Raw genomic sequence first — 115,343 nt, 5'->3', positions numbered from 1 at the left:
TAATTTTAAACTTTTCGCCAACTCAAACGTCTTAATATATACAGGGGGAGGACAATGTCAAAAGAAATATTATTTGAGAAAATGAATAATGAGTTGAATATAGTCTACCGATATTTATTGAGTAAAGGAGTTCCGCACACTGATGCCGAAGATGCAGTTCAAGAAGCAGCATACAGATACCTCCGATACGTCGACTCTATTAAATCACCTAATGTTCGAAACTGGCTAATTCGTGTTTCAATTAATTATTACTATGATCAGTGTCGAAAGAATAAAAAGTACATATTTAACTTTGATGAAAAGATTAACGAAGAAGAAAGCTCGGATCTACCAGAGATGATTCTCTTAGCAAAAGAACGGATAGATGAATTCAACAAATTACTACTCAGATTGAAGCCTTTGTATGCTGAACTCTTGCTGTTAAAATATCAGTCTAATTTATCCTATGCTGAAATCTCCAAGGTACTAGGCATGAGCAATAGTACAATTAAGAATAATTTATTTCGAGCAAGAAAAAAATTTATGAAATTATATGAGGAGGCATATTATGAAAAAGGGAAATAATTTATCAGGAGAGAATGAAAAGAAGGATTTTGTGAGCAGTGCTAGATTTCAAAAGACTGTTAAAAAAACTAAATTAAAACAAATTTCACTTTATATTCTTATTTCTTTTCTAACGGTTTCTGTGTTTTTCATTATCATACAGTTCGGCAGCCATACTCTTATTAATAAAAAGCTAGAACAAGATATTGCAAGAATAGCTGAGCAAGTCCATGGTACTCCGGTTAAAGGAGCTGGAATTGTAGATTTTGATACAAGTATTTCCTATGGATTACTAAGTGCGGAAGGAAAGATAACGTATTATAAAAAATTAGGAGATAGAATGATTCCGTGGGAAAGTATAACTAAGGTGTACCCTGCTATTGGTAAAGTAAAAAAAACAAATACCGAAAAAGTTGAAGTCTTTTCTACTAGTAATAATAAAAGAACTGTTAGATTTAATCACTTAAATAACGAAAGAATGATTGACTTCTATTACCCTCATATCGGGTACAATAGTTTACCCCAAGAATTAGAAATTGCAGCAGGTTTAGATAAAAATACGTTAATAGAGGTTGCACTGTCGTTTGAAAGAGCAATGACAGTAGAAGAAGTAGGAAAGGCGATAGGAGCTAGGAATGTTGAATGGTTATGGCTAGATAAATCCAATGCCAAAGCCTTCACCGAATTACAATTTAATGAAACAGACTTTTTCCATGTATTACATGGGGAAGGGGCTTATGGCTTTTCCGTTTCTGAAGATTATCCGTATTGGAACCAGGAGTTTTTTGAGAACAAGTCTACTGAGACTGAATATCCTATAAGTGGGGCAATAATAAGCGGGACACCAAGTGAATTGGAGAGATTCCTAGAAATAGATATAATAAGAACTTCTGTAATTGGTGTAACAATAGACAAATATTAAAGTATTGGTTAAAAAATAAGTAATCTATGGTGTAGCGTCAGGAAAATGCAAATTTACAAAGTTAATGTATTTTTCTGATACTATCCCTTTATAGAAAAGTTCATGACGATATATTGGAACAAGATTTACCTAACAGTGAGAACGTATATGGTAAAGAAGAGCTCACGATTCAAATCTGATTGGAAACTTAAATAAGTACCCCTCGATAAACAAGGGGTACAGGTGAGTATTGCAGTTTAAGCCACGTGCCGATTTTGTGCCGACTAAAATTGAAAAACTATAAAAAGCTTTGAAAAGACTAAACGTTAAAACACTGATTCTATCGGCTTTAGACCATTATAAAAGATGTTTTGAAAACACAAATTAATCAAGTATGAGATGGAAGGTTCAATTGGATAAACTATTTAAACCCTTGTCACAATAGTGTTTGTGGCAAGGGTTTTTTCTTTGAAAAAGCGTTTGTGCCGTATTTGTGCCATTTCGTAGTCAAATCAATCATATTTAAACAAATTTTTGGTATTAATTTTGATGGTTTACGTAATCTGAAAAATGTTCAAAGCATTGGCTCTGCTGATCTCTTTCGGAACCTTAATTGTAGTTATACTGTCTGTCACAACAAGAAAAGTACATAGCAAGCATTTGGGTCGGTTACTTTTAACTCAGAAAGTGTGAGCTGCCCCCTTGAAATGCTTTTACACATTAGACCGTTCCATGTACCTGCATGGCCGGTCTTTTATTATATTATGACTTTCTATCCTTCATTTTCTCTGCAGAATAAACATGTGCAAGTTTAGATAAAAACAATATAACCAATGTACGTAGATTTATAGTTCTAATCGCATTCTCCTCTTTTACGAATCTGATTATCCTTCACATAGTTAGTTTTACTTTTTGAACCTAGGCTCCCACTAGTCGCAAAAAAATTATCCATTTTATCTTACTTAAAATTGTAGTTTTCACTTACATCTTAGATTGCCACATTTTAACTATCTATAAATGGCGTTATTTTCATCAAATTTTCACATTGTCTATGTATTGTATTGTTTGCAGGGTAATGGAACGGAGGAAAAAATGCGAAATGGCGACAGTAGATAAAATAATGTCAATTGGTATTATTGTTATAAGTATAGCCGCAGGACTTATTTTCTTTTATCTAGTGAGTGACTTGTCAAGAAAAAAAAGGAAATTACTCATTGAAGAAATGGTTGCACAACTTATTAATTTCATTATCTTTATTTGGCTTGGAAAAATCATATTGAATGTTTTCATATTCATAAAAGATCCATTAGCAATATTAGCTTACCCAAGTGATTCAGATGCTTTTTCCATAGCTTTATTGTTTAGTGCTATTGTACTTATTTATAAGTCGAAACGAAAGGAAATAGATGTTTTTCTGCTTATAGAATCTTTTTTATCAGTCTTTTTAGTTGCGTCATTTTTGTATGAGTTTATTCAACTTGTTTGGAATAACAATACATATTCACTCGGAAACTTAGGTCTATTTACTGTCCTCCTTGTATTATACCTACTTATTCGTGACCGTGTACCTGTCAGTAAAGTAATAATCGTGATGTTAATCGGATTCTCAGCAGGCATTTTATTATTGTCCTATATTCAGCCATTTGCTACAGTATTCGGTTATATCATGGCACCATGGTTTGTGAGTTTGTTTTTCATCATAAGTTTATCAACAATCATATATCAACAAAGAAAGAAGGATTGTAATGGGTGGAATTGAAGCAGATACAATGTTAATTGTAGGGATGTTTTTAGCGGTTGGTGCAGGGGCGTTATCTTTCTTGTCACCCTGTGTTCTGCCAATTTTTCCAGCGTATATGTCATATATTACTGGAATTAGTGTGAAGGAATTACAAGGGACTAAGAATACTCAAATTCGTCGTCAATTATTAAGCCATTCCTTATTTTTTTTACTTGCGGTTTCGCTGGTCTTTATCAGCCTGGGTGCCAGCGCATCGTTTTTGGGACAATGGGCTCAAGATTTACTGCTTGGTGATTCCTGGTTATTTATTCAACGAATCGCAGGGATTTTCATCATTATTATGGGGCTATTTGTTGCAGGCTGGATTAGCATTCCAACATTAATGAAAGAAAAACGTTTTCGTTATTCCAAAAAGCCAGCGGGCTATTTGGGAACATTCTTTATTGGCCTTGGATTCGCTGCGGGGTGGACCCCGTGTATAGGCCCAATTTTTGGATCTATATTACTTCTGGCTGCAAGTAACCCTGGCCAAGGTGTATTTTATACAGTTATGTATGTTATCGGATTTTCCTTGCCGTTTTTTATTTTGACTTTTTATCTTGGATCGACGAAATGGATTGTTAGGCATAGCCAGATAATTATGAAGATGGGCGCAGTTATTATGATTATCATGGGATTGGTTTTATTTTTCGGATTAATGCCGCGTATTACAGCATTTCTGCTTGAATTAGTACAAGATACATGGTTAGCAAAATTAGGTTAATTTGGGGGTGGTAATCAATGAAAAAGACAATTCTCATCGTGATTGTAGTCGGAATGTTTGGGTGGACTGTATATGATTTTACAAGTTCAACTAGTGAAACCGCCATTGAAGAAGAGCAGGGGGGAATGATTACTTCTCCACCACAAAGTGATGATGAAGATGAAGTCACAGAGTCTGAAGAGATTGGACTTGCATTAGGGCAGATAGCTCCTGATTTTGAATTGGAGACATTGAAGAGAGAAACCGTACGTTTATCTGATTTTAGAGGGACACGAGTTATAATCAACTTTTGGGCTACCTGGTGTCCACTATAAAGGGCGGAAATCCCCGACTTGCAAAAACTTTATGATAATAAAGATGTGGAGATTTTAGCAATCAATTTGACAGAATCAGAGGAAAGCAAAGAAAAAGTTGCCCAATTTGTAGAAGACTTTGAAATGACTTTTCCCGTGTTAATGGACACAAACTCTGAACTCGCTACTACCTATCAGGTTGGGGCATATCCGACCTCCTATATGGTTGATTCAAATGGTCATATTCAATTCTCTGCAATGGGTGCAATGAATTATGATCTTATGGTTCAACAACTGGAAATGATTGAATAGCTGTTAAATTTTAACCACTATTTAAATAGTTCATTTTAGTATTTCTATCAGGAAATAGGATTTATAAATGTGGGAATGGCAATAATTATGCTAAAGCAAATTTTTAGATAGGAAAGGAACTGAATAAGGGTGAAGCGCTTATTATTAATGATGTTTGTTTTTATGCTTTTTCTAGCTGCGTGCGGGGAAGAGATTGAAACAAATATGTCAAGAGATGTGCAGGATTTTGAGTTTACTACGCAGGATAATGAATCACTGGCACTTAAAGATTTAGAAAGGAAATGGTGGGTAGCAGATTTTATTTTTACAAATTGTACGACTGTCTGCCTGCCGATGACAACCAATATGTCAAAGCTTCAGGATAAAATCAACCAAGAAAATCTAGATGTTCAGCTTGTTTCATTTAGCGTGGATCCTGAATACGATACACCTAAAGTGTTGCAGGAGTATGCAGAGAGTTATCAGGCCGACCTAAGCAACTGGTCATTTTTAACAGGTTATGAGTTTCTAACAATCAAGGAGTTATCGATAAAATCATTCCAGTCTGCTCTGGAAAAGCCGCCAGAAGGATCTAATCAGGTAATGCATGGTACGAGCTTCTTTTTAGTGAATCCGGAGGGGGAAGTAATTAAACGATATTCTGGTACAGATCCAAAGGAATTAGATGTAATTATTGATGACTTGAAGGCGGTATCTTGAGTAATAGCACCAATGGTTGGCATTATCTAATTTAAAATGGCAGGTGATATATTAATGAAAAAAGCGATAATTATTGTTGTTTTAATTGGGATGGTTGGATGGGCAGTGTATGATCTGACTTTTCAAGCAAATGATTCGGAAGCTCCGGATAATGAGGTGTCTGAGCAAGAAGAATCTAGATTTGTCAGTAATCAGGGGATAGAGACAGCAGTTAATGAAAAAAGCGAAACTGCAACGGAAGCCACTGTTGGGTTAAACGTAGGAGATATGGCTCCAGACTTCCAACTTCAGACATTAGCAGGTGAAACCGTTAAATTATCAGACTATTTGGGTCAACGTGTCATTGCTAATTTTTGGGCTACCTGGTGTCCGCCGTGCCGTGCCGAAATGCCAGACATGGAGAAGTTCCATCAAGCTAAAGATGTTGTTATCCTGGCTGTCAATTTAACGGAAACGGAGCCAAATGCACAACAGGTACAAAATTTTGTGAACGAATTTAACTTAACGTTTCCTATATTATTAGATGAGGAAATTGAAGTAGCTACTAATTATGGTATACGCCCAATCCCAACTTCCTTTATGATTGACTCAAATGGAATCATTCAATATAAGGCTTTTGGCGCAATAAATTATGAATTAATGGTGCAGGAGTTCGAAAAGATGAAATAGCCTCTGTATTTACATACAATAAGAAAAGAGGTGACCCAAGATGAAGCAAACCGTATTAGTTGTAGAAGATGATAACATGATCCGTAACCTTATAACGATTTATTTGGAAAAAGCCGGATATGATGTAGTCCAGGCTGCTGACGGGATGGCGGCAAAGGAAGCTTTTTTAAAATACCACCCATGTTTAATTATTCTCGATTTAATGCTCCCAAAATTAAGTGGAGAGGAATATTGTAAGTGGGTCCGTGAACAGGAACAGGGCGAGATATCCATTATTATGCTTTCTGCCAAAGCTCGTATAGAAGAAAAAATAAACGGATTGAAAATCGGTGCAGATGATTATTTGACGAAACCGTTTGATCCGAATGAACTTATCGCTCACGTAGAGGCTGTATTACGACGAACAGGGCAATTCTGTCAAAAGGTTGTCTTTGACGGATTATGTATTAAACCGAGAAAAGGGGAGGTTCTACTATATGACAAACAACTGAATTTGACCAAACATGAATTCAACCTGCTTTATCATCTCATGAAAAGTCCTAACATAGTTTTTTCAAGAGAGCACTTAATTGATCAACTGTATCCTTATGCTGACAGAACGGTTCTGGATCGTACAATCGATGCCCATATAAAAAAACTTAGAGAAAAAATTGAAGAAAGTCCTGCATCACCAAAAAGAATTCGTACTGTTCGGGGAATGGGGTATAAATTTGTTAATGAATAAACATGGAAAGTCATTGTTACCAAAACGATTTCTATGGCGTTTAACATTTCTTAATATATTTGTTGTTGCCTCTTTTATCGTAATAAGCAGCTTGGCAATTTATCATACAGCTTGTTATTTAGTTGACGGAATGGGGACAATGAATAATCAAAAACAAGAACAGTTTAATTCAACACTTTTTCTTTATTTATTGATATTCAGTGTTTCTGCAATAGTAATAGGTAGTCTGATTCACTTTTATTTAACAAGAAAAATGATCCGCCCAATAAGACGATTGATAGATTCTACCAAAACGATGAAGAAGGGGCAATATCCCAGTCCGATTGAAGTGAAAACCGAGGACGAGGTAGGGCAGCTGATTGCTAATTTTAATGAACTGGTACAGCAACTGAAAAATAATCATCAAAACAGAAATAAGCTTGTATCCAATTTATCACATGAATTTCGAACCCCCTTATCAAATTTAAATGGTTACCTAAATGCATTGACCAATGAAGTTATTGAAGGTGATCCTAAACTTTATCAATCGCTTCACGAGGAAACGGAAAGAATTATCAACATGGTTGAACAGCTTGAACAATTGAAAGAATGGGATTATGTATCAAAACAAAATTTTTATGAAAAAGAACTGGTAGATATGCAGGTGTTAGTAGAGCAAGCAGTAGAGATGTTTCGTTGGTCATTAAAGAAAGCAGGTATTTCTGTCAACGTTCAAATAGAATCTGGAAAAGTAAATGTTTACAATGGAGGTGTTTCTCAAGTTGTTACGAATTTGCTTGATAATGCCATTCGTTACTATCATGGGTCAGGACCGATCATGTTAAAAGGAGAAAATCTTAAGTCGGAATATAGGTTTACTGTCACCGGTCCAGGTCAAGCAATTCCAATAGCTGAACAAGAGAAAATCTTTGAGCGCTTTTATCGTGTTGACCCCTCTAGAAACCGAGAAACAGGCGGCTCAGGACTTGGACTTGCCATTTCAAAAGAACTGATCGAACATCATAATGGAAGAATTGGATTTAGTTCAGAAGGTGATAACCACATATTCTGGTTTACATTACCGCTTTCTAAATAAAATCATGCTGTCAAGTAGATCTGGACAGCATGATGAAATATACTTTTTTTCCTTTAATCATTTATTACTTGAAACATTTTTTCGGGATTAAACCCAGAAATCCATTTACCGTTTATATTGGTTTGTGGAACAGATAATTTTTTTGTTTTCCCAATTAGTTTAAGCATTGCAATGGGATTCATATCCACATTCACTTCTTTATAGGGTACTTCAAAGGAATCTAGAAAAGTTTTCACCATTCCACATACTGGGCATAAAGCTGATGTATATATTGTTGCGGATTTATTCATTGATACTACCCCTTTTTCAATAATTTCATTCTAATACCAGGCACTCATACCGCCTTTTACATTATTAATCTTTTCAAAACCTTGCTTTTTCAATAGTTTTGCGGCTTTTGCACTTCTCATACCACTTTGACAAATGACAACAACCTCTTTATTTTTATCAAGTTTATCAATCTTCTTGGCCAATTCAAATAATGGGATATTTTTAAATTGTGGAGTATGATTTGTCTTATATTCGCCCGGTGTACGAACATCGATAAATTGAACTTTTTTATCCGAGAATTTATTTTTAGCTTCTTGAACGGTTATATTTGTAACACCTTTTGTTGGCATGAAACGACTTATTACGAATGCTGCAATTAATATAATAAAGATCCATTGTATATTATCCATTTTATCATTCCTTTTTATAAATTCTATATACCAGCATGGGTATGACTTCAGTTGCGAGAAAGGATTTAGGAATCTCATTAGAAACGTCCCTTGAGCCCTTTCCCATAATAACCGTCATTATTTAAAATTATAATCTGTTACAATTTTATCTCTTTCGGTAACCAAATCATTAAAGTATTCATACAGATTTATACCTAAATAGGAGCCAGAAATGTTGTATACATTGTCATATCCTAAGTTATTTAAAGCCATAACCATATTATAGCTTCGTTGACCTGAACGGCAGTGAATATATACAGGCTCACTTTTAGGGATTTCATTTAATCTATCCCTGAATTCACTCAATGGGATGTTTACTGCATATTTTAAGTGACCAGCCTCATATTCTTCATTTTCCCGGGCATCAATGATGAAGGCATTTTTTTCTACTAATTCACGAACCTCGGAAACTTTCACTTCTTTATATCGGCCTTCCAATTGATTTGAAGCTACTAATGCTGCATGATTAACAACATCTTTTGCTGTTCCTAACATGGGAGAATAAGTTAATTCAAGGTCTTTTAAGTCTTCCAATGTTCCATTCATCGTAATTATAGTCGCAATGACATCAATCCGCTTATCTACATTACCTTTTCCAATTGCTTGTGCACCTAAAATTCTGCCGGTTGGATACTCATATACTAATTTAAAATGCATCGGATTACTATTTGGCATTAATCCTACTTTATCTCCAGGCATGACATAAATGGAATCTTGTGGAATACCAGCTTGTTCTGCTGTTCTCGCATTTAAACCAGTTGAAGCTGCATTCAAATCAAAAAGATGGATGGATGATGAACCGATAACACCCTGGTTTCTATTTGGAATTCCATACATATGGTCCGCAGCGGCTCTGGCTTGCTTCTGAGCTGGTCCTGCAAGTACTAATCTTGTGGGTTTGTGCAATAATCGATGATACACTTCAATTGCATCCCCAACAGCATAAATATTTTTATCGTTTGTTAAATAGTTATGATCAACTTTAATTGCGCCAGTATTACCAATTTCAAGACCGGATTCTTCAGCTAAAAAGGTTTCAGGCCTCACACCAATAGCTAAAACCACTGTCTCCGCCTTGATCTTTCTGCCAGAATTTGTTTCCACATAGCCATCATCAATTTTTGCTAACCCATCATCTAAAATAAGATCGACACCTTGATCAACCATTTCTTTATGAAGGATTTGGGCCATATCGTAATCAAAAGGTGCCATGACTTGGTTAGCAAATTCTACTAAAGATACATTATATCCCGCTAGTCTAAGGTTCTCAGCAACCTCAACGCCGATAAAACCTCCACCAATTACCGCAATATCTTTAACGCCAGTTTGATTTACAAAGAGATTCATATTCTCGATATCAACCACATTACGAACTGTAAACACATTGGAATTATTGGTACCTTCCAGGTTCGGGCGGATAGGTGTAGCCCCAGGTGAAAGAACTAATTTATCATAATGTTCCTCGTAAGTTCGATCTGCAATCAAATCTTTGACAGTGATTGTTTGCTTGTCCCGGTTAATTTTTACTACCTCTTGATTTACTCTTGCCTCAATATTGTATCGGCTTTTAAAAATATCTGGATCCATTAATACTAGTTTCTGACTATCTTCCACAATTCCACTTAGATGATAGGGTAAGGAACAGTTTGAAAAAGATACATGTGGCCCTTTTTCAAACATGATAATTTCTGCATTTTCATCTAATCTTCTAACTCTGGCAGCAACAGACGCACCACCAGCAACCCCACCAATAATTAATACTCTCTTTCCCATAAATGACACTCCTTTTCCTATTTAATTACACCATGCCAACTAGATAATTGATCATTTATTATTAAAATTTACCCCATAGGGTATATAATCATTTAAAAAAATAAAACGTATCGTAATTCGTTTACAAATACCACAATATACCCCCTTGGGTAGGCTGTCAATAGTTTTGCAATAAGAAATGTCACATACTTTACCAGCAAGTTCTACAAGTTCTCCCCTTCCATGCTTACCTTTTGTTTTTGTTAATTTTATACCTTCAAAGACGGTATCTTCTTGTAAAATATCTTTTGGAAGACTTAAACAAGCATGCAAATTATAAATTGTCGATTGTAATTAAGTAGAATACATCAATAAAAATGGAGGATTTCAAATAAATACACTAATATTGTAGAGGCAGGTTCAGTCGCCAATATTGACAATATACCTGTAAGGGTATAATATAGGATTATCTGTGATATTATGAATAGCAAGGAAAGGAGAATTCCTATGGAATACAATGATCAAATTAAAAATAGAGTAAAACGGATGGAAGGGCAGCTTCGAGGGGTTTTAAAAATGATGGAAGAAAACAAAGATTGTAAAGATGTTATAACGCAGTTGTCAGCTATTCGTTCAGCAGTTGACCGAACAACAGGTGTGATTGTAAGTTCAAACTTAGTTGAGTGTGTATTAGAAGCTGAAAAAGATGGAGAAAGCACAGATGAGTTGATTAAAGAAGCTGTCAACCTGCTTGTGAAAAGCAGATAAAAAAGGTTGACACTCTTTTTTTATCCTGATAGCATACCCATAGGGGTAGAGGTAAATAATGAATGGAGGAATAAAAATGAAGTCAAATAAACTACTGGATGCAAAAGGACTAACATGTCCAATGCCGGTCGTCAAAACAAAAAAGGCAATGAACGAGCTTGAAACAGGTCAGGTACTGGAAATACATGCAACAGATAAAGGAGCTAAAAGTGACCTTACAGCATGGGCAAGATCAGGAGGGCACAAGCTTTTGGAACACGAGGCAGATAACGATGTATTAAAGTTTTGGATAAAAAAAGGCTGATATTGTAAATTAATTATTTGATAGGTTTAAGATATGGGGGATATTTATGACAGAAATAACTGCAAAAGAAGTGGAGTCTTTAGTAAATAAAGGAAAGGCGTTAAATATCATCGATGTGCGTGAAGTCGATGAAGTAGCTGATGGGAAAATTCCGGGAGCTGTTAACATTCCATTAGGACACGTTGAGTCTCGCATAGATGAATTAGATAAATCAGAGAAATATATCATGGTTTGCCGTTCTGGTGGAAGGAGTGGCCGTGCTGCAGAATTTCTTGATAACCAAGGATATAACGTAATTAATATGCAAGGTGGAATGCTTTCCTGGAAAGGTGAAGTATGCTAATTTTTAGTCATTTTAATACCTGTAGAGGTATTAAGTAGAAATTTTACTTTTAATAATAAGGAGAGATTTGAAAATGAATTCAGTAACAGTTTATACAACAACTCAATGCCCGTATTGTGTCATGTTAAAAAACTTTTTATCAGAACAGAATATATCATTTAAGGAAGTCAATGTTGAAACAAAACCTGAAATTATGCAAAGGCTTGTGAATACAACGGGACAATTGGGAGTACCTCAGACTGAGGTTAATGGTCAATGGATTGTAGGCTATGATCGAGATAATATCATGAAGGCATTAAAAAATTAGGAGGAAGAATTAATGAATAAAAAAGTAGCAATTATCGCAAGCAATGGTGGATTATTTGATGCATACAAAGTGTTTAATATCGCAACTGCAGCCGCTGCAACATATCAAGAAGTAGCTATTTTCTTTACATTTGAAGGATTAAACTTAATTCATAAAGAGGCGTATCAGCAACTTCCAATGCCGGAAGGAAAAGAACATTTCGCAGAAGGATTTGCGAAATCCAATGTTCCTGCCATCCCGGAAATGGTTGCAATGGCAAAGGAAATGGGAGTTACATTTATTGGCTGTCAAATGACAATGGATGTGATGGTATTAGAGAAAGAATCTTTTATAGATGGCGTAGAAGTAGGTGGAGCTGTAACATTTTTAGAGTTTGCTAAGGACGCAGATGTAACATTGACATTTTAATTTTTTTTACAAAAAATATACCATAGGGGGTAGGAGTATGACTGTGAATACAATGACTGCAAAAGAGTTAACGGAAAAGATATTTAACAAAGAAGAGCTATTTATTTTAGATGTTCGTAATGCAAGTGATTTCGCAGATTGGAAAATTGAAGGCGAAAACTTTGATTATCTAAATGTTCCATACTTTGATTTGCTGGATGGTGTGGAAGGGATTTTGGATAAAATTCCTTCTGATAAAGATGTACTCATTGTTTGTGCAAAAGGGCGTTCATCTATTATGGTTGCAGAGATGCTTTCAGAGGCTGGACTTTCTGTTTCTTCCCTGGAAGGTGGAATGAACGCTTGGAGTGAACATTTAGAACCTGTTAAAGTTGGGGATCTAAAAGATGGTGGAGAAATTTATCAGTTTGTACGAATTGGTAAGGGGTGCTTGTCTTATGTGGTTGTTTCAAATGGTGAGGCTGCCGTTATTGATGCATCAAGAATGATTAACATCTATCTTGAATTTGCAAATCGAATTGGAGCAAAAATCACCCATGTATTTGATACACATCTGCATGCAGATCATATTTCTGGTGGAAGAAAACTCGCTGAGAAAACGAATGCAAGCTACTGGCTCCCACCGAAAGATGCCGCAGAAGTAACGTTTGATTACCAAGCCTTAGAAGATGAAAGTGAAATGGCAATTGGTAATACTTCTATAAATATGCATGCATTATATTCTCCTGGTCACACTATTGGATCAACATCATTTGTTGTGGACGAAAAGTTCTTACTAACAGGCGATATCTTATTTATTGATTCAATTGGAAGACCGGACTTAGCTGGGTTAGCAGAAGATTGGGTTGGAGATTTAAGAGAAAGTCTATATACGAGATACAAAGAATTATCTGGGGAACTAATCGTTTTACCAGGACACTTTACGATTATCGATGAATTAAATGCAGATGGTAGTGTATCAAAAAAATTAAGTACGCTTTTTGAAACAAATCATGGGCTAAATATTGAAGATGAAAATGCATTTAGAAAACTGGTGACTGACAACTTACCGCCACAACCAAATGCATATCAAGAAATTCGGGAAATAAATATGGGAAAAATTGACCCTGATACAGAGAAACAGCGTGAAATGGAAATTGGACCAAATCGTTGCGCGGTTCGGTAAAGCAATCAGATGATAATGAAACCTTTTACAAGTATTTCAGGTAATCAACGAGGGAGCCAAAGCAGGTTCCCTTTTTGGGGAGGAGCAAAATGGATATAGGTTTTATTATAACCATCTTCTTAATAGGATTGATAGGCTCATTCTTATCGGGAATGTTAGGAATAGGCGGAGCCATTATTAATTTTCCGATGCTGCTTTATATCCCTGCAGTACTTGGTATTGCCCAATTTACAGCCTATGAAGTGTCAGGAATAACTGCAATTCAAGTATTCTTTGCGACGATTGGCGGTGTTCTTGCATATCGTAAAGGTGGATTTTTAAATAAAAAATTAATTGCTTATATGGGTATCAGTATTTTGATAGGTAGTTTTATTGGGGGATTTGGCTCTACACAAATGCCTGAAAGTGGAATCAATGTCGTTTATGGAATTTTAGCATTCCTTGCAGTCATCATGATGTTTATACCAAAGAAAGGACTTGATGACATACCCTCCCAGCAAATAGAGTTTAACAAATCACTTGCCGCATTACTTGCATTAATAGTTGGGATAGGCGCAGGTATTGTTGGTGCAGGAGGCGCATTTTTGCTAGTACCAATCATGCTAACTGTTTTAAAAATACCTACAAGAGTGACGATAGCTTCTTCCTTAGCAATAACACTTATTTCATCAATAGGCGCCATAGCCGGGAAATTGTCAACTGGACAAGTGCAATTAATACCTTCAGTGATCATGGTGGTTGCTAGTTTAATTGCAGCACCACTGGGGGTCACGGTAGGGAAAAAATTAAATACAAAAGTGTTACGGGTGATGTTAGCCATACTAATATTTGCAACAGCAGTGAAGATTTGGATAGATGTATTAGTTACTACTAATTAATAAACAGGTGTTCATGTTAGAGGAGGATTTTCAAAAAATGGGGCAGGAATATAGGTAAGATTAGTAATTTTTTATTACCTATTTCTGTAAGAATTTTTACCCCGTGATAATATTGATTTAATGAGATTACCACGGCAATAAGAAGAGGATGATTAAGATGAACAAATGGAATACACGCTTTCAAACAGAAAATTATGTTTACGGGAAGGAACCGAATGCTTTTTTGGAGGAATTTCATAAGAAGATGAACATTTCTGGTGATGCTTTGGCGATAGCTGAAGGAGAAGGGCGTAATGCGGTTTACCTAGCTGAGCAGGGGATGAAAGTTACGACATGGGATTTTGCGGAATCAGGGCTCGTAAAAACTAATAAGCTCGCAAAAGAACGTGGTGTAGACGTCTCCACTGAACTCGTAGATTTAAACGAAGCTAACTGGAGTAAAGATAAATGGGATGAAATTGTATGTGTCTTCGGTCATTTCCCGTCAGAACTTAGGCAGAAAACACTTGAAGGTGTAAAAGATGCTGTAAAGCCTGGTGGTTATTTTCTAACTGAGGTGTATTCACCTTACCAGATTCCTTATAAAAGTGGTGGACCACAGAATCTGGATTTCTTATACAAACCGGAAGAATTTTTGAAAACCTTTGCTGATTGGCGTATTGTTCACTTCTTTATGGGGGAAGTTGCTCGTCATGAAGGAGAGCTCCATACTGGACTGGCGCATGTGATCCAATTTGTTGGTCAAAAACCTAAAAAAGAAACAGAATAAGTAAAATTCTGAAAAACCATGTTATTAAGACATGGTTTTTTTATTTTTTCGATAAGCGGTCTTCGATTTTTTCTCGCTTCATTAATAAAATAGTAGGCATTGACATACCGTATGGGGGTGTAAGTAAAAGTTAGAGAAATAAGATCCAGCAATCATTTTGGAGTCTATGACGACCTTATCGTAGAAGATAAAAAACTTTTTACCTTGACAATACCTTACAGGGGTATGGTAAAGTGAAGATGAGTTAAAAAATAAGTAATGTTTACTTACTAAAGGAGGTAAATTTGAGAAATGGCTAAATATCATCTGGAAATATACACTAGACCTACTTGTTCAGATTGCCAAGACTTGAAACAATTCTTGAAAGATCATCAGATTCCGCACAAGCAATATGATTTAGCAAAACAACCATTAAAAGAAAAGGATCTTATAAAAATAACAGGAAATAGAATCGTGCCTGGACTCGTGTTTTCGCATTCATCTCTTTTGGGTTTGGTGAAAAAATCAAAAAGCATGATAGGGTTCGAGAGAAATAAAGATGAAATCAAGAAGCTGTTAAATGTAGGATAGGTCACTCTATAAGGCCTGATATTTTGATAAATTTTTTTAAATTAATTAATACCGCTCAGGGGTATGGTAAATGTAATTAGAGGGGGAAATAAATATGGAGACTGGTGCTAAAAAAGTCAAAATCGCGGTAAATGGAGGAATAGCATTTGGTGCAAAACTAAACGCTAAACAACTGATGACACTTTCAAAGTATATGAATGAAGATGAGGAGTTGGAATTAACAACCTTTCAGCAACTATATATAGAAATTCCGGAGAATAGAAAAGAAGAAATCATTGCTGAATTTGAAAGTGTTGGGTTGGCATGTTATCCAGTAGGAAACTTCGTAAAAAGTTTGAGAACCTGCAATTTTTGCAAAGGAGAAGAACGAGAAGGGATGCCGGTAGCAAAAGAATTAAACCGGCGTATTGCAGGAAAACCGGTACCCTTTACCTTAAAGGTTGCTTATACAGGTTGCATTATTGGCTGCGGTGAACCAATGTTAAGTGACATCGGAGTGATGAAATATAAAGATCACTATAATTTATATGTTGGTGGGAAAGCAAAAGGAAAAGACGCCGAGGTTGGTTTCTTGCTGAAAGAAAACTTAAAACCAGAAGAATTGTACAATACCGTAGATCAGATCATTACTATTTATTCACAAGAGGGTAAAAAACGGGAGACATTCTATAAGTTTTGGAAGAGAGTAGGTAAAGAGCAATTGATTAGTTAATAAAGAGAAACTTATTCATTGACATCTATACCGTATGGGGGTATAGTATAAGTATAACAGAAAAGGAAGTGATTCATTTGGATAAATTCTTACATGATCACCCGAGTAAACCAAGAACACAAGATGAAAAGGAAAAAGTAATTAACCGTTTAAAACGAATAGAAGGTCAAGTTCGTGGAATACAGAAAATGGTGGAAGAAGATCGATATTGTGTAGATATTTTAGTACAAATTAGCGCAATTCAATCTGCATTAAAAAATACAGGTTTCTCTATCACTGAACGACATATAAACCATTGTGTCAGTGATGCGATTAAACAAGGTGAAGGTGAAGAAACGATTGAGGAATTAATGAGTGTATTAAAACAGTTTTCTAAATAAGGGGGGATCTGTTGTGAGCGAAACAAATCATGCAACACTAGGTATAACAGGAATGACCTGTGCTGCTTGTTCTACTCGTGTTGAAAAAGTATTAAATAAAATGGATGGTGTCGAAGCCCAAGTTAATTTAACAACGGAAAAGGCAACCGTAGACTTTGATTCAGGAAAAACTTCCATTGAAGATATTACGAAAAAAATCGAAAATGTCGGCTACGGCGTTTTAATGGAAAAAACGGAATTAGATGTATTTGGAATGACCTGTGCTGCCTGTTCAACCCGGATTGAAAAGGTATTGAATAAGCAAGAAGGGGTTAAATTTGCAGCTGTAAACTTAACAACAGAAACTGCATCCCTGGAATATAATCCAGGACTCACAGATACGAAATCAATCATTGATAAAATCAAAAATTTGGGTTATGACGCGAAACCTAAAGCTGAAGCAGCGGAAAAGCAAACACATAAAGAAAAAGCAATTAAAAATATGAAGACAAAATTAATTATTTCGGCCGTGTTAGCTGCACCGCTATTAGTAACCATGCTGGTACATTTATTTAATATGACGATACCGGATATATTCATGAATCCATGGTTCCAATTTGCTTTAGCAACACCCGTTCAATTTATCATCGGATGGCAATTTTATGTTGGTGCATATAAGAACCTGAAGAGCGGTGGAGCGAACATGGATGTGCTTGTTGCATTAGGTACAAGTGCTGCTTATTTCTATAGTTTATATGAAGCAATTAAGACGATTGGCAATCAAGCGTACGAACCGCATTTGTATTTTGAAACAAGTGCTGTATTAATCACGTTGATTTTATTTGGTAAGTATTTGGAAGCTAGAGCAAAAAGCCAGACAACGAATGCACTATCCTCTTTGCTTAATTTACAGGCAAAAGAAGCTCGCATTATAAGAAATGGCGTAGAAACTATGATTCCAGTAGAAGAAGTTGTCGTTGGTGATAAGTTAGTTGTAAAACCAGGGGAGAAAATACCAGTAGATGGTATGATAGTAAAGGGAAGAACATCTGTAGATGAATCGATGATTACAGGGGAATCCATTCCAATTGAAAAGGAAGTAGACTCTGGGTTAATCGGCTCAACGATCAATAAAAATGGCTCGATTGAAATGGAAGCAACAAAAGTAGGTAAAGATACAGCCCTTGCATCGATTGTGAAAGTAGTTGAGGATGCACAAGGATCGAAAGCACCAATCCAACGATTAGCCGATGTTATTTCCGGCTATTTTGTACCGATCGTTGTAGTGATTGCAATTCTTACATTCACCGTTTGGGTCATGTTTGTCCAGCCTGGTCAATTTGAACCTGCTTTAGTTGCAGCAATAGCTGTTCTTGTTATTGCATGTCCATGTGCTTTAGGACTTGCAACACCAACTTCAATTATGGTTGGTACAGGAAAGGCTGCAGAGAATGGAATTCTTTTTAAAGGTGGAGAACATCTCGAGCGTACACATGCATTAAATGCAATCGTGTTAGATAAAACGGGAACAATCACAAAAGGAAAACCTGAAGTTACAAGCTTTACAGGTGATGAGGAAACATTACAGTTACTAGCAAGTGCTGAAAAAGGCTCAGAGCATCCACTTGCAGAAGCAATCGTTGCCTATGCAACAGAAAAAGATATTGATTTAGTTGAAGTAGATGATTTCAATGCGATACCTGGCCACGGTATCGAAGTTAAGATTTCGGGCAATAACATTCTCGTTGGAAATCGAAAATTAATGCAAGATCACCAAATCGATGTTGGTGGCGCGGAACAAGAAATGATCGATTACGAAGTGGAAGGCAAAACAGCAATGTTAATTGCTGTTGATGGAAAGTATCGCGGAATTATTGCCGTTGCAGATACGATTAAAGAAACAGCACCACAAGCAATTAAAGAGTTACAAGAACAAGGCTTAGAAGTGATCATGTTAACAGGGGATAATGAAAGAACAGCTCAAGCTATTGCGAAACAAGTTGGCATTGACCAAGTAATAGCCCAAGTTTTACCTGAAGAAAAAGCTGATAAAGTAAAAGAGATTCAGTTACAAGGTAAAAAGGTTGCAATGGTTGGGGATGGGGTAAATGATGCCCCGGCATTAGCAATTGCCGATATTGGAATTGCAATTGGTACAGGAACAGAAGTGGCAATTGAAGCGGCCGATGTAACGATTCTTGGTGGGGAACTATTGCTCATTCCGAAAGCCATTAAAATCAGTCATGCAACAATTAAAAATATCCGCCAAAACCTATTCTGGGCATTCGGCTACAATACAGCAGGAATCCCGGTTGCAGCAATCGGATTACTGGCACCATGGGTTGCTGGTGCAGCAATGGCATTGAGTTCGGTAAGTGTTGTTTCTAACTCACTTCGTTTAAAGCGAGTTAAGATATAATTTTTTCTGCAACTTTAAAGGAGGTGACAAAAATGCAAACTAAAACTTTAGATGTTAAAGGAATGACATGCGGCCACTGCAAAATGTCAGTAGAGGGCGCACTTAATGGGTTAGAAGGAGTATCTGCTGTAGAAGTTGATTTGAACTCTGGTAAAGTAGAAGTTACTTATGATGAAACAAAAGCTTCATTGGAAAATATGAAAGAAGCTGTTGAAGATCAAGGTTATGATGTTGTAGCCTAAATATAAAAGGAAGCTGGTTTCCTGTACATTTCCTGTACAGGGAATCAGCTTTTTACTTCTTTTAAGAATTGATTCTCCATATTCTCAAAACCTTCTAGCACTTAAAATTATTCTACATAACACTTCTGTGACAACTCACTTTAAAATCTCTTTTATAAAATGTATTAGTTTGACAAAGGTATGACTGATGCTAGTATAGTTTCATAGAAACAACCTAGTTAAGTTTTTCAGGAAATTAACTATATGTAGCCTTAGTGTTATATTTCATTTATTTTTTATTAATCAATAAAACATTATCATAAGCAAAGAGGTGAATCATGACTAAAACAAAATTATTCTTTGGCAGATTCTACTATGGATGGTTCATTGTCATTATAGCCGGATTAGGGGTATTTTTCTCTGGACCCGGCCAGACTTATTCGAATTCAGCCTTCATCGATGCGTACATATTAGAGTTTGGCTGGTCACGATCACAGGTGTCTGGTATTTATTCTGCTGCTACATTGGCTGCAGGACTTATAATGATATTTGTTGGCAGGTTTATAGATCGATTCGGTCAACGAATTATGATGGTTACAATTGGAACCTTATTTGCCATCGCTTGTTTTTGGAATAGTACTGTCTCCAGTATTTGGATGCTTGCTCTTGGATTTTTTCTTATTCGCTTGCTTGGACAGGGGAGTATGACCCTTATACCCAATACGTTGGTAGCGCAATGGTTTATTAAAAAAAGAGGGTTGGCATTCAGTATTATGACATTGGGTAGTTTCATCAGTGCAATGGTGTTCCCGATTATTAATACTTGGATGATCAACACATGGGATTGGCGGTTTGCTTGGCAGTTTTGGGGAGTAATATTACTGCTTGTATTTGTACCAATTGCTCTATTTGGGGTGCGTAATAAACCAGAGGATATGGGACTTGAACCTGATGGACTAGGAACACAAAATACAGAGAAATTTAAACCTCTGATTGGCACCTCTGTGGTGAAAGAAGCCGCGGAGGATTGGACTTTAGGTGAAGCTAAAAAAACAAAAGCTTTTTGGGCAATTCTCGTTTGTGTTGGTATTCCAGCACACCTGGTGACTCCGCTAATAACAAACGCCTAGCTTCTTGCAATCTCATAAATAAAAAATTTTAGTTAATCTCCTCATTTTTTCCATATCCTGTAAATTGACAGTTACCTTCGAAACAAGTTCTCATACTTCTGCTACCTTAAAATAACATAATTATCCCAAATCTATCCATTTAACTCACCCGTGATATCAAAAATAGATTAATTAAATCCAAACTATATATTGATTAGATTGATTAAGGGATTTATAATTTATAATACAAAATAAATACAGAATTATCTAAATATCGGGAGGGGAAATGATGCATTATAACCAGATACCAAAAGCTCAAGGTCTATACCATCCTGAATTGGAACATGATGCATGCGGAATTGGTTTATACGCACATATTCATGGCGTGCCGAATCATGACATTGTTAAAAAAGGGCTTCATATGCTGTGTCAGCTTGACCATCGTGGTGGAAGCAGTGATGCAACCATGGGAGACGGTGCCGGATTGATGGTAGAAATTCCGGATTCTTTTTTCAGAAATGTTTGTCCCGGTATGAATCTGCCGGAAAAAGGACGCTTTGGAGTTGGTATGGTTTTTTTCTCAAATGACACGGATGATCTGCCAGGATTAGAGAATCAAATCAATGCAATTATCAGGCAGGAAGGGCAGATAGTTCTTGGATGGAGAACGGTACCTGTACATGTCGAAAATATTGGAATAAAGGCACAAGAAAGCTGTCCTTTTATCCGCCAGGTATTCATTGGTGCAGATACTTCTGTTAAAGCAGATATCGACTTTGAGAGGAAATTGTATGTCATTAGAAGACAGACGGAAAAATTAGCTATCGAACAAGATGAGCAACTTTATTTTTCCAGTCTGTCAAGTCAGACAATTGTATATAAAGGGTTATTACGTCCTGAACAGCTAAATAGATTTTATGAAGATTTACAGAATGAGCAATTTGAATCTGCTTTTGCTTTAGTGCATTCCCGCTTTAGTACAAACACATTTCCAAGCTGGGAACGAGCGCATCCGAACCGTTATCTGATGCATAACGGAGAGATCAATACACTGCGAGGGAATATGAATTGGATGCAGGCGAGGGAGAAACAATTTGTATCCAATGTTTTTGGTAATGATTTGGAAAAAGTACTCCCGATTTTGAATACGGATGGCAGTGATTCGGCTATGTTGGATAATGCTCTTGAATTCTTAATTCTTGCGGGAAGAAAACCGGCACATGCCGCCATGATGCTTATCCCTGAACCATGGGATAAAAATCCATATTTGTCCAAAGAAAGAAAGGCATTCTATGAATTTCACAGCTCGTTAATGGAGCCTTGGGACGGTCCAACATCCATTTCATTTTGTAACGGGAAGCAAATCGGAGCGATACTGGACAGAAATGGGCTGCGGCCAGCACGATATTACGTTACAAAGGATGACTATCTGATCTATTCCTCGGAAGTGGGCGTTGTTGATGTTGATGAAGGTCAGATATTGTACAAAGATCGACTCAGTCCGGGGAAAATGCTGTTACTTGATATGGATGAAGGACGAATCATCTCTGATGAGGAGATTAAAACGGAAATTACAGAAGAGAAGCCGTACCAAAAATGGCTGGATGAACAACAGATTAACTTAAAAAATAATGTGGAACTTTTTGAAGAGGAGCTTTTAACTGATCTGGTGAAAAGACAGAAAGCATTTGGTTATACGTATGAAGATGTCCATAAATATTTAATTCCACTGGTAACGCAAGAAAAAGATCCGGTCGGTGCGATGGGAAATGATGTTCCATTAGCGGTATTATCCAATTATCCTCAATCATTATTCTCTTATTTTAAGCAGCTATTTGCACAAGTCACCAACCCTCCTATTGACGCTTACCGCGAGCAGCTTGTTATTTCGACGACGACCATGCTTGGTCCAGTTGGGAACATTCTACATGCCGATGAAAAAAGTTGCCGCAGACTTCTGATTGATACACCAGTACTTTCCAACATGCAGCTTCACTTATTAAAAACTAACAGCTATGAAGGGTTCGCTTCTGAGACGATTGACACATTATTTGATGGAGATCTGGAACATGCCTTGGAGCAAATTTTCCAGAAAGCAGAAAAGCTGATTGCTGAGGGGGTTTGTATCCTTGTTTTATCAGATCGAAACATGGATGAAAATACACCTGCAATCCCGTCACTCTTTGCAGTAAGTGCGCTCCATCAGCATCTTGTTCGTCAGGGAAACCGAACAAAGGTGAGTATCATTGCGGAAACAGGGGAGGCAAGAGAGGTTCATCATTTTGCTGCTTTGATCGGTTATGGAGCGGATGCAATCAACCCGTACCTAGCTTATGCAACATTGAGCAAGGCGATTAACGAGAACCATCTGTCACCAAGTTATAAAAATGTAATAAGTTCTTATATTAGAGGAATTACAGAAGGTATCGTTAAAGTAATGTCCAAAATGGGAATTTCAACCATTCAAAGTTATCGTGGTGCCCAGATATTTGAAGCGATTGGTATCAGTAAAATGGTCATTGACCGCTACTTTACAGGAACTGTCTCTCAACTTGATGGGATTGGTATCGATACGATTTCCGAAGAAGCACTTAAGCGGCATAAAACAGCTTATGAAAAGCCTGTCGACGATGCGCTGGATTCCGGCAGTGATTTTCAATGGAGAAAGGCGGGTGAACATCATGCGTTTAACCCGAAAACGATTCACACACTGCAATGGGCATGCCGAAGAGGCGATTACAACTTGTTTAAGCTATATTCCAAAGCAGCGAATGAAGAACGGCTTAACTTTTTGCGAAACTTGTTTGAATTTAAGAAGACGAACGCTATTTCAATTGATGAAGTGGAACCTGTTGAATCGATTGTTAAACGGTTTAAAACAGGGGCGATGTCGTTTGGTTCGTTAAGTCAGGAGGCGCATGAATCATTGGCCATTGCCATGAATCGTATAGGTGGAAAAAGTAACAGTGGGGAAGGAGGAGAAGACCCAAGAAGGTTTGCCACAGATGAAAATGGGGATTTACGAAGGAGTGCCATTAAGCAAATTGCATCGGGCCGTTTCGGTGTAAAAAGTCATTACCTTATTAATGCGGATGAACTTCAGATTAAGATGGCGCAAGGGGCAAAGCCAGGTGAAGGTGGTCAGCTGCCTGGAAGTAAGGTGTATCCTTGGGTAGCTGATGTCCGTGGCTCAACTACAGGTGTCGATCTTATTTCGCCGCCGCCTCATCATGATATTTATTCGATTGAGGATCTGGCGCAATTAATTTATGATTTAAAAAATGCTAACCGTCATGCCCGAATCAGTGTAAAGCTTGTTGCTAAAGCAGGCATTGGTACGATCGCGGCAGGCGTTGCGAAAGGTAAAGCAGATGTCATTACAGTCAGTGGTTATGATGGCGGGACTGGTGCTTCACCAAAAACAAGTATAAAGCATACAGGACTGCCATGGGAGTTAGGTCTTGCTGAAACACACCAGACGCTCATGTTAAACGGACTTAGAGAACGGGTTGTCTTGGAAACAGACGGCAAATTAATGACAGGAAAAGATGTGGTAATGGCTGCATTGCTTGGCGCAGAAGAATTTGGTTTTGCGACCGCACCTCTTGTTGTTCTTGGCTGTGTCATGATGCGGGTATGCCATATGGATACTTGCCCTGTCGGTGTTGCTACCCAAAATCCTGAGCTCAGGAAGAAGTTCATGGGCGATCCAGATCATGTTGTCAATTTCATGTTTTATATTGCACAGGAAGTAAGGGAAATCATGGCTGACCTCGGATTCAGGACTGTTGAAGAAATGATTGGCCGGACTGAAATGCTGACAGTAAGTGACAGGGCTAAATTACACTGGAAGGCAAAGCAGCTGGATTTATCAACATTGCTTTATCAGGTAGAGGGCTTGTCAACATATCAAATGAAACAGGATCATCAGCTTGATTTATCAATTGACCTAAGGGAAATTTTACCAGCTGTAAAACAGGCTATAGAACACAATGAAAAAGTAGATTTGTCTTATCCTATTAAAAATATCCACCGTGCCGTGGGGACGATAACTGGAAGTGAGGTTTCAAAGCGCTATGGTGAGGAAGGGATGGCTGAGGACGCTATCACATTGCGATTTACCGGGTCAGCGGGTCAGAGCTTTGGTGCCTATATTCCAAAAGGATTGTCATTACACTTAACGGGTGATGCCAACGACTATGTAGGAAAGGGTTTGTCAGGCGGGAAAGTGTCTGTTTCATCCTACCTGGAAGCTAAAAACGCTGAATCTCATAACGTTATTATCGGCAATGTCGCTTTTTATGGCGCTACAAGTGGTGAGGGGTATATTAATGGCTATGCAGGTGAGCGGTTTGCGGTTCGTAACAGCGGTGCAAATCTTGTCGTTGAAGGGATAGGTGATCATGGCTGCGAGTATATGACCGGCGGACGTGTTGTTGTATTGGGTGAAGTTGGTAAAAACTTCGCTGCTGGTATGTCAGGTGGTATCGCTTATGTGCAAGTTGATGACCATGAGTTATTTAAACATTTATGTAATCAAGACATGACAGCATTTGAAACACTTTTAGATCAAGATGAGCTGGGAAAAGTAAAGCGAATGATTCAAAATCATTATCATTATACAGTGAGCAAGAAAGCTCGATTTGTACTGTCGAATTGGAATAAATGTGCCGGGGATTTTGTGAAAATTATTCCAAAGGATTACAGAAGCATGCAGGAAAAAATTCAGGTTCATAAAGATGCTGGTCTAACCGATACAGAAGCTGCGATGCGTGCTTTTCAATCAAAGAAGCAACATGGAACGGTTGTCCGGAACATGAAAAAACCGCAACAAATACCATTGTAGAATGTCTGCTTTCCGAATTATACGTGACATACCGTCCGTGGTGTTTCATTTGAGATTATCCCAATGTTCCGATCGGTAAAGAACAAAAGAAAGGGGCAACGAACATGAGAAAAGCTACAGGTTTTATGGAATATCAGCGTGAGGAGACCATGGAACGGGATCCACTTAACCGGTTAAATGACTGGAACGAATATAAAGCTCCCTTCTCTGATGAAACCTTGAAAAGACAGGGTGCGCGATGTATGGATTGTGGAACTCCCTTTTGTCAGATGGGTGATGTGATCAATGGAGCAACAACAGGTTGCCCAATTTACAACTTAATTCCAGAGTGGAATGATCTGGTGTTTCAGGGAAGGTGGAAGGAAGCGCTGGAAAGACTGTTAAAAACGAACAATTTCCCTGAATTCACCGGCAGGGTCTGTCCTGCACCGTGTGAAGGATCTTGTACACTTGCAATTTCAGATCCCGCAGTGACCATTAAAAGTATCGAACGCACAATTATTGATAAAGGGTTTGAAAATGGCTGGATAACACCAAGAATACCTCGAAACAGAACCGGTAAAACAATTGCCATCGTTGGTTCCGGTCCTGCCGGTTTGGCCAGTGCCGATCAATTGAATCAGGCCGGCCATCATGTGACCATTTATGAAAGGCAGGATCGTGCGGGCGGCCTGTTGATGTACGGCATTCCAAATATGAAACTGGAAAAAGATGTGGTGGAGCGAAGAATCGAACTTTTAGAGCAAGAAGGAATTGATTTTATACTGAATACGGAAGTAGGAAAAGATATTTCCAACGAGCAATTACAAACTAACTTTAATGCAGTAATCCTATGTATTGGAGCTCAAAGGCAGCGTAATTTACATTTGGATGGAAGGGAAGCGAATGGTGTGCATTTTGCGATGGATTACCTGACAGCTTCCACGAAAAATCTATTGTATGGTGATGTTGGTGGAGTAGATTCTATCAATGCGGAAGGAAAAGATGTCATCGTAATCGGTGGCGGGGACACAGGAGCAGATTGCATTGCAACTGCATTGCGTCAAGACTGCAATAGTGTGGTGCAATTTGGAAAGCATCCAAAATTGCCATCAGCCAGAACTGACAGCAACATGTGGCCAGAATATCCTAATATATTTACAGTGGACTATGCACATAAAGAAGCGACTGAAAGATTCGGCGAGGATCCACGCCAGTTCTGTATTCAGACAAAACGATTTGTTGCAGATCAATACGGGAATTTAAAAGAAGTGCATACCGTGGGAATGGAAAATACAAAAGATGAAAACAGTATGTTTGTCTTCCGTGAGATACCTGGTACAGAGAAGGTTTGGCCTGCCCAACTGGTTTTTATTGCAATAGGGTTTGAAGGACCTGATAAACGACTGCCACTACAGCTTGGTCTGGATACTGTAAACGGAAATGTGAAGGCGAAGTATGGTGATTTTAAAACAAATATAGAGAATTTATTTACTGCAGGAGATGCTAGACGTGGACAAAGTTTAATTGTTTGGGCGATTAATGAAGGAAGGGAAGCAGCTCGCAAAGTCGATGAATTTTTAATGGGGAGTTCCGTGCTGCCGTCCTATTTGTAAAGATTCTATTGAAGTGTTTACCAGTGGTGACGGTTATCCTTATTTTTGCATATAATAGCCACGAAATTAGTATGCCGTGGAGAGGATGAAGTGTTTTGTGTGGAATCACTGGTATTATTAATTGGAAAAATAATGTTAGAGCGGAGAAAACAACAGTAAGAAAAATGGCAGAAACACTGAGTTCAAGAGGTCCAGATGATTCGCAAGTTTGGGTAAGCAGTCACGCTGCCTTTGGTCACAAAAGATTAGCCGTTGTCGATCCTGCAGGTGGAAAACAGCCAATGAACAAAAAACATAATAGCATAACTTATACACTTGTATACAATGGCGAATTATATAATACAAATGAGTTAAGGAAGGAATTAAAGGAAAGGGGATATCGATTTACGACATCGTCAGATACTGAAGTTTTACTTACAGCCTACATCGAATGGAAAGAAGAATGTGTCCGATATTTAAATGGAATATTCGCCTTTGGTGTTTGGGATCCGGCTAAACAGCAGTTATTTATGGCAAGGGATCGTCTTGGTGTGAAACCATTATTTTTTCTGGAATCTCATGGACGTTTCCTTTTTGGATCAGAGTTAAAAGCAATTTTAGCACATGATGATGTAAAAGCAGAAGTAGATTATTCGGGTTTATCAGAAATATTTGGCTTAGGTCCATCTAGAACACCGGGTCATGGAATATTTAAAGGTTTTAAGGAACTCAGGCCAGGCCATGCATTAGCCTTTTCAAAAAATGGATTAAAAGTTTGGCGTTATTGGAATGTAGAAAGTCATGAACACACGGACTCTATAGATGAAACAGCCAAAAAAGTAAGAGATTTATTTGTTGATGCTGTCAAGCGTCAATTAGTAGCGGATGTTCCAGTCTCTACATTCTTGTCAGGTGGCTTGGATTCAAGTGCGATCACCGCAATTGCATCAAACCATTTTAAAGCGAGTGAAAAGGGAACATTATCAACTTTTTCGGTTGATTATCAAGGGAATGATCAATATTTTAAAGTAAGTAAATTTCAGCCTTCAAACGATCAGCCTTGGATTGAAAAAGTAGCTGATCATTTCTCAACTGATCAACATAATGAAGTGATAACAGGATTTGAACTAGCGGATTTATTAAAAGAATCGGTAGAGCTACGTGATCAACCTGGGATGGCAGACATCGATTCTTCTTTATTATGGTTTTGTCGCAGGATCAAGAAACATACAACAGTTAGTTTGTCAGGAGAATGTGCTGATGAAATTTTTGGGGGATATCCTTGGTTTCATGAGATTTCCAGTAAATACGAAGAGACTTTCCCTTGGATGAAATCATTAGATTCCCGAATTGATTTATTATTGCCTGAATGGCAAAATAAACTAAATCTAAAAACCTATGTGAATGATCGATACGAAGAAACCATTAGTGAGACACCTCGTTTGGCCGGAGAAAGTGAAGAGGATTCGCGACGAAGAGAACTGTTTTACTTAAATATGCATTGGTTTATGGCACAATTATTAGATCGTAAGGATCGTATGAGTATGGGAGCTAGTCTTGAGGTTAGAGTTCCTTTTGCAGACCACAAACTAGTCGAATACGTATGGAATATTCCGTGGGATATGAAAAATTTAGATGGCAGAGAGAAAGGTATTTTACGCAAAGCATTGGAAGGTCTATTGCCTGAAGAAGTTTTATATCGTAAGAAAAGCCCTTATCCTAAAACCTTCCAGCCTGAATATACGCGTCAGGTAGTGAATTGGATGAATGAAATACTAGCGGACGCTGAATCACCACTATTTCATTTTATGAAGCGCGATCGAATTGAAGCTATTGTGAAAAGTGAAGGAAAAGAATTCACCGATCCATGGTATGGACAGTTGATGACGGGTCCACAGTTAATTGCTCATTTATGTCAAATTGATTACTGGCTAAGAACTTATGATGTTAAGGTTTGTGAATAAAGAAATTAAAACCCATCTCTGTTAATAGAATGGGTTTTAATTTTAAAAATGTTTACACTGATGTAAAATATTTAAGAGGCAAAATGGACAAGTATTAGAAGTGAAAAAGGTCAAAAGGGGGACTTGGATGCTTCATTTAAACCCGAAGGATTTTATTTTAAAGCCATCATTTGCTACGATTCATTGTGAACCTAATTGGAAATGGAGAAAAAGGGATAAACCAATGCCAAACTTTGACTTATTTTATGTTTGGGATGGAGAAGGTGAATTAGTATTAAATGGGAAAAAGTATCAAATAGAAAAAGGTCACTGTTTTTTATTTAAACCAGGTGACGAGACAACAGCAATACATAATCCTCAAAACCCTCTCCTATTATCTTATATTCATTTTGATGTTACCCAAACACTTCGTTTGATCCCATCCTCGCACAGGGTCATCGAAAACACGATTAGTTTTGAAACATTAATAGCCCAATATATTCGTTTGTTTTTAGTAAAAGCTTACGGTGCAGAAATCGAAGCAAAGTTAATTTTGAAACAGCTATTGATTCGTCTTCTAAGAGAGGAATTGGAAAAAAAGGAACAATTAGAAGGTGCAAGTAATAACCTGTACGAGACAATTAGTGAAGTTGCCAACTATATTCAGCAACACCCCGGGAAGCCACATTCAATTAAGAGTTTAGCTGCACGCGCAGGTCTATCAGAACGATATTTTTCCCAAAAGTTCAAACAAATTATTGGCCAAACGGTTAAGACCTATATTGTTAATTCTCGGATTAAACGGGCAGAACATTTACTATATTTTACTGGAATGACAGTGACGGAAACTGCATCTGCACTTGGTTATAGTGATTTGCATTTTTTCAGTAGGCAATTTAAAAAATACACAGGAAAAAACCCTTCTGAAATACGTTAGAGGTTACCAAGTCAAGTTCTTGGTAACCTTTTTAATTATAATAACAAGTTATAAAAATGAATTTATGCAAAAAGTACAAAGATTTCGTCAATTAATCTAAATCCATATTTTGTTGTTCGTGATAGCATGGAAATACAAGAAGTTAAGAGTGAAATACCATGATTACATCATTTGAGAGAAATCTCTTAACGGTTGGAGGAATCAAAAATTATGTCAGATTATATTCAACAGCTTTTTGCTGAACGTATAGGTGGGGCTAGATTTGGATTACATGAGGAAATTTATAAGTTTGAAAAAATTAAACGAGCAAAAAAAGAAGCAACACAAACAAAGCCAGGAATGGAATTAATCGATCTTGGGGTCGGTGAACCAGATGCAATGGCTGATCATACAGTCGTTAGAAAATTAGCTGAAGAAACATGTAAACCGGAAAATCGCTTTTACGCTGACAATGGAATCGAAGAATTTAAGCAAGCGGCAGCGACTTATATGAAAAATGTTTTTCGTGTAAATAATCTTCAGCCAGAGACAGAAATAAACCATTCTATAGGTTTAAAATCAGCCTTATCCATGATTCCGACCGCATTTATTAATCCTGGTGACATTACAATTATGCCGACACCAAACTATCCAATTATAGGTACTCATACAGAATATCTGGGTGGAGAGGTAGTTTATCTATCACTATTGGAGGAAAACTCTTTTCTTCCAAAGCTAGATTCATTACCAGCCGATATTTTGAAAAAGGTAAAATTACTCTACTTGAATTATCCAAATAATCCAACCGGGGCAGTGGCAACAAAATCTTTTTTTGAAGAGGTTGTCCAATTTGCCAAAAAGCATGAACTGATTGTTATTCATGATGCTGCATATGCTGCACTTGTTTTTGAAGAAAAACCGCTTAGTTTCTTATCCATACCGGGAGCAAAAGAGGTCGGGATAGAGATGCATTCCTTATCTAAGTCCTTCAATATGACTGGATGGAGAATAGGTTTTGTCGCAGGAAACGCTAGGCTTATTTCCGCATTTAGAACTGTAAAAGATAATTATGATTCAGGTCAATTTATTCCAATCCAGAAAGCTGCCTCCCATGCATTATCACATCCGGAAATTACAGAACAAATGGCATCGAAATATTCACGTCGTCACGCTTCTTTAGTAAATGTATTGCGTGACTGTGGGTTTTATGTTGAGAAGCCAAAAGGTTCATTTTTCTTATATACAAGGATTCCAAAAGCAGTCGCAGACGGACCTGAGTTTCAGTCAGCAGAAGAGTTTAGCCAATATTTAATAAAAGAATTTTTAATATCCACTGTCCCATGGGATGATGCAGGATCTTATGTTCGTTTTTCGGTGACATTTCCAGCAGATGGAATGAAGGAAGAACAACACATCTTGGATGAAATCAAATCAAGGTTAAGTACGGTTCATTTCATCTTTTAAAGAGGGATCAAAAATGAAGTTTACTAAAATGCATGGCTTAGGAAATAACTATATCCTATTTAATCAATTGGACAGTCCAGTAAATGTATTGCGCGAAAAGGACTATCCAGAACTTTCCAGGATACTTTCCGATGTTAATTTTGGAATTGGCTCTGATGGAATTATTCTTGTTTCCTCATCCGAAAAGGCTGATTTTAAAATGAGGATTTTTAATGAAGATGGTTCGGAAGCGAAAAATTGCGGAAATGGCTTACGCTGTGTGGCAAAGTTTCTTTATGACAATTTGTATACGAAAATACCCAACTTTACGATTGAAACATTAAGTGGAGTCGTATGGGTTGAGGTGGAAGTTGATAAAAATACAACGGTAGAGTATGTAACCGTAGATATGGGAAAACCAAAACTATTAAAAGGCATGATCCCAATGGTAGGTGACCCGTTTGTTTCGGCCATTAATGAACCTTATACCTTTGGTGAAACTGAGTATAAATTAACTTGTTTATCCATGGGAAACCCCCATGCAATCCTGTTTAGTGATAATGTCCATGAAGTACCACTTGAAGAAATTGGACCTATTATTGAACATTCTAGGTTTTTTCCTGACCGTGTGAATGTAGGTATCGTTCATGTAAAAAACCGTGCAGAAATTGATTACCGGGTATGGGAAAGAGGTTCAGGAATTACGATGGCCTGCGGAACAGGTGCTTGTGCTTCTGTAGTAGCAGCTGCATTAAATAATCTTCTTGATATAAATCAAGCCATACTTGTTCATCTTCCTGGAGGTGATTTAACCATAAGATGGGATGAACGCGGGTCTGTATGTATGCGGGGAAAAGCTTCTTATATATGCCATGGGGAATTAGATAAACATTTTAGACTTAAAGAATACTAAATTTTAGTTAGGGGGAAGGATGAAATGAATAGAGAAGAAATTTTTAAAAAAGTTGAGGAACATAATGTCCACTATATTCGTCTGCAATTTACCGATTTATTCGGAACAGTAAAAAATATGGAAATCCCTGTTAATCAATTACCAAAAGCCCTTGATAATAAAATGATGTTTGATGGATCTTCTATTGAAGGGTTTGTTCGAATAGAAGAATCAGATATGTATTTATATCCTGATTTAGATACATTTGCTATCTTTCCATGGACATCGGAAAAAGGAAAAATCGCTCGATTTATTTGTGATATTTATCATCCAGATGGAAAGCCATTTGAAGGGGATCCTCGTAATAATTTAAAGCGAGTCCTACGAGAAATGGAAGAACAGGGGTTTACAAACTTCAATGTTGGTTCAGAACCTGAGTTTTTCTTATTCAAACTGGACGAAAAGGGAGAGCCGACACTCGATTTGAATGATCATGGCGGCTATTTTGATCTGGCCCCAACGGATTTAGGAGAAAACTGCAGACGTGATATTGTACTGGAACTGCAAGAATTGGGATTTGATATTGAAGCTTCTCACCATGAAGTTGCGCCCGGTCAACACGAAATAGACTTTAAATATCAAGATGCATTAAGAGCCTGTGATGACATCCAAACCTTTAAACTCATTGTAAAGACGATTGCCCGCAAACATGGACTGCATGCTACCTTTATGCCAAAACCATTGTTTGGTGTAAATGGATCCGGTATGCACTGTAACCTAAGTTTATTTCGAGGTAGTAAAAATGCTTTTTATGATTCAAATGGGCAGCTGGAAATCAGTAACACAGCCCGTAACTTTTTAGCGGGTATATTAAAACATGCACAAGGTTTTACAGCCATTACAAATCCGACGGTTAATTCTTATAAACGATTAGTCCCCGGATATGAGGCCCCATGCTATGTGGCATGGTCAGCAAAAAACCGCAGTCCACTCATTCGAATTCCAGCTTCCCGAAAATTGAGTACTCGTGTAGAAGTTCGTAGTGTTGACCCATCAGCAAACCCATATTTAGCAATGGCTGTTTTATTAGCTGCAGGATTAGATGGTATTACAAACAATGAAAAGGCACCAGAACCTATTAACCATAATATTTATGCAATGTCACCAACACAACGCAAAGAATTGGGTATTAATGATTTACCTGCTAATTTAGCCCAAGCGCTTGTTTATTTAAAAGAGGATGAAGTAATGAAGAATGCTTTAGGCAGTCATTTATTCGACCATTTTATTGAAGCAAAAGAAATTGAATGGGATTTATTCCGTATACAAGTGCACCCCTGGGAACGCGAACAGTACTTGCAGCAATATTAAAACATATTACGCTGATACTTTACTCATGTGCTGATAAAACGACCAAATCCGTTGATACAATATGTAATTCCACTGTTAAAAGTTTAACCAAATCAACCTGAACCTGTTTTTTGACTGAAAAGGGTTGCTGTCCAGGTAATTACAGGACATCAACCCAAATTTATTATATTAGCTTTTTAAACGATTCTGCTGCAACCGGCCCCATCCCACGTGGAATTTCCATCATCTCGCTGATTTTTGAATCTAAAGATTTGGCAATATATTCTACAGCAACAGTTGGATCTACCTTATCACCACATGTATATACATCAATACTTGCATAGCCATGTTCAGGGAAACTATGAATTGTTAAATGAGATTCAGAAATAATCACAACCCCGCTCACACCCTGTGGTGCAAATTGATGAAAAGCAACCTCTCGAATTTCTGCACCTGCCTCTAATGCTGCATCTATAAAAATACGTTCTATTAATTCTATATTATTTAATATATCAATATTGCAATCCCAAAGCTCAGCTATTATTTGTCTCCCCATTATTTCCATTTTTGAAATATCTCCTTAGGTCTAAAAATCCATATATCGAAAAGTATAAACCGTTTGACTCATCTTTGCAATTTGTGTAAACATATAATATATCGGGATTTTAAAGTGCAGCCTTGGCACTGATATATTTAATTGCCAATATTATTTTTAAAAATATAAACTTTAGTCCAATAAAATAATATTTTTTTGAAACATTTATTAAAGAAAAACGTAATACTTATAGAACATATAATTTTGACTTATGAGGTGAAGCTGTGGGTCTGTTTTCGAAAATTTTCTCAGGAAAAAAAGATAAGCCTGTCCCAAAGGAAAGAACCGTTTTATCGATAGAGATTGGAGACATTTTAACCTATGATCTCAGAGACTACGAAGTGGTAGGAAAGATCACCTATCGAGACGGAAGTTATGAGTGGTATGGGTATCAGTTATTGGAAGGGCATGATACAATTTGGTTATCGGCTGAGATGGATGATGAACTGGAGCTGGGGATTTATCAGAAGGTTCAGTTAGCCGTGTCAAAACCATATCCTAAAGAAGTGACCTATGAAAACAAAACCTATTATTTGCAAGAATCAGGTACAGCTAGAGTAATTGGAGAGGGAAGAAGCTCAAATTTACAGGGAACAGAAACAAATTACGCTGATTATGCTGATGCTGATGCAGCAAATTATATTAGTTTGGAATCATGGGGAAGCGAGATTGAAGTGAGTCATGGTTATCCAATTGAAGAATATGAAATTAAAATTATGGCTGGATCAATTTAAGTAATTTTTCAACTAAATTTACTGGGAGGAATATACATGTTTAAATTTTTTAAGCGAGTGTCAACCGTTGTAAGTTCGGAGTTAAATTCAATGCTCGATAAAGCAGAAGATCCGGTGAAAATGCTGGACCAATTTATGCGCGATATGTCTGGGGATATTCGTGAGGTGGAAGCAGCTGTTGCAAAGCAAATTGCTAATGAGAAAATGCTTAAACGAAAAGCAAATGATGCAAATGCAATGGTGGAAAAAAGACAGAAGCAGGCTGAACAAGCACTTGAAGCTGGTAATGAGGATTTAGCGCGTCGTGCACTGCAGGATAAAAAGGATCATGAAGCAACTGCAGCAACCTTAAACGAGTCTTGGGAAAGGGCTAAAAATGATGCAGATGTACTAAGAAGCAAATTGGATGAGATGAAAAAAGAATATCAGCAAATGGAACTTAAAAAGGATTCATTGAAAGCACGTGCCGAATCTGCAAAAACACGTACAAAAATGAATCGTACCATGTCTTCGATAGGCAATGATGATTCAAAACATGGATTTGAACGTATGGAAGAAAAAGTCATGCGTTTTGAAGCAGAAGCGGAAACAAGTGAAGATATGTCTCGTAATAGCCGTACATTGGATGATGAGTTTAAAGAATTGAACAAGAACGATGTTGACGATGAATTAGCTGCATTAAAAGAGAAAATGAACCAAAAATAAGGGCAGGCGGTAAAGGGAGCAGTATGTTTATTATAAAAGCTGCTCCTTGTTTTTGATAAGAGGGGGATTGATTTGTTTAAAAAAAAGAGTTTACTTATTGGGCTATTATTTCTTATCATACTATTAACTGCATGTTCCCGGCAAGATGGTTCCATAAGAGCAGAAGATATTCCGGATGAGCCTTCAAAGGATGAAATCGCTGCTGCAATCGATCATGCTTCCAACTATGAAATTGATGATATTATCGAGGCTAATTTTCCACTGATGGATACAGTTACTGGGGATTCGGAAGCTGCTGAAATCTATGCTACAAAGGAGTTCAAGCTAACGGAACTTTCTTCAGTACTTTTTGCAGCTGTTAAACCAGAAGAAATCAGTGAAGTAAAGGATAACCAGCAAATTTTAATTTATCCGGATGACTTTGTCACATTGCGTGAAAGCGAAGAGGATCAGAATGTACTCCTGATTGAGGTCGCAAGTGATGGGTTTGTGAGGCGGAACTATTCTTCTAGTTTTTTAAGTACATATTTTACAATCAGACTCCTGGAAAATATGCTGGGAGCAGATAATTGGGGGAGTCGATCCCGGGGTGAATACAGAGGGATGAAGGATATCCCTAATCGTGGAAACACGACATTCAGAGGGGGCGGCCCTGGTGCAGGTAAATAAAAGAGGGAGGGTGATAAAATGGGTCCATTTTTAGCAACATTTGTTTATTTCGCAATATCTGTAGTAATCGTTTTAATTGGTTTGTTGATATTTGAGAATATGACACGTAAATACAAGGATATGGAAGAAGTAAAAAAAGGGAATTATTCAGTTGCATTATCCATTGCCGGGAAAATAATCGGGATTTGTATTATATTAGCTTTTGCAGTTTATAATAGTGATGTCATTTATGAAACGTTGATTTGGGGCGCATATGGCGTGGTTCTGCAAATGATCGCATACTGGCTGTTTGATTTGTTTACCAGAAATTTTTCAGTGGAAGAGCAGCTGTTAAAAAATAATGTGGCAGTCGGAATCATATCGATGAGTGTATCGATTGGATTGGCATTTGTTATTGGTGCGTCTATTACGTAACATTATATTCGCGGTCAGGCTTTTGCTTGGCCGCGAATATATTTTCAGGCTAGGTTGAAATGATGGAGTGAATGTATTTTGAATGAAGCAGCAGTAAGAAAAAGCAAAATTATTTATTGGTCATCAGGAATCGTATCTATTTGCGGGATTATATTTGAAGTATTATTTGGTGCGTTAGGCTCTTACATATTAGGTGATGGTGTAAAACAATATACGCTGACGATATCTTTGTTTTTAACCGGTATGGGAATTGGTGCCAGTTTAAGTGAAAGAGTGATGAAGCATCTAATCATCACGTTTGTGTGGATTGAGTTTGGTGTTGCAGTCATTGGAGGCTTTTCCAGCTTTACCATGTTTGGGATAACAGCCTTTTCACCAGCTGGGACAGAGGCATTTTATTTATATTTTATAACGTTATTAGTTGGTGGATTAACAGGGGTCGAACTCCCAATTCTGATTCGAAAAGCGAATGAAATTGGCGTCACATTAAATAAAAGCACGGCACGGGTTCTATTTTCAGATTATGCAGGGGGCTTAATTGGCGGATTATTATTCGTCTTTTTATTACGCCCCCAGTTCGGTATGGTTAAAACAGCATTTTTAGTCGGATGTATCAATCTAACGGTAGCATTAATTGTTCTGTGGCTATTCCGCAGGGAAATTCGTCACTTTGGGCTGCATGCTGCTATCGGACTAATTATCGGAGTCTCATTATTAATTGGACTATTCTTTGGGGAAGCGATGGCATTTAGTTTTGAACAAAAGCTTTACAAGGATCCAATTATCCATATGGAAGAGACAAGTTATCAAAAAATTACATTAACACAAGATGAGGAAGATGTGAGGCTCTTTTTGAACGGATCTCTGCAATTTAGTTCGACAGATGAATATCGTTACCATGAAGTACTGGTACATCCAACGATGGCTTTTGCAGAGAATCACGAAAATATATTAATTTTGGGTGGCGGTGATGGAATTGCAGCGAAGGAAATCCTTAAGTATGAAGACGTAAAAAATATTACTCTAGTTGATTTAGATCCAGCAGTTGTGGAGTTGGCAAATACCAATAAGCATTTACTGGAATTAAATGAAGATTCACTAAAAAATGATAAAGTGCATGTAGAAAATGGCGATGCTTTTCAGTTTTTGGAAAATACAAATGAATGGTTTGATGTAATTATTGTCGATTTGCCTGATCCAAATAATGAAGGCTTGAACAAGCTGTATACGAAGGAGTTTTATTCACTGCTTAGAAACCATTTAGTGCCAGGTGGAGCAGCAATGATTCAAGCGACTAGCCCGGTCTTTGCTACTGAAGTTTATTGGACCATATCTGAAACAATTGCATCAACGGGATTGTTTACTGAAAATTTACATGTTGATGTTCCAAGTTTTGGTGATTGGGGATTTGTCATGGCAAGCCGCGATGCTCTAGATCTCAGTAAAATTGATATAACTGTCCCAACGGAATTTTTAACGGAAGACATAATTTCTGGTCTAACAACTTTCGGTAAAGATGCAGATAAGCAAATTACAGATAAAAATGGTAACGCTGTGGAGTTGAAGCCGAATACACTAATCGATCCACATTTAATTCAAATTTATGAAAAAGCATGGAAAAATTATTAAGATGTGATAAAAATGGGAGGTGCGCTGATAAAACAGCTTAGCTCCAATAAGCAGCGGCCGAAACCAGGGTCCGCCGATAAACCCGGGTGTTGCGCCGATACCCGGTTCCTCCCCGCTGATAAAATGGTCAAATCAGCCGATATAATATGTAAAACCGCCGATAAAACAGCTCAGCCCCACAAAAAAAACAGCTGCTCAAACAAAATTACAAGTTTCTATCTATCATTAATCGCTCGCTGCAAATAGATCATTTCGTTGGCAAGCTTTTGAATTCTACCGGCAACATCCTGATCGATAATTTCATCACTTTCTTCATTAAAAGAATCATTATGGATAAAAACATTCCCCGTTGGAACTAATCCTTTAAAAAAAGAAAGGACTGGCTTTAATTGATATTCTGTTACCAGGAAATGTTTATTGGACCACCCTGTTGCCACAATCCCAGTTACTTTATGTTTAAAGGCATTTTCAGGAAATAGATCTAACAGATTCTTTAATGCCCCTGAAATAGATGCTTGATAAATTGGTGTGCCAAATATCAGAAAATCGGCAGACAAAATTTTATTTACAACATCCCATGTATCATCGTTATAATCTGATAATGGGGCGCCAACGGCAAATTCAATTTCATACTCCCTCAAGTCAATTAACTCTGTCTTTAGGCTTGGATCAAGAAGGCCTGCTGCTACTAAAACATCATTTACAGCCAGAGATGTCTTTTCACCAGCCAGTGCTCCGGATATCCCGACAAGTTTCATTATTACTACCTCGCATTTATATGTATTTATGTTGAATATGATTTTACTGAAGCTTATCTCACACAGCTTTCCTATGCAACAAATCTGCTTGTATTCTAAATCCATATTAATAAATAGGAATCATTCTAAATCAGTGCTAGTATAAAGGTATAGTTAATGAAAGATTGAGGGATAGCTTGTGGTTTTTATTATTTGTGTACTTATTGGAGTAATTACTGCATTTATTGGCGGCTTAATGGGGCTTGGAGGGGGCATTATTCTGATCCCCAGTTTGCTGTTTTTAAGTCAGATTTCAGAAATGTTCTCATGGGCTACACCACAAACGATTGTAGGAATTTCCTTAGTCACCATGGTTTTTACAGCACTATCTTCTACCATGGCTTATTATAAAACTGGCCGTGTTGATTATAAAACAGGTTTATTATTTTTATCGGGCAGCATCCCCGGAAGTGTATTGGGATCCTGGCTGAATAAATATATCCAAGCAGATGATTTTTTATTGTACTTCGGTTTTGTGATGATCATTATTTCCATGCTATTTTTTATTAAGCGAAAAGAACCTGCTAAGGCGATGCAGAGTAAAAATAAGTCAATGCGAACCTTTTATGTTGACGGTAAAACGTATCATTATACTGTTTCGATCTGGCTGGCATTTTTTTTATCTCTATTTGTCGGAATGCTGTCAGGTTTATTTGGAATTGGCGGCGGGTCCATAATGGTTCCAGCAATGATACTGCTATTTGGATTTCCAGCCCATATTGCCACAGCAACCTCCATGTTTATGATATTTTTTGTAAGTATAATCGGAGCGGGAACTCATATAGCATTAGGTCACATAGCATGGGAGTATGTTTTCTTTTTTATTCCAGGTGCCTGGATTGGCGGGAAGCTTGGAGCAATGGTAAATCAGCGGGTAACGGGCAAGACATTGGAATGGTTACTCAGGACTATTATCATTATTATTGGGATACGAATGATTTTTCAAGGTCTGGCATAAGGAGTTTACAAATAAATGCAGGAAAAAATCTATTTCTATTATACAAATGATTTACATAGTAATTTTGAGCAATGGCCAAGGGTTACTGGGTTTCTGAAAGATGCAAAAGCTAGTAGAGCAGCGTTAGGCGAGTCTTGCTGGATTGTGGATATCGGTGATCATGTGGACCGTGTACATCCGATAGCTGAAGCATTTATGGGAAAAGCAAATGTACAATTAATGAATGATGCAGGTTATGATCTGGCAACGATAGGAAATAATGAAGGGATTACATTGGCATATGATGATCTGTTTCATTTATATGATGATGCCGATTTTCGAGTGGTATGTGCCAATTTGCATAGTTTAAATAATGAGACTCCCGATTGGCTGAAGCCTGCTGTGAAAATTGAATCGGTGAATGGAGTTAATATAGGTGTTATTGGACTGACTGCACCATTCAATGCCTTTTATGAATTACTTGATTGGCATATATCCCCTCAATTTGAGGCGCTGGAAAAGTATATCGCACAATTGAAGCAATCCACTGATATCATTATTTTACTGTCACATCTCGGTTTAAATGAAGATCAGGAGATAGCACGTCGATTTAAAGATATTGATGTGATTATTGGTGGTCATACACATCATTTATTGCGTACAGGTGAGCATGTCAATAATACAATAATAACGGCTGCTGGAAAACATTGTGCATTTATTGGTGAAGTTATATTAACATGGGATCATAAGAAGAAAGAATTAGTGAAAAAAGAAGCATATGCAACCGATATTACTCATTTAGCAAAAGATTTGCAAACAGAGCAAACATTACAGGAAATGCAGGAACAAGCGGAAAAACAATTAAGTAAAACTGTTGTTCAACTAGATGAAACGATCGAAGTGAAATGGTTTAAACATACTGAAATTATGCAGCAGCTGACGAATACCGTTAAAAATTGGACAAAGGCAGATTGTGGCATGTTAAATTCAGGACTTTTATTGGATCAGCTGCAAGCAGGTAATATAACGTATCAGGATATCCATCGTATTTGTCCACATCCAATAAATCCAGTGGTTGTGGAGCTTAATGGTGATGAGCTGATAGAAGTGATCCGTGCATCGCTTACGAAGGATTTTATGGAGTTGAAGTTAAAAGGTTTTGGATTTCGCGGCGAAGTTCTTGGAAGAATGGTGTTCTCCGGATTAGATGTGGAAACAGCCTTTCATAAAAATGGCGAAGAATATGTTAAAAATGTTCGCTTTACGGATGGAACTCTCCTAGACCCTGATTATAAATATTCTGTAGCAACTGCAGATACATTTACATTTGGCCGGCTTTTGCCAGAGGTGGCAAAATCAGAAGTGAAGCATTATTTTTTACCTGAGTTTTTGCGAGATTTACTGGCAGACACTTTGCGTCGGGAATATGCGGATAAGTAGTATAAAACAGCAATATAGGGAAAGTGACACTGCACCCCCTTCGTGCATACAAATATAATGTACATCACGAAGGAGGCATTTAAAAATATGATTACGGTTAATCCATTAGAGGTAGAAGGAATGTTTTTTACCGCAATCCGTGTAGAGCTGCCGAAAACTAATTTACTAATGATTTCAAATGAAGTTGGTTATATTATGTGCGGTGCATTGGATGTTGATGTTTTTAATGAAAATCAGAAATTAAGAGATCGCGAAGTTATCGCAGCCCGTGCTATCGGAGTCCGGACAATTGATGATCTCCTGAATGCACCCCTGCAAAAAGTTACAGATGCTTCCAAAGAAGCTTACGGCTGGGAAGAGGGAATGATCGGCAGGGATGCATTGATTAAAATAGCTTAAAGACAAAAGCGTAAGCGCCCGTTTAGCAACGTACAAACTGGAGCACTTTGGGACTGCACTCCGTTCGCCCCACCAAAAAGACTCGCAATGAGATAAAGGAAACACGGTGAGCTGGGGCCTACAGGATGTAGGTCAGTTCGGTGTTGCGACAGGACGTCGCGGTTTTAACCGAACTTCCCCTCTCCGATGTTGACTTATCGTAGTGGAGAAGTGTGAAGTTTGCTAGTTGCTGGGCGCTGGAGCTGGACGTGGCTGTTTATGTATATAAATTAGTTACTGACAAAATCTTTACTTTTATTACTAATGAAAATGTCTTCCTGAATAGGAAGGCATTTTTTAATAGCACTATTCCTCGGCAATCTAAAAATATCTTCTAACCAATAGCAATTTTTCATATTATTTGGTACTATTTTAATGGGACTATGGTCGAATAAAGTCGTTTTTTGAGAGTAGGGGAATTAATGAGACTTGCCTGTACAAAATACGTTATTTCCGGAGCAATACTTGCACAGTCTATCTATAATGAGAATGGTATTGTACTGATACAAAAAGGAATGCGTTTGACGGATAAGATGCTCAAAAGGCTGCTGAGTAATGGCATTACATACATATACATAGAAGATGAGTCAACAAATGATATACTGATTGAATCCGTATTTTCTGATAAACTGCGTTCTGAAGCCACGGCAGCCATTAAAGATACATTTACAGAGCTTAGGAATAGTGGATTGATGGAAAGATCATATATTCTTGAGAAAAAAAGAAATAAACTTGCGGTTATTATACAGCAGATTATAGAAGAAATTCAGGTGAATGAAAAATCTCTGTCTTTGCTTACAGATATTTTTATATCAGATGATTATATTTTTCAGCACTCTTTAAATGTTACGATATACTCTCTCGCGATCGGTGTGGAAATGAAGTATTCGGACAGACAATTGACTGAGCTCGGAATTGGTGCAATCCTTCATGATATCGGGAAAATTTTTATTGATCCGGAAGTTTTGAATAAGCCAGATAGATTATCAGAAGAAGAATATGAAATCGTAAAAAAACATACAACGAAGGGTTTTGATTTTTTGCGTGAACAAATGAATATGTCTGAGGTGATCTGCAACTGCGCTTACCAGCATCATGAAAGACTGGATGGTTCCGGGTACCCTCAAGGGCTAAAAAGTGACGAAATTCATCCTTATGCGAAATTAATAGGCATAGCCGATGTCTTCGATGCAGTAACAAGCAATCGTGTTTACAGGGATGCCATGCTTCCACATGAGGGGCTGGAAATTCTTTATGGGGGAGCTATTAACTTATTTGATAAATATATGATTGAAGCCTTTAAAAAGAGTATAGTTGTTTATCCGAATGGACTTACCATTGACTTAAGTGATGGAAAACAAGGTGTGGTTGTCAGGCAGAATAATTATATTTGTGACAGGCCGGTGATACGAATTATCAAAGAAAACGGACAAAAGCTGAATATGCCTTATGAGCTGGATTTAGCGAATGTATTGAATCTAACTGTAACGGCTGTAAAAACGGCATAGTATTTTCGATTCTATCCCCTTTAAAACAAGCATAAATTGTTTTAGGGGGTTTTTTTATGCTGAGACAGCGAAGATTCGGTAAAAACAGATCATCTCCTCCGGGGAAGAACGCGCTGATTATAACAATGGTTCTTTTTTCTGTTTTTGTTGCAGGAAGTATCTGGATCATTGATGAGGGTATTAAACCAACTTTAATGGAAATAGCAACAATAAAAACAGATGAATTTGCAACACGGGCAATTAATTCAGCGGTACGTTTTGCTGAAAATTATGACTTTGAAGAAATGGCTGATATTACGTATAAGGAGGATGGGAGTCCGGCAGTGTATAACTGGAATCAAGCTATGATCAATGAAATAAACCGTGTGGCAACAGACAGGGTGGAGGAGTTTTTTCTGAAAATGAATCGTGGAGAGCCACTCGAATTTGATAACCCACTGCAGGAACCTATAGAAAATAGTGGTGGTGCAGAAGATCTGCCCAAAGTGGATCCTACCGTTGTAGAGATTCCGCTTGGACAGGTAACAGGTAATTCTGTACTTGCCAACCTGGGACCTAAAATACCGGTGAATCTTGAATTTGTTGGAAATGTAAGAACAAATATTTATCAGGAAGAGAGGGAGTGGGGAATTAATTCCTCTTGGGTATCTCTTTATCTTTATGTTGAAGTGGATGTACAGGTAGTCATTCCATTTACGACAGAAATAACAACCGTACATACTGAAATTTACATGGATGGCGGTGCAATTATGGGGGAAGTGCCAGAGTTCTATGGCGGGAATAATCCGAATATAGCAGTGCCGAGGGAGGACATTCAAAAGGACTTGCAGGATGAGTAAAAGTCTAGTATAGTGAGACTGTACTTAATTAAATATAAAACCTTATCAGATCGGTGAGGTAGAGGCGCAAATAATAAAAGTAACCAGCAGGAGAATGACAACGGTGATTGCTGGGGAAAGGATTGTTTGCCGAAGCATAATAAGGGTCAGACTTATTATAGCTGGTATAGCTCCTGAAAAAGAGGTATACTGTCATGCTTAAAGAATAGAGCATGGAGAACTACTGATCGAAATGGAGGATAACGTATATTGCGGGGACAATGATGGTTATTTTCTATCGTTGTCTTTTTGTGTTTTCAAGACAAAATAATTGCGTATCCCATACACTGCATTTCATCAAAAATTATCTTCATGTTCTTTCTTACAATCACATAACGGGGGTAAACGTCGATGGAAGGCACAATTTATTCAATCATCCCAGCACTGCTTATGCTGGCTCTTGTATTACTTACAAGAAAAGTTTTATTATCACTTGGAGCAGGTATTATCGTTGGTGCTTTAATGATCCACGATTTTAACATACTTGAGACTGTTAAAGAAATATGGACTATTTTTTATGAAATTTTTGTTTCCGAAGGTGCACTGAATACAGGAAATCTGCTTTTACTTAGCTTTCTGTTATTATTAGGCGTCATGACAGCATTTCTGCAGGCATCTGGTGGAAGCCGGGCTTTTGGCGAATGGATGATGAAGCGCGTAAAAACAAGAACAGGCGCGCAAATCATGACAGCAGTTTTAGGATTAATTATTTTTATTGATGATTATTTCAACAGTCTGGCGGTCGGGCAAATTGCAAGACCCTTAACTGATAGACATAAAATTTCCCGGGCGAAGCTTGCCTATTTTATTGATTCTACATCAGCACCGGTTACTGTTATATCACCGATATCAAGCTGGGGTGCTTATATTATTGGGATTTTAGGCGGTTTATTTGCTGTTAATGGTATAACAGATATTCAGCCACTGGAGGCATTTATTAAGATGATTCCATTGAACTTATATGCACTATCTGCAGTTTTGCTCGTTTTTCTTGTTGCTTATTTTAAGCTGGATATTGGCGCAATGCGAACACATGAAAAACGTGCGGTTGAAACAGGAGAATTGCTGAATCCTGAACAGGATTATGTTCCCGGTGATCTTGGTGATACATTTGAACCGCATAAAAGTGGCAGGGTCTTCCATTTGTTAGTGCCAATCGGGGTTCTAATTGTTGCAACGGTTGTTTCGATGATTATTACTGGAATGAACGCAAGTGAAGAAGATGCTACATTATTATCCACATTTGCCAATACAAATGTAAATCTGTCTTTATTCACCGGTGGAGTGATTGCGGTACTGACGTCACTTGTATTTCATTTTCAACAGAACGAACCGAGAGCAAATACACCGAAGTTGTTTGCAGAAGGAATTAAAACAATGCTTCCTGCAATTTATATCCTATTGCTGGCATGGATGATTGGTTCAGTAATCGGTACATTAGAAACAGGTGAATATTTGGCACAGATTGTAAGTGGAGCTTCCATTAGTTCCTCGATGCTGCCATTTCTATTTTTCCTGATAGCCGGAATAATGGCCTTAGCAACAGGTACATCCTGGGGGACATTCGGTATCATGCTGCCAATTGCAGCAGAAGTAACTGTAATTACAGATATCGATATGCTTCTTCCGTCACTGGCAGCAGTTTTGGCAGGTTCCGTATTTGGTGATCATTGTACACCTATTTCAGATACAACGATTCTATCATCAACAGGTGCAGGATCAAATCATATTGACCATGTGTTGACACAGCTCCCTTATGCATTTTTAGCTGCTGGTGCAGCATGTGTGGGCTATCTGATCATTGGTTTCACAGATCAGGTACTATTACCGCTGGTTATAACACTTGCGATTGTTACTGCAGTTGGGTTGGTAATTAATGCTTTTTCAAAAAACAAAATAAAGCAGGCATAACCATGAAAATACTTTTCCGTCTTCAGGATGGAAAAGTATTTTTTGGATTGTTAAATACTGAAAGCGCCAACAATATAGAATAGTGAAAATCTTTGACATAGTTAGAAAGTACCGTTATAATACAAGCATAAATATCAGAAAAAATTAAACATTATAAACATTCCCTAATGCAATCTGTCATATACTGATATTTAAAAGGGGATAAGAAAAGGGGAGGTCTTTATATGGAAACACGTTCTCAGTGGGGAACAAGGGCAGGTTTTATTTTAGCGGCAGTTGGTTCAGCAGTTGGACTTGGTAATATCTGGCGCTTTCCGGCTGTAGCGTATGAAAATGGCGGGGGAGCATTCTTTATTCCATATTTATTCGCATTGCTGACAGCAGGTATTCCCATATTAATTATGGAGTTTTCAATGGGACATAAATTTCGTGGTTCAGCCCCATTGACGTTCAGACGATTGAATAAAAAAACAGAATGGGTTGGCTGGTGGGGCGTTCTTGTCGCATTTGTAATTTCTACCTATTATTCTGTTATTATTGCTTGGGCGATATCCTATTCTATCTTTTCATTTAATCTGGGTTGGGGCTCAGACACAGAAGGATTTTTGTTCAGTGATTATTTGAATCTGTCCGTTGATCCTGGACAGACAGGCAGTTTTGTACCGGGTGTACTAATTCCTTTAATCATTGTTTGGATCGTAGTATTGGGTATTTTATTCAGAGGTGTTAAAAAAGGTATTGAAATTGCCAATAGAATTTTTATACCGGCATTAGTAATTATTTTTCTTATTATTGTAATTCGGGCAGTAACTTTACCTGGTGCGATGGAAGGCCTTGATGCATTTTTTGCACCAGACTTCTCGAGAATTGCAGATCCTGATGTATGGATTGCTGCATATGGACAAATATTCTTTAGCTTATCCATTGCATTCGCAATCATGATTACCTATTCCAGCTATTTGCCGAAAAAATCGGATATTACAAATAACGCATTTATTGTAGGATTTGGTAACTCGTCATTTGAGTTACTGGCAGGTATTGGAGTATTTGCCGTTCTTGGATTTATGGCTGTAGGTCAGGGAGTAAGTGTTGATGAGGTTGTTGCAGGCGGAGTAGGATTGGCATTTGTTGTTTTCCCTGCAATCATAAACGAGTTCCCGGCATTAAATGAATTGTTTGGATTCCTGTTCTTTGCATCATTGGTTCTTGCTGGTTTAACATCCTTGATGTCCATTACCGAAACCTATGTTGCGGGATTAGTAGATAAATTTAAAATTTCCAGAGCAAAGGCAGTACTGTTTGGTGGCGGATTAGCTGCTGTCATTTCACTGCTGTTCGCAACACAAGGTGGTTTATACTTCCTGGATGCGGCAGACTATTTCATTAACCAGTTTGGTGTAGCTATGTTAGGGTTGGTTGAAGTCGTATTAATTGCCTGGGTTCTGAGAAGGGTTAAAAATATCCAGGAACACGCTAATGAAATTTCAGATATTCGCCTTGGTTCATGGTGGACAATAAGCTTAAGTATTATTACTCCAATCGTAATGGGATATATGATGTTCGGATTATTTAAACAGAATTTGTTAAAGGAATTTACCGGAGAAGGAAATACAACTGGTAACTATGAAGGTTACCCAGATGCATTTATCATGTTTGGCGGCTGGTCAGTTGCAGCAGCGGCATTACTAATTGGAATACTAATGTCAATAACTAAGTGGAAATCTTCTACTGGAGTGGAAGAAGAAACGAATAAAACTGGGGAGGCAAAATAAATGAGTGGTGGAGCAATCTTTGTTATGATCCTTGGTATGGTAATTATATGGGGCGGTTTGGCAGCAAGTATTTCTCATGCTGTGAAAAAAGCTAAATAATATATGTAATAAGAGCCTTTACCCTTTTTTGGCAGAGGCTCTTATTTTAATCTTTGGCCATTCTTTCCCATTTTTTTAAATATGGATAGGGATCAAAAGACCACTCACTATAGCCGTTGTCTTTATACATTCCATAATGCAGATGTGGCGGGAATTTACCTGAGGTGCCAGGCGGGCCATAGCCCGTGGAGCCTACACTGCCAAGAACATCACCTGGTTTTACCACCTGTCCAAGCTTAATATCATCATCATAGCCGCTCATATGTGCATAATAATGGTAAATATTAAAAATATCTCTTATTCCAATCCGCCATCCGCCATACAAATTCCATCCCATCATTTCAATAACACCATAGGTAGTGGATTTTATTGGTGTCCCATATCCTGCAAAGATATCTGTACCTTCATGTATCCTTAACCCTCCAAATCCTCTTCTGTCTCCCCATGTATTGTTATAGCTGTAGTTATAATTTACGGAAACTGGAAAGTCCCGATCTGTTAAATTAATCTCCTGGAACTTTTTAAAAACCTTTGACGTATTGATGATGGTTTGAACAGTAAGATCTCTTTTGTAATAATTCCAAAGAGCAATTTTAATATCATCCTTTGTCTGGCCATATTCTAAGATGATATTTCCCATCGTATATAGAATGTCTTCAGGATTTTCAGGATCTGCTTTGCTGTCGCCATTTCCATCCTTGCCTTTGCCACTAAAAAATTCAATGATTTTTTCATCTTTGATCATGGAACTGTTCCCAAGTCCAAACCAGAGTTCAGGTGGCACAGCAATTGATATTAATTCACCATCATCTTCTTTTTTCATATTACGTTCATAATTTTCGATAGCCGCAAAATAATACCATGGAATTTGAGTAAGTGCCTCCGTTTTCTTAAAAAGAGCCATCCGTTCTTTATGAATATCTTCTTCGGCTTCTTCTGCATGAGAAATCCCCATACCGATGAAATTAACAAGCAATAGCAGAAATGAAGCATAAATCAGTTTGGAAAAAATGAGTTTCACCTCCTGATATATAATCTTTTATAACAAAATTTTATCCTTACAGTTGACGAAAATTGCGAAGAAAAATCAGCGACGATAATTCTATCGGCCGCTCAGGACATATAACCACACTTCTATCGTCTTATCAGCCATCCACCGAAATATCCTTTATGTGACCGTTGGCTACTTGTTTTTGGTTGTTTGGGCATAGAGAGGCGCTCTATGTGACCGGTGGCTACTTATTTCTGGCTATTTGGGCTCAGAGAAGTACCCCAAATCCCGATAATCCGTTCAACCAGCGAAACATCCGTCCGAAGTTGAAATCAACAGAGCAGTTATGTCGCGGTCTATAGAAAGCCTGTTTTAACCCTCTTCAGAATCCTTGCCTTGAGAGGAATTCTTCATTTCATCAATAATACTGTCAATCGTATTGTCATAATTTTTATTGGTTGTTGTGGAATTATGCAGGCTATGGATATCCCTGATCAATGTATCATTGTCAGAGACATACACATCAAAAAACTCTGGCATTACCGATACAGCGGTTTTCTTTGCAATGTCTGCAGCTATATCTTCATCTATATCTTCGTTTTTATCATAAGCAATTAAAACCTCTTCATCTGTAACAAGTGTTGCAACCTCATTGAACCCATCATTACGCAATATAATTCTTGTTATCATATTAGCCATCTGTGTGCGATCCATTGTCACCGCATGGTTTCTTTCTGCATCATTATTAAGCTGATCCTTTGTATATCGTACATAGCCCAGTCTATTGTTCAATTCGTCATCTGCAGGAGCCTGCAGTTCTCGGGCAGGGTCAAGTTCGCTGATGTTCTCATTTCGCTCATCCATTGCATTGTCATTTGCCGCACAGCCGGAAATAACAGTGACTGCCAGGACAATTCCTGGAATAAAAAGCTTAGGTTTCATGATTTCCCTCCTTCTTAGAGCTTCTCTTTTATAGTTTGCTTTATACAGTGGATATCATACACAGATTATTGTGGTTTTGATATGGAGGAATATGATAAACTATAGTCAGTTCAAGTAGGGGGAATAGCTTTGATTGAATTACAGGGTAAGCAATATGAACTGATTGAAAATTATAGAGACGGATTTGATGATGAAGCACTTAAGGAGCGTTTTTCGGAAATCCTGTCAAAATATGATTATATAGTAGGTGACTGGGGCTATGAACAGCTTCGGTTAAAGGGATTTTATCATGACAGGCATTCAAAGGCAGCGATTGATACAAAAGTCAGTGCAGTAGATGATTATCTGTATGAATATTGTAATTTTGGCTGTGCTTATTTTGTATTGAAAAAGCTTCCAAAATAAAGTGAGCAGCAGTTCATCAATGAACTACTGCTCCTCAAGCGGATGGACATCTCCCTCTTCGTCGTGCAGTGGATGAGCTCCTGGTGTTTGCCGTGGCAAGTCTTCATGCAATTCCTTATAAGGGTAGACAAAAGCACTTTGCCGTCTCTGTCCTTTTTCCCACGGTGTTGACTTTCCGTAAACCGGCTCCTCTTTATTAATGGAAGAGCCAAATGCTCCTTCCGGAAATTCCTCAGGTATTAATTCATTCTTCTGATTTCGGACATTTGAAAAATCACCATAAGTCTTTTTATTATTTTTAGCCATAATTGGTTCATCCTTTCTTATCTGTAGCATTTGTTTAAATGAAAGGAACTATGATGCCAATTGCTGGATTTAACATTATATTGCTGCACGTATATATCCTCTGAATTTCTTTTCTACTAATTTCCCCAGTTGGAATATGGCGTTTTCGTTTCCATTGCAGCTGATCAGCTGAATACCTATCGGCAAACCTTTTTCATCTGCTCCGACTGGGATTGTTAATGAAGGAAGCCCCCAGACATTTGCATAGGCAACATATGGCATATAATCCAAAAATGTCTTGCGGACTGAAAACAGCTCCTTGAATACCTTTCCATGATGGAGAGCGGTAGAATGATAAACCGGAAAAATCAATATGCGATTTGTTAAATATTCCTCTACTTTTTTGTCTCCTTCTTCAATAAGTGCTTCAATCTCCCGGATTCTTCCTTTTGATGGTTTAAATAGTTTTGAACCAATAATAGCCCAGGATAAATATGGATGAACCTTCGTCCTTTGTGTCAGTTTTTCTTTGAAAAAGGCTGAAAATACATTGGATCGATCATTGTTAAATGCTTCTTCCTCAATTAATTTGCTGCCATACATAGACATGATCTCCTGCCAGAGCAGTGCACTTTCCTCAAAAAAAGGTGGCACAGAACGTTTCGTGTAATAGGACTGTGAAATAAATTTTTCAATATTGGTCAGGATTACTTTTGTATCATCTTCTAACGGATAATTATTATTTCCGGGTAAAATTTCAATTTTAAAATCTTGTAAAGAGCGCCAGGATGGACGATTGTTTGCAATAATATCATATATAAGGCTCATATCGCGGACTGATTTTCCCATCGGACCCATCGTGAGCATTCTTTCCTGCAGTGGAATCATAATTGGGGGGAAATGACCTTCAGCAGATACCTGATGCATACCTGGCTTAAACCCAACTACCCCATTAAAATGGGAGGGTATACGAATTGAACCCCCAATATCAGATCCGATGCCAACTGCTGCTCCTCCTGAAGCAAGTAATGCTCCTTCGCCACCGCTTGAACCTCCGGCAGTTCTTGTTATATCCCAGGGATTATTTGTCCGTCCATATAATTTATTGTCTGTTTCCTGACAAAAGCATAATGCAGGTGTGTTGGTTTTTCCTAAAATTACAGCCCCTGCCTTTTTTAGCTTTGCTATTACTTCTGCATCTGTTCTAGCTATTAAATCCTGCCGATGCTCCAGCCCGCCGGTAGTTTTCATGTTTTCTACATGAAATGATTCTTTTACACTTATTGGTACACCGTGCAATGGGCCAACTTTATCCGATTGTTTAAAAAAAGCATCTCTTTCCTCAGCTTCAGTAATTGCTTCATTAAAGCGGTCTTCCACAAGTGCGTTTATTGATGGATTGACTTTATTAATTTGTTCAATATATATCTTAGTTGCTTCAACGCTTGTTATACTCCCACTTTTTATAATAGAAGCAATGGATGTTGCGTCCAATGATACTATATCTGTTTTTGCAGCAGAAACCTCTGTATTCATTTAACAGCCCCCGATTATATTATTTCTCTAAAGAAACGGCGTATTTCACCTGCTTCTATTTCGGAAACATGGAGATTGTGTTCGATATTGCCTGGCTCGTTTAAGCTATGCTTTCCAATAACAGCAAGCCGATTTTTCTGTAAAAACAATACAATTATTTTCGCAGGATCCTCTTCATGCTCCATAAAAGCAAAATCATAACGATGATATTCCCCCATAAAGCTAATATACCGTACTTTTGTTGTTTTGGTTTCATCTTTTAAAAACTCGTACTTTTTACTCAAGGTTATCCTCCTTTGCAAATTTTCAACATTTTCATTAACTATACCATGTTTGTTGCAGTTATTCATGAAAATTATGGTATGATAGTAGTGTTACAAGGCTAACTGGAGGTATTTGATATGTATTTTATAGACCGCAGCAAAATTGAACAAATTCTTATATATATGGAAGAAATAATAAAGGAATTGGAAAAGAACAGCTATGAGTCCATTATGGAAAAGCTGGCACTGGAAAGAATGTCACAAGTATTCATCGAATCTGTACTGGATGTCGGAAATATGATGATTGATGGTTTTATTATGCGCGATCCTGGCAGTTATGATGACATTATCGATATATTAATTGATGAGAAAGTTTTACCTGCAGAGGAAGAAAGCAGCTATAAAGAAATCATCAAACTCAGGAAAGTAATTGTAAATGATTATACCTCAATTAATCATGATGAACTGCATAAAACGATAATGGCTGAGAAAAATGTCATGGAAAAATTCAGTTCACATATCCGTAACTATTTGAATAATGAATTAGGAGTTGCAAATGCATTTTCAAATGAATGAATGATAAAGGTGATAGTTATGAACAAACGGACCCCAACAAAACAAAAGCTGTTAAATATATTAAAAAAAGATCATGAAATGATGATTACCGAAATTATGGAGTATTTTACTATCTCGGAAATAGCTGTCAGGAAACATATCCATGAACTAGTGCAGCAGGGATTTGTAAAAAGGAAAACAATTAAGCAAAGCATGGGCAGGCCTTATTATGTATATGAACTGACAAAGAAAGGGCATGACACCTTTCCAAATCAGTATGAAAAACTGCCACTTGAGCTTTTGCAGGATTTAGAGGCTCTTCAAGGAAAACAGGCTGTGAATGATGTATTGGCAAGGCGCATGGAGAGAGAAAGAGACTTTTTTGAGAAAGAGATAGCTTCGGATGAATTTGATGAAAAAATAGCTGAGGTTGCTAGGATTCAGGATGAAAAAGGCTATATGGTTGAGGTAGAGAAAACGGAAGAGGGACATTATGAAATGAAGCATTTTAATTGTCCTATTTCTAATATTGCAACAGAGTATAGACAGGTTTGCCGAAACGAAAAAATTGTTTTTGATGATGTTTTTCCAACAAGTGAAGTTATTTCACATTCTTGTATAACAAGTGGCGATAATTTTTGCAAGTGGACGATCAAAGCACCCAAAAAAGCATGAGGTGCTGTCCTTCTTTATTTAGTTTATTAATGAAATTTAGTTAGCAATTGATAGAAATTGCTAAGTAAAATCAGCGATGAATCCCATCGACCGCTCAGTAAATATAACCACACTTCCATCATCATATCAGCCATCCCCCGCCTCTATGTGCCCGGTGGCTACTTGTATCTGGTTGTTTGGGCATAGAGAGGCGCTCTATGTGCCCGGTGGCTACTTGTATCTGGTTGTTTGGGCATAGAGAGGCGCTCTATGTGCCCGGTGGCTACTTGTATCTGGTTGTTTGGGCATAGAGAGGCGCTCTATGTGATCAGTGGCTAATGTTTTCTAGCTGTTGAGCTCAGAAAAGTACCCCAAATCCTGATAATCCGTTCAACCCGCGAAACATCCGTCCGAGGTTGAAATCAAGAGAGCGGTTACGTTGCAGTTTATAAAAACTGCGTAGTTAAAAGTACATCAAAGTATGCGTAAACGTCCAATTTGAAAGAGCTGGAAAGAGAGGTTTAATCTTGAAACAATATAAAGGATATTTAATTGATCTGGATGGAACGATGTATCTTGGTAAAGAGCCTATCGAGGCTGCAGCCGATTTTATAGATGCATTGAGTGCGAAAAACATTCCGTATTTATTCGTTACTAATAACTCATCCAAAACACAAAAAGCTGTATCAGACAAACTAAATGCAATGGGAATAAAGTCAACTCCAGATAAGGTTGTGACAACAAGTCTGGCCACAGCGAAATACATAAAACAGCAAAAAGCTGATGCCAGATGCTACGTTATTGGTGAAGAGGGAATATATCATGCTTTGGAAAAAGAAGGGTTAATAATTGCGGAGGAAAATTGTGATTTCGTAGTAGCCGGGATTGACCGTGCAATTAATTATGAAAAATTGGCTCAAGCCTGTATTGAAGTTCGTAACGGTGCGACATTTATTTCTACAAACAGTGATATCGCGATACCGACGGAAAGAGGACTTTTGCCTGGCAATGGTGCGTTAACTTCAGTTATTACGGTAAGTACAGGAAAGAAACCTATTTTTATCGGAAAGCCGGAACGAATAATAATGGATGAAGCTGTTGAAATGCTTGGCTTGCCTAAAGCGGACACATTAATGGTTGGCGATAATTATAATACAGATATTCGTGCAGGCATCAATGCTGGGATTGATACATTGATGGTTTTTACAGGTGTAACACCATTCGGCGAACTGGAATCTCTGGAAAAACGGCCAGACTATTATGTTCAAAGCTTAAGGGAATGGACGGATAAAATTTAGGAAGAGCGTAGCAGCTCTTCCTTTTTAATCATCCAATTCTTTATCATCAGCAGTACCGTGAGCTAGTCTGCTTGAGGCTGCAGCGGCAATTGCGCCAACGATATCATCAAGAAATGTATGCACTTTTCCTGTGGATTTATCGTTCAATTTCTTTAAAATGCCAGGTTTTTGTTTATCAATGTAACCATAGTTTGTAAAGCCAATGGAACCATAAACATTTACAATGGATAGTGCAATAATTTCATCAACCCCATAAAGACTTTCATCCGTATCTATTGTTTTTTGCAATGGCTGCTCGAGCAGCTTTTTCTCAGCAAGCACATCTAATTGAATACCGGTTAATACTGCATTCTGCACCTCTCTTTTTGTTAAAACACGGTCCACATTATGCCGGCAATCCTCCATGCTTAAGTTCTCATGATATTTTGACTGCAAGTAATAAACAAGCTCTGCAATATCATCTAATGTAACACCACGTTCTGTGAGCCATTGTCTTGCTTTTACTTCCAATTCGCTTTGTTTTGTATTTTTATCCAAATCAATCACCTTTTTTCTTGAGAATTTTAGTTAAGAAATGTATTTTCACCTCATACACTATGGTAAAAGCTTATGGGGGAGATCATGTTGCCATTTACAGATATGATTCGTACTTATTATGCAATCCAGACGGAAGAGAAAGTGATGCTGGATGGTAGGGATGGGTACAAACAAGATGAATATGTTTATTTTACCATTTCTGCAGACAACAAGGAAATTATACATATGGAACAGGCAGCACTGGCTTATTATTTGATGGAAAACAGGTATAGTCAACTGGCTGTGCCAATACCGAATATACATGGAGATTGGATTACCAAAAATCAGGGTTCTGATTATATGGTGTTTCAGTTACGGCATAATCATTCCGAAAATCCTTATTCATCAGGGGCATCACTGGGAAATTTTCACCAGGTTGGCTCCGCATACAGCTATGAGCCAAAATCAATTTCCAGCTATGGTCAGTGGAAGCAGTTATGGATAAACAAGCTTTCCTTTTTTGAAAATCATATAGAAGAAGATAGTCGAAAGAATCCTTCGAGCTATTATCGACTGCTAATGGATGTATTACCATACATTATCGGGATTAGTGAAAATGGAATACAGTACCTTCAGGAAAGTAATTATGATCACCGTTTCCACGAGGCTGATCAGGGGACCATTGCATTTAGACGTTATTCAGATCAGCTGAGTAGGCCTGTTATATGGGCAGAGGATTTATTCTATGACCATCCTGTGAGGGATATAGCAGAAGTTATACGATTCATGATGCTTAATAATAAGGAGACCCAAGAAATCGGCTTATTTATTAACGAATATCAATCAGTCAGACCATTATCTGTATTCAGCTGGCGGCTGCTTTATGCCAGATTAATTTTTCCCATTCATTTTTTTGATTTGATGGAGCGTGGAATTAAACGAGAAGATCCAGAGCAATCCTATATCGAATTACAATCCATGCTGGAAAAACAGAACATTTATGAGAAAAAGCTTAAGCGTTTTTTTGAAACAGTAAACATGGATCATGAGGCATTGCAAATTCCTGTGTTACACTGGTTATAATCATGATACAGGAGTGAGGCAGGATATGTCGAAACCAAAAGTTTATATTACCAGAAAAATACCTGATAAGTTACTGCACCCATATATGAATGATATTGATTTTCGAATGTGGGAGAAAGAAGGGGAGCCTGTACCCAGGGATGTGCTGCTGGAGGAAGTAAAAGATGCGGATGGTTTAATAAGCATGCTGAGTGATGCAATTGATCAAGAGCTCTTGAATCATGCAACACGACTCAAAATATCTGCTAATCTGGCAGTCGGATTTGATAATATTGATATAGAGGCTGCGAAGGAAAAAGAAGTAATTATCACAAACACACCTGATGTCCTAACGGAAACAACTGCAGATTTAGGATTTGCATTGCTAATGGCTACTGCAAGAAGGATTGTTGAAGCAAATAAATATATTAAGAACGACCAGTGGAAAAACTGGGCACCGTATTTACTTGCAGGCTCTGATATTCACCATAAAACTATAGGAATTGTCGGGATGGGAAGAATTGGAGAAGCAATTGCCAGACGTGCCAGAGGTTTTGGAATGTCAGTGCTGTATCATAATCGCTCACGGAAACATAAAGCTGAAGAGGAATTGCAGGCAGTCTATACTGATTTTGACAATCTGTTAAGTGAAGCAGATTTTGTTGTTTCCGTTGTGCCATTGAGCAGCGAAACACATAAAATGTTCGATGCATCTGCATTTAAAAAAATGAAAGCTACCGGTATTTTTATAAATATATCACGCGGTGCAACAGTAGATGAGGAAGCACTTTTTGAAGCGTTGAAGACAAAGCAGATTACAGCAGCCGGACTGGATGTATTTGTCGAAGAACCAATTCGAAAAGATCATCCATTAATGACTCTGGATAACGCAGTTTGTCTGCCGCATATTGGATCGGCAAGTGAGGAAACACGGACGGCAATGCTTGAACTGTGCCTGGAAAATATTGTGTCTGTTCTGAATGGTGGAAAACCGAAAACTCCGGTGGAATAAAAAATACATTAAAAAAGGCAGACAATAAGATGTCTGCCTTCCATATGATCTATCGTATAATTAAAATACCTGTTCGATTTCTCTAACGCCAGGAACTTCAGCCATCAATGCACGTTCAATACCTGCTTTTAATGTGATTGTAGAACTTGGGCAGTTCCCGCAAGCTCCCATGAGACGAAGAAGCACAATGCCTTCATCATCCACATCAATTAATTCCACATCTCCACCATCACGCAGTAAAAATGGACGTAATTTGTTCAATACTTCTTGTACTTGTTCTTGCATTATCCATCTTCTCCTTTCCATATTACTATTATAAAACGGATTTGCTGAAAAATCTATCTCAAAAATTAATCCCGTGTATCTTTAGTCTCTTTTAGTTTATCTTTTCATGAACATTTTGTAAAATAAAAGTAACTATGCAGCGGAGATTTTTCTGGTGAGCAATAAAAATGTACTGATTATGATAAATAGGTAGAGCGTATTTTTGAAGAGGATTTATTTTATCCGATTGTTTTTGTAAATGAAGAAATAGAAGAAGAAGGAATCCCACAATTGAAAACTATTTATCAGGATTTGGATAAAAATGGGGTAGAGCTGCAGGCTCAGGAAGATAAATTTGCGAATTAAAACGAATTGTTTGAGAAGTAGTGTTAATATTTGTATACTAGTAGATAACCTAACATGAAAAAGGAGGCCGTGTAGTGGTTATTACGATTACAGATAATGCAAGTAATCAGATTCAGGAAATGATGAAAGAAGAAACAGCAGGGGCACGCTTGCGCTTTGGTATCAAAGGTGGCGGATGCAGCGGATTATCCTATTCATTAGGCTTTGAATATGATGTTAATGAAGAACTTGATGTGAAGGAAGATATTAATGGGATCCCTGTTGTGTTTTTCAACCAGGACATTCCTATCATAGAAGGAACAACAATAGATTTTAAGCAAAACATGATGGGCGGCGGGTTCAGTATCGATAATCCGAATGCCATTGTTTCATGTGGATGTGGATCCTCATTTCGGGCAAAGAATAGAGAAGGTTCACCGGAAAATTGCTAAATTGGTTCAGTCAGGATGCTTGAAGCGCCCTGGCTTTTCTTTTGTCCGAGCAGCTAAAGCCTCTGTTTTTATATTGTGAGATATAATAGTTCTAGAGAGAATGGAGGTTATCCAATGAGCGAATCATGTAACCATAATAAAGAATTAGACAGTAAACATTTATGTGTTTCAAAGGTACCTTTTTTTAATCATCTTGATCACGATGAAATGGTAAAAATAGCAAGTATGAGCAGTCACAGAAATTTTAAAAAAGGTGAAATTATTTATCATGAAGGAGACCCTCTCGAATACTTATATATTGTACATCAGGGACGGGTTAAAAGCTATCAGCTGTTCGAATCTGGTAAAGAACAGCTTCTGCGAATACTGGACCCGGGTGAGTTTATGGGGGAACTGGCATTATTTACTGAAAAGGTATTGGATAGTTATGCGGAAGCAATGGCAAAAACGAATATTTGCATGATTCATAGAAGTGACATGCAGAAACTGATGCAAAAGCATCCAACCATCGCAGTGAAAATCTTGGAGCAGTTCAGTAACCGGCTGGAACAAACGGAAAAATTAGTTGGTCAGTTAAGTTCCAAGGATGTGGAAACGCGGACTGCAAGCTATTTAATCGAATTAGCAGATGAGACGAACACAAATGAAATTGTACTGCCTATGAGTAAAAAAGATCTGGCCTCATATTTGGGAACAACTCAGGAAACAATCAGCAGGAGATTATCGGGTTTTCAAACAAATGGCTGGATCGAACAAACAGGACATCGGAATATCAAATTAATCGATAAGCAGGCACTTGTAGATATAGCCTCAGAATAAAAATAAAGCTGGAGCCACGGATTAGTCCGTTGTTCCAGCTTTATTTTTTGCTTATGCGTCCGCTTCTAAGCAGTCGCCTCTGCTTTTCGCTGTCTAGTGCCGCGTGGGCTAGCGACGGAGGGCAAGCCCGCTGTACTTTTCCTAGTGTCCAGCTCCGGCTCCTAGAAGCTGCCGTCATAAGCAATAGGCACTTCAAGAGAGAAAGACCACTCTCTTTTCGGCCTCTTGCTTATGAGTCCGCTTCTGAACAGTCGCCTTCGCTTTTCGTTCTAAAACATGCTTGTCGAGTGTTTTGGTTGGATTCTTGCTTTTGGATCGATGTATTGTTTGGCGTTGTTGATGGCAGTTGGGCCTTCGCCAAAGCCGGTGGCTATAAGTTTTACCTTGCCTTCATAGGTGCTGATATCACCTGCTGCATAAATGCCGGGAATATTTGTCTCCATTTTTGTATTTACAACAATACTGTTTTTTTCAATTTCCAGTCCCCAGTCCTTTATCGGGCCAAGTGTGGAGACGAATCCATAATTACATAATACTGCATCAACATCGACTTCCATTACTCTGTCGCCTTTTACTTCTTCCAGAATTACCTTATCTATTTGATCTGTTGCGACTATTTCTGTTGGAACAAAGGGTGTAACAATGTCCACATTTGAATTCATTAATTTTTCAACACTGTGTTCATGTGCCCGGAACTTGTCACGGCGATGGACAAGTGTTACTTTTTTTGCGATTGGCTCCAGCATTAGAGCCCAGTCTACTGCAGAGTCTCCGCCACCTAAAAGTATGACATTCTGATCTTTAAATCTATTCATATCTTTCACATGATAATGGAGGTTTACTCCTTCAAACTGATCGCAGCCGCCAACAGTTAAACGTCTTGGCTGGAAGGCACCGTTCCCTGCGGTGATAATGATTGTTTTTGTATAGTGAACTTCTTTATTTGTTGTTAGTTTAAGGGTATTATCTTCTAATCTTTCTACTTTCTCCACCGATTGTTCAAGTACGATCGTCGGATCAAATAAATTTGCCTGTTCTTCCAGATTTTCTACTAATTCCTGTGCACGAATTTTTGGAAAACCTGCTACATCATATATATATTTCTCTGGATACAGGGCTGTTAATTGCCCTCCAGTATGTGGTAAACTCTCAATTATTTTAACGCTCGCTTGACGCATACCCCCATAAAAAGCAGTGAATAAACCAGTAGGACCTGCGCCGATTATGGTAACGTCATATACTTTTTCTGTCATGGTTGTCCCTCCAATACACTATATTAAATTGTACGCCATTCCAATAGTATCATAAACAAATAAGCATTGTGTATTAATGCACATCATAATTTTAGTGAGGTGTGGCAGAATAAATAATTTATTGACTTTTTACAGAATTAGGGTTGAAAAAAACGCTTGAAAAGGCTAATATATTGTTTGGTGTTATATTACGAAATGATGACAAAGATATTAATTTTACTTTAATTTCCGAATAGATCTATGTGGCATTATGCATGCGTTTCTATTGTTATATAAGTGAAAAATGTCACATACGTATTAAAAAGGAAATATATAAATGGAAGTGATCAAAAAATGAAGAAACCGAATATAGTAATACTTGGTGCGGGATATGGGGGGATGATGACGACTGTGAAACTACAGAAGTCATTAGGCGCAAATGAAGCAAATATTACCCTTGTCAATCTGAATGACTATCATTACCAGTCTACCTGGCTGCATGAGAATGCTGCAGGAACACTGCATCATGAACGTACCCGTATTTCAATAAAAGAAGTTATTAAAATGAGCAGGGTTAATTTTGTTCAGGATAAAGTTGTTTCCATCAAGCAGGAAGAAAAGAAGGTAAAGCTGGAAAACGGAGAAATTGAATACGACATTCTTGTTATTGGATTAGGATTTGAATCGGCAACATTTGGCATACCTGGCCTGGATGAACATGCTTTTACAATTGGAAACATAAATAATGCACGGCTGATTAAGGAACACATCGAATATAATTTTGCTCTTTATCACACAGAAAATGTTAAAAAACAGTCACGTTTAAACATAGTTGTTGGCGGCGGTGGATTTACAGGGATTGAATTCCTTGGAGAGCTTGCTAATCGTATACCGGAACTTTGCGAGGAATATGATATCGAGAAAAATCTTGTCCGGATTATAAATGTGGAAGGTTCACCAACAGTTTTGCCGGGATTTGATCCTGACCTGGTTGAATATGCCATGAATTCACTGGAATCACGAGGAGTGGAATTTGTGACAGGTGCCATGCTCAAAGAATGTAAGCCAGATGGAATTGTGTATGAAAAGGATGAAAAATTAGTTGAAATTCCAGCAATGACAACAGTCTGGGCTGCAGGAGTTAAAGCAAATGGTATTGTAGAAAAATCTGGACTAAAAACAAATCGCGGAAAAGTTGAAGTGAGAACCGATATGCGTACACCAGAATATGATGATATTTTTGTCGTTGGGGACTGTGCATTAATCACGAATCCGGAAAATGGCAGACCTTACCCTCCAACTGCGCAAATTGCCATTCAGCAGGCAGATGTGGTTGCTCACAATATAAAATCCCTTGTAAGCGGTGGAGAGATGGAAGGATTTAAACCGAATATCCTCGGTACGGTAGCTTCCTTGGGCCATAACGATGCCATAGGTGTTGTGTTAAATGGGCAAAAGCTATTTGGCTGGAAGGCAACAATAATGAAAAAAATAATTGATAACCGGTATCTTCTGAAATTAGGCGGAATAGGTCTGTTAATGAAGAAAGGAAAATTTAATATCTTTTATTAATGCAAAACAAGAAAAGGAAGGACAGTGACATGTGTCTTTGCTTTTCTTTCGTTTTATTATAAAATGAAGACTGTGTAAAATGAAAGAGAAAGTGAAGGGAGATACATCATTGATTCAATTAGTTGTATCAATACTATTATATTTCGTCATATTTTTTGGAATTGCTTTTATCCTGAATATGCTATTAAGACGCACCTGGTTAATGTCTTTTATCTATCCAATTATTGTAATTATGATTATAGATGATCTTTCTACATTAGAATATTTCAAAAACCCGGGAGACTCCTTTTCCATAGCATTCACGAAATTAACGGAAATTACTCCGGTAGATATTACCATTTTATTATCAGGATTAGCTGGTACAATTGTTTCAGGAATTGTAATTAAAATATTGCGTAAAAGTGGATATCAGATGTTTTAATATTGCTTTTTTTGTTTGGATTACTGAAGTTAAGTACGTGATTGATCATCCACCGAAATATCCTCTATGTGACCGGTGGCAACTTGTTCTGGTTGTTTGGGCTCAGAGAGGCACTCTATGTGACCGGTGGCTATTTGATTCTTGTTGTTTGGGCTCAGAGAGGCACTCTATGTGACCGGTGGCAACTTGTTTCTGGTTGTATGGGCTTAGAGAGGCACTCTATGTGACCGGCAGCAACTTGTTTCTGGCTATTTGGGCTTAGAGAGGCACTCTATGTGACCGGTAGCTATTTGTTTCTGGTTGTATGGGCTTAGAGAGGTGCTCTATGTGACCGGTAGCTATTGTTTTCTAGCTATTTGGGCTCAGAGAAGTACCCCAAATCCTGATAATCCGTTCAACCCGTGAAACATCCGTCCGAAGTTGAAATCAACAGGGCAGTTATGTCGCAGTCTATAGAAACTGCCCACAGCATCTTTGGTTTATTCATTTAATTGCAAGAAAGATCTTTTATTAAATAGCCTTTATTCTAAATAAAAATCAGCAAACACACGTAGTTTCTCAAATGAGAATAAGCGTGTGTTTTTATTTTTACAAAAAAAGTCGTATATTATTCTGCAAATTGGTAAAGCTGAACTGGTAGAATAGTAAACTTTAGAATGCTTGAGCTAGCTGATGCATTCAAATATGTTTTTACTGAATGTGACATATATAGCCTTTGCATTAGTTATGAAATCTTAAAGTTTACTGCCAGAGAGGTGGAATCATGAATATAAAGAATACTTTTCGTCGTGCGGGAATGACACTGTTATTTTTAGGAGCCGTATTGGTAACTATAACATCCATTTCCAATGTATCGTTAGCAGACATTTATAAATGGGAAAAAAATTCAAATGTTACCAGCAGTTTTGAGCAAAAACAAACTGAGATAGCAATGAAGTCACTAAACATTGTGAAAGCAAAGAAAAGATATATTTCCAGTAATGAGGTTGAGGCTCCTCAAACTTTGGAGGAGTGGGGCAACTTTGAACAATATCCCAGCTCCGTTGTTGTAGCTACCGGCTATACTGCAGGGGTGGAATCAACCGGGAAAACACCCGATCATCCAGAATACGGTATCACATTTTCTGGAGTAAAAGTGACACGAGACTTGTACTCTACTATTGCGGCAGATTTGAATGTTTATCCTTTAGGGACAATTATATATATTCCAAATTACGGTTTCGGTGTTGTAGCTGATAAAGGCAGTGCCATAAACGGGAATCAACTAGATCTTTTTTATAATACGGTTTCCGATGTTTATGACCAGTGGGGCAAAAGGGAAGTGGAAGTCTATATAGTTGAAATGGGAAATGGTGAATTAACAGAGGAAGACCTCACAAAATTAAATGAGAATGAGGCACTTCAGGTGTTTAGACAGCAAATAAACGAAAGCTGATTATAAAAACAAGACCTCCAAGATTGTTCGGAGGTCTTGTTTTTATCTTAATAAAATGGATAAAGCAAAAAGGCAATTCCGATCCCGGTTACTCCGCCAAAGAATACTTCGATTGGCTGGTGTCCCAAAAGTTCCTTTAACTCCTGTCTTTTTTCATATTCCTCTTTTTTATTCCAATCTTTTGCACCGTCTACGAAATATTGAAAGTCTTTGATTAACTGATTTAAAACGACTGCATGTTCACCTGCATGCCTGCGTACACCAGTTGCATCAAACATTGTAATGATACTGAAAACGAAGGCTACGGCAAACACGGGTGAGGTTACACCCTCCATAATCCCAATTCCTGTTGTTAATGCTGTCACTGCCGCAGAATGACTGCTCGGCATGCCACCAGTGCTAAATGCCAGGCTTGGTTTAAATTCCTTTGTAACAATTAATTTTATGGGAATTTTAATAACCTGGGCAAAAACAATTGCCACTAAAGCAGCTGTTAATGGGAAGTTTAAAAATAGTTCCATAAATGTGTTTACATCCTTCCTGAGGTGAACGTTCAATATGTCTGCTTTGTTTTAATTAGTTTAACATAATGTCTAAATAAACGCATGTATTATAAAGGGGATGAAAAAGGCCTTTCATGATTATATGAAAGGCGCCTTATCCATCATTCATTTATTTTATTGCTGCTTCCAGTGCAATTTCCATCATTTCATTAAAGGTAGTTTGACGTTCATCAGCACTTGTTTCCTCACCGGTTAAAATATGATCGGAAACAGTCAAAACAGATAATGCCTGACGGTCAAATTTAGCTGCCAATGTGTAAAGTGCGGTTGTTTCCATTTCAATAGCAAGAACTTTATACGCTGCCAGTAATTCATTAAACTCTTTCGCATTATCACGATAGAAGGTATCACTTGTAAATACGTTTCCGACTCGCAAGTTCATTCCCTTTTCAATACCGACATCATATGCGTTTTTCAGCAATTCAAAGTCAGCTAACGGAGCATAATCAATTCCTTTGAATACCAGCTGATTAACGCTAGAGTCCGTAGTAGCCCCCTGAGCAAGAATGACATCACGTACCTTTACATCTTTTTGAATGGCACCACATGTACCAACACGGATTAATTTCTTCACATTATAACTCTGAATTAATTCATTTACATAAATAGAGATGGAAGGAACTCCCATACCGGTTCCTTGAACAGATATCCGTTCCCCGTTATAGGTTCCAGTAAATCCATACATTCCACGTACCTGATTGTATTGTGTTACATCATTAAGAAATGTTTCTGCAATATATTTTGCACGCAAAGGATCGCCAGGCAGTAATATTTTGTCTGCAATTTCACCTTGCTGTGCACCAATATGTACACTCATTTTTTTTCCTCCCATATAAAAAGGTCATATTTCTAAGTCAAAGTTATCATAACGTTTGTCTAAAAACAAATATCTTCAGGTTATTGAAAATAACTTTGGATATTAGTTTCAAAATACCAAAGAATTGTATATAATATAGTTAGTGCAATTTTTCACTAAGAATGCATTAAATGTACACAAAAAGGGTACATATGAAAATAATAGTTATGAAAGGAAGATTATAATGAAAGAACAAACATTTACAATTACTGCAGATACAGGAGTTCATGCGCGTCCAGCGACATTGCTTGTTAATAAAGCCGGGCAATATGAATCCGATGTTGAGGTTTCCTACAACGGAAAATCAGTAAATCTTAAATCCATTATGGGAGTTATGTCACTGGGTATTCCTAAAGGTGCTGAAATCAGTGTTACTGCAACCGGCGGTGATGAAGAGGATGCAATTAACGGGGTTAGCGAAGTAATTAAAGAACATTTGGGAGAATAAAAAGAAAAGCTAGAGGGCCTGTTCTCTAGCTTTTTTATTTTTTATCTATAATAGCTTTTTTCTGCATATATTTTTTCAAGCCCGTCTAATTTGAGTAAAGCCTGTTTATTGTAAGCTGTGTCTTCGGATTGAAGTTTATCTTTATACTTATTTACAGCAAGCTCAAGAGATTCTTTATATGCCGGGATTTCATCCGAAAATGGATGAACTGCAGGTTTTTTTACATTCATTTTCTCATGATGTGCGAGTGCTTTGCGTTCATGAAAGAAAACTCCTTCCACTTCACCTGGATTATGAAGGTCGCCCTGCATTGGATGCTTATGAACGGCAAGTACCTCGATAAGATAACGGTCACTGCGATCTTCTTTTACCTCACCTATGTATGTTCCTGAATTGTAATGCGCTCGAACAATTTCTCCAATATTGACTTCTGCCATTTAATCAGCCTCCTCCTATTCATTGTGCCAAATTTGTAACAAATTCGCGAATATTTACTATTGGTTATTTAGAAACATGAAAATGTTTGTTATACTGTATAGCAGAAAAGGAAGTGAGTACTAATGACATTACTAATGCCATTTCTTTATTTTCCTGAAGATAAATCAGAATATATACCTTCGTTTATAGTGTTGGGTATCTTTATGATATTGGCAGTTTTTGCAACGATATGGTTTTTCAAAAAATCCAAAAAAGATGAACGTGAATTCAATAATAAATATAATATAAAAGAAACAGACAGTACTTCAGGACAAAATAAATAACTGTATCCAAAGATCTCTTTCATTGTTGAAGGAGATTTTTTACGTTTATCCTTTTCGTTCTTGTAAATACTAACAGGTAAAGTAACGAAAAGGAGAAAACGGTATGCGTCTATTTTTTTTAATAATTATCCTCTTCCTTGCCGGCTGTCAGAGTAATGCGGAGACAAATCGGAATGTGGACATATATAATTCAGATGGTGATATGATTGGGACCGCGGGATTTTCTGAACAGCCGGACGGGGTACAAATAAAATTAAAACTGGAAGGTCTGGCACCTGGCTTTCATGGAATTCATATTCATGAATATCCAAAATGTGAGGGTCCGGATTTTACCACCGCGGGAAATCATTTTAATCCTGAAGGAAAAGAACATGGATTAATGCATCCAAAAGGTCCGCATCTTGGTGATTTACCTAATATTGAAGCAGATGGCGGAGGTCTGGCAGAGGCTGAATTAATGCTTGCAGGGGCAACAATGCTTGAAGGGAAAAATTCATTGTTTCAGGGCGAGGGTACTTCAATAGTTATCGACGAATCCCAGGATGATGGTATAAGCCAGCCTAGTGGGAATTCCGGTGTCCGAATTGCCTGTGGAGAGATTAAAACAGATCCTGATGCAGAATCAACTGAATCCCCAACAGACCCGACCCAGTTTAATGAGAAACAGGAAGAGTAATTAACATGTTGTCTGAAGAATAAAAAATGCCATGCAGTTTCTTGTGCATGGCATTTTTCAATGTAGCTGATTATCTATTATTTACTGCAGTAATAATACGATTGACTCCTTCTTCCAATGTGACTCGTGGACAGGCAATGTTCATTCGCATGAAAGTGCCACCTTCGTCTCCGTAGTCAACTCCAGTATTAAGGCCAACTCGTGCTTCTTCTATCATAAACTTTTTCAATTCCTTATGATTCATTTCAAGTGCACTGCAATCAATCCAAAGCAGGTATGTGCCTTCAGATTGAACCACTTTAAGCTCTTTGGCATGTTCTTCAAACATTTTTGTTACATACTGTTGATGGCTCTGAAGTACTTGAAGCAATTCATCAAGCCATGGTGCTCCATAAGTATAGGCAGCCTCCAAAGCAGTATTCCCCATTGTATTAAGCATGTTGTGGAAGCCCTGCTTATTAAATTCAGCATCCAGTTTACTGCGTAATTCCTCATTTGAAGTAATTACATAGGAAGCATCCAGTCCGGCCAGGTTAAACGTTTTGGATGGAGCCATGCAGGTAATTGTTTTCTCAGCTATTTCATCAGAAAGTGATGCAAATGGGGTATGGTCATTTCCCGGTAGCACAAGGTCAGAATGAATTTCATCTGCAAAAATAAATACATCATACTTTAAACAAAGACGAGCCATTTCCAATAATTCGTCTTTCTTCCAGACCCGGCCAACTGGATTGTGTGGGGAGCATAAGATAAATGCTTTCACACCTTGTTTCAATTTTTCCTCAAAGTCTGCAAAATCAATGGTATAATAATTATCCTTTAATGCAAGCGGATTTTTAACAACTTCTCTGTCATGCTCTTTAATAACATTGTAGAATGGTGTATAAACAGGTGTTTGAATTAATATTTTATCATTCGGTTCGGTAAAGGCCTGGACAGCCATATGTAAGCTTGTTACAACCCCTGAACTGAAAGAAAGCCAATCTGGTTTTATATCCCAATTATGTCTTTTGCCAACCCAATTTACGATGGATCCTTTAACATCCTCATCAATAACAGTGTAACCATAGATCCCATGCTGAGCCCGCTTGATGAGTGCCTCATTTACGGCATCAGGTGCTTTGAAATCCATATCAGCTACCCACATTGGCAGCACGTCACTGGACTGAAAGACAGGCTCCAGCAAATCCCATTTAACAGATCGTGTATTTTTTCTGTCATGCAATGTTTCGAATGTACTCATCTATATGCCTCCTGACGATTTATTATTGCTATTATAACATTAATAATATTAATCATCAGCGGCGAAACAAATGCAAAAAAAAAGCAAAGCGCTAATCGCTTTGCTTTACAGGGGGAATACGAGAAAGTCTTACAGTTATAATTATACCCCGTACTAAAAAATATAAACACATTTTATAGAAAATATTTTATGAAAATGAAACTTTAGCTGCAGTAAGCTTCGTTCTATAGATGAAGGGTGCATTGCAGAAGGGGAGTCACATATGGAAGAGGCTGAAATTATTGAACTGGCAAAATCAAAAGATGAAAAAGCATTTGAAGAATTAGTAAACCGCTACAAGCGTACAATTGAAAAATTTGCCTTTCAATTTGGAATTGCCGAGGAAACAATTCCAGATATCGTTCAGGAAACGTTTATTAAAATTTACCGTAAACTTCATCAGTACCACACGGGGAAATTTTCCACATGGATTTATCAAATCACCTTGAATGTGACTAGGGATTTTTACCGAAAGAGAAAAAGAGAATTCAGCCTGTTGGATAAGGCGAGAAAAACACAGATGCTGGAACAGGCAAGCAGCTATTATTTTGAAAAGGAAGAGCACTTATTTTTACATGAATGCATACAGCAAATGGAAGTGAAATATAAAGTCCCGCTGATACTCTATTATTTTCATGATAAAACATATGAAGAAATTGCTGGGATATTAAAAATTAAATTACCTTCTGTAAAGACAAGAATTCATCGTGGGAAAAACAAGTTAAAACAGCTTTATGAAAAAGCTGAAGGAAGGGAGGTTTATATGAATGGATGATAAAAAAATAGATGATCTGCTGAATGAAATGAAGGATGATTACGAGAAACTCCCTGAATTCACAGATAATAGAAGTATCATGAATCAACAATTAAAAAAGAAAAAGACGTCATGGCCGAAAGTGATACCAGTTTTTGCAATTGTTATGGGATTTTTATTATTTATGCTGATATCCCTTCCATACGTAAATGACTTTGATCAGGCGGAGAATGATACCAATTATGTGGAAATGTATTATTTAAAAGCAAAGAAGCAATTTCAAGAGACTCTCGGGATTGATAGTGTCGATTCATTTCAATTGAATGAACAGGCGGAAATAATTCTTGAGCAGTATGGTTCGACGACGGATCCTGAGGAAATTGACCAGGCAAAAGCGGAGATTGATAAAATATTTACAGCTCCAAGCCAAATTATGAATCAGATTAATGGAGATAGTCAGCCTGTAAGCGAAGAAGAGCTGGATCGGCTGATATTAAATATGAATAAACTGGTATTCAGTTTGGAGGAGTATTTCAGGGATTTACTGGTGGATCATAAAATGACTATAGATAAGCAGAAGATGATACTCAAAGCGCAGAGACAACCAGAAAATTATACTGGCTCCAGTGAAATACGTGATTTTCTCATCACGCTTAAGGAACAAGGTTTTTTGGTAGCGGACAGAGGGATGAGAAATTCGTTGAGTGTACAGGTAAATTTAGAATGGCTGGAGAACGGCATTAAAAATTGGGAGGGGTATGAAGGATACAGGGAATACCTGAAGCTGCTTGGAACCCGTGTAGATGCTTATACACCAGGTGTTGACAATAGGCATGATATTCCATGGACTGATTTTGATGAAATCCTGCTGGAGCTTGAAAAATTACTGGAAACTTATCCAGAAGAACGTGAATTTTTAAGGAAATACTCAAGTATCTATTATACAATGACAAAATATCTCAATGACTATCTTGCCGGGGGGATTGATACATTGACAGACCCTGCTGGTGGAAATCATCTGGATGAAGCAGCCCAGAAGGAATTGAAGGATTTTGTCAAGAACCATAAACAATCAAAGTTTAATCCAATTGTTAAAGATGCTGTAAACAAATATGAAAATCATATGGACTGGGTTAGAGCAAGAGATATATTTAACCTGGATTTCAGTGAACTATCCATTTTATTCGATGAACGGTTTAAAGGGATTTCCTATGATGAAATCCAGCTGCTGAGACGCTGGCCGATAAGTCATGCAACATTTGAGCAGTATCAGGATTTCCATACAGAAAAGGATCCGGTTTTTCTGGAAAAGCTAGCTGCTTTCGAATTTCTTTCATTGTATATGTATGTACATGACAATCTATCACTCTATGAGGGAGTTCAAGATATAGAAAAATTCAGCTCTCTGTATTCCAAAGAAAGCAAATGGATGGAAGAAGATACGCAAAAGCTGATAGAGGCTTCTGATAAAGAAAAACTTGACTTCTACTGGTATGAAACTCTCAATGAATCAACACACCTGCTTAAAGAGGGGACGGAGGATAAAAACAACGTGAATTATATTTTTATAAACAATCTGGAAAAACCCGCCAGGATTATCAGCACTATTCAATTGGTGAAAGAAGAGGGCAGCTGGAAAGTTCTGGACAGGAAAGTTGAATAACAGAAAAGAAGGATGTTCCTGAATATGCGGAACATCCTTCTTTTCTTCATTATAATCTTTTCTCAAGCTCTTCTTTCTCTTGTTCAAATCCAGGTTTGCCAAGCAATGCAAACATATTCACTTTATATGCTTCAACACCAGGCTGGTCAAATGGGTTTACTCCAAGCAGGTAGCCGCTGATTGCGCACGCCTTTTCGAAAAAGTAAACCAGATATCCGAATGTATAAGCATCAAGTTCCGGGACTTCAACGATCAGATTAGGCACCTGGCCATCTGTATGTGCCAGAAGTGTTCCCTGGAATGCCTTGTCATTAATCTCATGAATTGTTTTTCCTGCGATATAATTGAGTCCATCTGAATTTACTTCATCCGCTTCTAAAGTCATTTCTTTTTTTGCTTTATTCACATGCAATACTGTTTCGAAAAGATCTCTGCGTCCATCCTGAACATATTGTCCAAGGGAATGCAGGTCTGTAGAAAAGTTAGCTGACGAAGGGTAGATTCCTTTTTGGTCTTTACCTTCACTCTCACCAAATAGTTGTTTCCACCATTCTGCAAAATATTGAAGACTTGGCTCATAGTTAATGAGCATTTCAATGGTTTTGCCTTTGTTGTACAGGATATTCCGTACAGCAGCATATTGATAAGCAGGGTTGTTCTCGATTTTTGGATCCGCCAGATCTGTCATTGCAGCCCGAGCCCCTTGCATCATTTCGTCAATTGAAATACCGCTGACTGCAATTGGCAATAATCCGACAGCAGTTAATACAGAATAACGGCCGCCAACATCATCAGGAATGACAAATGTTTCGAAGCCTGCCTGATCTGCACTTGTTTTTAATGCACCTTTTTCCTTATCTGTTGTTGCGTAGATTCTTTTCTTCGCTTCTTCTGTCCCATATTTTTCTTCCAGATACTTTTTGAAAATGCGGAAGGCGATAGCTGGTTCAGTGGTTGTCCCACTCTTTGAAATAATATTGACCGATACATCTTTATCTTTGAGTACATCAAATAATTCACTCATATAGGTGGAACTCATGTGATGTCCGACAAAAATGACCTGTGGTGCATTTCGTTCTTCCTTGGAAAGAAGGTTTTGAAATGAATGGTTCAACATTTCAAGTGCAGCCCGTGCACCTAGATAGGATCCGCCGATACCGATAACTAGTAATACATCTGAATCCTGTCTGATCTTTTCAGCGCTTGCTTTTATCCGGGAAAATTCCTCTTTGTCATAATTCTCAGGAAGGTCAATCCATCCCAGGAAATCACTTCCTGCCCCTGTCTTATTGTGTAAGGCAGTATGTGCTGTTTGAACATAGTCATCCAGGTTATCCAATTCGCTCTGATTGAAAAATGAAAGTGCTTTGTCATAGTTAAACGAAACATGCGTCATATGTATCCTCCTTTAGAAGCTTCCGATTTATATATTCACTTTACCCAAGTGAAGTTGATAAATCAAGAAAGAGGTAACCTAAATTGATTGACTTCAGCCAATGCAATTTAGGTTACCTCTTTCTTTTTTTAAAAATTACTTCTTAAATTCCTCAGATTGCTGAATCCATTCTTCCAGCTTGTCTTTCAGTGTATTGAAACCAGCTGTGTCATTGTCCTCTTGTTTAGTATTTTGAGGCTTCCTCGCTTTTGCCTGTTTTTTTGGTGCTTCTTCTGTCGCACGAATTGATAGGGATACTTTATTATTCGCTTCATCTACGTTAAGAACCTTAACTTTCACTTCGTCTCCAACTGCTAAATGCTCGTTAATATCTTTTACATAACCATGTGTAACCTCAGAGATGTGAACCAATCCCTGCACCTCTTCATCTAAAGCTACAAATGCACCATATGGTTGTATTCCTGTTACTTTACCCTCTAAAATTTGACCATTTTCAAATTTGTTTGTCATGCTGAACAACTCCTATATATATTCGATTCTTTTTACACAATAAATTATTTTAACACAGATCGTCCTAACTCGCAAAAATAAATAGAAAAATAGACTTGGATTTTCTTGAAAAACAGTTACCATGGTGCAATTGCAATAAGGATATCGCCTTTTTCCAAAATAAAGTCTGGTGCAGGATTGATCTTCCACTTTTCCTGTCTTATGATTCCTAAAAGCAGCTGGTTTTTCTTTAGGTAATAGGCAGAAGCCTGCAGAAATGTCTGGTTTTCCAGCTCTTCAGTGATTTCTGTATGATAGAATTGCTGGCTTCTCAGCAACTGCAGGACATCCTCAAACGGTTTTGCCGTTTTTACTCGTGACAGTTCATGATAAAGCAGTGCACTCATGAAGTCATTTGATTTAATAATTGTATTTGCACCGGCGCGCAAGGCATTTTCTATTTGCAGTCTCGATAAAATTTCGGCAATAATTGGAATGTCCTTGTTATTGCCTCTAATTGCTACGGTTGACAGAATTGTTTCATTGTCAGCCCGCCGTTCTTTTTTGGAAATATCCGCAGTAATAACGACTCGATCAGCTTTATCAATGTTAGCCTGTTTCAATGTTTGATCTTCCGTTGGATCACCGTGGATAAAATGGACAGGATAATGCTGGAAGGCAAGATGATCTAACGTTTTATCAATAAGAATAATTTGAACATGCGGATCATTATCAACAGTTATATCGATCAATTGCCTGGTTCGTTCATTCCATCCAATAAATATAACGTGACCGCTGCCTCTAAAAGCCACTTTTCCACTTGCCAGATTATGCTCATGTTTAAAAGTAGCCGATGCAAAAGCGGTAATATAATATGCAATCAATCCGCCGCCCGAGAGGATTAGAAAAATTGTAATTACTCTGCCCTGTGTAGTCAGTGGCACATAATCACCATAGCCAACAGTAGCACCAGTGACGAACGCCCACCAGATGCCATCAAATATAGAAGGGAATTGCTGTGGCTCGATAAAATGGATAATGATTCCAAAAGTAGACATCAATATAAAAATAGTTAACAGCAGTCTGATTATTATTGGAATTTGTAAATAGAAATGTTTAATTAATTTCATGCTCATATGCTTCACCTTTTTTATCTGGATGCAATCTGTGGGCACGTCCAGATACTTGCCCAGAGTTGAGAGACACCTGCTCGAACTTGAGAGACAATGTTATAAAATTGAGATATAAAGCTGGAAAACTGATTTATGTCTCAACTTTAATTTAGTTTCTCTCAACTAAATACATTTATCTCTCAAGTTCAAGGGAGTTTCTCTCAACATTGCAAGTCAATAGCCCCACGTATGATTGCTATCTACATAGTATTGGCAAAGCAATTACCTGATTATACAAAAAATGACTGATACCTATTTGTACCAGTCATTCAAAATTTACTATGCATGCTGCAATGTCTGTTTTAAGCTTTTATATATTTCATCCCAGAAATCGGTGTTTTCGCGAAAAGATTTATTCATAAACATGATCATCTCACTGAATTTTTCCTTATAATCCGCTGCTTCTTTATCCGGCAGGGCATTACTTGCCTCGTCAACAAACTGTTGAACTTTTTGCGCGCGTGGTCCCCACTTGGCAACCTCGTTTCCGGATTCGTCGATAAAAATAAAAATAGGAATGGAGCGTGATTTTCCATTTGTTAAATATTGGTCCATTAATTCCAGGTTCTGATCACGAAGCAATACCCGGACTTCTATATCCGATGCTTCGGATAGACGAAGAAGAATAGGCATATTTACCATTGCATCGCCGCACCAGTCCTCAGTCAGGACAATAGCCCGGAGGTTCTTATTTTTAAGCTCTTGATGAAAAGCTTCATCTTCCGGCAGTGGAAAATTATCATAAACATGCAGCAGTCCTTCTTTGTTTTTTTCCATTGATTCAATGTATGTATCCACCTGCATTCCTTTTTCAAACCATTGATTCAGTGTCATTACCAATCACTCCTCGTTTATTCGTTTCTTAAATAGTACTTAATTACACCTGCTTCGTAAACAAATGTGCTCTAGGGAATAATTTTTGCTATGATTGTACTAGTATATTCTACGAGGAGGAAAAGATTTTGGAAAAAGCGAATCAGGAATTTTTACTGGAATTATTACATACACCGTCGCCATCAAGCAATGAAATGGAGATTCAAAAAAAATGGATAAATTATGTAAAGGATTTTGCTGATGAGATCAGGACCGATAATGCAGGAAATGCAATCGGAATCCTGAATCCGGATGCTCCTTTTAAAATTTTGCTTGCAGGGCATTGTGATGAAATTGCACTTGTACTTAACCGGATTGATGACAATGGCTTTTTACATTTTGATAAAATGGGTGGTATTAATCCAAAAGCAGCTGTGGGCATGAAAGTTACTGTGCTAGGCTATAATGGAAGAACCACAGGAGTTATTGGGGTAAATGCACAGCATCATGGCGGTTTGAAAAATGATTTCGGCCTTGATGATTTATTCATTGACTGTGGGTATAAGACAAAGGAAGAAGCAGAAGAAGAGGTGCAAATTGGCGATTTAGCGGTTTACAAAACAGAGCCGGAAATATTGAAAAATCGTTATGTTTCAGGCAGAGGGCTAGATAATCGGACAGGCTCCTTTATTGTTGCAGAAGTATTAAAGAGACTTTCAGAAAAAGGCTGCTCTGTAGGGGTATATGCGGCAAGCACGGTAAATGAAGAGACAAACATGGGTGGTGCATATTTTGCTGCTGCAGGAATCGAACCAACGATGGCAATAGCCTGTGATGTCACGTTTGCGACAGATTATCCTGGTGTAAATAAAAATAAGCATGGGGATGTTCGTCTGGAAAACGGACCAGTTCTTGCTAAAGGTGCACCAATCAACATTAAAATAAATAAACTTCTTGAAAAAACAGCGAAGAAATTAAATATGAATGTACAATATGAATTAACTCCGAGAATGACAGGAACAGATGCGGATAAAATGCGTCTAACAGGCAGGGGAGTCCCCGTTTCCCTCGTATCTTTACCATTAAGGTATATGCATTCACCTGTCGAAACGGCAAGTTTAAAAGATATTGATGAAGAGATCGAATTACTTGTTACCATGATTGCTGAAATGAATGGAAATGAAAGTTTAAATCCATTGGACGATTAAGTGAATAGGCATTAAATTATGAGCCGGTGATCAAATGATTGCCGGTTTTTTTTTGTGAAAACTTACTTTACAAAAAAATGACAATATTTCACGTAATAGTTCAAAAGGAAGCGGAATATAACAATAAACACGAATATATCTCTATTTTTTGTAATTAAAGGGGGTGAGAAAGTCCTTTGTTTTCATCTTATTCGAAAATATATTTTAATCTATGATAAAAACCTGGGACTATCCATTCATTTTTTAATCTAAAGGCGTTAAAAGGAAATTAATGGATTTACAGGTATTCCTTTTGATTTCTTGTTATACCAGGGATTTCAGTCAGTTTTTAATCAAAAAAATAAACTAAATCGGGTACATAGACTATGAAGTAGAAAAGGAAAAAACAATACTAATCTATCAATTTTGAATATTCAGATTTAATTCGACGTCATTCGACACAATCTCTAATGGTATTCTATTATACTCGCAATAACAACTAGATTCTTTACATACACCTGAGAGCCGAACCTGTTCAAATAAAAATGAAGGGAGGACTGAGGTTTTTTGTCAGTTAAGGAAGTATAGCTGCTTTCTTACTGCATAAGTGCATAAGGAACACTTCGAAGCATTGGCATCGCAGACGGAAAGTACTTTTCGTTGAACTAAGGCATCCAGCTAAAAGCTTGGCGAATGCCAAGTCTTCTAATCTTTCTGTGAAGGAGGACTGGGGAGCGGTTCAAATCGCTTTGTTTTAAAATCGAGGGGAGGAAATAATTTTGAGGAAAAGGAAAAGGCGTCAGGTTAAAGCAATGAGTATTGCAGCAACATTTCTAATGACTTTTTCTTTAATTGCACCAGGGGTCAGCAATGCGGAGTCATCCAATAAGCTCCATGAGTCATTGAATGATTCCAATAAGGTGACAGAAGCAAAAGTCAGTGATCGCTTGATCAAAGAATTCAAGGATGACGAGCAAGTAACTTTCCTTGTTAAATTCAATGAAAAGGCTGACACAAAGAAAATAGCTGAAGAATCGAAAGCTACTTCTTCCAAAGCAAATCTATCAGCACAAAAGACAGAGCTAATCCAGCGCTCTGCAGTTGTGTCAGAGTTAAAATCAACTTCCTTGACATCTCAGGCCAATGTTAAGCAATTTCTAGAGAAAGAGCTTGAAAATGGTAATGTTAAAGATTTTAACTCTTATTTTATTGTAAATGGAATGGCAGTTACTGCTACGAAAGAAGTTGCGGAAAAGATTGCAACATTTCAAGAGGTAGAAAAGATTCTGCCTAACGAAACGCGTGAGTTGTTTACTACTGTTACAGAGAATGCAAAAGCTCCTGCTTCGGAAATTGCCAACGTTGAATGGAATGTAGAAAGAGTTGGTGCTCCGGGAGTATGGGATATGGGAATTGATGGTTCTGGAACAGTTGTAGCGAGCATCGATACAGGTGTTCAGTGGGATCATCCAGCTTTAAAGGAAAAATACCGTGGTTATGACGCTTCAACTGATGAAGTGACTCATGATTATAACTGGTTTGATGCAACAGCTGGACAAGATACACCGTATGATGATCAGGGTCACGGCACGCACGTAACCGGAACAATGGTAGGAAGTGAGCCAGATGGATCGAACCAGGTTGGGGTAGCTCCTGGTGCAAAGTGGATTGCGGTTAAAGCATTCACGGCAGCTGGAGGAACTGATGTTGATCTATTGGAAGCAGCCGAGTGGATAATGGCTCCGACAGATGCAGACGGAAACGCCCGTGTTGATTTGGCACCAGATGTTGTCAACAATTCATGGGGCGGTGGACCTGGTCTTGATGAGTGGTACCGCGAAGTTGTGCAGAACTGGAGAGCTGCTGACATTTTCCCTGAATTCTCAGCAGGTAACACCACATTATTCAATCCAGGCGGACCAGGATCCATTGCAACGCCAGCGAACTATCCAGAATCATTTGCAACTGGGGCAACAGATGCAAGTGATGCTTTGGCAAGTTTTTCCTTACAAGGACCTTCTCCTTATGAAGGTGATATCAAACCGGATATTTCTGCTCCGGGTGTAAATATTCGTTCATCTGTTCCTGGCGGTGCTTATGAAGGTGGATGGAACGGAACATCCATGGCGGGACCTGCTGTCTCAGCAGTTGCAGCGCTTTTAATTCAGGCAGACAGCAGTTTGACAATTGACCAATTGGAGGAACTAATTACCGAAACAGCAGTTCCTTTAACAGATGGAGAATTTCCTGATTCTCCTAATATGGGATATGGTTATGGGTTAGTTAATGCATATGATGCAGTTTCAGCTGTTATGACTGGCCTTGGAACAATTGAAGGACAGGTTACAAAAGAGGGAGAGGATACAGAAGCTCCTACTTTTGAACACGTTGCTTCTGCAGAGACATATGAAGGAATGGATCTTGATCTTACCCTTCAGGTTTCTGATAATATCAGTGTTGCTTCTGTAGAGGTAGTCTATAATGACGGACAAACTGTAGAAGCAGATCGTATTTCCGGTGATTATAAATCAGGTGAGTATGCTGTAACAATCCCTGGTGAAGAAATCAGCGGAGATTCATTCAACTATCATTTTGTTATCAATGATTTTGGAGACAATGAAGTTACAAGTGACGAATATTCTGTTGCAGTTTTATCAGGAATTTCAGTAGGGTATTCAGAGGACTTTGAAGCAACTCCAAATGGCTGGACTGTTTTTGGTGAAAATAACAGCTGGGCACATGGAGTACCGGTAGCTGGTCCAGAAGGTGCAGCTTCTGGAGAGAATGTTTATGCAACAAATCTTGAGGGCGACTATGACAGTAACTCAAATACTACACTTATGATGCCGCCAATCGATTTGCCGGAGGGAGAATCATATCTGCAATTCAATCAATGGCATAATCTGGAGAAATATGATTCAGGCCGTGCTTATGATTTTGGACATGTATTCATCTCAACAGATCAGGAAGAATGGACACAGCTATTGACTGTGGAAGGATTGACTGATGATTGGGAAAGTGCAGAAGTTGACCTTTCTGAGTATAGCGGGCAACGCGTATACATTGGATTCAATCTGACAACTGATGGAAGCGTAACTCGTGACGGATGGTATATTGATGATGTAGCACTTACAGACACTTCAGACAGTGCCAGCGCATCATTAGGGGTAATGCCAGGAAAAGGCAATGGTAAAGCACTAGGCTTAAATAAAGATAATAAAAATGCAAAATCTTACAATATGGGCTTAGGGGTTATCAAGGCAAATGATAAGGCAGAAATGAAACCTAAAGTGGACCCTGCTAAAATTAAGCCTGCACTTCCAAAAACGGAAAAAGCTCCAATTGAGGATGAAGCTATCACACCAGCCCTGCTTCCATTAGGTGCACAGGTAAGTGTGCTGGAAAGCGGACGCTCAGTGAACACTGATCCGGAAAATGGAAGCTATACTTTACTTCATGCTGCAGGTGACTTTACAGTTGTAGCAGAAGCATATGGATTCCATCCAGAAGAACAGTCTGTGACGGTTGAAGCAGATGAAACAACGGAAGCTGATTTCACATTGGAAGAAATGGATCAATATGAAATTAGCGGAACAATAACAGATGAAGCAACTGGGGAACCGGTTGAAGGTGCAACTATTCTATTGGTAGAAGATGCAAATATTGCACCAGTTGAATCAGGTGCTGATGGCAGCTATTCACTGACTGCTTATGAAGGTACGTATACACTAAAAGTACTTGCAAGAGGCTACCACGGAACAGAGGTGGAAGTTGAACTGGATGGTGAGGATGCCAATGCAGATATTTCACTTGAGCCATTCTACACTGTTCCAGGCGGAGAAATCGGATATGATGATGGAACCGCAGAGAATGCACGTGCATTCTATGATGCAGGAAATGGCTGGGCAGTAAAAATGTCACTTCCGGAGGGTGAAGAATCAGGTATTGTAACAGATGGTGTCTTCCAATTCCATGGTACAGACTGGCCAGTTCCAGGAGGCACTGAGTTTGCTGTAGAAGTTTGGGATGCAAACGGTCCTGATGGTACACCAGGTGAAAGAATAGCTGGACCTGTGGATGCAGAAGCAACAAGAAGTTTGGATGAATGGACAGTTGTTGACCTGAGAGAACACGCTATTCAAGTTGAAGGCGATTTCTACATGGTATATATCCAAACTGGCGCGAATCCAAATGTACCTGGATTAGCAACAGATGAAAATAGCCCAAATGCTGAACGCAGCTATCAATATGTTGCAGGTGCCTGGTCACAATCACCTGCTGCTGAAGGAAACTATATGATTCGTGCACGCGTCAGCTATGAGGTGGAAGAGCCTGTTATTACGTCACCGTCAGAAGACTTAATAACAAACAGTCCTGAACTTACTGTCGAAGGTACAGCTTCACCTACAACTACTGTTCAATTGTTGAACAATGGGGAGGAAGTTGGAACTGCAGAAATTGGCGATGATGGTCAATTCGCAATCCCTGCAGAACTTTCAGAAGGTGATAACGTACTGACTGCAGTATCGTTGCTTAATGGTACACCAACTGGTGAATCCGAAGCTGTTACAGTCACTTTGGATACAGAAGCACCAGAGTTGACAATTGATAATCCAACAGATGGCGATGAATCAAATCGCGAAACAGTAACAGTTGAAGGTACAGTTTCTGATGCAAACCTTGACTATGTTGAGGTTAATGGTCAAGAAGCGGCAGTTACGGATGGAAGCTATTCCAAACGTATCCTGCTTGATGAAGGAGAAAATACAATTGAAGTAGAGGCTGCTGATTTGGCTGGAAATACAACAGCAGAATCTGTAACAATTGATGTTGACTTCACTGCACCGGAAATTGAAAACTTAACACCAACTGAAGATGTATATATCGAAGCTGGTGAAAGTGTGAAAATCGAATTTGACAGTGAGCCAGGTTTAAGATCTACATTCTTTATCCACATGCCACTGACAAATGCGAGCAATAGTGTTGCCAATGCTACAGAATTGCCGATGATGGAAATGTCAGACGGTCATTATGTAGGATATTGGACAGCAACTAGCAATGCCTATGCAGAAGGTGGAGTTATTGAAGTTAAAGTAGTTGACGACTACGGTAACGAAACCCGCGAGCAGGCAGAAGGTAAATTGTTTATTAATGTAGAAGAGTGATCTTGGAATAAGGTCATTGAGTAAAGGTGCGGAGGCGAAATGCCTCTGCGCCTTTTAATGTTTTTAAGTTGATTAAGTTAGACTAGAGATGGCTGCGGACAGTTTCCCGATACCAGATTTTGCTGCTGAAGCAGGTGAATGTCTGCTATATACAACTTCAGTGCCAAATCTAAAAATAAAAGGCCACATTATTTCCACAGGAAAAATAGCAGTAACATAATCCACATTAAATTTCCATAGTATGTGAGCAAACCCCTTTTCAAATGTTACATATCTATGTATAATAAGAATCAATAAAAGAATAATCGATTCCATCTTCGGGGCAGGGTGAAATTCCCGACCGACGGTAAGGAGCATATTTTGTTCTAAGTCCGTGACCCACATTGCTTCTCGCATGTGGCTGATCTGGTGAAAATCCGGAACCGACAGTTACAGTCTGGATGGGAGAAGATGTCGAGCCAATTTCAGGTGCATATTTATGTGCCTAAGTTTCCAATGAAATTATACCCTAAGGCCCCATTAGGCTTTAGGGTTTTTTATGTTTTTTTATGGAAAATGGCCAATCCTTCATCACGAGATTGGAATCGATTAAAGATGAAGGAGGAAAATATGATGCAAAATACAAAAAGGCAATCATCAAATTTATTGAAGCTTATTATTCTAGCATTGCTAGGAACCATTTCACTTGTATTATTTTTCTTGAATTTTCCATTACCGCTGCTGCCAAGCTATTTAAAGATTGATTTTAGTGATGTGCCTGCATTAATGGCTGGTTTAATTTTTTCGCCGATAGCTGGTGTTATCGTAGTTGCAGTGAAGAATATATTATACCTGGCTGTTTCTGGAGCAGGTGATCCGATCGGGGTTGCAGCAAATTTCATTGCAGGTGTTATGTTTGTAGTACCTGTTTCCGTTCTATACCATAAATTTAAAGGTGTAAAAAGTATTGTCTCAGGACTAGTCGCTGGTACAGTTATTATGGCACTTGGAATGAGTGTGCTGAACTATCTCTTCATTTTGCCGGCATATGGCTGGTTCATGGGCTGGGAAATGACCGAACAATTTAAATGGTTTTCTGTATACGCAGGGGTATTGCCATTCAATATAATAAAAGGAATTGTTGTTGGGTTATTGTTTGTTCCATTATTTGTAAAAATGCGCACATGGATAGAACAGCAGCAAAGAAAAGTAGCATAGAAATTGTTTGGGGAAGCTAATCTCAATTAAGTTGGGGTTAGCTTTTTTTAGTGGAATTATATATTGTGTTGGATTATTGCACGCTTATCGGGAATATTGCGCGTTTATCGGGAATATTGCACGTTTATCGGGAATATTGCACGTTTATCGGGAATATTGCACGTTTATCGGGAATATTGCACGTTTATCGGGAATGTTGCGCGTTTATCGGGAATATTGCACGTTTATCGGGAATGTTGTGCGTTCATCGAGATTATTGCACGCTCATCGGAGATATTGCGCGTTTATCAAATTATCACGCCATCAACTTACCTTTACAGGAACAAAAAATTCGCCCTAAGTATAGGGCGAAACTTAATCTATTCTTCTTCAACCAGATTTCTAGCTGTTGGCTGTGCTTCCAGTCGCTCGACAGGGATTGGTTTTCCAGATTTTTCGCTTAAGCCATAGGTGCCATGTTCAATCTTTTCGAGAGCATTCTCTATTTCTTGCATCCGATCTTTTCGGACGAGTTTCAGTCCTGCATCTCTTTCCTGTTCAAACTGTTCTGTCCCCATGTCGGCAGGGTGGTTATCATAGTCTGCTAATTCCTGGATGGCATCATTTGGACTGTCGGTTTGATTATTTTTCATTAATTTTTCTGTCTCTTGTTTCATTTCGAGTAATTGGTTCTTTAGTGATTCTAATTTTCCCTCTGTTAACTGGTCATGTGCTGTCATTTTAATCACCATTCCTCTGATTATTTTTTGGGCACTATTCCAATCGTGCATCTTGAAATGCAAATAAGATTATCCTGTTCATCCACAATTTTAATTTCCCAGACCATTGTCGTTCTGCCAATATGAAGTGGAACTGCTTTTGCGGTAACCACACCGTCCCGTTTGCTTTTTATATGATTTGCATTTATTTCTATGCCGAAAACATTCATCTTTTCATTATCAACATGGGCAAATGCTCCAACGCTTGCAGCTGTTTCTGCAAGTGCAACATTTGCACCGCCGTGCAAGTATCCTGCAGGCTGGTGTGTACGTCCGTCTACAGGCATTGTTAATTCTACCCGATTTTTATCAAGTGAAATTACTTCGATTCCAAGTGCTTCCATTAATGTGTTTTCAAGCTTCATTCGACCTCATCCTCACCTAATTAGAAAAACGTACTGAATAGTAATGATATACCAAGAAGCAGACCGTAAATAGTATTATTTTTCCCTGTAGCAGCCATTGCCGGCATCATTTCAATCGGAAGCGTTCTTCCTTTGAATTTTTTAATTACTTCTATACTTTTCAAGATACCGAAAAAGGTGATAAGGGACCAGATTGGAAGTATATCTGAAATGATAAACAATGCTGTAAGTACAAATGCAGCAGTAAACAATGATGCTAGAAATAGGACTGCATTTTTTCTGCCAATTAGTATCGCAATTGTTTTTCGTCCATTTTCTTTGTCCCCATCCAAATCCCGAATATTATTGGAAAGCATAATTGTTCCAATGAATATAGCTATTGGAATAGATACCCAGATAACTTCTGATGTAAGTGTGCCTGTCTGAATAAAATAACTTATCCCGATGATAACTGTACCCATAAAAAAACCCGAAAACAATTCACCAAATGGAGTATAGGCAATTGGAAAAGGGCCTCCTGTATACAAGTAGCCGAAAAGCATGCAGATTAAACCAATTACAGCAATCCACCAGCTGGATGCAATGCATATATATACTCCTAGTAAAATAGCAATTCCAAAAAAAGCAAAAGCGAGATACAACACCGTTTTTGGCTTAATTCCATCGCGTACAATCGTGCCGCCAATTCCAACAGAATGCTCTGTATCCAGACCACGTGCAAAATCGTAATATTCATTAAACATATTTGTTGCAGATTGAATAAGAATGGATGCGATCAGCATTGCCAAAAATAAGAGGATATGCATCGAACCATCCGTAAATGCAAGCATTGTGCCTACAAAGACAGGTATAAATGATGCCGTGAGTGTATGTGGACGCAATAGACGCCACCAGATTTGAAAACCTTCCTTTTCATTTAAAGCTTTCTTTATGTTTATATTATTTGTCGATTCCATGCAAGACTTCCTCCTGAAATGTATCAATATCATATTAATTTTAGGCAAATTGTCATAAGGTGTCAATCAACGGATTAGCTTTCTCTTGAGAATAAATGTAAAAGAGCATAAAATAGATATGGATAATTGTCCATCGTGTGTTAACGGAGGTATTTACAGATGATTGAAATAAAGGAAGATCAACTAGAGCATATATTGGATCGGGCGATTCAGAGCATCTCATCCGATGATGTTCTTCAGCTTGTCAGTATAACCAAAAGTATAAATAAAACTGATCCACTCACTTTTTTTGATGGGGTAAAGACATTAAAAAAGGACCGGATATTTTGGACAAGCACGACAGATGAATTCTGTCTTGCTGGTGTAGGAAGTGCATATGAAATCAGTGCAGATGAAGCACGATTTGAAATAACGGAAGATAGATGGAATTCCTTGCTTGATGAAGCAATTATTTACAATCCATATCAAGTGCCGGGGACAGGTGTTGTTGCACTTGGAGGAATGGCTTTTGATCCAAAAAAGAAACAGACGGCTTTATGGAAAAAATTTAAACCAAGTCAATTTACTATTCCAGAGTATATGCTCACAAAAAATGAAAACAGTTATTATTTTACAGTAAATATAGTTGTAAAGAAAGATGATCACCCTGTGCAGCTGGCTAAGGGAATCATGGAGGCTGAGGCAGTAATTTTCAGCAATCAGACTTCAGCTTCAGGAAATGCAGCGATTAGTAAGAAGAAAGAAATAAAACCTGAACAGTGGAAAGAAACGGTTCGTCAGGCTACAGAGGAGATTCGTGAAAAACAGACGGAAAAGATTGTCCTGGCAAGGGAAATGCGTCTGAAATTTAACAAGCATGCAGAAATTGGCCAGATTATAAAAAACTTAATGGATACACAGTCAAATAGTTATGTTTTTGCTTTTGAAAAAGGTGAAGACTGTTTTGTAGGTGCGACTCCTGAGCGACTTGTAAAACTTGAGAATGAACACCTATTGTCTACATGTCTGGCAGGCACCGCCCCAAGAGGTGCAACACCTGCAGAAGATAAGAAGATTAGCAATGATCTTCTCCATGATGATAAAAATCGTCAGGAGCATGATTTTGTGGTTGAAATGATAAAGCAATCCATTAAAAAATATTGTACTGACATTAACATACCGGAAGAGCCTGTGATTTATCCATTAAAAAATTTGCAGCATCTGTACACTCCCGTGACTGCAATATTGAAAAACAGCTATAGCATTTTCGATATTATTAAACAGCTGCATCCAACTCCTGCACTGGGTGGTACCCCTAAAAAGGAGGCCATGGAATTTATCCGTGAGCATGAATTACTGGACCGGGGGTGGTATGGTGCCCCGGTTGGCTGGCTGGACAGTAATAAAAACGGAGAATTTGCCGTGGCAATCCGCTCCGGTTTAATACAGGGAAATGAAGCCTCTTTATTTGCCGGGTGTGGTGTTGTTAAAAATTCCAATCCGGAGGCTGAATATGAAGAAACGAATATTAAGTTTCTGCCGATGCTGTCTGTTTTAGGGGGTCAAGCATGAATCATACGGAAACATTAACTCGTTATACAGCTAATTTTGTCGATGAGCTCAGCATAAATGGCCTGACCGATGTAGTGATATCACCCGGGTCAAGGTCTACACCACTAGCTCTCACATTCTCTGAACATAAGCAAATTAAGGAGTGGATCATCATTGATGAAAGATCTGCTGCTTTTTTTGCATTAGGGATGGCTAAACAGACAAAGAGGCCTGTTGCCCTGGTTTGTACTTCGGGGACTGCTGCTGCAAATTACTTTCCGGCAATTGTTGAAGCGCATTACAGCAGGGTACCATTAATTGTGCTTACAGCTGATCGTCCGCATGAATTGCGTGATGTTGGTGCACCACAGGCAATTGAGCAGTTAAAACTATACGGCGATTATGTGAAATGGTTTCAGGAAATGGCGGTTCCTGAAGCGACTCCAGCAATGCTCCGGTTTGTGCGAAGTAAAGCAGCACGTTCGGTGTATATGGCTCAGGAAGGGAACGCAGGACCAGTGCATCTGAATTTTCCGTTCCGTGAACCACTTAATCCTGATTTTTCATTGGAAAATATCTGGGGCGTCGAATATGAACAGTCCTATATGCCAGCCCTAGATGGAAAGAAAAGACTTGAACAGAATCAATTAGAACAGCTGATTGAAAAGTTAAAGGAAAAGCAAAATGGAATAATCGTTTGCGGGCCGCAGACGGATGAAATCTTTGCTAAAGCAGTAACGAATTTAGCTGCGCAGTGGGAGCTGCCGGTTTTAGCAGATCCATTGTCACAGGTTCGTTCCGGACAGCATCATAAGGATAATGTCATTGAAACCTATGATGCTATCCTAAGAAATGAGGAGATCCGGGAAAAACTGAAGCCTGATTTTATTATTCGATTTGGTGCCATGCCTGTCTCTAAGCCTTATCTTTTTTATGTTAAAGAACATATTCAGGCAATGCAGCTTGTTGTCGAAAGTCATACTGGATACCGGGAACCTGCAGGGAATGCAACAGAGTTTATTTTTGCAGATCCGGTATTGCTTTGTGAGGATCTAATTCAAACAGAAACTGCATTGAATTTTGATACAGGCTGGCTGGATGAATGGAAGCGAATGAATCTTATTGCCAAAAAGCATCTGCTGAATGGAACAGAAGAGAAAATAACTGAAGGTGAAGCCGTCCGAGGATTAATGGAGGTTATTCCGGATTCTTCAAGCCTGTATACAGGGAACAGTATGGCAGTAAGAGATGTAGACACTTTTTTCATGACGACACCTAAGAATATTTCTGTACTCGCAAATCGCGGGGCGAATGGAATTGACGGTATGGTTTCAAGTGGAATGGGTGCAGCTGCATCTGGTGACCCTGTAACATTGCTGTTGGGTGATTTGTCTTTTTTCCATGATATGAATGGATTGCTGGCGGCAAAGCATTATAACCTAAATATAACGATTCTTATCGTCAATAATAATGGTGGTGGGATTTTCTCTTTTCTGCCGCAAGCAAATGATCAAAAACATTTTGAAGCACTATTTGGCACACCAGCTGACGTGGATTTCAAACATGGTATAATGATGTATGGTGGGGAATATTCTCTTGTTTCAACAGAAGAGGAATTGAAGGAAGCACTTTTTACAAGTTATCAGAACAAGGGGCTATCTGTTGTAGAAGTGAAAACAGACAGAGTGACCAATGCACAGTGGCACAGGCATAAATGGAAACAAATAGAAACAGAAATTCTGGGGGATGGGAATTGATACGGGATGTATTATACTGTAAATGGAGCACGATATTGGTATGAAATACATGGGAAAGGCTATCCGCTAATAATGCTGCATGGTTTTACTGGTTCAAGTGCTACATGGTCCAATTTTATAAAAAACTGGCAGGAAGGACTGCAAATTATAACAGTAGATTTGCCTGGACATGGAAAAACCAGGACTCGCTATCCTAAGACGATGGAAGAATGTTGTGAGGATTTAAAGGACTTATTTGATTATCTGGGGCTTGATGAGTTTCACTTGCTTGGTTATTCCATGGGTGGAAGAACAGCGTTATCTTTTGCCATGATATATCCGAAAATGATATCATCACTAATATTGGAGAGTGCATCGCCAGGTCTTGCAACGGAGGAAGAACGTAAAAAGCGGACTCTGAAAGATGAAGCGCTTGCCAAAAAGTTAGAAGAAGAAGGTATCGAGGCGTTTGTTGACTTCTGGGAAAATATACCACTTTTTCAATCTCAGAAAAACCTGCCGAAAGAAGTTCAGCAGGAGATTAGGCATGAACGTCTATCACAAAAGGTACGCGGTCTTGCCCAGTCATTGCGCTATATGGGAACAGGCAGCCAGCCATCCTGGTGGGATAGGTTGGATCAATTTGAAAAACCCATATTATTATTCGCTGGGGAATACGATGATAAGTTTATTTCTATAAACAAATTGATAGAAGGACACCTGCAAGGTGATTTGCAAGATGGCGGATTAATCGTTTGTGAAAATTCAGGACATGCAATTCATGTGGAACAGCCTGAATTTTTTGGTAGAATGGTACAGACGTGTGTTTTTGGAGCTGAACTTTATAAACGAATAAGAAAAGAGGAGGAATAGGATGACAGTACAATGGGAGCAAGTAAGAGATTACAAGGAAATTATTTATGAAAAGTATAATGGTATAGCTAAGGTGACGATGAATCGTCCGGAAAAGCACAATGCGTTTACACCATTGACAGTAAACGAAATGATTGATGCGTTTGCCGATGCCCGTGACGACTCATCCATCGGTGTTATCATTTTAGCAGGTGCTGGAGATAAAGCATTTTGTTCTGGAGGAGATCAGTCCGTGCGCGGCCATGGTGGATATGTAGGGGATGACCAGGTGCCACGCCTGAATGTGCTTGACCTGCAGCGTTTAATGCGCACCATTCCAAAGCCTGTAATTGCGATGGTATCAGGCTATGCAATCGGTGGAGGACATGTACTTCATGTTGTCAGTGACTTAACGATTGCAGCAGATAATGCAGTATTTGGACAAACTGGACCGAAAGTTGGAAGCTTTGATGCTGGCTATGGAGCGGGTTACTTAGCACGTATGGTTGGTCATAAACGTGCACGTGAAATCTGGTACCTGTGCCGTCAATACAGTGCAGAAGAAGCATATGAAATGGGCATGGTTAATACAGTCGTACCACTGGAGAAACTGGAAGAAGAAACACTCCAGTGGTGTGAAGAAATTCTTGAAAAATCACCTACTGCACTAAGGTTCCTGAAAGCATCCTTTAATGCGGATACAGATGGACTTGCAGGGCTTCAGCAAATGGGTGGAGATGCTACACTTCTTTACTACACAACAGATGAAGCAAAAGAAGGAAGAGATGCATTTAAAGAAAAAAGAAAGCCTGACTTTAAAAAATTCCCGCGTTTTCCGTGATTGGAAGATAGTTTTTATAGAGAACCTTTGCTTTTGCGGCAAAGGTTTTTCTTTACATAGAAAATAAGTCCGCAATAAAATTTTGGAGTGATGAAACATGCAGGAAACAATCCCGCATTGGCTGAGCAAACAGGCAGATTTGGCACCTGATAAGACAGCAATTGAAATAGAAGATGGGTATTGTTTAACGTTTAAAGAATTGGAATATAAAAGTAAAGGCTTTGCCAGGAAATTGGCGCGTCTCAAGATTACAAAAGGAACACATGTGGGAATTTTATCAACGAACGAAATTCCGATGATAATCGCCATTCATGCATTGAGCTATTTAGGAGCGGTAGGTGTTTTATTAAATACTCGGTTAACCCCAGAGGAGATTAACTTTCAGCTGAAAGATGCGGAAGTTTCGATTGTTCTAACAGCAGATCATTTAAAGGAAAACTCAAAAGGAATCAAAGCTGAGACAATTCATTCCTTTTCAGAGATTGATGAACTGGAAGAAAAAGAAGTAAGACTTTGTACAGAGCTCAATCTGGCTGAAACTTTTACGATAATTTACACTTCAGGCACTACCAGCTTTCCAAAAGGGGTTATCCATACATATGGGAATCACTGGTGGAGTGCAGTTGGATCAGCATTGAATTTGGGAATCCATTCTGACGATAAGTGGCTTATGCCATTGCCGCTGTTTCATGTCAGCGGCTTATCGACATTGATAAAAAGTGTTATGTATGGAATGCCGATATATTTACTAGAGAAATTCAATGAGCGGACTGTCCATCATGCAATCATGAATAAAGGAATCACTATAGTTTCTGTTGTTACAGTAATGGTACAGCGGCTTATGAGCTTTCTGGGTGACAAGAAATATCCTGAAAGCCTGCGCTGCCTGCTGCTGGGTGGGGGGCCTGCCCCGAAACCATTACTTGAAAAAGCTGCAGAAAGAAATATTCCAGTTTTTCAATCGTATGGCATGACGGAAACAGCCTCACAGATCGTAACACTTTCTCCGGACAATGCCTTGAAAAAAATTGGATCAGCAGGGAAGGCATTATTTCCAGCCCAGGTGAAAATTATGGAGCCAGGTGAGGACTCTATTGGTGAAATCCATGTAAAGGGGCCAATGGTTACTGCAGGCTATTTTAAAAATGAGGAAGCGAATCAGCAGGCATTTAATTCGGGATGGCTTGCCACGGGAGATTTAGGTTACTTGGATGAAGCTGGGTTTTTGTATGTTTCTGATCGCAGAAAGGATCTGATTATCTCCGGTGGTGAAAATATTTATCCATCTGAGATAGAAAGTGTTTTATCTGGTATGGAGCAAATTAAGGAAGCTGGAGTAACTAGTAAAGCGGATGAAACGTGGGGGCAGGTACCTGTTGCATTTATTGTGAAGAACAGTGAAGTAACGGAAGATGAAATATGGACATTTGCCAGGAAGCGTTTAGCCAAATATAAACTGCCTAAAGAAATACATTTTATTGACCACCTGCCGAGGAATGCTTCGAATAAACTAATCAGAAGCAGGCTGAAATTGTAATCAGGATCGTTGGGATTCTCCCAAACCAAAAAAGGTTTAGAAACATTCCTTTAAAGGTATAAGCAAATATACCAATGGGAAGGGAGAAAATGTCTATGAACTCGATTTTAGACCAGTATTTCACATCCAGCTTCATGCAGGGAGTACAGAATTTTGTTATTGCTATCATTGTTCTCTTAGTTGGATGGCTGATTGCAAAAGCGATAGGCAATGCAGTAGAAAAAGCACTAGGAAAAACAAATTTAGATGAAAAACTATTTAACAAGTTTCGCACCAGTGATAAACCAATCAACTCGAATAAGATAATCGGTAAAGTGGTTTATTACATACTTCTGTTAGTGGTATTTATACTATTCTTTAATGTATTGAACCTGAATATGATTGCAAATCCGCTCTCAGAATTAGTCTCAACTTTCTTTGGCTTTATCCCAGCTGTTCTGAAAGCAGCATTAATTCTTGTACTTGCCTGGGTTATTGCTTCTATTGTGCAATGGCTTGTTGTGGAAGGAACAAAAAAGATTAACTTGCAGCATCTTTTCTTTAAGATGAAGCTCGCAAAATCAGAAGACGAAATTAACGGTTATCTGCAGACGATAGGAAAAGTAGCATTTTACTTAATTTTGCTGCTGTTTATTCCAGGTGTGCTTGATGCACTTAGCATCTCAGGTGTTGCACAGCCATTCAGCGGATTATTGGCAACCATCTTGGCCTTTATTCCTAAATTGCTTGCAGCAGCTATTATTTTCGCAGTTGGCTGGTTTGTTGCCAAAATAGTCAAAAATATTGTAGTTAACCTCCTGCAGGCTGTCGGATCTGAAAAATTAGTCGAACGTCTGAAAATGAAAAAGGTATTTGAAGGAACAAGTCTAGCTGCATTTGCAGGAAATCTGTTATTTATCATCATTATGATTCCAATAACAATCGCAGCTCTGGAAAAATTGGAGCTGACTGGAATAACGGAACCGGCTATTGGCATGCTTAACACTATCATGAATATGATTCCAAATATTTTAATTGCCATTGGATTAGTTCTGATTGGTGTCTGGTTAGGTAAATTTATCGGTGAATCTGTTCATAATTATCTGGAGAAATTAGGCTTTGACCGTTTAACAAGCAATTTGAAACTTGGTAATAAAGATGCAGCACAAAGTAAAGTGACGCCATCAGCTTTAGTTGGCTATATTGTACAGATACTGATTATCTTCTTCTTAACTGTACAAGCATTGTATCTTATCCAGCTTGACTTTCTTGTTGAAATCGCCTCTGCAATAACTGCATATTTGCCGCAAGTATTGGCTGCAGTTCTGATTCTTGGAATTGCATTGATCCTGGCAAATATTGTGAAAAAAGTATTGCGTAACCTGTTATCAGGACCAGCAACAAATATGCTGGCTGGATTTGCCAAATATGCGATTATCGTTTTAGCAGTGTTTATGGCACTTACCCAGCTGGGAATTGCGACAACGATTGTCAGCTCCGCATTCATCCTTATTTTAGGTGGAGTAGCACTAGCATTTGGTTTAGCATTTGGTCTTGGCGGGAAAGATTTTGCCAGTAAGTATTTGCGTAAATTTGATAATACAATTGACGAAACGAGAGTAAATGAATCAAAATCTTCTACAGAACCAATGCTAGGAACTGATTTCAATAAAGAGGATGGACTAAATGATGATATGTTTGGAAATGACATAGGTCCAGATAATAAAGATACAGACCTATAATTTCCCGCACATCAACGAGGGCATTTGCTGCAATTGCAGTGAATGCTCTTTTTAGTTATTTTTATGAGGAATATCCTCTCTGCGGCAGCCTAAGATAAAAATTCTGTAATAAGGCAAGCTTTTCGAGAATACTTTTACAAATGAAAATGATTATCAAAGTCATTGACTAATTGTCTGAAACCAAATACACTGTAGATATTGACTATAAATTAAAACATATATTTATTTGCTTTGTGAAAGTAACGAAACATAGGGAGAGATTCCAATGCAAACGTTAACCGCGAATGATTTGACGCTTGGTTATGGAGACGAAATTATAATCGATGATTTAAATATAACAATTCCAAAAGGTGAAATCACTGTTCTTATTGGCGGAAATGGCTGTGGTAAATCTACTTTACTTCGTTCATTGGCTCGCTTATTAAAGCCAAAGAGTGGTGATGTTGTTTTGGATGGGGAAGCCATTGCAAAAATGGGTACGAAGGAAGTTGCCAAAAAGCTGTCCATCCTGCCGCAAAGTCCAGTTACACCAGAAGGATTAACGGTTCATGATCTAGTAAAACAGGGAAGACATCCGTATCGCGGTTTTTTAAAGCAATGGTCCAAAGATGATGAGAATGCAGTAAATAATGCACTTGAATCTACAAATATGACCCAATTAAAAGACCGGGCGGTTGATTCACTTTCAGGCGGTCAGCGTCAGCGTGCCTGGATTGCTATGACACTGGCACAGGAAACTGATACGATCTTGTTAGATGAACCTACAACATATCTTGATATGACACATCAGATAGAAGTGCTGGATCTTTTATTTGATTTAAATGAAAAGGATGGCCGAACTGTTGTAATGGTATTGCATGATTTAAATCTTGCATGCCGCTACGCACATCATATTGTTGCCATTAAAGATAAACAGGTATTTTCCCAGGGCAAGCCGGAAGAAATCATTACATGCAAACTGGTACATGATGTTTTTCAAATGAAATGTGATGTTACCTTTGATCCGAGATTTGGCACACCAATGTGCATACCACATGGAAAAGGCCGCTGTATATTTGCCCGTCCAAATGAGCAATCGGCTGTTAATTAATAGAAATGTAACCCATCACAATGCTGATGGGTTTTTTTATATATTAATTCCATACATGCTTCCTGGATTTTTAGCCAAATTAAGGGCAGGAGGTGCTGTATGGAAAAGAAAAAATATTATATTGATATTGGATCAGGAGAAATTTCCCAAATAAAATATGATAATAATGACAGTTTTACCATTCAAGCTACGACGGAGGAAGTAAGTCTTCTGCGGGCCAAAATGGAAAATATGCATGATGCTGGTGTCCGTTCCTTTTTCCGGGCCCATGTGCCAATTATGCCTTACCATAATGATAAATCGAATGATGATTATGACAGTAATCTCACAGAAACCTATCAGATGCTATATGATTTAGGTGATGATGAGGTCAAAAAGCATATCGATAGCATTGGAATACTTACAGACGATCATATGTGACTGGTTTTGAGAATAAGATACAAATGTGTGTCTTATTCTTTTTTACTGGGATAAGCAGAAAAAGTGAATGGGAAATTTATCCTAAATGGTTTATTTTTTCACAAATCAAGGAATAGATAAAGTATAAGACATGTTAATTCAGCAACTAATTAGGGGGAAACATCCATGAAACATGTTAAATTAATTTTCATTTCAGGTATTATTATATTATTATCTTTGGGTATGGTTTCTGATTATCATTCTGCCACTGCCGTAACAATGGAAGCAAATAATCATCAAAAAATACAAAAAGAATTATCCGAAGAAATTTCGGCTGAGCAGGAGAGCAAAGCAAATATTACACACAAAGAAATTACAGCATTAACGGAGCAATTTATGGACATTCTGGTGCAGGAAATTGATGAGGATTATAAAGCAGTAAATGTTGATACAAAAAAGGAGCTTATGAATCAATTTGAACAAGTAACAACAAAAGAGACAGCAGAGCCTTATGTGGATTTTTACTATAAAGAAAAAGCAGATGGCTTATATATTTTGCCAACGGAAACACCGGCATGGTTTGATGCGGATAATGGGTATGATGTGGTACAATTGAAAGAGAATAAAGTAAAAGTTGTACAGAAAAATCAGGATGAAATGTTTGGGGAGTATACCATTGAATTAGAATTCACATATGATAATAAATGGAAGATAACTGGCATTTCATATTTGTAGAAGAAGGTTATTGAAGGAATGGAAGCAGTTGAAATGATGTATAAATTTAAAGATTATTACAGGAATGAAGTAACCCTTTCTTTTAAGGATCATCCATTTTCTGACGCACCAAAGCATGTTTGGGTTATATGCAAGCATAAAGGGAAATGGCTTTTAACGAAGCATAAAGAAAGGGGCCTTGAGTTTCCCGGCGGCAAGGTTGAAGAAAGTGAAAATGCAAAACAGGCAGCGATTCGCGAGGTAATGGAAGAGACTGGCGGAGCGGTTGAAACCATTCAATACGTTGGACAATACTACGTTTCGGGAAGAAAAGACTATATAATCAAAAATGTCTATTTCGCTGAAGTGAAGGCGCTAATCCCACAGGATACGTATTATGAAACAGAAGGTCCGGTTTTATTAGAAAAGATACCGGAAAATGTAAAGAGGAATAAGCAGTACAGCTTTATGATGAAGGATGAGGTATTAAAGCATTGCATGAATTATATTAAAGACAGAAAAAATCGCCAATGATGGCGATTTTTTTATACTGTACTTTTGTTTATCAGGTAGAATGCTTAATCAGCCACGCCTCTAACTTCTCAACAATTTTGTACATAATTGCTGCGAAAATGGCTATCAGTGCAAGGCTGGACATTACGAGGGAGAAATCGAATACCTGGAATCCATAGATAATTAAATACCCTAATCCCTGTTTGGAAACGAGAAATTCCCCAACGATTACACCAACCCACGAGAGTCCTACATTAACTTTCAATGTTGAAATCATTGCCGGCAGCGTTGCAGGGAAGACAGCTTCCTTAAAACATTGCCATCTTGTGGCACCAAAACTTTTTAATACTTTTTCGTAGTTTGGATCAACCTCATTAAAAGCGGAATAGACAACAAGCGTTGTAATGATAACAGAAATAATGGCACCCATAGCAATGATGGAAATATATCCAGGACCAAGTGCTACGATAATGATTGGACCGAGTGCAACCTTAGGCATGGCATTCATGATGACAAGATATGGATCCATGATTTTCGAAAACCTTGCAGATGACCATAATGCTGATGCAATAAGAATCCCAGCTATTGTTCCTATTAGAAAGCCAAGCAATGTTTCAAATAAGGTAACCTGAACATGTGTAAACATGGAGCCATCGGCAAATTTTTCAACAAGTACATTACCGACCCTTGAGGGGGAACTGAATAATAATGGATCTATCCAATAAAATTTGCTCGCAATTTCCCATAGGACAAAGAAAATAATTAAAATGCTGAGCTGCCAGGATATGACGATTCTCTTTTCCCGTTTCAGACTATTTTTATAGGCTTCAAAAAGATGCTGATCTGATTTTGCTTTCATTAGGTTGCTTCAGCTCCTTCTGAATCGGGTGCTCTCTCATCCAATTCCTTCCAGATTTTATCAAAAATAATTTGGTATTTCGGATGTCTGCGGACCAGAAATGGTGTTTCATTCCGAAGCTCGACTGGCACTTCAAACACCTTTGCAATCGATCCTGGATCGGCATTCATAATAAAAATGCGGTCACTCATTGCAATAGCTTCCCCGATATCATGTGTTACCAGGACCGTTGTTTTATAATATGTTTTTAACAGTTGGGAAACCAGATCCTCAAGCTTCAGTTTTGTCTGATAATCGAGTGCGGAAAACGGTTCATCAAGCAGCAATATCTTTGGATCATTTATTAATGTCCGCACAAGCGCTGCCCGCTGCCTCATTCCTCCAGATAATGCATCAGGATACGCATCTGATACATGTGCTAAACCTACCTCATCAAGCAGCTCCAATGCCTTTTCTTTCACTGCCGGGGCTTCCTTTTTGTATATTTTTGGCCCAATTAAAACATTATCAATAATTGTTTTCCACGGGAATAAATAATCCTGCTGCAGCATATAGCCAATTGGCAGTTCAGAATCAGTAATTGCTTCATTTTGCAGCAAGACACTACCTTTCGTTTGTTTCATGATCCCAGCAATAATTGATAAAATGGTTGATTTACCACAGCCACTAGGACCAAGCAGTGCGATGAATTCACCCTCCCCAACGGATAATGATATATCTTCCAGTGCTTTGGTATACCCGTTTTTGGAGAAGTAGTGATGGGTTACATGGTCTAAGGTTAGAAATGACAAATGCTCTCCTCCTTAGTCTGAAATAACTTCCTCAGCAATTTCTGTGTTCACAAGTTCCTCATAAGGAACGTCTGCAGGAAGTTCTCCGGCCTCATCCATAATATCCTTGAGGTTATTCCACTCTTCTTCATCTAAAATTGGATCTGTGGCAAATGAGTTTTGTGCTTTGTAACGATCAATGGAGGCAGCCAGCAGATCGAGCTCTGTATCTTCAAAATACGGCTGGATTGATTTTGCAATATCTTCTGCACTATTTTCCTGAACCCAGGCTTGTGCTTTGTAGACAGCTCTCGTAAACTTTTCAACTACTTCCTTATTTTCATCGATAAAGCTCTGTTTTGTCATGAATACAGTGTAGGGTACGTGCCCAGACTCTTCCCCGAAGGATGCAACAATATGGCCTTTTCCTTCTTTTTCAAACGTACTTGCAGTTGGTTCAAATAACTGAACATATTCTGCGTCACCTGAAACAAAAGCTCCTGGAATGTTGGCAAAATCAATGTTTTGCTGCAGGTCCAAATCAGCATGTGGATCGATTCCATGTTTTTTTAGAACAAATTCACCAACCATTTGCGGCATTCCGCCTTTACGCTGTCCAAGGAAAGTACTGTCTTTTGTATCCTCCCAGGTAAAATCAGGCTTAGGTTCCTTTGCGACTAAAAAGGTGCCATCTGTTTGTGTCAGCTGTGCAAAATTAATAGCGTAATCTCTGGAGTTTTGTGCATAGACATAAATAGAGGTTTCTGAACCGACAAGGGCAATATCCGCTGCATCAGAAAGCAATGCAGTCATAGTTTTGTCGCCGCCCCAGGCTGTCTGCAATTCGACATCAAGCCCCTCTTCCTCAAAAAACCCTTCTTCTAATGCAACATATTGCGGGGCATAAAATAGGGAACGTGTTACTTCAGATAATTTTATGGATGTTGGTTCATTTGATTGACAGGCAGCCAGAAAAATAAACATCAGTGATGAAACTACAGCGAGAAGCTTAACTTTTTTCATAGAATCCGGTCCTTTCCGTTCTGGTAATGGTTTGTCAAAACAGTTTATGCTTTTGTTAAAAAATGTGTGAATGCCTATATTGGAGGAGCATGTGAATTTAGATTTACACGAATGCTGGCATGAGATTTTACAGGCGGAATTTGCAGGAGTAAGAGAGAAGAGCTTCTATAGGCCAGAGTGGAGCTGGATTAGAGGAGGGGGGTCATATTGGGCGTTTCTACGTGCCCAGTTGGAGCTGAGTGAGAGAGGAAAGGTAACATAGGCGAGTTCTACGTGCCCAGTTGAAGTTATGTGAGAGGGGAAAGGTCACATAGCTGGGTTCTACGTGCCCAGTTGAAGTTATGTGAGAGGGGAAAGGTCACATAGCTGGGTTCTACGTGCCCAGTTGAAGTTGTATGAGAGGAGAAAGGTCACATAGGAGAGTTCTATGTGCCCAGTTGAAGTTATGTGAGAGGGGAAAGGTCACATAGCTGGGTTCTACGTGCCCAGTCGGAGCTGTGAGAGAGGAGAAAGGTCACATAGGAGGGTTCTACGTTCCCAATTGGAACTGGATAAGAGAAGAAAGATCATATAGGAGAGTTCTACGAGCCAGCTTAGAGCTAGTTGAGCAAGGAAGAGTCACATAGATAATCAAAACCATCTAAACTAAGTAATCGTTCTCCACAAAAAGGAAGTTGCTGCAGAAACAAAGAAATTATGAAATAACGTGATTCTTCAGCATCAGGAAAACAGCCAAAAAAAGCCGACCTCTGTTAAGAGATCGGCAATCAATGACTGAGCAGCTGCCCAGCCTTTCACTCATATAAAATAAAATCCTTTTGGGATGAGGAAATAAAGTGAATCTATTCCTTGGGGGAGTGTTTTGCCCCCAAGAATTTTCAGATGACCTTAATCTTTGTACAAAGGTCCAACCTGTTTGATTTCATCACTGGCCTGTGTGAATTTCTCAAAGTTGTTATGAAACTTCATAGCAAGTGATTGTGCTGCAGTTTCATAAGCATTTTTATCTTCCCATGTATTTTTAGGAACAAGAACTTCATCTGGGACACCTGGTACATGGATTGGCATTTCCAGTCCGAAAATATCATCTTTCACGGTTTCCGCATTGTTCAGTTCGCCTTCTAATGCTGAATGAACCATTGCACGGGTATAGGAAAGTTTCATTCGCTTGCCAACTCCGTATGATCCACCAGTCCAGCCGGTATTTACCAAAAATACATTTGAACTGTACTGATCAATTTTTTCACCCAGCATCTCCGCATATTTAGAAGGTGCCAATGGCAGGAATGGTGAACCAAAGCAAGCAGAGAATGTTGCTTGTGGTTCTGTAACACCACGTTCTGTTCCAGCCAGTTTGCTTGTGTAGCCACTCAGGAAATGATACATTGCCTGTTGCTTTGTCAACTTGCTGATTGGGGGCAAAGTACCGGATGCATCAGCAGTCAGAAAAATAATTGTATTTGGATGTCCTGCTACACTTGGTGAAACAATATTATCGATATTTTCCAATGGATAGGCAGCACGTGTATTCTCCGTCAGTGAAACGTCATCATAATCAGGAACTCTTGAATCTTCATCTAAAATTACGTTTTCCAAAACAGAACCAAAACGAATGGCATTAAAAATTTGTGGTTCTTTTTCTTCTGAAAGATTGATACACTTTGCATAGCAGCCGCCTTCAATATTGAAGACACCATTTGGACTCCAGCCATGCTCATCATCTCCAATCAGACGGCGGTAGGGATCAGCGGAAAGTGTCGTTTTGCCGGTACCTGATAATCCGAAGAACAATGCTACATCGCCTTCTTTGCCCACATTGGCTGAACAGTGCATGGAAAGTATTTCACGCTGTGGCAGAAGATAGTTCATTACAGAGAAAATTGATTTTTTAATTTCACCTGCATATTCTGTACCGCCAATTAAAATGACACGCTGTTTAAAGGAAACCAATATAAAGGTTTCTGAATTTGTTCCATCAACAGCTGGATCTGCTTTAAAGGTCGGAGCCGATACAACTGTAAATTCTGACTGATGATATTTGAGCTCTTCATCAGTTGGAGTAATGAATAGTTGACGGGCAAATAAGTTATGCCATGCATATTCATTAATAACCTGTATTGGCAGCCGATATTTTGGATCTGCACCAGCAAATCCTTTGAATTGGTATAATTCATCTTTATCTTTTAAATACGCAATTACTTTCTCATAAAGTTTGTTAAAGGATGCTTCATCAATTGCCTGATTTACAGCACCCCAATCCACATATTCTTCACAGATTTCATCTTTAACGATAAATTTATCCTTGGGGGAACGTCCGGTATAGGTTCCAGTTGTCGCACGTACTGCACCTGTTTCTGTTAAGACTCCTTCATTGTGTGATAATATTTTCTCAACTAATTGAGGTACGGATAAGTTTTTGTTCAGATTCTCATGTGAAGTCAGTTCTTTTAATAAGGTCTTCTCCACTGTTTTCATAGAAATTCCCGCCTTTTTGATGTATTTAAATAAAAGAGTAATATAGCAAATCAGCACTTATTCTTTAATATGGTTATTAGTATAACACATTCACTAAATTAGTCCATACTAATCATGATATTTTTTTATAAATCATTTAGTACACGGTTTATAGGTTGACATGACAGTGCTGTTTCGTTAATCTAAATGAAGAACGGATACTCTCTTATTCAGAGTTGGTGGAGGGACAGACCCGATGAAACCCAGCAACCATCACTGCGGTGAAAAGGTGCTAACCTGATGCAAGGATTTCTCCTTGAGCAATAAGAGCGAAAGGCCATTAATCCCTTTCCTCATATATAGGAAAGGCTTTTTTTGTTTTTAGGGTTAATAAACTATACTTGAAAATAGAGTTCCGTAATAAATTATCAGGGGAGGATTTAGCCATATGGCTCAAAACCGTCGATTATTTACATCTGAATCAGTGACAGAAGGGCATCCGGATAAAATCTCGGACCAAATATCTGATGCCATTCTTGATGAAATTTTGAAAAAGGACCCATATGCCCGGGTTGCTTGTGAGACTACAGTGACAACGGGTTTGGTGTTGGTATCTGGGGAAATTTCCACAAACACCTATGTTGATATTCCTGCAATCGTAAGACAGACAATCAAGGATATTGGCTATACTCGAGCAAAATTTGGATTCGATGCAGAAACCTGTGCAGTATTAACAGCAATTGATGAACAGTCTGCTGATATTGCAGGTGGTGTTGATACCGCGCTTGAAGCACGTCAAGGAAAAATGACTGATGAAGAAATTGCTGCAATCGGGGCAGGGGACCAGGGATTAATGTTTGGTTTTGCCTGTGATGAAACGGAAGAATTGATGCCACTGCCAATTTCACTTGCACATAAACTGGCAAAGCGACTTGCTGATGTTCGCAGGGAAAAAGTGCTTGATTACCTGCGTCCGGATGGAAAAACACAGGTAACGATAGAATATGATGAAAATGATAAACCCGTTCGTGTGGATACAATTGTTATTTCTACACAGCACCATCAGGATATTACAACAGAACAAATTGAAAAAGATTTAATTGAACATGTTATTCGTCCGGTTGTTCCAGACGAATTGCTTGATGGGACGACTAAGTATTTCATCAATCCGACTGGCCGTTTTGTTATTGGAGGGCCACAAGGGGATGCAGGCTTAACCGGCAGAAAAATTATTGTGGATACGTACGGCGGATATGCCCGTCATGGCGGGGGAGCATTCAGTGGGAAAGATTCCACGAAAGTAGACCGTTCAGCTGCTTATGCTGCAAGATATGTGGCGAAGAATATTGTTGCAGCAGAATTAGCCAAAACGTGTGAAGTGCAGCTTGCCTATGCAATAGGAGTAGCTGAACCTGTTTCCATTGCAGTAAATACATTTGGCACTGGAAAGGTAAGTGAAGAGGTGTTGGTGGAGGCGATTCGAAAACTATTTGATTTGCGTCCTGCTGGCATCATTCGCATGCTTGACTTGCAGAAACCGATCTTTAGAAGTACAGCAGCCTATGGCCATTTTGGCAGAACGGATATTTTATTCCCATGGGAAAAAACGGATAAAGTGGATGAGTTGAAGGCGTTGACAGAGCAGGAATGAAGAAGCAAGTAGGTCTTCATACAAACAGAATGATATGATTTACCCAAGAATATCATTATATTAAAATCAGTGCAGAAAAGGTTTGGATTAATCCAAACCTTTTCTATTTTTCTTACTCAACTTTTAAAAATGGGTTATTTCACCATTTCCCAAAATTGTGCTGCTGCTTTTGAAATTGGTGCATCTTTTAATTTCATCATTACTGGTTCCACACTAAAATCAAACTGCCCAAATTCATATATCTCTAAATGCTCGTAAAACAAGGATTTATAGTGCATTTTTGGAATAATGGAGATGCCTAATCCTCGATTGACAAGTGCAACAACCATTGGAATATCTTTGCATTCAGCAATAATATTGGGTTTTACCCCATGCTCTTCAAAGGCTTTTAATATATTTCCATAAAAAGAGTAACCTTCCATAGCGCCTAGCATGATAAAAGGAAGTTGAGCAATTTCCTTTAGTGCAGGCTGTGCAGAGAGGGAAGTTTTCAAGCTTCTAGGGACAATGAGCACGGCAGGTTCTTGTTTCAAGGGTTTTAGCTCATATTCCTCTGTATTAGTTGGTCTTAATAGTAAAGCAATATCAATTTCCTTTTGTTTTAACTTTTTTAATAAACCTTCCGAGTCCCCGGAAATAATGTTAATTTTGATTTGAGCAAACTGTTCTCTAAACTCTGCAATGTACTCTATCAGCATATTAGAACATGCTGATGAGACACCTATTCGTACTGTTCCAGCGGTACCTTCTTCTATTTCTTGAATCCGTCTTTTCACGTCGTCCATCTGACTTAATAATTGTTCTGCATATTGATATAAAAGCTGACCCGATTCAGTCAATTCCCACTTTTGCCGATAGCGGTGAATTAAAATTGTACCTAACTCTGTTTCCAGTTTTTTTAATAGCTGACTTAATGGCGGTTGCGCAATGTTCAATACTTCAGCTGCTTTCGAAATATTTTTTTGCTTAACAATTTCTGTATAATACTGTAATTGACGAATATCCATTTTTAAGCTCCATTATATGTTTTTATATATGACTTTTATTAAAAATATATATTATTAATATATCAACTCACATGTTAAAATGGAAGTTAGACTATTTTATAGAGAGGGATTTTATGAATCATATAAATGTAACAATGAAGCGGCTGAGTTTGTACGTTATCGGTTTGTTTTTTCTTTCGCTTGGTGTCAGCTTTTCCATACAAGCAGATCTTGGTGTATCACCAGTTTCTTCATTAGCCTACGCATTTGCGCTGTCTTCCGGTTTATCAGTCGGAACTATGACAGTAGTCGCAAATGTTTTATTTATTATCGCACAAGTAATGTTAAGTAAACGATTCGATTTGAAGGATTCTATTGTGCAATTAATTATTGCATTTTTATTTGGTTTTTTTATGGATGCAACATTATTTATTTTGCAGCTGTTCCCAGCACCTGAAACATTAGCAATAAGATGGGGATTTTTAATTATTAGCTTATTTGTTGTTGCAATTGGTCTACTTGGATATTTCAGTGCAAAATTCCCTTTAATGCCATACGATGAGTTGACCCATGTAATTAGTGAAAAATTTAAAATGAAGTTTAGTAAAGCCAAAATTTCCAGTGATTTATTAAATGTGGGGGTGGCAGGCTTAGTAAGTATCATTTTTATTCAATCATTAGGATCAATTGGTATTGGTACAGTAGCTGCTGCATACTATATCGGTAAAATTGTGGGCTGGCTAATGAAACATTGCCAAAAACACTTATTGCAGTGGGTTAATAGAAATAAAGAAGATAAAATTAAAGAATCTAAAGACAATGCGACACTGGAAGAGGAAAACACGGTTCTTCCATCTTAATCTAAAGATTCGTGTCGGATTGTCAGTAATCTAAAGCCGTTGTAATCGGCTTTTTCCTTACAGATCCGTATTTTCCTTATAATACTGTGCCCGCTTCACATAAGAAGTTCTGACACGTTCCAGTTCTGCATAATCTTCCTCTGTCAGTTTCCGCACCACCTTAGCAGGCCTTCCAAGCGCAAGCGTATGAGGCGGGATTTTTTTACCTGGGGGCACCAGGCTTCCTGCTCCGATAAATACACTCTCACCGATTTCAGCACCGTCCATAATAAGGGACCCCATTCCAATTAATGCATTTTTTCGAATGATAGAGGAATGCAATGTCACCTGGTGGCCAATAGTGACATCATCTTCAATAATAAGCGGATTATCCGGGCTTTGATGAAGCATGGATAAATCCTGTACGCTGACTCTTTTTCCAATGATTGTTGGAGCAATATCTCCGCGGATTACAGTGTTAAACCAGACGCTGGATTGTTCCCCGATTGTTACATCACCAATAATGGTAGAATTTTTTGCTATAAAAGCGGTATGATGAATATTGGGTATACTATTTTGGTAATCATGTATCATTTATGCTGTATCCTCCTAGACTATATGATGATATAAGTAGTATAACAAAAATAAGGGTATCACGTTTTAGAAATGAGGGATCATCTTGGCCAACCGCATTCCGGGATCAGCTATCCATTTAATGACTACTGTCTATCGGAAAATTTTCCCGGCTGTAAATAAGGAGCTTTCTTATTGGAGAAAAAGAGCTGAGCAGATTCCAAATGATGAATTGCGGATGCAGGCAATTTCCAGTATGGATTCGAAGCGATTTCACTGTCAGGGCGGGGCTGTTTATGCTCTGCTGGCAGGGGAGAAGTGGAAGGAAGCAATTCGTTTCATTGTCGCCTATCAGACAATCAGTGACTATTTGGACAATCTGTGTGACAGAAGCACATCGATGGATCCGGAAGATTTTCGACTGTTGCATAAATCAATGGAGGATGCGCTGACTCCGGAGAACGAATTAGAAAATTATTACTATCTTCGTGAGGATCAGGATGATGGTTCCTATCTTGCTGAGCTTGTGCAAACGTGTCAGCAGATAGTCAATAGCATGGATGGCTATTCCGCCTGTGAAAAACAGCTGCTTCATTTGGAGGGGTTGTATGCTGACCTGCAGGTACATAAACATGTGAAACAAAGTGAAAGGGTTCCAAGGCTGACTGATTGGCATTTGAAAAATAATACAGAGAACCTGAAGTGGTATGAATTTTCGGCCGCAGCAGGATCAACATTGGGTGTGTTTTGTCTGATCAGCTATGCACTTGGTGGTGGGATGACAGATTCTCTTCCGGATAAAATTCTGAGTGGCTATTTTCCTTATATACAGGGTTTGCATATTCTATTGGATTACTACATTGACCAACAGGAGGACAGAGAGGAAGCAGATTTGAATTTTTGCAGCTTTTATCCGGATTCGAAAACAATGAAAGATAGATTTGTTTTTTTTATTGAACAGGCAAAGAGAAATATTCAAGTGCTGCCTGATAAATCCTTTCATGAAATGGTTGTTAAAGGACTTGTGGGTTTGTATTTGGGAGATCCAAAGGTGCGACAGCTTCAGGATGGCCATAAGATGAAAGGGGATTTACTAAAGATCGGCGGCAATAATGCAAAGTTTTTTCACTGGAATACAAGGATGTATTACAAAATGAAAGCCGGCCGTGCATAAAAGATGCATGACCGGCTTCAAAGTTTATAATACCTTACTTAAAAAACTTTGTGTTCTGTCATTTTTTGGATTGCTGAATAATTCATTTGGTTCATTTTCTTCGACAATTAGTCCGTGATCAATGAACAGAACCCGGTCACTTACCTCGCGGGCAAAGCCCATTTCATGTGTCACAACGACCATTGTCATACCTTCAACTGCGAGCTGTTTCATAACTTCCAGCACATCCCCGACCATTTCAGGGTCAAGTGCTGATGTTGGCTCATCAAACAGCATGATTTTTGGGTTCATCGCCAGTGCTCTTGCGATGGCGACACGCTGTTTTTGCCCGCCGGACAGGGAATTGGGATAGCTCTCAGCTTTATCACTTAATCCGACTTTGGCTAAAAGCTCTTTCGCTTTATTTTTTGCTGCTTCTTTTGTAACTCCGCGTGCTTTCATAGGGGCGAGAATAATATTTTCCATAACGGTTTTATGTGGGAAAAGATTAAACTGCTGGAAAACCATACCAACTTCCTGTCTTATTTTATTGATGTCAGCTTTTTTATCAGTTATATCATTGCCGTCAATTATAACACGCCCATCTGTAATATCCTCAAGCCGATTTAAACAGCGCAGAAATGTGCTTTTTCCGGAACCTGATGCTCCAATCACGCAAACAACTTCACTTTCCTTAACATCGACACTGATATCCTTCAGAACTTCAAGTTCTCCGAAGGATTTTTTTAAGTTTTTAACTTCAATCATTGTCATCGCAATTCAAATCTCCTTTCCAGATAGCTGGAGAGCAAGGATAATAGATAAATCATGATAAAGTACATGACACCAACGACAAGCCATATTTCAAATGCTTTAAAGGTTGCTGCAATAACGACCTGCCCCTGCTGTGTCAGGTCGGCTATACCAATAACGGATAATAAGGAAGTATCCTTCAGACTGATAATCGCCTGATTCGTAAATGTTGGCAGCATTCTTCTAAACGCTTGAGGGAGAATTATGTAGCGCATATTTTGCGTACCAGACAAACCAAGTGATCTTGCAGCTTCGGTCTGTCCCTTATCCATGGATTGAATCCCGGCACGGATAATTTCTGCAAAATATGCCCCGGCATTTATAGCTACAGTGATGATCCCAGCCGTTTCCCGATCAAGTGATATAAAATCAAATGAATTTAAGCCAAAATAGAAAAAGAATAATTGAACCAATATTGGAGTACCGCGGATGGCATCAATAAAAATTTTGGCGATCCAGTTGAGAATCCAGATTGGAGATAGACGGAATAATGCCATGATAAGCCCGATAATAAATCCAAGAATGATTGCAAATACAAATACATATGCAGTTACTTTTATTCCTTCCCATAAATAGGGAAGTGCATCGATTATTGCTTCCATGTACTCAGCTCCTTCTAAAGATGATGAAAAGAAATAGACGCGCTGAGAAAGCGCGCCCTGATCAAATTTTACTCGCCAAGATACTTGCTTAAAATTTCATCGTATTTTCCACTTTCCTTCAGTGAAGCCAATCCATCATTAATTTTTTGCAGCAGTTCATCATTTTGCCCTTTTAGTACAGAAATTCCATAATTATCGCCATTTAGTTTATCTCCAACGATTTGGAGATCCAGACTGCTTTTTTCAATTGCATAGGCGATTACAGGATAGTCTTCGATAAGCACATCGGAACTGCCATTTCCAACCTCCTGAAACATTGCGGTGCTGTCATTTACCTGAACGATTTCATAGCCGTATTCAGCTTCATTGTCTGCAGCAAATTTTGCTCCAGTTGTTCCATTTTTTACAGCGATTGTTTTACCTTCCAAATCTTCTAAGCCGCTAATTTCTGAATTCCCTGCAGCTGTTACCAGTGTGAGGCCTGATTCAAAGTAAGGATCGGAAAAATCAACCGTTTCTTTTCGTTCCTCTGTGATACTCATTCCACCCATGCCGATATCGAGTTCGCCAGCCTGCATTGCTGGAATAATACCACTGAAATCCATGGATTCAATTTGAATTTCAAAGCCCTGATCTTCGGCGATTGCATTGATTAAATCAATGTCAATCCCAACCAGTTCGCCATCTTCCTGAAATTCGAATGGCGGATAAGTAGTGTCAACCCCAACGGTGTATACGTTTGAATCAGAATCGGAGTCACCGCCGTCTCCCGATGCCTCTTCGGAATCGCCGCTGCCACATGCCGCGAGCGCCAGTGTAAATAAAAGTAATAAACTAAATAAACTGAATTTTTTCATGAATCTGCCCCCTTGTTTTTAATTACTGTATTTATAGACTGTATTTTAAAGAAACAAAATTCTGAAGTCAAGAAAAATCAGATTATTGGGAATGGAGACAGGGGTGCAATGGAACAAAAGTTGAGAGATAAAGAAGTGGACTTGAGAGACAGCAAAGGAAAGTTGGGAGATAAAGCGGAAATTCTATATTGTCTCTCGACTTCATGCTGGTATCTCTCAACTTTATGGATACGTCTCTCAACTCCAAGCATTTTTCTCTCAACTTCAAGACGTCACATGAGCCTTAGAACTACTTTCTATTCTGCACAGCCAATAGAAAGGGAGGATTGTTTTTCTGATTAATAAATTCATACCGCATTACGTGATATTCCTTTTGTTCAAGCTGAGTGACATAATTTAGTACAGCTTCTTTTTCGGTCTTGCCGCCTTCGTGACCATGATAAACAACGATAACAATGAGGCCATCCTTTTTAAGATAGCTTAAGATTGCCTCGAGTGCTGTTATGGTCGATTCGGCTTTTGTAATAATGGCTTTGTCGCTCTTTGGCAGATATCCGAGATTAAAAATGGCTCCGCCGATTTCTCTCATTATGTAGTCTGCCGCATTGGCATGGCTGTCGCGGATCAGGGTGATGTTTGTTTTTCCAAGATCAGCGGCTTTTTGCTTTGTAGCTGAAATCGCCTGTTCCTGGATGTCAAAGGCAAGCACGTGGCCCTCCCCTCCAACAAGATCACTTAAAAATAGGGTGTCATTTCCATTGCCGCATGTAGCATCGATAACGGTTTCTCCTAATTCAACCGATTCCTTCAAAAGATAATGTGCGTAATCTAAAATTCCTTTAAGCATTTAGATGACTCCTTACTGATACTAGTATGTTCCTGAGTTTAACATGAACAATGAAAAACTTGAAACCTTATATGTATTAGTGTACTATCTAACTAGAACACTAATACAAGAGGGGTGATTTTAATGAATCAGGCATTCAGGGGATTATATTTTAAAGAATGGAAAATGATGAAAGGTTTTTTTATTGGTCCATTTGTTATTACGATCATTCTCATTTTGCTTTTGAATGTAACCAATGATGCACCAATCATAAATACAATTAGTGGGTTAATGGCATTTGGATATATCATTTTACCTGCAGCCGTTATATTCAGTTTAAATTCAGAGGTAAATCATTTGGAATTATTTTTGCATAACCCGCAGTCTGTTCATCTATTGCTTATCGTTAAATTTTTAAATGGAATATTATGTGCATTTACTTTTTTAGTTGTATTATCTTTATCTTTAGTGAGTATTGATATGATCTGGGAATCATCCTCCTTAACAGTTTTAGAGATGTTTTCTTATCTGCTTTTAATTATGGCACAGATGATTATTGTCTCTATTTATCCAGCAGTCATTTTGTTCTTCTTCTGGACATTACATCAAATATGGCGCACATACATAGGCGGATTAAGCATTTTTGCAGTTGTTGCATTATTAATTTTCAGTATTCAAATGATGAGCCTGTTTCGAACTACTGCTATTTACAAGGCATTAACCGATTGGGGAGCAGTTTCCATCTCTGTTAATAGTGGCTATTCTGGAGAGTTTTTGGCGCTGTCTTTTGGCATGTTTCAATTTAATGGTGATTTGCAATCCATTATCCATTTGGGACCTTATGTTTTTTACGGAATAATAACAGTATTGCTTTATTTCATTTCTGCTTATTTACTTGACCGTAAAGTGGAGGTATAGCATGGGGATTGATTTTGATGCAAATAAACCGATATACCAGCAATTAGTGAATCGGATATCCAGTGAGATTATTCGTGGAGTGAGGCAGGGCGGCGAAAAGCTTCCATCTGTTCGGGAGTATGCTTTAGAAGCGGGAGTTAATGCAAACACGATCCAGCGAGTGTACCGCGAACTGGAAAACTTGCAAATCGTTGTAACAAAGCGCGGCCAAGGAACGTTTATAACTGACAATCATAAAAGACTGGATACTTTAAGAGAAACCATGAAAGTGGAATTCATCCAGCAATTTATTCGCGACATGAAGGATATGGGTTTCAGTACCCAGGAGATGGTTGAGAGTATACAATCCGAAGGGCGGGATAAAAAGTGATTCAATTAGAAAAGGTCACGAAGAAATACCTTAGACATAAAGCAGTTAATCAATGTACGGCAACCCTTGAAGCCGGTAAGATTATCGGGCTGATTGGCGAAAATGGCAGCGGAAAAACAACCATACTAAAATTATTGGCGGGATTATTACGGCCTACCAATGGCAGGGTATTAATTGATTCCAAGCAGGTTAACAGAAGTATAAGTGATAGATTAGCTTATTTAACTGATATGGATTACTTTTATCCTTACTTTACAATAAAGGAATTAATTGATTTTTACCATAGCCAGTTTAAAGATTTTGACAAGAAGAAAGCAATGGACATGGCTGCTTTTATGAAGCTGAACGTAAAGCAAAAAATAAGATACTTATCAAAAGGAAATCTCAGCCGGGTTAAAATAGCCGTTACACTTTCCCGCAATGTCCCATATATTGTATTAGATGAACCTTTTTCTGGGCTAGATCCGTTAGTTCGAAAATCCATAATTAATGGCATCATCAAATTTATGAATTTAGAAAGCCAGACCCTAATTGTGACAACACATGAACTTAGGGAAGTGGAACCAATTCTTGATGAGGTGCTGTTACTGAAGGACGGCAGAATTATAGCACAAAAATCAGTTGATCAAATCCGTGATGATTATAGAATGGATGTTGTTGATTGGATGGAGCAAGTTTATGAAACAACAAAATAGGGATATAATAATGATGATTACTTACCTTGACAAAGCAATTTCGATTCATTACAATTCGATATACATAATATAACGACTATGCGAAGGATCAGTAATAAATTGCTTCAGGAATAGAGAGACAGTGGCTGGTGGAAACTGTACCTGGGTATTTATGAACTCGCCTTTAATGTTGCAGAAGTGAAATTAAAGTAGATTCTGCCGTATATCTGCGTTAAGGATACAAGTGAACGCTAAAATTTAGTGTTAATTTGGGTGGTACCGCGGGAAATAGAAGCTTCTCGTCCCTTTTTTACAGGGATGAGTGGCTTTTTTTAATTGAAGGAAGTTTATGAGGAGGAAAGACAGATGAGCTTTAATCACCAGCAAATTGAAAAGAAATGGCAAAACCATTGGATGGAAAATAAAACATTTAAAACAAACACATTTTCCGAAAAAGAGAAGTTTTATGCATTGGATATGTTCCCATACCCATCAGGATCTGGACTGCATGTTGGTCATCCGGAGGGGTATACGGCAACTGATATCCTCTCACGCATGAAGCGGATGCAGGGGTATGAGGTGCTTCATCCGATGGGGTGGGACGCGTTTGGATTGCCTGCAGAGCAATATGCACTTGATACAGGCAACAGTCCGAAAGCATTTACGGAAAAAAATATCGCTACATTTAAACGGCAGATCCAGGAGCTTGGTTTTTCTTATGACTGGGACAGAGAGATCAGCACAATGGAGCCGGACTATTATAAGTGGACGCAATGGATTTTTACCAAGCTGTATGAAAAAGGTTTGGCATATATGGATGAAGTTGCGGTAAATTGGTGCCCGGCACTTGGCACGGTTTTGGCCAATGAAGAAGTTATTGATGGAAAAAGTGAACGAGGCGGGCATCCAGTAGTACGCAAACCGATGAAGCAATGGATGTTGAAAATTACCGCATATGCGGATCGGCTGCTTGAGGATCTGGAAGAATTGGATTGGCCGGAGAGCATTAAAGATATGCAGCGAAATTGGATTGGCCGCTCTGAAGGTGCCGAAGTGACGTTTACTATTGAAGGTTCTGATAAGGATTTCACTGTCTTTACAACTAGACCGGACACATTGTTTGGTGCCAGTTACGCTGTTCTTGCTCCAGAGCATCCGTTTGTTAAATCGATTGTTTCTGCCGAACAGAAAGAGGCTGTAGAAACTTATTTGAATAAAGTACAGACAAAATCGGATTTGGAACGAACCGATCTGGCAAAAGATAAAACTGGAGTATTTACAGGTGCTTATGCAATCAATCCGGTTAATAATGAAAAAATGCCAATCTGGGTAGCTGATTATGTGTTGATGAGCTATGGAACAGGAGCTATCATGGCAGTTCCGGCACATGATGAGCGTGACTATGAATTTGCCACGAAATTTGAGCTTCCTATAGTAGAAGTAGTTGAAGGCGGAGATATTTCCAAAGAAGCCTATATTGGTGATGGAAAGCATGTGAATTCAGATTTTCTTAACGGTCTGGATAAGGATGAAGCTATATCAAAAATGATTGACTGGCTTGTGGAAACAAATAAAGGTGAGAAAAAAATAACCTATCGTTTGCGTGACTGGCTGTTTGCAAGGCAGCGTTACTGGGGCGAGCCGATTCCAGTTATTCACTGGGAAGATGGCACAATGACAACAGTGCCTGAAGAGGAACTGCCGCTGGTGCTTCCGGAAATGGAAGACTTTAAACCATCCGGAACCGGGGAATCGCCGCTTGCGAATGCGAGTGACTGGCTGAATGTAGTTGACCCTGAAACTGGAATGAAAGGACGCCGGGAAACTAGCACCATGCCGCAATGGGCAGGAAGCTGCTGGTATTTCTTAAGATTCATTGATCCTGAAAACAGCGAACAATTAGCTGATCCTAAAGCATTAAATGAATGGCTGCCGATTGATATTTATATCGGAGGAGCGGAGCACGCGGTACTTCATCTGCTTTATGCACGCTTCTGGCATAAATTCCTATATGATATTGGAGTTGTCCCAACAAAAGAACCGTTTATGAAGCTGTTTAACCAGGGAATGATACTTGGGGAAGGCAATGAAAAAATGAGTAAATCCAAAGGGAATGTTGTAAACCCTGATGATATTGTTTCTTCACATGGTGCGGACACATTGCGCCTGTACGAAATGTTTATGGGACCACTTGATGCTGCAGTAGCATGGTCCACAAATGGCCTGGACGGGGCAAGACGTTTCCTTGACCGGATTTGGCGTTTGCTGATCAATGATGATGGATCTTTGTCCGGTAAAATAACGGATGAGGGAAATGCTTCATTAGATAAGGTGTACCATGAGACGGTTAAAAAAGTAAGTGAGGATTTCGAAAACCTTCATTTCAATACAGGTATTTCGCAAATGATGGTGTTTATCAATGAAGGCTACAAAGCGGAAAAGCTTCCTAAGGAATATGTCGAAGGCTTTGTAAAAATGCTCTCACCGGTTGCACCACACTTGGCTGAAGAATTGTGGTCACGACTTGGTCATGGTGAAACAATCACCTATGAACAATGGCCGGTATATGATGAGACAAAACTAGTGGAGGATGAAGTCGAAGTCGTCCTTCAGGTTATGGGCAAGGTACGTTCAAAGATTAATGTAGCAAAAGATATTTCAAAAGATGAACTTGAAAAGTGCGCACTTGCTGACGAAAAACTTCAGGAGTGGCTGGAAGGTAAGACAATCCGAAAAGTAATTGTCGTACCAGGAAAGCTGGTAAATGTTGTAGCAAACTAATCAGAAAAAGGATCACTTCTCCAGAACAGGGAAGTGATCCTTTTACATTTACGTTGTTGGAACCCAGTCCGTCTTTAAAATAATCCATTCATTGTCTTCGTAATACCAGAGTGTTTCAATCGTTCCCAATTGGTCTGCATGATATGCCCCGCTTATTTGCTGATAGCTTTTTAGTCCATAACCTTTGCTTTTACTGATTAAGACAGGGTCATAAAAAGCAATTGGATCAATCATAACTGATTTTGGCTTCAGCAAGTTCCCCTCTGTATCATAAATTCCAAGACGAATATAATCATCTGCCCGGTCCTTAACATCAACTACAATTGGTTTGCCTTCAGGTGTAATTTGAATGGTAACATTAAAGTTTTCCTGAAAACTTCCCTTTATATAACGCTGCTCGGGAAGGGGAATATCCGTTAATTTTTCGTTTGCCAATGTATTCAGCTGGTAAGTATAAAGCCCGCCACTGCCTCCAGTTGGACTTTGATAGAAAATATCATTTATCTGATCGTGATTTAAATCGACGAACTGAAGGACAGGTTCATATCCACCGCCATATGTTATTTTCCAATGTTCATCATGCTTACTGGTAATCTCAGCCCATATTTCCCGGTAGTAGCTGGCAGATTCGGAAAATAATATTCCTTTCAGTTCAATGGTCTCGTCAACTCCATCACCAGTGACGTCAGACTCATAGGTCTCGATAATAAAAGCTTCCGGTTCTTTTTCAGAAGCAATTGCTGTGTGGTTTATACTAACTGAAATTATTAAAGCCAATGCAAATAGAGTTAACTTCTTCATAGCGATCTCTCCATCCTTGTTTGATACTGTTAGATTATGTCATTTGTTTGCAAGCTATTCCCGAAAAAAGTATGATAAACATATGAAATTTAGAAGAGAGGATGAGGAAAATGGAACATATAAAAGAACTGGAACCAAATGAAGTAGAAAAATTAATAGATGATGAAGATACTGTGATTATTGATGTTAGAGAAGATGACGAAGTTGCACAGGGAATGATTGAGAATGCTAAACACATTCCATTGGAAAAGATACCTTATGCAAAAGATGAACTGGATAAGGATAAGCATTACGTTTTTGTATGCCGATCAGGCGGCAGAAGCATGACAGCAGCATCTTATATGGATGAACACGGACTAGATGTTTCAAACATGCGGGGCGGAATGCTTGAGTGGCAGGGAGAAGTTATTATTTAGCAGGTAATTGATAGGTATGGAAAAGCTCTAACCTTTCACAGCACATGAAAGGTTAAAAAAGTATTGACTTTTATGTGCTGTGAATGTATTATTGATTTTGCTGTCAAAAACAGCGGTGAAAGATAAATGTATAAGAGCTTAGCACTGCATTAAAAAAATGTCTGCTTATGTTGATAGAATGTAAATGGAATATTGACAGAATGTAAATAGAAGTGATATAATAACTGTCCACGGTAAAAAGTTGTCGATTCAAATAGATGCAAAATAAAATTAATTATTGACAATGTTTTTACTTGTGTGATATATTTATCAGGTCGCAAAAATGAAGCGACATTGAAATTTGCTCCTTGAAAACTGAACAAAACAACCAGTATGTCAGGAAAAACATGAACTGTTTTTTCTTTAAGAAACTCAGAAGGTAACACTTCTGAAAAGCTAAGACAATTGATGGAATTGATTGGTGTTAATTCC

Annotated in this window: 116 protein-coding genes, 2 pseudogenes, 3 riboswitches and 1 other annotated feature; of the genes and pseudogenes, 81 read left to right on the top strand and 37 right to left on the bottom strand. The window is 38.4% G+C overall.

Annotated features, from left to right (window positions below; genetic code table 11):
* Positions 1 to 54: 54 nt before the first annotated feature.
* From CIL03_RS10010 to CIL03_RS09970, 9 genes and pseudogenes are all read left to right on the top strand, one after another.
* Positions 55 to 564, top strand: a complete 510-nt coding sequence (locus CIL03_RS10010) for an RNA polymerase sigma factor (RefSeq protein WP_094885719.1) — start codon at positions 55 to 57, stop codon at positions 562 to 564.
* Positions 548 to 1,465, top strand: coding sequence for an anti sigma factor C-terminal domain-containing protein (locus tag CIL03_RS10005; protein ID WP_165767928.1), 918 nt, complete (start codon positions 548 to 550; stop codon positions 1,463 to 1,465). The genes CIL03_RS10010 and CIL03_RS10005 overlap by 17 nt, the downstream gene beginning before the upstream one ends.
* A gap of 1,078 nt (positions 1,466 to 2,543) precedes the next feature.
* On the top strand, positions 2,544 to 3,203 hold the full coding sequence (locus CIL03_RS10000) for a hypothetical protein (protein ID WP_094885717.1): 660 nt from the start codon (positions 2,544 to 2,546) through the stop codon (positions 3,201 to 3,203).
* Positions 3,190 to 3,948: a cytochrome c biogenesis CcdA family protein gene (locus CIL03_RS09995; RefSeq protein WP_094885716.1), complete on the top strand. Its 759-nt coding sequence runs from the start codon at positions 3,190 to 3,192 to the stop codon at positions 3,946 to 3,948. Before CIL03_RS10000 ends, CIL03_RS09995 begins: the two co-directional genes overlap by 14 nt.
* 17 nt (positions 3,949 to 3,965) lie before the next feature.
* Positions 3,966 to 4,553, top strand: a pseudogene (locus CIL03_RS09990) (TlpA family protein disulfide reductase).
* 129 nt (positions 4,554 to 4,682) lie between these two features.
* The gene (locus CIL03_RS09985) at positions 4,683 to 5,252 is read left to right on the top strand and encodes an SCO family protein (protein ID WP_240508045.1); all 570 of its coding nucleotides are present in this window, start codon (positions 4,683 to 4,685) and stop codon (positions 5,250 to 5,252) included.
* 54 nt (positions 5,253 to 5,306) lie between these two features.
* Positions 5,307 to 5,921 (top strand): peroxiredoxin family protein, encoded by a 615-nt coding sequence (locus CIL03_RS09980; RefSeq protein WP_094885714.1) that lies wholly within the window; start codon positions 5,307 to 5,309, stop codon positions 5,919 to 5,921.
* 40 nt (positions 5,922 to 5,961) lie between these two features.
* Positions 5,962 to 6,645, top strand: a complete 684-nt coding sequence (locus CIL03_RS09975; RefSeq protein WP_094885713.1) for a response regulator transcription factor — start codon at positions 5,962 to 5,964, stop codon at positions 6,643 to 6,645.
* On the top strand, positions 6,638 to 7,720 hold the full coding sequence (locus CIL03_RS09970; protein WP_094885947.1) for a sensor histidine kinase: 1,083 nt from the start codon (positions 6,638 to 6,640) through the stop codon (positions 7,718 to 7,720). Before CIL03_RS09975 ends, CIL03_RS09970 begins: the two co-directional genes overlap by 8 nt.
* A 53-nt stretch (positions 7,721 to 7,773) precedes the next feature.
* Here CIL03_RS09970 and CIL03_RS09965 read toward each other — a convergent pair whose 3' ends face one another.
* The 4 genes and pseudogenes from CIL03_RS09965 to CIL03_RS20095 form a co-directional block, all read right to left on the bottom strand.
* On the bottom strand, positions 7,774 to 8,010 hold the full coding sequence (locus CIL03_RS09965; protein ID WP_094885712.1) for a glutaredoxin family protein: 237 nt from the start codon (positions 8,008 to 8,010) through the stop codon (positions 7,774 to 7,776).
* 30 nt (positions 8,011 to 8,040) lie between these two features.
* Positions 8,041 to 8,400 carry a rhodanese-like domain-containing protein gene (locus CIL03_RS09960; protein WP_094885711.1) on the bottom strand — a complete coding sequence of 120 codons (360 nt, stop codon included), beginning with the start codon at positions 8,398 to 8,400 and terminating at the stop codon, positions 8,041 to 8,043.
* A 117-nt stretch (positions 8,401 to 8,517) separates the two neighbouring features.
* Positions 8,518 to 10,212, bottom strand: a complete 1,695-nt coding sequence (locus CIL03_RS09955; protein ID WP_094885710.1) for an FAD-dependent oxidoreductase — start codon at positions 10,210 to 10,212, stop codon at positions 8,518 to 8,520.
* Positions 10,213 to 10,383: 171 nt separating this feature from the next.
* Positions 10,384 to 10,497: pseudogene (locus tag CIL03_RS20095) on the bottom strand (MBL fold metallo-hydrolase); the annotation flags it as partial.
* 201 nt (positions 10,498 to 10,698) lie between these two features.
* On the opposite strand from CIL03_RS20095, the gene CIL03_RS09945 reads away from it, so the two are divergent.
* The 21 genes from CIL03_RS09945 (at position 10,699) to glnA (ending at position 33,508) form a co-directional block, all read left to right on the top strand.
* On the top strand, positions 10,699 to 10,959 hold the full coding sequence (locus CIL03_RS09945) for a metal-sensitive transcriptional regulator (protein WP_094885709.1): 261 nt from the start codon (positions 10,699 to 10,701) through the stop codon (positions 10,957 to 10,959).
* A 76-nt stretch (positions 10,960 to 11,035) separates the two neighbouring features.
* Entirely contained in the window at positions 11,036 to 11,263 is a 228-nt protein-coding gene (locus tag CIL03_RS09940) for a sulfurtransferase TusA family protein (RefSeq protein ID WP_094885708.1), read from the top strand.
* A gap of 46 nt (positions 11,264 to 11,309) precedes the next feature.
* Complete coding sequence (locus CIL03_RS09935) at positions 11,310 to 11,606, top strand: rhodanese-like domain-containing protein (protein ID WP_094885707.1); 297 nt, start codon at positions 11,310 to 11,312, stop codon at positions 11,604 to 11,606.
* 73 nt (positions 11,607 to 11,679) lie between these two features.
* Complete coding sequence (locus CIL03_RS09930) at positions 11,680 to 11,913, top strand: glutaredoxin family protein (protein ID WP_094885706.1); 234 nt, start codon at positions 11,680 to 11,682, stop codon at positions 11,911 to 11,913.
* 12 nt (positions 11,914 to 11,925) lie between these two features.
* Positions 11,926 to 12,321 (top strand): DsrE/DsrF/DrsH-like family protein, encoded by a 396-nt coding sequence (locus CIL03_RS09925; RefSeq protein ID WP_094885705.1) that lies wholly within the window; start codon positions 11,926 to 11,928, stop codon positions 12,319 to 12,321.
* Positions 12,322 to 12,358: 37 nt separating this feature from the next.
* The gene (locus CIL03_RS09920; RefSeq protein ID WP_094885704.1) at positions 12,359 to 13,486 is read left to right on the top strand and encodes an MBL fold metallo-hydrolase; all 1,128 of its coding nucleotides are present in this window, start codon (positions 12,359 to 12,361) and stop codon (positions 13,484 to 13,486) included.
* A gap of 89 nt (positions 13,487 to 13,575) precedes the next feature.
* Positions 13,576 to 14,364 carry a sulfite exporter TauE/SafE family protein gene (locus tag CIL03_RS09915; RefSeq protein WP_094885703.1) on the top strand — a complete coding sequence of 263 codons (789 nt, stop codon included), beginning with the start codon at positions 13,576 to 13,578 and terminating at the stop codon, positions 14,362 to 14,364.
* A 157-nt stretch (positions 14,365 to 14,521) separates the two neighbouring features.
* On the top strand, positions 14,522 to 15,133 hold the full coding sequence (locus CIL03_RS09910; RefSeq protein ID WP_094885702.1) for an SAM-dependent methyltransferase: 612 nt from the start codon (positions 14,522 to 14,524) through the stop codon (positions 15,131 to 15,133).
* A 291-nt stretch (positions 15,134 to 15,424) separates the two neighbouring features.
* Positions 15,425 to 15,703 carry a glutaredoxin family protein gene (locus tag CIL03_RS09905; RefSeq protein WP_094885701.1) on the top strand — a complete coding sequence of 93 codons (279 nt, stop codon included), beginning with the start codon at positions 15,425 to 15,427 and terminating at the stop codon, positions 15,701 to 15,703.
* A gap of 94 nt (positions 15,704 to 15,797) precedes the next feature.
* The gene (locus tag CIL03_RS09900; protein ID WP_094885700.1) at positions 15,798 to 16,415 is read left to right on the top strand and encodes a nitrite reductase; all 618 of its coding nucleotides are present in this window, start codon (positions 15,798 to 15,800) and stop codon (positions 16,413 to 16,415) included.
* Positions 16,416 to 16,492: 77 nt separating this feature from the next.
* Complete coding sequence (locus CIL03_RS09895; protein ID WP_094885699.1) at positions 16,493 to 16,795, top strand: metal-sensing transcriptional repressor; 303 nt, start codon at positions 16,493 to 16,495, stop codon at positions 16,793 to 16,795.
* 13 nt (positions 16,796 to 16,808) lie between these two features.
* The gene (locus CIL03_RS09890) at positions 16,809 to 19,193 is read left to right on the top strand and encodes a heavy metal translocating P-type ATPase (protein ID WP_094885698.1); all 2,385 of its coding nucleotides are present in this window, start codon (positions 16,809 to 16,811) and stop codon (positions 19,191 to 19,193) included.
* Between the two features lie 32 nt (positions 19,194 to 19,225).
* Entirely contained in the window at positions 19,226 to 19,435 is a 210-nt protein-coding gene (copZ, locus tag CIL03_RS09885; RefSeq protein ID WP_094885697.1) for a copper chaperone CopZ, read from the top strand.
* A gap of 317 nt (positions 19,436 to 19,752) precedes the next feature.
* Positions 19,753 to 20,544, top strand: a complete 792-nt coding sequence (locus CIL03_RS09880; protein ID WP_338061885.1) for an MFS transporter — start codon at positions 19,753 to 19,755, stop codon at positions 20,542 to 20,544.
* A 268-nt stretch (positions 20,545 to 20,812) separates the two neighbouring features.
* Positions 20,813 to 25,369, top strand: coding sequence for a glutamate synthase large subunit (gltB, locus tag CIL03_RS09875; RefSeq protein ID WP_094885696.1), 4,557 nt, complete (start codon positions 20,813 to 20,815; stop codon positions 25,367 to 25,369).
* 104 nt (positions 25,370 to 25,473) lie between these two features.
* Positions 25,474 to 26,964 (top strand): glutamate synthase small subunit, encoded by a 1,491-nt coding sequence (gene gltD, locus CIL03_RS09870; protein ID WP_094885695.1) that lies wholly within the window; start codon positions 25,474 to 25,476, stop codon positions 26,962 to 26,964.
* 95 nt (positions 26,965 to 27,059) lie between these two features.
* The gene (gene asnB, locus CIL03_RS09865) at positions 27,060 to 28,907 is read left to right on the top strand and encodes an asparagine synthase (glutamine-hydrolyzing) (protein WP_094885694.1); all 1,848 of its coding nucleotides are present in this window, start codon (positions 27,060 to 27,062) and stop codon (positions 28,905 to 28,907) included.
* A 127-nt stretch (positions 28,908 to 29,034) separates the two neighbouring features.
* Positions 29,035 to 29,823, top strand: coding sequence for an AraC family transcriptional regulator (locus CIL03_RS09860; protein ID WP_094885693.1), 789 nt, complete (start codon positions 29,035 to 29,037; stop codon positions 29,821 to 29,823).
* Positions 29,824 to 30,033: 210 nt separating this feature from the next.
* On the top strand, positions 30,034 to 31,266 hold the full coding sequence (locus CIL03_RS09855) for an LL-diaminopimelate aminotransferase (protein ID WP_094885692.1): 1,233 nt from the start codon (positions 30,034 to 30,036) through the stop codon (positions 31,264 to 31,266).
* A 13-nt stretch (positions 31,267 to 31,279) separates the two neighbouring features.
* Positions 31,280 to 32,158 (top strand): diaminopimelate epimerase, encoded by an 879-nt coding sequence (gene dapF, locus CIL03_RS09850; protein WP_094885691.1) that lies wholly within the window; start codon positions 31,280 to 31,282, stop codon positions 32,156 to 32,158.
* A gap of 24 nt (positions 32,159 to 32,182) precedes the next feature.
* On the top strand, positions 32,183 to 33,508 hold the full coding sequence (gene glnA, locus CIL03_RS09845) for a type I glutamate--ammonia ligase (RefSeq protein ID WP_094885690.1): 1,326 nt from the start codon (positions 32,183 to 32,185) through the stop codon (positions 33,506 to 33,508).
* A gap of 163 nt (positions 33,509 to 33,671) precedes the next feature.
* Here glnA and speD read toward each other — a convergent pair whose 3' ends face one another.
* On the bottom strand, positions 33,672 to 34,052 hold the full coding sequence (gene speD / locus CIL03_RS09840; RefSeq protein ID WP_094885689.1) for an adenosylmethionine decarboxylase: 381 nt from the start codon (positions 34,050 to 34,052) through the stop codon (positions 33,672 to 33,674).
* A 254-nt stretch (positions 34,053 to 34,306) separates the two neighbouring features.
* Here speD and CIL03_RS09835 point away from each other — a divergent pair, with 254 nt between their 5' ends.
* The 5 genes from CIL03_RS09835 (at position 34,307) to CIL03_RS09815 (ending at position 38,233) form a co-directional block, all read left to right on the top strand.
* Positions 34,307 to 34,816 (top strand): DUF4178 domain-containing protein, encoded by a 510-nt coding sequence (locus tag CIL03_RS09835; protein WP_094885688.1) that lies wholly within the window; start codon positions 34,307 to 34,309, stop codon positions 34,814 to 34,816.
* A 36-nt stretch (positions 34,817 to 34,852) separates the two neighbouring features.
* Positions 34,853 to 35,521 carry a PspA/IM30 family protein gene (locus CIL03_RS09830; protein WP_094885687.1) on the top strand — a complete coding sequence of 223 codons (669 nt, stop codon included), beginning with the start codon at positions 34,853 to 34,855 and terminating at the stop codon, positions 35,519 to 35,521.
* Between the two features lie 72 nt (positions 35,522 to 35,593).
* Entirely contained in the window at positions 35,594 to 36,190 is a 597-nt protein-coding gene (locus CIL03_RS09825) for a DUF4247 domain-containing protein (protein ID WP_094885686.1), read from the top strand.
* An 18-nt stretch (positions 36,191 to 36,208) separates the two neighbouring features.
* Complete coding sequence (locus CIL03_RS09820; RefSeq protein ID WP_094885685.1) at positions 36,209 to 36,604, top strand: DUF350 domain-containing protein; 396 nt, start codon at positions 36,209 to 36,211, stop codon at positions 36,602 to 36,604.
* Between the two features lie 75 nt (positions 36,605 to 36,679).
* Positions 36,680 to 38,233 carry a polyamine aminopropyltransferase gene (locus tag CIL03_RS09815; RefSeq protein ID WP_094885684.1) on the top strand — a complete coding sequence of 518 codons (1,554 nt, stop codon included), beginning with the start codon at positions 36,680 to 36,682 and terminating at the stop codon, positions 38,231 to 38,233.
* 215 nt (positions 38,234 to 38,448) lie between these two features.
* On the opposite strand, the gene CIL03_RS09810 is transcribed toward CIL03_RS09815, so the two are convergent.
* A complete protein-coding gene (locus tag CIL03_RS09810) occupies positions 38,449 to 38,991 on the bottom strand; it encodes an NADPH-dependent FMN reductase (protein ID WP_094885683.1) in 543 nt (180 codons plus the stop codon).
* A gap of 178 nt (positions 38,992 to 39,169) precedes the next feature.
* Here CIL03_RS09810 and CIL03_RS09805 point away from each other — a divergent pair, with 178 nt between their 5' ends.
* The 8 genes from CIL03_RS09805 (at position 39,170) to CIL03_RS19600 (ending at position 48,013) form a co-directional block, all read left to right on the top strand.
* Positions 39,170 to 39,988 carry a sulfite exporter TauE/SafE family protein gene (locus CIL03_RS09805; protein ID WP_094885682.1) on the top strand — a complete coding sequence of 273 codons (819 nt, stop codon included), beginning with the start codon at positions 39,170 to 39,172 and terminating at the stop codon, positions 39,986 to 39,988.
* Positions 39,989 to 40,003: 15 nt separating this feature from the next.
* Positions 40,004 to 41,407, top strand: coding sequence for a bifunctional metallophosphatase/5'-nucleotidase (locus CIL03_RS09800; protein WP_094885681.1), 1,404 nt, complete (start codon positions 40,004 to 40,006; stop codon positions 41,405 to 41,407).
* 87 nt (positions 41,408 to 41,494) lie between these two features.
* Complete coding sequence (locus tag CIL03_RS09795) at positions 41,495 to 41,806, top strand: YunC family protein (protein WP_094885680.1); 312 nt, start codon at positions 41,495 to 41,497, stop codon at positions 41,804 to 41,806.
* A gap of 461 nt (positions 41,807 to 42,267) precedes the next feature.
* Entirely contained in the window at positions 42,268 to 43,353 is a 1,086-nt protein-coding gene (locus tag CIL03_RS09790; protein WP_094885679.1) for an HD-GYP domain-containing protein, read from the top strand.
* A gap of 56 nt (positions 43,354 to 43,409) precedes the next feature.
* Positions 43,410 to 44,192, top strand: a complete 783-nt coding sequence (gene yunB, locus CIL03_RS09785; RefSeq protein WP_094885678.1) for a sporulation protein YunB — start codon at positions 43,410 to 43,412, stop codon at positions 44,190 to 44,192.
* Between the two features lie 51 nt (positions 44,193 to 44,243).
* Positions 44,244 to 44,423, top strand: a riboswitch (Lysine riboswitch).
* 159 nt (positions 44,424 to 44,582) lie between these two features.
* Positions 44,583 to 46,142 (top strand): Na+/H+ antiporter NhaC family protein, encoded by a 1,560-nt coding sequence (locus tag CIL03_RS09780; protein ID WP_094885677.1) that lies wholly within the window; start codon positions 44,583 to 44,585, stop codon positions 46,140 to 46,142.
* 224 nt (positions 46,143 to 46,366) lie between these two features.
* On the top strand, positions 46,367 to 47,914 hold the full coding sequence (locus CIL03_RS09775; RefSeq protein ID WP_094885676.1) for a sodium-dependent transporter: 1,548 nt from the start codon (positions 46,367 to 46,369) through the stop codon (positions 47,912 to 47,914).
* The gene (locus CIL03_RS19600) at positions 47,915 to 48,013 is read left to right on the top strand and encodes a methionine/alanine import family NSS transporter small subunit (RefSeq protein WP_108721245.1); all 99 of its coding nucleotides are present in this window, start codon (positions 47,915 to 47,917) and stop codon (positions 48,011 to 48,013) included. It abuts the gene before it with no gap.
* 46 nt (positions 48,014 to 48,059) lie between these two features.
* Here CIL03_RS19600 and CIL03_RS09770 read toward each other — a convergent pair whose 3' ends face one another.
* A complete protein-coding gene (locus tag CIL03_RS09770; RefSeq protein WP_094885946.1) occupies positions 48,060 to 48,968 on the bottom strand; it encodes a M23 family metallopeptidase in 909 nt (302 codons plus the stop codon).
* Positions 48,969 to 49,376: 408 nt separating this feature from the next.
* Positions 49,377 to 49,946 carry a YhcN/YlaJ family sporulation lipoprotein gene (locus CIL03_RS09765; protein ID WP_165767927.1) on the bottom strand — a complete coding sequence of 190 codons (570 nt, stop codon included), beginning with the start codon at positions 49,944 to 49,946 and terminating at the stop codon, positions 49,377 to 49,379.
* A gap of 129 nt (positions 49,947 to 50,075) precedes the next feature.
* Here CIL03_RS09765 and CIL03_RS09760 point away from each other — a divergent pair, with 129 nt between their 5' ends.
* A complete protein-coding gene (locus CIL03_RS09760; protein ID WP_094885674.1) occupies positions 50,076 to 50,351 on the top strand; it encodes a YutD family protein in 276 nt (91 codons plus the stop codon).
* Positions 50,352 to 50,375: 24 nt separating this feature from the next.
* On the opposite strand, the gene CIL03_RS09755 is transcribed toward CIL03_RS09760, so the two are convergent.
* The 3 genes from CIL03_RS09755 to CIL03_RS09745 form a co-directional block, all read right to left on the bottom strand.
* Positions 50,376 to 50,657, bottom strand: coding sequence for a hypothetical protein (locus CIL03_RS09755; protein WP_094885673.1), 282 nt, complete (start codon positions 50,655 to 50,657; stop codon positions 50,376 to 50,378).
* Positions 50,658 to 50,732: 75 nt separating this feature from the next.
* Positions 50,733 to 52,172: an amidase gene (locus tag CIL03_RS09750; protein ID WP_094885672.1), complete on the bottom strand. Its 1,440-nt coding sequence runs from the start codon at positions 52,170 to 52,172 to the stop codon at positions 50,733 to 50,735.
* A 14-nt stretch (positions 52,173 to 52,186) separates the two neighbouring features.
* A complete protein-coding gene (locus CIL03_RS09745; RefSeq protein WP_094885671.1) occupies positions 52,187 to 52,456 on the bottom strand; it encodes an SAV0927 family protein in 270 nt (89 codons plus the stop codon).
* A gap of 117 nt (positions 52,457 to 52,573) precedes the next feature.
* Here CIL03_RS09745 and CIL03_RS09740 point away from each other — a divergent pair, with 117 nt between their 5' ends.
* The 3 genes from CIL03_RS09740 to CIL03_RS09730 all read left to right on the top strand — a co-directional run bounded on the left by CIL03_RS09740 (position 52,574) and on the right by CIL03_RS09730 (position 54,942).
* Positions 52,574 to 53,011: a DUF86 domain-containing protein gene (locus CIL03_RS09740; RefSeq protein ID WP_094885670.1), complete on the top strand. Its 438-nt coding sequence runs from the start codon at positions 52,574 to 52,576 to the stop codon at positions 53,009 to 53,011.
* Between the two features lie 18 nt (positions 53,012 to 53,029).
* Entirely contained in the window at positions 53,030 to 53,665 is a 636-nt protein-coding gene (locus CIL03_RS09735) for a helix-turn-helix transcriptional regulator (RefSeq protein ID WP_165767926.1), read from the top strand.
* Between the two features lie 506 nt (positions 53,666 to 54,171).
* Entirely contained in the window at positions 54,172 to 54,942 is a 771-nt protein-coding gene (locus tag CIL03_RS09730; RefSeq protein WP_094885668.1) for a TIGR01457 family HAD-type hydrolase, read from the top strand.
* Positions 54,943 to 54,966: 24 nt separating this feature from the next.
* Here CIL03_RS09730 and CIL03_RS09725 read toward each other — a convergent pair whose 3' ends face one another.
* Entirely contained in the window at positions 54,967 to 55,479 is a 513-nt protein-coding gene (locus CIL03_RS09725; protein WP_094885667.1) for a phosphatidylglycerophosphatase A family protein, read from the bottom strand.
* Positions 55,480 to 55,563: 84 nt separating this feature from the next.
* Between CIL03_RS09725 and CIL03_RS09720 the strand changes: the two genes are divergently transcribed.
* Both CIL03_RS09720 and CIL03_RS09715 read left to right on the top strand, forming a co-directional pair.
* Entirely contained in the window at positions 55,564 to 56,541 is a 978-nt protein-coding gene (locus CIL03_RS09720) for a protein kinase family protein (protein WP_240508044.1), read from the top strand.
* Between the two features lie 25 nt (positions 56,542 to 56,566).
* On the top strand, positions 56,567 to 57,532 hold the full coding sequence (locus CIL03_RS09715; RefSeq protein ID WP_094885666.1) for a 2-hydroxyacid dehydrogenase: 966 nt from the start codon (positions 56,567 to 56,569) through the stop codon (positions 57,530 to 57,532).
* Between the two features lie 60 nt (positions 57,533 to 57,592).
* On the opposite strand, the gene CIL03_RS09710 is transcribed toward CIL03_RS09715, so the two are convergent.
* Entirely contained in the window at positions 57,593 to 57,838 is a 246-nt protein-coding gene (locus CIL03_RS09710; RefSeq protein WP_240508043.1) for a NifU family protein, read from the bottom strand.
* Between the two features lie 177 nt (positions 57,839 to 58,015).
* Here CIL03_RS09710 and CIL03_RS20240 point away from each other — a divergent pair, with 177 nt between their 5' ends.
* The 3 genes from CIL03_RS20240 to CIL03_RS09700 all read left to right on the top strand — a co-directional run bounded on the left by CIL03_RS20240 (position 58,016) and on the right by CIL03_RS09700 (position 59,412).
* Positions 58,016 to 58,162: a DUF1462 family protein gene (locus tag CIL03_RS20240; protein WP_108721250.1), complete on the top strand. Its 147-nt coding sequence runs from the start codon at positions 58,016 to 58,018 to the stop codon at positions 58,160 to 58,162.
* A 74-nt stretch (positions 58,163 to 58,236) separates the two neighbouring features.
* The gene (locus CIL03_RS09705; RefSeq protein ID WP_094885664.1) at positions 58,237 to 58,593 is read left to right on the top strand and encodes a HesB/IscA family protein; all 357 of its coding nucleotides are present in this window, start codon (positions 58,237 to 58,239) and stop codon (positions 58,591 to 58,593) included.
* 114 nt (positions 58,594 to 58,707) lie between these two features.
* The gene (locus CIL03_RS09700) at positions 58,708 to 59,412 is read left to right on the top strand and encodes a Crp/Fnr family transcriptional regulator (protein ID WP_094885663.1); all 705 of its coding nucleotides are present in this window, start codon (positions 58,708 to 58,710) and stop codon (positions 59,410 to 59,412) included.
* A 269-nt stretch (positions 59,413 to 59,681) separates the two neighbouring features.
* Here CIL03_RS09700 and CIL03_RS09695 read toward each other — a convergent pair whose 3' ends face one another.
* Positions 59,682 to 60,665 carry an NAD(P)/FAD-dependent oxidoreductase gene (locus CIL03_RS09695; protein ID WP_094885662.1) on the bottom strand — a complete coding sequence of 328 codons (984 nt, stop codon included), beginning with the start codon at positions 60,663 to 60,665 and terminating at the stop codon, positions 59,682 to 59,684.
* Between the two features lie 333 nt (positions 60,666 to 60,998).
* Between CIL03_RS09695 and CIL03_RS09690 the strand changes: the two genes are divergently transcribed.
* From CIL03_RS09690 to CIL03_RS09680, 3 genes are all read left to right on the top strand, one after another.
* Positions 60,999 to 62,216, top strand: a complete 1,218-nt coding sequence (locus CIL03_RS09690) for an NAD(P)/FAD-dependent oxidoreductase (protein WP_094885661.1) — start codon at positions 60,999 to 61,001, stop codon at positions 62,214 to 62,216.
* Between the two features lie 79 nt (positions 62,217 to 62,295).
* Complete coding sequence (locus tag CIL03_RS09685) at positions 62,296 to 62,637, top strand: YuiB family protein (protein WP_165767925.1); 342 nt, start codon at positions 62,296 to 62,298, stop codon at positions 62,635 to 62,637.
* A 763-nt stretch (positions 62,638 to 63,400) separates the two neighbouring features.
* Complete coding sequence (locus CIL03_RS09680) at positions 63,401 to 64,072, top strand: 3D domain-containing protein (protein ID WP_094885660.1); 672 nt, start codon at positions 63,401 to 63,403, stop codon at positions 64,070 to 64,072.
* Between the two features lie 47 nt (positions 64,073 to 64,119).
* On the opposite strand, the gene CIL03_RS09675 is transcribed toward CIL03_RS09680, so the two are convergent.
* Positions 64,120 to 64,593 carry a divergent PAP2 family protein gene (locus tag CIL03_RS09675; RefSeq protein WP_094885659.1) on the bottom strand — a complete coding sequence of 158 codons (474 nt, stop codon included), beginning with the start codon at positions 64,591 to 64,593 and terminating at the stop codon, positions 64,120 to 64,122.
* A gap of 151 nt (positions 64,594 to 64,744) precedes the next feature.
* The gene (deoD, locus tag CIL03_RS09670; protein WP_094885658.1) at positions 64,745 to 65,452 is read right to left on the bottom strand and encodes a purine-nucleoside phosphorylase; all 708 of its coding nucleotides are present in this window, start codon (positions 65,450 to 65,452) and stop codon (positions 64,745 to 64,747) included.
* 223 nt (positions 65,453 to 65,675) lie between these two features.
* Between deoD and CIL03_RS09665 the strand changes: the two genes are divergently transcribed.
* Positions 65,676 to 65,939, top strand: coding sequence for a phosphocarrier protein HPr (locus CIL03_RS09665; protein ID WP_094885657.1), 264 nt, complete (start codon positions 65,676 to 65,678; stop codon positions 65,937 to 65,939).
* Positions 65,940 to 65,980: 41 nt separating this feature from the next.
* Here CIL03_RS09665 and kapB read toward each other — a convergent pair whose 3' ends face one another.
* On the bottom strand, positions 65,981 to 66,376 hold the full coding sequence (gene kapB, locus CIL03_RS09660; RefSeq protein ID WP_094885656.1) for a kinase-associated lipoprotein KapB: 396 nt from the start codon (positions 66,374 to 66,376) through the stop codon (positions 65,981 to 65,983).
* Between the two features lie 123 nt (positions 66,377 to 66,499).
* Between kapB and CIL03_RS09655 the strand changes: the two genes are divergently transcribed.
* Positions 66,500 to 66,700 carry a hypothetical protein gene (locus CIL03_RS09655; RefSeq protein ID WP_094885655.1) on the top strand — a complete coding sequence of 67 codons (201 nt, stop codon included), beginning with the start codon at positions 66,500 to 66,502 and terminating at the stop codon, positions 66,698 to 66,700.
* 103 nt (positions 66,701 to 66,803) lie between these two features.
* Complete coding sequence (locus tag CIL03_RS09650) at positions 66,804 to 67,376, top strand: superoxide dismutase family protein (protein ID WP_094885654.1); 573 nt, start codon at positions 66,804 to 66,806, stop codon at positions 67,374 to 67,376.
* Between the two features lie 70 nt (positions 67,377 to 67,446).
* On the opposite strand, the gene CIL03_RS09645 is transcribed toward CIL03_RS09650, so the two are convergent.
* Positions 67,447 to 68,619, bottom strand: coding sequence for a MalY/PatB family protein (locus CIL03_RS09645; RefSeq protein WP_094885653.1), 1,173 nt, complete (start codon positions 68,617 to 68,619; stop codon positions 67,447 to 67,449).
* 262 nt (positions 68,620 to 68,881) lie between these two features.
* Between CIL03_RS09645 and CIL03_RS09640 the strand changes: the two genes are divergently transcribed.
* Both CIL03_RS09640 and CIL03_RS09635 read left to right on the top strand, forming a co-directional pair.
* Positions 68,882 to 69,433 carry an RNA polymerase sigma factor gene (locus CIL03_RS09640; RefSeq protein WP_094885652.1) on the top strand — a complete coding sequence of 184 codons (552 nt, stop codon included), beginning with the start codon at positions 68,882 to 68,884 and terminating at the stop codon, positions 69,431 to 69,433.
* Positions 69,426 to 71,075, top strand: a complete 1,650-nt coding sequence (locus tag CIL03_RS09635) for a hypothetical protein (protein WP_094885651.1) — start codon at positions 69,426 to 69,428, stop codon at positions 71,073 to 71,075. Before CIL03_RS09640 ends, CIL03_RS09635 begins: the two co-directional genes overlap by 8 nt.
* 49 nt (positions 71,076 to 71,124) lie before the next feature.
* Here the strand turns inward: CIL03_RS09635 and CIL03_RS09630 are convergent, their stop codons facing one another.
* The 4 genes from CIL03_RS09630 to CIL03_RS09615 form a co-directional block, all read right to left on the bottom strand.
* Positions 71,125 to 72,471, bottom strand: a complete 1,347-nt coding sequence (locus CIL03_RS09630; protein ID WP_094885650.1) for a glucose-6-phosphate isomerase — start codon at positions 72,469 to 72,471, stop codon at positions 71,125 to 71,127.
* 135 nt (positions 72,472 to 72,606) lie between these two features.
* Entirely contained in the window at positions 72,607 to 72,981 is a 375-nt protein-coding gene (gene yugI / locus CIL03_RS09625) for a S1 domain-containing post-transcriptional regulator GSP13 (RefSeq protein ID WP_094885649.1), read from the bottom strand.
* A gap of 116 nt (positions 72,982 to 73,097) precedes the next feature.
* Entirely contained in the window at positions 73,098 to 74,090 is a 993-nt protein-coding gene (locus CIL03_RS09620) for a potassium channel family protein (protein WP_240508042.1), read from the bottom strand.
* 321 nt (positions 74,091 to 74,411) lie between these two features.
* A complete protein-coding gene (locus CIL03_RS09615) occupies positions 74,412 to 74,966 on the bottom strand; it encodes a thioredoxin family protein (RefSeq protein ID WP_094885647.1) in 555 nt (184 codons plus the stop codon).
* 128 nt (positions 74,967 to 75,094) lie between these two features.
* On the opposite strand from CIL03_RS09615, the gene CIL03_RS09610 reads away from it, so the two are divergent.
* From CIL03_RS09610 to CIL03_RS09595, 3 genes are all read left to right on the top strand, one after another.
* On the top strand, positions 75,095 to 76,153 hold the full coding sequence (locus CIL03_RS09610; protein WP_094885646.1) for a M20/M25/M40 family metallo-hydrolase: 1,059 nt from the start codon (positions 75,095 to 75,097) through the stop codon (positions 76,151 to 76,153).
* Between the two features lie 758 nt (positions 76,154 to 76,911).
* A complete protein-coding gene (locus CIL03_RS09605; protein WP_094885645.1) occupies positions 76,912 to 81,297 on the top strand; it encodes a S8 family peptidase in 4,386 nt (1,461 codons plus the stop codon).
* Positions 81,298 to 81,606: 309 nt separating this feature from the next.
* Positions 81,607 to 81,753: riboswitch (FMN riboswitch) on the top strand.
* A gap of 156 nt (positions 81,754 to 81,909) precedes the next feature.
* The gene (locus tag CIL03_RS09595; RefSeq protein ID WP_094885943.1) at positions 81,910 to 82,494 is read left to right on the top strand and encodes an ECF transporter S component; all 585 of its coding nucleotides are present in this window, start codon (positions 81,910 to 81,912) and stop codon (positions 82,492 to 82,494) included.
* Between the two features lie 359 nt (positions 82,495 to 82,853).
* On the opposite strand, the gene CIL03_RS09590 is transcribed toward CIL03_RS09595, so the two are convergent.
* From CIL03_RS09590 to CIL03_RS09580, 3 genes are read right to left on the bottom strand one after another with little or no spacing between them, the layout of a single operon-like run.
* Positions 82,854 to 83,213, bottom strand: coding sequence for a TraR/DksA C4-type zinc finger protein (locus CIL03_RS09590; protein ID WP_094885643.1), 360 nt, complete (start codon positions 83,211 to 83,213; stop codon positions 82,854 to 82,856).
* Positions 83,214 to 83,233: 20 nt separating this feature from the next.
* Positions 83,234 to 83,617 carry a hotdog fold thioesterase gene (locus CIL03_RS09585; protein ID WP_094885642.1) on the bottom strand — a complete coding sequence of 128 codons (384 nt, stop codon included), beginning with the start codon at positions 83,615 to 83,617 and terminating at the stop codon, positions 83,234 to 83,236.
* Between the two features lie 20 nt (positions 83,618 to 83,637).
* The gene (locus CIL03_RS09580) at positions 83,638 to 84,573 is read right to left on the bottom strand and encodes a 1,4-dihydroxy-2-naphthoate polyprenyltransferase (protein ID WP_094885641.1); all 936 of its coding nucleotides are present in this window, start codon (positions 84,571 to 84,573) and stop codon (positions 83,638 to 83,640) included.
* Positions 84,574 to 84,732: 159 nt separating this feature from the next.
* On the opposite strand from CIL03_RS09580, the gene CIL03_RS09575 reads away from it, so the two are divergent.
* The 10 genes from CIL03_RS09575 (at position 84,733) to ytkD (ending at position 95,527) form a co-directional block, all read left to right on the top strand.
* The gene (locus tag CIL03_RS09575) at positions 84,733 to 86,124 is read left to right on the top strand and encodes an isochorismate synthase (protein WP_094885640.1); all 1,392 of its coding nucleotides are present in this window, start codon (positions 84,733 to 84,735) and stop codon (positions 86,122 to 86,124) included.
* A complete protein-coding gene (gene menD, locus CIL03_RS09570) occupies positions 86,121 to 87,860 on the top strand; it encodes a 2-succinyl-5-enolpyruvyl-6-hydroxy-3-cyclohexene-1-carboxylic-acid synthase (protein WP_094885639.1) in 1,740 nt (579 codons plus the stop codon). The genes CIL03_RS09575 and menD overlap by 4 nt, the downstream gene beginning before the upstream one ends.
* Before the next feature lie 6 nt (positions 87,861 to 87,866).
* Complete coding sequence (menH, locus tag CIL03_RS09565) at positions 87,867 to 88,712, top strand: 2-succinyl-6-hydroxy-2,4-cyclohexadiene-1-carboxylate synthase (RefSeq protein WP_094885638.1); 846 nt, start codon at positions 87,867 to 87,869, stop codon at positions 88,710 to 88,712.
* Between the two features lies 1 nt (position 88,713).
* A complete protein-coding gene (gene menB / locus CIL03_RS09560; protein ID WP_094885637.1) occupies positions 88,714 to 89,532 on the top strand; it encodes a 1,4-dihydroxy-2-naphthoyl-CoA synthase in 819 nt (272 codons plus the stop codon).
* A gap of 97 nt (positions 89,533 to 89,629) precedes the next feature.
* Positions 89,630 to 91,069 (top strand): o-succinylbenzoate--CoA ligase, encoded by a 1,440-nt coding sequence (locus CIL03_RS09555; RefSeq protein ID WP_094885636.1) that lies wholly within the window; start codon positions 89,630 to 89,632, stop codon positions 91,067 to 91,069.
* 95 nt (positions 91,070 to 91,164) lie between these two features.
* The gene (locus CIL03_RS09550) at positions 91,165 to 92,790 is read left to right on the top strand and encodes a mechanosensitive ion channel (RefSeq protein ID WP_094885635.1); all 1,626 of its coding nucleotides are present in this window, start codon (positions 91,165 to 91,167) and stop codon (positions 92,788 to 92,790) included.
* A 265-nt stretch (positions 92,791 to 93,055) separates the two neighbouring features.
* Complete coding sequence (locus tag CIL03_RS09545; protein ID WP_094885634.1) at positions 93,056 to 93,880, top strand: ABC transporter ATP-binding protein; 825 nt, start codon at positions 93,056 to 93,058, stop codon at positions 93,878 to 93,880.
* A 99-nt stretch (positions 93,881 to 93,979) separates the two neighbouring features.
* Complete coding sequence (locus CIL03_RS09540; protein ID WP_094885633.1) at positions 93,980 to 94,300, top strand: hydrolase; 321 nt, start codon at positions 93,980 to 93,982, stop codon at positions 94,298 to 94,300.
* A 165-nt stretch (positions 94,301 to 94,465) separates the two neighbouring features.
* Complete coding sequence (locus CIL03_RS09535; protein WP_094885632.1) at positions 94,466 to 95,014, top strand: hypothetical protein; 549 nt, start codon at positions 94,466 to 94,468, stop codon at positions 95,012 to 95,014.
* Positions 95,015 to 95,050: 36 nt separating this feature from the next.
* Positions 95,051 to 95,527: an RNA deprotection pyrophosphohydrolase gene (ytkD, locus tag CIL03_RS09530; RefSeq protein WP_094885942.1), complete on the top strand. Its 477-nt coding sequence runs from the start codon at positions 95,051 to 95,053 to the stop codon at positions 95,525 to 95,527.
* 31 nt (positions 95,528 to 95,558) lie between these two features.
* Here ytkD and CIL03_RS09525 read toward each other — a convergent pair whose 3' ends face one another.
* The 4 genes from CIL03_RS09525 to pckA form a co-directional block, all read right to left on the bottom strand.
* A complete protein-coding gene (locus tag CIL03_RS09525) occupies positions 95,559 to 96,365 on the bottom strand; it encodes an ABC transporter permease (RefSeq protein WP_094885631.1) in 807 nt (268 codons plus the stop codon).
* Positions 96,365 to 97,156, bottom strand: coding sequence for an ABC transporter ATP-binding protein (locus CIL03_RS09520; RefSeq protein WP_094885630.1), 792 nt, complete (start codon positions 97,154 to 97,156; stop codon positions 96,365 to 96,367). The genes CIL03_RS09525 and CIL03_RS09520 overlap by 1 nt, the downstream gene beginning before the upstream one ends.
* A 12-nt stretch (positions 97,157 to 97,168) precedes the next feature.
* Positions 97,169 to 98,158 carry an ABC transporter substrate-binding protein gene (locus CIL03_RS09515; protein ID WP_094885629.1) on the bottom strand — a complete coding sequence of 330 codons (990 nt, stop codon included), beginning with the start codon at positions 98,156 to 98,158 and terminating at the stop codon, positions 97,169 to 97,171.
* A gap of 888 nt (positions 98,159 to 99,046) precedes the next feature.
* Complete coding sequence (pckA, locus tag CIL03_RS09510; protein WP_094885628.1) at positions 99,047 to 100,633, bottom strand: phosphoenolpyruvate carboxykinase (ATP); 1,587 nt, start codon at positions 100,631 to 100,633, stop codon at positions 99,047 to 99,049.
* Positions 100,634 to 100,835: 202 nt separating this feature from the next.
* Positions 100,836 to 100,942, top strand: a riboswitch (SAM riboswitch).
* A 118-nt stretch (positions 100,943 to 101,060) separates the two neighbouring features.
* Between pckA and metK the strand changes: the two genes are divergently transcribed.
* Positions 101,061 to 102,263, top strand: a complete 1,203-nt coding sequence (metK, locus tag CIL03_RS09505; RefSeq protein WP_094885627.1) for a methionine adenosyltransferase — start codon at positions 101,061 to 101,063, stop codon at positions 102,261 to 102,263.
* A 134-nt stretch (positions 102,264 to 102,397) separates the two neighbouring features.
* On the opposite strand, the gene CIL03_RS09500 is transcribed toward metK, so the two are convergent.
* A complete protein-coding gene (locus tag CIL03_RS09500) occupies positions 102,398 to 103,270 on the bottom strand; it encodes a LysR family transcriptional regulator (protein ID WP_094885626.1) in 873 nt (290 codons plus the stop codon).
* Between the two features lie 113 nt (positions 103,271 to 103,383).
* Between CIL03_RS09500 and CIL03_RS09495 the strand changes: the two genes are divergently transcribed.
* The gene (locus CIL03_RS09495; protein ID WP_094885625.1) at positions 103,384 to 104,109 is read left to right on the top strand and encodes a YczE/YyaS/YitT family protein; all 726 of its coding nucleotides are present in this window, start codon (positions 103,384 to 103,386) and stop codon (positions 104,107 to 104,109) included.
* Between the two features lie 57 nt (positions 104,110 to 104,166).
* On the opposite strand, the gene CIL03_RS09490 is transcribed toward CIL03_RS09495, so the two are convergent.
* On the bottom strand, positions 104,167 to 104,682 hold the full coding sequence (locus CIL03_RS09490) for a gamma carbonic anhydrase (protein ID WP_094885624.1): 516 nt from the start codon (positions 104,680 to 104,682) through the stop codon (positions 104,167 to 104,169).
* A gap of 85 nt (positions 104,683 to 104,767) precedes the next feature.
* On the opposite strand from CIL03_RS09490, the gene CIL03_RS09485 reads away from it, so the two are divergent.
* Entirely contained in the window at positions 104,768 to 105,835 is a 1,068-nt protein-coding gene (locus CIL03_RS09485; protein WP_276282945.1) for a tetraprenyl-beta-curcumene synthase family protein, read from the top strand.
* Positions 105,836 to 105,859: 24 nt separating this feature from the next.
* Here the strand turns inward: CIL03_RS09485 and CIL03_RS09480 are convergent, their stop codons facing one another.
* From CIL03_RS09480 to mnmM, 4 genes are all read right to left on the bottom strand, one after another.
* A complete protein-coding gene (locus CIL03_RS09480) occupies positions 105,860 to 106,588 on the bottom strand; it encodes an amino acid ABC transporter ATP-binding protein (RefSeq protein ID WP_094885623.1) in 729 nt (242 codons plus the stop codon).
* Positions 106,585 to 107,229 carry an amino acid ABC transporter permease gene (locus tag CIL03_RS09475; RefSeq protein WP_094885622.1) on the bottom strand — a complete coding sequence of 215 codons (645 nt, stop codon included), beginning with the start codon at positions 107,227 to 107,229 and terminating at the stop codon, positions 106,585 to 106,587. Before CIL03_RS09475 ends, CIL03_RS09480 begins: the two co-directional genes overlap by 4 nt.
* A gap of 68 nt (positions 107,230 to 107,297) precedes the next feature.
* Complete coding sequence (locus CIL03_RS09470; protein ID WP_094885621.1) at positions 107,298 to 108,086, bottom strand: transporter substrate-binding domain-containing protein; 789 nt, start codon at positions 108,084 to 108,086, stop codon at positions 107,298 to 107,300.
* A 289-nt stretch (positions 108,087 to 108,375) separates the two neighbouring features.
* A complete protein-coding gene (mnmM, locus tag CIL03_RS09465) occupies positions 108,376 to 108,933 on the bottom strand; it encodes a tRNA 5-(aminomethyl)-2-thiouridylate-methyltransferase MnmM (protein ID WP_094885620.1) in 558 nt (185 codons plus the stop codon).
* 123 nt (positions 108,934 to 109,056) lie between these two features.
* Here mnmM and CIL03_RS09460 point away from each other — a divergent pair, with 123 nt between their 5' ends.
* The 4 genes from CIL03_RS09460 (at position 109,057) to leuS (ending at position 113,655) form a co-directional block, all read left to right on the top strand.
* Positions 109,057 to 109,830 (top strand): hypothetical protein, encoded by a 774-nt coding sequence (locus tag CIL03_RS09460; protein ID WP_094885619.1) that lies wholly within the window; start codon positions 109,057 to 109,059, stop codon positions 109,828 to 109,830.
* Between the two features lies 1 nt (position 109,831).
* The gene (locus tag CIL03_RS09455; protein WP_094885618.1) at positions 109,832 to 110,200 is read left to right on the top strand and encodes a GntR family transcriptional regulator; all 369 of its coding nucleotides are present in this window, start codon (positions 109,832 to 109,834) and stop codon (positions 110,198 to 110,200) included.
* Entirely contained in the window at positions 110,197 to 110,895 is a 699-nt protein-coding gene (locus tag CIL03_RS09450; RefSeq protein WP_094885617.1) for an ABC transporter ATP-binding protein, read from the top strand. Before CIL03_RS09455 ends, CIL03_RS09450 begins: the two co-directional genes overlap by 4 nt.
* A gap of 69 nt (positions 110,896 to 110,964) precedes the next feature.
* Positions 110,965 to 111,184: a binding site (T-box leader), on the top strand.
* 56 nt (positions 111,185 to 111,240) lie between these two features.
* On the top strand, positions 111,241 to 113,655 hold the full coding sequence (leuS, locus tag CIL03_RS09445; RefSeq protein ID WP_094885616.1) for a leucine--tRNA ligase: 2,415 nt from the start codon (positions 111,241 to 111,243) through the stop codon (positions 113,653 to 113,655).
* Positions 113,656 to 113,703: 48 nt separating this feature from the next.
* Here the strand turns inward: leuS and CIL03_RS09440 are convergent, their stop codons facing one another.
* The gene (locus tag CIL03_RS09440) at positions 113,704 to 114,456 is read right to left on the bottom strand and encodes a hypothetical protein (protein ID WP_165767924.1); all 753 of its coding nucleotides are present in this window, start codon (positions 114,454 to 114,456) and stop codon (positions 113,704 to 113,706) included.
* Between the two features lie 110 nt (positions 114,457 to 114,566).
* Here CIL03_RS09440 and CIL03_RS09435 point away from each other — a divergent pair, with 110 nt between their 5' ends.
* Positions 114,567 to 114,872 carry a rhodanese-like domain-containing protein gene (locus tag CIL03_RS09435; RefSeq protein WP_094885615.1) on the top strand — a complete coding sequence of 102 codons (306 nt, stop codon included), beginning with the start codon at positions 114,567 to 114,569 and terminating at the stop codon, positions 114,870 to 114,872.
* A gap of 149 nt (positions 114,873 to 115,021) precedes the next feature.
* Here CIL03_RS09435 and CIL03_RS19975 read toward each other — a convergent pair.
* The coding region (locus CIL03_RS19975; RefSeq protein ID WP_206207688.1) for a hypothetical protein at positions 115,022 to 115,343 on the bottom strand (322 nt) is incomplete at its 5' end.

The sequence above is a fragment of the Virgibacillus indicus genome (genome assembly GCF_002266285.1).
Lineage (GTDB): Bacteria > Bacillota > Bacilli > Bacillales > Amphibacillaceae > Virgibacillus_K > Virgibacillus_K indicus.
Note: the sequence above shows the minus strand (reverse complement) of the source record. Positions and strands in the feature narration are given on the sequence as shown.

Excerpts from the sequence above, each read along its gene's own strand:
- CIL03_RS10010 (WP_094885719.1), top strand. The coding sequence starts at position 55 with ATGTCAAAAGAAATATTATTTGAGAAAATGAATAATGAGTTGAATATA.
- CIL03_RS10005 (WP_165767928.1), top strand. The coding sequence starts at position 548 with ATGAAAAAGGGAAATAATTTATCAGGAGAGAATGAAAAGAAGGATTTT.
- CIL03_RS10000 (WP_094885717.1), top strand. The coding sequence starts at position 2,544 with ATGGCGACAGTAGATAAAATAATGTCAATTGGTATTATTGTTATAAGT.
- CIL03_RS09995 (WP_094885716.1), top strand. The coding sequence starts at position 3,190 with ATGGGTGGAATTGAAGCAGATACAATGTTAATTGTAGGGATGTTTTTA.
- CIL03_RS09980 (WP_094885714.1), top strand. The coding sequence starts at position 5,307 with ATGAAAAAAGCGATAATTATTGTTGTTTTAATTGGGATGGTTGGATGG.
- CIL03_RS09975 (WP_094885713.1), top strand. The coding sequence starts at position 5,962 with ATGAAGCAAACCGTATTAGTTGTAGAAGATGATAACATGATCCGTAAC.
- CIL03_RS09970 (WP_094885947.1), top strand. The coding sequence starts at position 6,638 with ATGAATAAACATGGAAAGTCATTGTTACCAAAACGATTTCTATGGCGT.
- CIL03_RS09965 (WP_094885712.1), bottom strand. The coding sequence starts at position 8,010 with ATGAATAAATCCGCAACAATATATACATCAGCTTTATGCCCAGTATGT.
- CIL03_RS09960 (WP_094885711.1), bottom strand. The coding sequence starts at position 8,400 with ATGGATAATATACAATGGATCTTTATTATATTAATTGCAGCATTCGTA.
- CIL03_RS09955 (WP_094885710.1), bottom strand. The coding sequence starts at position 10,212 with ATGGGAAAGAGAGTATTAATTATTGGTGGGGTTGCTGGTGGTGCGTCT.
- CIL03_RS09945 (WP_094885709.1), top strand. The coding sequence starts at position 10,699 with ATGGAATACAATGATCAAATTAAAAATAGAGTAAAACGGATGGAAGGG.
- CIL03_RS09940 (WP_094885708.1), top strand. The coding sequence starts at position 11,036 with ATGAAGTCAAATAAACTACTGGATGCAAAAGGACTAACATGTCCAATG.
- CIL03_RS09935 (WP_094885707.1), top strand. The coding sequence starts at position 11,310 with ATGACAGAAATAACTGCAAAAGAAGTGGAGTCTTTAGTAAATAAAGGA.
- CIL03_RS09930 (WP_094885706.1), top strand. The coding sequence starts at position 11,680 with ATGAATTCAGTAACAGTTTATACAACAACTCAATGCCCGTATTGTGTC.
- CIL03_RS09925 (WP_094885705.1), top strand. The coding sequence starts at position 11,926 with ATGAATAAAAAAGTAGCAATTATCGCAAGCAATGGTGGATTATTTGAT.
- CIL03_RS09920 (WP_094885704.1), top strand. The coding sequence starts at position 12,359 with ATGACTGTGAATACAATGACTGCAAAAGAGTTAACGGAAAAGATATTT.
- CIL03_RS09915 (WP_094885703.1), top strand. The coding sequence starts at position 13,576 with ATGGATATAGGTTTTATTATAACCATCTTCTTAATAGGATTGATAGGC.
- CIL03_RS09910 (WP_094885702.1), top strand. The coding sequence starts at position 14,522 with ATGAACAAATGGAATACACGCTTTCAAACAGAAAATTATGTTTACGGG.
- CIL03_RS09905 (WP_094885701.1), top strand. The coding sequence starts at position 15,425 with ATGGCTAAATATCATCTGGAAATATACACTAGACCTACTTGTTCAGAT.
- CIL03_RS09900 (WP_094885700.1), top strand. The coding sequence starts at position 15,798 with ATGGAGACTGGTGCTAAAAAAGTCAAAATCGCGGTAAATGGAGGAATA.
- copZ (WP_094885697.1), top strand. The coding sequence starts at position 19,226 with ATGCAAACTAAAACTTTAGATGTTAAAGGAATGACATGCGGCCACTGC.
- CIL03_RS09880 (WP_338061885.1), top strand. The coding sequence starts at position 19,753 with ATGACTAAAACAAAATTATTCTTTGGCAGATTCTACTATGGATGGTTC.
- gltB (WP_094885696.1), top strand. The coding sequence starts at position 20,813 with ATGCATTATAACCAGATACCAAAAGCTCAAGGTCTATACCATCCTGAA.
- gltD (WP_094885695.1), top strand. The coding sequence starts at position 25,474 with ATGAGAAAAGCTACAGGTTTTATGGAATATCAGCGTGAGGAGACCATG.
- CIL03_RS09860 (WP_094885693.1), top strand. The coding sequence starts at position 29,035 with ATGCTTCATTTAAACCCGAAGGATTTTATTTTAAAGCCATCATTTGCT.
- CIL03_RS09855 (WP_094885692.1), top strand. The coding sequence starts at position 30,034 with ATGTCAGATTATATTCAACAGCTTTTTGCTGAACGTATAGGTGGGGCT.
- dapF (WP_094885691.1), top strand. The coding sequence starts at position 31,280 with ATGAAGTTTACTAAAATGCATGGCTTAGGAAATAACTATATCCTATTT.
- glnA (WP_094885690.1), top strand. The coding sequence starts at position 32,183 with ATGAATAGAGAAGAAATTTTTAAAAAAGTTGAGGAACATAATGTCCAC.
- speD (WP_094885689.1), bottom strand. The coding sequence starts at position 34,052 with ATGGAAATAATGGGGAGACAAATAATAGCTGAGCTTTGGGATTGCAAT.
- CIL03_RS09830 (WP_094885687.1), top strand. The coding sequence starts at position 34,853 with ATGTTTAAATTTTTTAAGCGAGTGTCAACCGTTGTAAGTTCGGAGTTA.
- CIL03_RS09820 (WP_094885685.1), top strand. The coding sequence starts at position 36,209 with ATGGGTCCATTTTTAGCAACATTTGTTTATTTCGCAATATCTGTAGTA.
- CIL03_RS09810 (WP_094885683.1), bottom strand. The coding sequence starts at position 38,991 with ATGAAACTTGTCGGGATATCCGGAGCACTGGCTGGTGAAAAGACATCT.
- CIL03_RS09800 (WP_094885681.1), top strand. The coding sequence starts at position 40,004 with ATGCAGGAAAAAATCTATTTCTATTATACAAATGATTTACATAGTAAT.
- CIL03_RS09795 (WP_094885680.1), top strand. The coding sequence starts at position 41,495 with ATGATTACGGTTAATCCATTAGAGGTAGAAGGAATGTTTTTTACCGCA.
- CIL03_RS09790 (WP_094885679.1), top strand. The coding sequence starts at position 42,268 with ATGAGACTTGCCTGTACAAAATACGTTATTTCCGGAGCAATACTTGCA.
- yunB (WP_094885678.1), top strand. The coding sequence starts at position 43,410 with ATGCTGAGACAGCGAAGATTCGGTAAAAACAGATCATCTCCTCCGGGG.
- CIL03_RS09780 (WP_094885677.1), top strand. The coding sequence starts at position 44,583 with ATGGAAGGCACAATTTATTCAATCATCCCAGCACTGCTTATGCTGGCT.
- CIL03_RS09775 (WP_094885676.1), top strand. The coding sequence starts at position 46,367 with ATGGAAACACGTTCTCAGTGGGGAACAAGGGCAGGTTTTATTTTAGCG.
- CIL03_RS19600 (WP_108721245.1), top strand. The coding sequence starts at position 47,915 with ATGAGTGGTGGAGCAATCTTTGTTATGATCCTTGGTATGGTAATTATA.
- CIL03_RS09770 (WP_094885946.1), bottom strand. The coding sequence starts at position 48,968 with ATGGGGATTTCTCATGCAGAAGAAGCCGAAGAAGATATTCATAAAGAA.
- CIL03_RS09765 (WP_165767927.1), bottom strand. The coding sequence starts at position 49,946 with ATGAAACCTAAGCTTTTTATTCCAGGAATTGTCCTGGCAGTCACTGTT.
- CIL03_RS09755 (WP_094885673.1), bottom strand. The coding sequence starts at position 50,657 with ATGGCTAAAAATAATAAAAAGACTTATGGTGATTTTTCAAATGTCCGA.
- CIL03_RS09750 (WP_094885672.1), bottom strand. The coding sequence starts at position 52,172 with ATGAATACAGAGGTTTCTGCTGCAAAAACAGATATAGTATCATTGGAC.
- CIL03_RS09740 (WP_094885670.1), top strand. The coding sequence starts at position 52,574 with ATGTATTTTATAGACCGCAGCAAAATTGAACAAATTCTTATATATATG.
- CIL03_RS09735 (WP_165767926.1), top strand. The coding sequence starts at position 53,030 with ATGAACAAACGGACCCCAACAAAACAAAAGCTGTTAAATATATTAAAA.
- CIL03_RS09720 (WP_240508044.1), top strand. The coding sequence starts at position 55,564 with ATGTTGCCATTTACAGATATGATTCGTACTTATTATGCAATCCAGACG.
- CIL03_RS09715 (WP_094885666.1), top strand. The coding sequence starts at position 56,567 with ATGTCGAAACCAAAAGTTTATATTACCAGAAAAATACCTGATAAGTTA.
- CIL03_RS09710 (WP_240508043.1), bottom strand. The coding sequence starts at position 57,838 with ATGGAAAGGAGAAGATGGATAATGCAAGAACAAGTACAAGAAGTATTG.
- CIL03_RS09700 (WP_094885663.1), top strand. The coding sequence starts at position 58,708 with ATGAGCGAATCATGTAACCATAATAAAGAATTAGACAGTAAACATTTA.
- CIL03_RS09695 (WP_094885662.1), bottom strand. The coding sequence starts at position 60,665 with ATGACAGAAAAAGTATATGACGTTACCATAATCGGCGCAGGTCCTACT.
- CIL03_RS09690 (WP_094885661.1), top strand. The coding sequence starts at position 60,999 with ATGAAGAAACCGAATATAGTAATACTTGGTGCGGGATATGGGGGGATG.
- CIL03_RS09685 (WP_165767925.1), top strand. The coding sequence starts at position 62,296 with ATGAAAGAGAAAGTGAAGGGAGATACATCATTGATTCAATTAGTTGTA.
- CIL03_RS09680 (WP_094885660.1), top strand. The coding sequence starts at position 63,401 with ATGAATATAAAGAATACTTTTCGTCGTGCGGGAATGACACTGTTATTT.
- CIL03_RS09675 (WP_094885659.1), bottom strand. The coding sequence starts at position 64,593 with ATGGAACTATTTTTAAACTTCCCATTAACAGCTGCTTTAGTGGCAATT.
- deoD (WP_094885658.1), bottom strand. The coding sequence starts at position 65,452 with ATGAGTGTACATATTGGTGCACAGCAAGGTGAAATTGCAGACAAAATA.
- CIL03_RS09665 (WP_094885657.1), top strand. The coding sequence starts at position 65,676 with ATGAAAGAACAAACATTTACAATTACTGCAGATACAGGAGTTCATGCG.
- kapB (WP_094885656.1), bottom strand. The coding sequence starts at position 66,376 with ATGGCAGAAGTCAATATTGGAGAAATTGTTCGAGCGCATTACAATTCA.
- CIL03_RS09655 (WP_094885655.1), top strand. The coding sequence starts at position 66,500 with ATGACATTACTAATGCCATTTCTTTATTTTCCTGAAGATAAATCAGAA.
- CIL03_RS09650 (WP_094885654.1), top strand. The coding sequence starts at position 66,804 with ATGCGTCTATTTTTTTTAATAATTATCCTCTTCCTTGCCGGCTGTCAG.
- CIL03_RS09645 (WP_094885653.1), bottom strand. The coding sequence starts at position 68,619 with ATGAGTACATTCGAAACATTGCATGACAGAAAAAATACACGATCTGTT.
- CIL03_RS09640 (WP_094885652.1), top strand. The coding sequence starts at position 68,882 with ATGGAAGAGGCTGAAATTATTGAACTGGCAAAATCAAAAGATGAAAAA.
- CIL03_RS09635 (WP_094885651.1), top strand. The coding sequence starts at position 69,426 with ATGGATGATAAAAAAATAGATGATCTGCTGAATGAAATGAAGGATGAT.
- CIL03_RS09630 (WP_094885650.1), bottom strand. The coding sequence starts at position 72,471 with ATGACGCATGTTTCGTTTAACTATGACAAAGCACTTTCATTTTTCAAT.
- yugI (WP_094885649.1), bottom strand. The coding sequence starts at position 72,981 with ATGACAAACAAATTTGAAAATGGTCAAATTTTAGAGGGTAAAGTAACA.
- CIL03_RS09620 (WP_240508042.1), bottom strand. The coding sequence starts at position 74,090 with ATGAAATTAATTAAACATTTCTATTTACAAATTCCAATAATAATCAGA.
- CIL03_RS09615 (WP_094885647.1), bottom strand. The coding sequence starts at position 74,966 with ATGACACTGAATCAATGGTTTGAAAAAGGAATGCAGGTGGATACATAC.
- CIL03_RS09595 (WP_094885943.1), top strand. The coding sequence starts at position 81,910 with ATGCAAAATACAAAAAGGCAATCATCAAATTTATTGAAGCTTATTATT.
- CIL03_RS09590 (WP_094885643.1), bottom strand. The coding sequence starts at position 83,213 with ATGACAGCACATGACCAGTTAACAGAGGGAAAATTAGAATCACTAAAG.
- CIL03_RS09585 (WP_094885642.1), bottom strand. The coding sequence starts at position 83,617 with ATGAAGCTTGAAAACACATTAATGGAAGCACTTGGAATCGAAGTAATT.
- CIL03_RS09580 (WP_094885641.1), bottom strand. The coding sequence starts at position 84,573 with ATGGAATCGACAAATAATATAAACATAAAGAAAGCTTTAAATGAAAAG.
- CIL03_RS09575 (WP_094885640.1), top strand. The coding sequence starts at position 84,733 with ATGATTGAAATAAAGGAAGATCAACTAGAGCATATATTGGATCGGGCG.
- menD (WP_094885639.1), top strand. The coding sequence starts at position 86,121 with ATGAATCATACGGAAACATTAACTCGTTATACAGCTAATTTTGTCGAT.
- menH (WP_094885638.1), top strand. The coding sequence starts at position 87,867 with ATGTATTATACTGTAAATGGAGCACGATATTGGTATGAAATACATGGG.
- menB (WP_094885637.1), top strand. The coding sequence starts at position 88,714 with ATGACAGTACAATGGGAGCAAGTAAGAGATTACAAGGAAATTATTTAT.
- CIL03_RS09555 (WP_094885636.1), top strand. The coding sequence starts at position 89,630 with ATGCAGGAAACAATCCCGCATTGGCTGAGCAAACAGGCAGATTTGGCA.
- CIL03_RS09550 (WP_094885635.1), top strand. The coding sequence starts at position 91,165 with ATGAACTCGATTTTAGACCAGTATTTCACATCCAGCTTCATGCAGGGA.
- CIL03_RS09545 (WP_094885634.1), top strand. The coding sequence starts at position 93,056 with ATGCAAACGTTAACCGCGAATGATTTGACGCTTGGTTATGGAGACGAA.
- CIL03_RS09540 (WP_094885633.1), top strand. The coding sequence starts at position 93,980 with ATGGAAAAGAAAAAATATTATATTGATATTGGATCAGGAGAAATTTCC.
- CIL03_RS09535 (WP_094885632.1), top strand. The coding sequence starts at position 94,466 with ATGAAACATGTTAAATTAATTTTCATTTCAGGTATTATTATATTATTA.
- ytkD (WP_094885942.1), top strand. The coding sequence starts at position 95,051 with ATGTATAAATTTAAAGATTATTACAGGAATGAAGTAACCCTTTCTTTT.
- CIL03_RS09525 (WP_094885631.1), bottom strand. The coding sequence starts at position 96,365 with ATGAAAGCAAAATCAGATCAGCATCTTTTTGAAGCCTATAAAAATAGT.
- CIL03_RS09515 (WP_094885629.1), bottom strand. The coding sequence starts at position 98,158 with ATGAAAAAAGTTAAGCTTCTCGCTGTAGTTTCATCACTGATGTTTATT.
- pckA (WP_094885628.1), bottom strand. The coding sequence starts at position 100,633 with ATGAAAACAGTGGAGAAGACCTTATTAAAAGAACTGACTTCACATGAG.
- metK (WP_094885627.1), top strand. The coding sequence starts at position 101,061 with ATGGCTCAAAACCGTCGATTATTTACATCTGAATCAGTGACAGAAGGG.
- CIL03_RS09500 (WP_094885626.1), bottom strand. The coding sequence starts at position 103,270 with ATGGATATTCGTCAATTACAGTATTATACAGAAATTGTTAAGCAAAAA.
- CIL03_RS09495 (WP_094885625.1), top strand. The coding sequence starts at position 103,384 with ATGAATCATATAAATGTAACAATGAAGCGGCTGAGTTTGTACGTTATC.
- CIL03_RS09490 (WP_094885624.1), bottom strand. The coding sequence starts at position 104,682 with ATGATACATGATTACCAAAATAGTATACCCAATATTCATCATACCGCT.
- CIL03_RS09480 (WP_094885623.1), bottom strand. The coding sequence starts at position 106,588 with ATGACAATGATTGAAGTTAAAAACTTAAAAAAATCCTTCGGAGAACTT.
- CIL03_RS09475 (WP_094885622.1), bottom strand. The coding sequence starts at position 107,229 with ATGGAAGCAATAATCGATGCACTTCCCTATTTATGGGAAGGAATAAAA.
- CIL03_RS09470 (WP_094885621.1), bottom strand. The coding sequence starts at position 108,086 with ATGAAAAAATTCAGTTTATTTAGTTTATTACTTTTATTTACACTGGCG.
- mnmM (WP_094885620.1), bottom strand. The coding sequence starts at position 108,933 with ATGCTTAAAGGAATTTTAGATTACGCACATTATCTTTTGAAGGAATCG.
- CIL03_RS09460 (WP_094885619.1), top strand. The coding sequence starts at position 109,057 with ATGAATCAGGCATTCAGGGGATTATATTTTAAAGAATGGAAAATGATG.
- CIL03_RS09455 (WP_094885618.1), top strand. The coding sequence starts at position 109,832 with ATGGGGATTGATTTTGATGCAAATAAACCGATATACCAGCAATTAGTG.
- leuS (WP_094885616.1), top strand. The coding sequence starts at position 111,241 with ATGAGCTTTAATCACCAGCAAATTGAAAAGAAATGGCAAAACCATTGG.
- CIL03_RS09440 (WP_165767924.1), bottom strand. The coding sequence starts at position 114,456 with ATGAAGAAGTTAACTCTATTTGCATTGGCTTTAATAATTTCAGTTAGT.
- CIL03_RS09435 (WP_094885615.1), top strand. The coding sequence starts at position 114,567 with ATGGAACATATAAAAGAACTGGAACCAAATGAAGTAGAAAAATTAATA.